Below are 112,814 nucleotides of genomic sequence, written 5' to 3'. Positions count from 1 at the left end.
CTATTGGTGGCGTGGCTTTCGCCTTTCCAAGCAGGGGTTCCACCTGCTAAGTTACTCAACCTAGGCTCGGTCGCTCCACTTTTTGCAGGATTCCTTAAAAAATGGTACTGGCTAAGCTAAATTGTTGCATTATTTGCACAAATTCCGGCGTTTAGAGTAAGTTAGCGCAGAATTTGTTGCAATTTGTGCAGGATTTCAGCATAGACCGCTTCTATGGGGCAGCATTGTTGCACTTTTTGCAGGACTCCTTTATAAATGTTACAGCTGTGAAGCATGGGTCCCATCTCTCGGCGCAGCATTCCTAAACATCAACTAAAAAAAGGGCGTCACGCAGCCAAATATCGGCTTGCGTGACGCCCTTGCTTCAGATCCGGAACGGTTCTGATGTTTATTTGATCGTAAACAGCGACAGCTTGCTCTCCAGCTGGGTGGAAGCCCCTTGCAGCTTGTTCGACAAGGCTACCAGATGGTCACTGACATTCTGCTGCTCACTGCTGAGGGATGCAACCTCTTCAGAGGTTGCCGAGGATTGCTGCGCTACCGCACTCACATTCCCCATAGCATCGGACAGCACACCCTGTGAATGGTTCAGACTGTCGATGGCCCCTGTTACAGACTCCAGACTCATAATGAAGTCTTCCATCTGACCCTTCACGGACACGAAGATCTCACTGGTACTCTTTACGGACACCATCTGCTGCTTGAACAGCGGAGCCACTTCAGACAGGACAGCAACCGTCTCATCCATCTCAGCTACGATCTTATCTGTAATTCCGGCGACCAGAGCAATGGATTGCTTGGATTGGTCGGCAAGCTGCCGGACCTCCCCTGCGACTACCATGAAGCCACGGCCGGCTTCGCCTGCTCTCGCTGCTTCAATCGTTGCATTCAGAGACAGAATGTTCGTCTGCTGGGTAATATTCTTCATCACATCCAGCACCTTGATTACGGAATATACCGTTTCCTTGAGGTTATTGACTCTATCCACCAGAGCAGAGGTCATTTCACCTGTGCGTCCGGTCTGATCCAGCAGCTCTTCCAGCTGTACAGCACCCTGTCCGCTGGCTTCCCCGACTCCACGGGCTGCCTGATCCATCTCAGAGTTGGCTGCAATAACACTCTGCATCTGCGTAGCAATCAGGTCAGTCAGCTCATTGCCGCGCTCGGCTTCCTGGGCCAGACTTCCCGCACCACCGGCAATCTCTTCCGTGGCCGCAGCAATCTCCTTGGCGGAGATCGCCGTCTTGCGCGAGGCATCCCCCAGCTCACCCGCAGTCTCAAGGACTTCGCGGGCTGTATCTGTAGTCTGAGCTACCAGCTCCGTAATCTTACCCATCATCATATTGAAGGAGGCCGACAGCTGGCCGATCTCATCCTTCGAGACATACTGCGTGCGGACACTCAGGTTGCCTTCGGCTCCCTCCAGCATCAGGTCCTTCAAGCGTGCCAGCGGCTTGGCGATCATCTGGACCATCCAGAAGCCGACAATCATGGCAAGCAGTGCTGCCGCTCCGGCAGCAAGGAAGGTGGTAAACAGAATCGGCGTGGCAGCTTGAACCAGTTCTCCGGTAGGAACTACACCGGCAAGCTTCCAGTCTGCCTTCTGCATCGGGTTGTATACAGCAAGGATATCTTTGCCGTTCTCATCCTTCGCTTCCGTGCTTTCATTGTTCACCTTGCTGTCCTTGATGAAATTCAGTACGGTGGCTTTGCCGTCCTCTTCAGGCTGCGAGGAAGCTACTACCGTTCCATCCGGGGCAACGAGTTGAATCCGCGAGCCATCGCCAAGCTCTACGCTCTTGAAGGCTTCTTCCAGGAGGGTGCTCTTCAGCTCCAGCATGACTACATATGAGGCATTGGAGCCCAGATTCTTAAGCGTTCTGACCATGGCCAGATTCTTGCCGCCGCTGCCTTCAACGGCTGTAGGGAACCAGTAGTTCTGGGCGGATTTGGCTTCTTCCGTATAATAAGGCTCATAAGAGCTTGAATTCTTGACCACGGTCTTGTACCATTCCTGTGCTCTCACATCATCGCCTGCGAGACCGGTGCTTCCGCTGGAGACGATCCCCATCTCAGGGTCCTCCGGAATAAGTGATATGGCGACGATATTGGCATCTGTTGTAGTCTGGCTGGACAGCTTCTTGCTGATCGCATCCGTAGCCACGAACTTATCATAGCTGCTCTTCGCCGAAGACAGCTCTGTCAGATTCGCCTGCATCTGTGTATCAAAATATAACTGAAGTGCGAGACTCTCATACTGCTTCAAGGTAATGTCCAGCTTCTCTGAGGTCTGAATAATCGTCTGCCGGTTCGCTTCAGACACATTATCTTTAATTGTATTCTTCGCTTTGTTGTAAGACAGAAGTCCTAAGAACAGGACCACCACCACGATAGAAGATAAGAAGATCAGGAACAGCTTCACCCCTACGGATTTGGTCGGGTTCACCCTTTTCACCTGGCGTAGCGAGCCGTTCAATACTGTCTTGTAATTTCTCTTCTCTGCCGTGTTGCTTGTTATCTGTGAAGCTTCTGTCTTCTGGGCCTTAGCCTTTTGTGTGCTCTTTGGCTTTTTACTGTTTTTCGCCACTTTTACCCTACTCTCCTTCGTTTTATCTGTCTTTTTGTCCGGATTGGGAGCTCCCATAACCATCACCTGCCTATCGCCTAGAATGGAAGATATATGTAAGCGTTACCTGCCCTATATATCGGCACAAAGTCTCATTTTTCTTAGCATTATTTGCAAATTGCTTCAATACTCATATATTTTTGTCGAATTGCATAAGCAATTTGGCATATAATACCCCCACAAAGTGGAGCTATAGCATCGATGTTTACTCAGGTACTTTGCGGGGGCCCCAAAACACCTCCTTTTTTAGCATGCAAAAAAAAGGGATGCCCTTGTGTAAACGGGCATCCCTTAGTTTGTAAAGCCATTATTTTCGCTTGCGCATCATATCAAAATAAGCAACAGGCTGATCTACCTTCATCCGCACACGCTGAAGCGGGTGACGGGCCACATCCAGCGGATTGCCAGCCTCATCCCACAGCTCTCCAACAGTCTGCTTGAAGAAGGTGTCATCCGGGCCGAAGAATTCAACTTCCTGTCCTGGCTTGAAGTTATTGCGCTGCTGAACGAGCGCCATCCCACTCTCTGCGTCATACTCCAGCACCAGTCCCGCGAAATCATACGGAGCCGCCTTCTCTTCCGGTTCATAGATATGGTCCTCATGGTCCGGTGTGTCGTAGAAGAAGCCAGTATTCAGCGGACGGTTAGCCGCCTTCTGCAGCTCCTCCAGCCATTCGGGCTTCAGTACATACCCTTCCGGGTCGGCCATGTAAGCATCTATGGCTTTGCGGTAGGCATTCACTACGGTCGCCACATAGTGAATCGATTTCATCCGGCCCTCAATCTTGAAGCTGTCGATCCCGGCTTCAATCAGGTCGGGAATACTCTCCAGCATACACAGGTCCTTCGATCCCATAGTGAACGGGTTATCCTCGGGCTGATGCAGCGGCAGCTGGGTGATTCCAGGCTGCAAGGCCTGAGGCGCCTCAGCTTGTTCCTCTTCGGATACCCAGTTCCCTTCGGGACGGGCATCTTCGAACAGATCATACTTCCAGCGGCAGGATTGGCAGCAGCCCCCGCGGTTGGAGTCACGGTCGGTGAAGTGGTTGGATAACACACAACGTCCGGAGTACGAGGAGCACATCGCACCATGGATGAAGCTCTCGATCTCAATATCCACATGCTGCTTGATCTCGGCGATCTCCTCCAGGCTGGTCTCCCGGCCTAATACTACGCGCGGCAGACCTTCCTCCTTCCAATAGGACACTGCCTGCCAGTTGAGCGTGGACTGCTGGGTGCTTAGGTGCACCTCAAGACCCGGCACCAGACGCAGGGCAGTGTCGACAATCACCGGATCGGCTACGATAATCGCTGCAATTCCGGCCTCATATAAATTACGCAGGTATTCTTCAATCCCCGCGACATCTTCATTGTGAGCATAGATATTGGTGGCTACGAATACTTTGGCACCATATTTCTTGGCAAATTCAACGCCCTCGCGCATTTCCTCGAAGGTAAAATTATCTGCGCCTGAGCGCAGGCCGTACTTTTGTCCTCCGATATAGACTGCATCCGCGCCATAATGCACGGCGAATTTCAATTTCTCTAAGTTTCCTGCCGGAGCCAGGAGCTCCGGTCTGTCCAGACGGTAACGCTTGCCCTTGAACTGGGGCTTGGTCATGGTTCCCATTCCTGTTCTCCTTTCGTTGTCTTTGCTGTCAAAAACCCACCTAAAACTTCCTATCAGATAGCACGTAACTGCGGAAAGCGTTTGGACTTCCGGCCGCTGTTGTCTCCAGATGTTTTTTGATTACTCCGCTGAGCGGATAACATCCGGAGACAAAGGCGGACGCTACCGCTCCTACAGTTCCAAACCTTCCCTCCGTTACTTCATCTTTAAGGTAAAGCTTTAAGTTCTCTTTTAGAACAGCAAAGATTTTTTTATATTAATATACCTGCTCTTTATAGAAGAAGCCGAACGACAGTTCACGCTCAGGGTCCTGCAAGGCACGGACCTCGTCCAGCCAGGATTCCTCGAACGCATATTCAGCCGGATCAGCGGCGTAGACGTCCATGGCGTGACGGTAAGCCTTGACGACAGCCACATTATAAGCCACCGGCTTCAGCAGACCCTCGATCTTCAGGCTGTGTACGCCAGCTTTTAACAAGAAATGAAGATCCTCCAGAATGCAAATATCATCCGAGCTCATAATATGCGTACCGTTCTCGTCTTCATAGATCGGGAACTTCTCATTCGGACGCTCCGCTTCAATCAGGAACAGCCCGCGCTCCTTGCCCAGGCTTCCGCCATCGCTTGGACGACCCTGGTGGGACATATAGCTTGCAACCAGCTTGCGCTTGGAATGATAGATATTCGTCATGCCATGCACCTGGACCTGGGCTTCCACTTCCAGATGCGGGACCATCTCGGTCATCTCATCCATATTCAGCTCGCGTGCCAGAACGACCCGCGAAGCTCCCTTGCGGCCCCAATAATTGGCTGTAGCATAGTTGGTCGAGGTCATTTCCGCATTCCAGTGCAGCTTCATTCCAGGCGCTTCGGCTTTTACGGCCGCCAGTACGGCGGGATCACCGAACTCTACCCCATCCACTCCCAGCTCGCCGATCGCCTTCACATAAGCCGGAAGCTCCTCCAGCATGGTATTGGGGATCAATCCATTGATGCTTACATATACCTTACCGCCCCGGGTATGTGCCAGCTTAACTACTGCGGCCGTATCTTCAAGTGTAAAATGTCCGGCAAGACGCATACCAAAGCGGTCATCGCCGACCAAGAGGGCACTCGCTCCTGCATCCAGCAGCGCTGCCGCTTCTTCCAGAGAAGCCGCTGTCGCCAGCAGCTCCGGTGTGTTATTCATTGTGTTACCTCCTGTGCGTTGCTCATCCTTACTATTGTAGCGGGTTCTTACGGATTTTGTTTACTTTTTTGAATATTGGCTAAATGTTCCTTGTAGGTTCTGGCAAATAAATGCCCCTGTGAGCCGTCCTTCTTAGTGACATAGAAGAAATAATCAGAGACCTCCGGCGTCATAGCTGCTTCAATCGACGCCAGCCCGGGGCTGCTGATCGGTCCAGGCGGCAAGCCTGCCTGCTTATACGTATTATAAGGACTATCCACCTTCAAATCCTTCTCATACAACCGCTCTTTCTGCTTGTCCAGTAAGTACTGGACGGTAGCGTCGATCTCCAGCTTCTGCCCTTTATCCAGTCTATTATAGATAATACCGGCCACCAGCGGACGTTCCTTGTCTACTACCACCTCACGCTCCACCAGTGAAGCTACGGTCAGCAGCTCATGCAGGGAGAGCCCGCGGTTCGCCAGCTTGGCCTTCCACTCTGGAATCGTATCCAGCTTCTTCACCAGCTGCTCCAGCATCGCCCCGATGACCTCCTGCGGGGTGCTGTCCTTAGCCAGTTCATAGGTCTCCGGGAAAAGGTACCCCTCCAGCCGGTGGCGCAGCAGCGGATTGTCCGGAATCTCCAGCTTGCTTACGGCTTCCATGCCCTTACCGGAATCAATCAGCGCAAGGAAGACCTCCGGCTTCTGATTCCAAGCAGCGGCCAGCTTCTCTGCCACCTGGACCGCAGTATACCCTTCAGGAATTGTAAAAGTAACGGTAGCTTCCTTCACAACATCTCCAGCATTCAACCGGCTGATCAGCGTATCGTAGGAGTCGCCGGGGCTTACCTGATATGTGCCGGCCTTGAAGCTGGAGCCTTCCTGGACCCATTTCAGATAGCCTTTGAAGAACAGGCTGTGCTTGATAATGCCCTCTTGCTCAAGCAGGTCGGCGATTTGCGAGCTTCCCATACCCTTCTCTATCGTAACCGTTACGGCCGGCCCTGCGGGCTTGACCGGCTGCATTCCATTCCAGATGTACCATGCTCCTCCTCCTGCAGCTGCTGCCAGGACCAGAATTAAGATAAGCACAGTGCGGATCACGGCTTTCAAATGTTACGCCTCACTTTCCGACTATAAAGTATAAAATTGTATTGTCCAAAATTCAACCTATTTTTATAGCATAAGCTTTTTTCAGGCAAACGGAAAGATCCTTTCGCTCCTCATAAGCAAAAAGAGCGCGGAAAAATTCCGCCCTCTTCCGTATCTGCCATACATGAAGTTGCTACAGACGCCTACTCGCTATCCGCAGGGAAGGTGAGCTCATCGTACAGCTCGGAAATATCCTCCCACTCTTCATCGTCCATAATGCTCTCCAGTTCCGGAAGTCCGTCCGGAGAAACTACGATGCGCAGAATTTCCTGCTCCGCAGCTCTTCCCGATCCGGCCAGAACGGCATAAGCACGGTCACCCACAGCAAATTCTGCAATAATATCGTAAACGGAAGACTTGCCCTGCTCATCCTCCAGTTCTACTGTTTCTCCATATACTTCCTTGAGCTTAGAAGTCCATACCGCCTGATCAGCGGAAAACTCAGTCATTCTCTGCTCCTCCATCAAGCTCGTCAACCAAGGTATTGAAGGTCTCCTCTACGATGGCCCACTCCTCGTCGTTCTCAATCATGAAGAGCTGCAGATCGTCACCGTCTTCCTCGTAACGGAACGCGTAGACCTCATCTGTCTCCTCATCCTCGGAATCAAGCGGAACCACCATCATATACTTGGCATCCGATCCGTCCACTTCAAACTTCATGATGACCTCGAATTCCTCTTCATTACCTTCCTCATCGGGAATATAGATAATTTCCGGTTCCTCTTCTTGGCCGATCTGTTCGTTTGTCATATCCGCACACCCCTCACCTTTTACTGTTAGCATCCAAAAAATTTTGCAAAATCAGCGCTGCGGCCATTTTGTCCACCAGCCCCTTGCGTTTCTTCCGGCTGACGTCCCCGTCTATCAGCACCCGCTCAGCAGATACCGTCGTCAGACGCTCATCCCAAAGGTGTACGGGTAAATCGAGTTGCTCCCGCAGCTTATCTGCGAATTCGATGCAAATTTCACCACGGGGTCCTACGGAGCCGTTCATGTTCTTCGGCAGCCCGACAACAATCTCGCCGATTTCGTACTCCTTGACCAGTTCACGGATACGTTCGAATTCATTGCCGTTTCCGCGCCGCTCAATAGTCTCCAGAGATTGTGCTGTCCATCCGAAAATATCGCTTGTGGCGACACCGATTCTGCGGTCGCCGTAATCCAGTCCCAGCTTCTTCATCATTTGGGCTGGTCCACCCGATGATTAGCCAGATAGAAACGGACCAGTTCTTCGATCAGCTCATCACGCTCTTTCCTCCGGACCAAACTTCTCGCATTGTTGTGGCGTGGAATGTAAGCCGGATCTCCTGAAAGAAGATATCCTACGATCTGATTGATCGGATGATATTCTTTCTCCACCAGCGCGTCGTACACGGCGAGCAGTATTTCCTGGGGAGAGGCTTCCTTTTCGTCGCCCTTCACATTGAATTTGACCGTTTTGTCCATGGAGTCCATGTGGTGACACCTTCCTTCTGCAAAATCACCCTGATTCGGGCGGCTTCGCAAAGTTGCTGCTGTACAGCTCACTTGCTGCCCTCATCATAACATATTCATGCCCCAACGAGGAAATCCTGCCATGGTTAAAGCGCTTTTTTTGGCATTTTGTCTACAAAACCAGATGTTTTTTTGGGTTTTAAGCTATTGCAAGCCCTGGGTCAATAATGAATAACCCCAAAAAATATACATTGTGTGAATAAAGCAGCGGCACCGAGGAAATGCCCTCAGCACCGCTGCTTCCCAACCCTTGATAGAAATCCACAGTTTCTTACAGACAAGAATCACTGCATACTGCTTAAGCCTGTGCAGCTACCAGTTCCTCTGCCTTCTTCAGGGCTTCGCCCAGCTTGGAAGCGTCCTTGCCTCCGGCCTGCGCCATATCCGGACGTCCGCCGCCGCCGCCGCCGCAGACGGCAGCGATCTCTTTCACCAGCTTGCCGGCGTGGAAGCCCTTCTTCACCAGCTCCTGAGGCACGGCGACCACGAAGTTCACCTTGTCCTCCATTGCAGCACCGAGCACCAATATGGCCTCCGGGAGCTTGGACTTCAGTTCGTCCGCTGTCGAGCGCAAAGCATCGATATTGCCGGCTTGCACAGAGACCGCAAGAAGCTGCGTTCCTCCGCCTACTGTGACTACACTGCTGGTCAGCTCTGCTGCGAAGGTTGCGCTCAGCTTGGACTGAAGCGATTCATTCTCACGGCCCAGCTCGCGTACCTGGGCATGCAGCGCCTCGATCCGCTTCGGCACATCGGTCAGCGACGATTTCAGCAGGGCTGCCGATTGCTTCAGCAGGTCCAGCTGACTCTCCGTAAACTGATAGGCGTAACGGCCAGTCACAGCTTCAATCCGGCGCACCCCGGAACCGATGCCGCTCTCGCTGAGCAGCTTGAAGATTCCGATCTGCGCTGTATTAGACACATGGCATCCGCCGCACAGCTCCAGGCTGTAGTCGCCGACTTGAACGACACGGACAACATTGCCGTATTTCTCTCCGAAGAGGGCCATCGCTCCCATGGCTTTGGCTTCATCTATCGGCTTATTCTCAATGACTACAGGAAGGCTGCGCCAGATCTGGGCGTTCACGCGCTGCTCGATATCGCTGAGCTCCTCTGGAGTGATGGCTCCAAAATGCGAGAAGTCGAACCGCAGGCGTGAGCCTTCTACTAAAGAGCCTGCCTGATTGACATGGCTGCCGAGCACTTCCTTAAGCGCCTTGTGCAGCAAGTGAGTGGCCGTGTGGTTCTTCACGATATCCTCGCGCTCCGCCCGGTTCACTTCGGCACGGACGGTATCGCCTACCTTCAGATCGCCTGCTTCCACCGTAACCAGATGGACATGCTGGCCGTGCGGTGCTTTGAAGAGGCCGTTCACCTTAGCGGTCACCGATCCGCCGGTCAGAACGCCGGTGTCGCTGACTTGGCCGCCGCTCTCTGCATAGAACGGTGTTGACTCCAGGATGACCTGGCACTCGGCGCCTTCGCTTACTGTATCCTGAAGCGCACCGTCTACCACAATCGCCAGCACCTTGGACTCTGTTACCGTGTCATTATATCCAACAAATTCACTTTTAACCGTCAGCTCAGCCAGGGCACCGCCCTGAATCTTCATGCTGGCGCTGTCCTGACGGGCAGCTCTCGCCCGGTCACGCTGCTCCTGCATTGCGGCATCGAAGCCGGCGCGGTCTACGGTAAGCCCCTGCTCGGACGCGAAGTCCTCGGTCAGGTCAAACGGGAAGCCATACGTGTCATAGAGCTTGAATGCATCGGCACCGGCAATGGTGCTCAGGCCGTCCGCTTTGGCTTTGGCGCTGATCTCCCCGAGGATCGCCAGACCATCGGACAGCGTCTCGTGGAAGCGCTCCTCTTCCAGACGGATGATTTTGGCGATATAATCGCGGTTCTCGACCACGGAAGGATAATAGACTCCCATAATCTCTCCAACGGTCTCAGTCAGCTCATGCAGGAACGGACGGTCCAGTCCCAGCGTCTTGCCGTAGCGTACGGCGCGGCGGAGCAGACGGCGGATAATATAGCCGCGTCCTTCATTGGAAGGAAGCACGCCGTCCCCCACAGCAAATGTAACGGTACGTACATGGTCAGCAATGACTTTTAGCGCGATATCCTGGTCAACATTATCCTTGTAGGTTACACCGGCAAGCCCGGCGGTCTTCTGGATAATCGGCTGGAACAGATCGGTATCGAAGTTGGAGTCCACATCCTGGAGAATGGAAGCGAAGCGCTCCAGGCCTGCGCCGGTATCAATATTCTTGTTGGGAAGCGGCGTATAGCTGCCGTCCTTATTATGGTTGAACTGCGAGAATACGAGGTTCCAGACCTCCAGCCAGCGCTCATTCTCACCGCCCGGATACATCTCCGGATCACTCATATCACTGCCGTATGCTTCACCGCGGTCATAGAAAATCTCCGAGCACGGGCCGCACGGGCCTTCGCCGATATCCCAGAAGTTCTCGTCGCCCAGCTTGATGATGCGTTCTGCGGGCAGGCCGACCTTCTCATTCCACAGCTTGAACGCTTCTTCGTCCTCAGCATACACGGTAACGGAGATCCGGTCGCCGTCGAAGCCGATCCACTCCTTGCCGGTCAGGAATTCCCAAGCCCAGGTGATGGCCTCTTCCTTGAAATAATCGCCGATGGAGAAGTTGCCTAGCATCTCAAAGAACGTATGGTGGCGGCGCGTCTTGCCCACATTCTCAATATCATTGGTGCGGATACATTTCTGCGAGTTCGTCAGGCGGGGATTCTCCGGAATCTCCCGGCCGTCGAAGTAGGCCTTCAGCGGCGCCATACCTGCGTTAATCCACAGCAGCGAAGGGTCATTGTGTGGCACGAGCGAGGCGCTCGGCTCAATACAGTGGTTCTTGCTCTCAAAAAACTGCAGCCATTTGGAACGGATTTCACTTGCTTTCATCATGTACAGCTCCCGTCTCTTCATTAAAATGCGGCACGCTGGCCGGAAAACACATTGTTGCCGTAACCGTTACACGAAAAATCAAAAACAAAAAACGCCCCTGAATGAAATTCAGGGACGATGATTATCGCGGTACCACCCTGGTTATCGCCTTAATCCGTGAACACGGACAACTGCAGACGATCGCCTTGTGCGGCTGTTAACGGGTGCCCCCGGCGGGATTGTCCCCGCACTCCGAAATCAGCTTTCGGCCGGTCTGTCTCCCAGGTTCTCACACCCGATGCGGACCATCCGCAAAGGAACCTGTTCTCTGATGAAGCATTCTCCGGCGTACTCGTTTTCATCAACGCTTTGTCCGATTTGCTTTTTAACATTTCAAGTATAGCCAGCGGGTGGATATCTGTCAATCACAGGCCGTAATTTGCCGCAACAGGAGCAGATAATTGCTATAAAAAAGGTTATTTACAGCGCTTACACACAGGCGTATAATTTACATTATTCATAGCGTCGAGACGTAGCTCAGCTTGGTAGAGCGCTTGCTTCGGGAGTAAGAGGCCGCAGGTTCGAATCCTGTCGTCTCGACCATATCTAATTCAGATTCGCGGCTTTGGGTCCGCGCTTTTTGGTGTTTCAAATCGCCTATTTCTGTCTTCCATGTTTAAAAGCAGTAATTATATATGTAGAGCCATCCTCAGATGGCTGATAGGAAACGATATAACGATCAATACGAATATAGTAAGTATCTTTATAAGTTCTTGATGGAAACAGCTTTCCTGACCGAGTCACCTTTTCCTCAATCCGCATGAACAGCTTTAATTTATATTCTGCTGTTTCCTGTGGTGAGAAGTGTATGCTTTCGATCTTGGAAAAGCTCTGAGCCGCACTTTTAGTCCAGACTACCTGCATCAAAGTTCTCCATTTCTTATCATCTCGATCATTTGCTTAGAAGAGATCATTGAACCATGTATAATATCCTGCTTGGATTCTTGGATCATTTTTGCAATTTCAGGATCAGCATCCAGTTCAGCAATTTGCGCAGCCGAAAGAGTATCTGAGTTGTCCTGATACTGTGTTATTTCGGATACTTCATACTCCGTGTCATTAATTACAATCACAGATTTCTGACTGTCATTGATAAAAGAACGATACACTTTGCCGCTCTTATCCTTTAATTCCAGGTACATACTCATCACCACCCCTTTGTTCAATATTATATCCTGAATTCGGATTAACGGAAACCACGTCAGGATATTAATAAATACAGCTTACCTCCGCCCCGCCCACAGCCGTCTTCTGTGCTCCATCTCCTCATATACACGCTCCAGCGGCAGTTGCATGGACTGGCCCGTAATGTTCACAGGTGTGCCGGCGAGACGGAGGTTGATCGCCATCAGCCACCGCTTTAGTCCGCGTTGCCGGGACAGGTAGGCTTTGGGATCAGCAAGGAAGATGCAGATGTTCAGTTGTCCGTAGTAACGGATCAGGCGGATGTCCGAAATGTCCTCCCACATCAATCGTCCTCCGGGAATCGCCGAAGACTGGTCGTCAATGCCCTGGGCATCCACCACTAGCAGCGGGGAGCGGCGCAGCAGTAGGATAAGATAGACGATGGCCGCCAGGCCAAACAGCACAGTGCAGGTGATTCCCAGCGTCTGCAGAAGGATGGCAAGATCCGACGTAACCTCCCCGGACATTTTTAGCAGCCAGATTCCCAATATCACAAATAACAATGATCCCGCCAACAGCAAAAGGATCTTGAACCAGAATGGCTTCACCACGAGCGGCTGGTAACCTCCATCGTTATATGGCTGGTAGTCCATTTAGTCGTCCTCCTTCAGGGCCTGCCATTGAACCGCAGCAAAGATGCATTCCCTGTTTCTTTCGATTATAACTATAAATCGTACCCGATCACTCTACCATTCGCAACAATGGATCTCAGAGAAATGAAGTATAATTGCACTTGCGCACTAGCCGCGCTATTTCCGTATTCTTGGCAGGAATGCCGCCGGTATTAACGCCAGAGCCGAGAAGGCAATCGTCCACATAAACGTATGATCGAAGGCAACGGCCATTGCTGCCGGGTCAGGAGTCAGGACGGAATTCAGCTTATTTTGTAAAATAATTGCGATAACCGATACGCCGAAGGCACCGCCAATCTGCTGCATAATACGGGTGGTGCTGCTGGCGTGCGGGATCTGCTTCGAGGACAGACCGATATAGGCAGAAGCCATAACCGGCAGAAAAACAGCCCCTAATCCAGCACCTCTCACGATAAGAACCGCACTCAGAAAATAGTAACTCGTATCTGCGCCAAGCTGCGTCAGCGGCCAAGTGCCAAGGATGGTAAGGACCGTTCCTACAAGCACCACGGGTCTCGATCCGATCTGATCTGTCAGTTTGCCGGCCAGTGATCTGGTCAGCAGCATCCCGATGCCTTGGGGAACGAGCAGCAGGCCGGACATAAGCACAGATTCACCCCGGACTTGCTGGAGATAGAGCGGCAGCAGCAGCATTGCCCCATAGGTGGTCAAGCCGGATAGAAACAGCAGCGATGAGGACACGATTAAAGAGCGTACCCGGAACAGCGTGACATCAATCAACGCTTCGTCTCCCTTGCGGAAGGCATGGATCACGAATACTGTCAAAAGCGCCACACCTGCTATAACGGGAGCAAGGACTGCTGCATGACCGAAGCCGTGGCGGGAGCTCACTTCCCCAAGGCCATACAGGATAAGCACGATAGCCGGAGACAGCAATAACAGTCCAGGCACATCCAGCCGCAGCGTCCGGGCAGTATGCTCTTCCTTAGGGAGCCCTTTCCAAGCAACAATTATGGCAGCCACGCAGAGCGGAATATTGACAAAAAAGATCCATCTCCAGCTCAGATGATTGACGATTAGTCCTCCCAGCACCGGTCCAAGAATTGGCCCAAGCAGCGCCGGCATAGCTATGGTTGCCATTCTTTTGCCCATATCCTGGCCTCCATAGGCACGTACAGCCAAGGTCTGCATGATCGGCATCAGCAAGCCCCCGCCGATCCCCTGAAGGGTACGGAAAATAATCAGGCTCTCCACGTTCCACGCCATGCTGCACAGCACAGAGCCAAGCAAAAACAGACCCAGCGAAAATAGCCACATCTTCCTTCCCCCAAACCGTTCCACAGCCCAGCCGGTTAGCGGAATAACCATCGCAAATGACAGCAGATATCCGGTCATCACCCACTGAACAGTGGACACCGAGGTGTTAAATTCCCGGACCAGCGTATCAATCGCCACATTGGTTATCGTCGTATCGAATATCGGGGCCAGAATACCAAGCATAAGAATCCACATCAGACTCTTGGTAGCTGCCTGCTGTTCAGCTGGTTCAAGTGCTGGTTTAGCTTGCTTTTGCAAGTTGATCATCTCCCTTTGGTCGCCAAATAAGATACTTGAAGTTTCTTATTTGAGCTTATGATATACTATCCTCATAAGAAACGCAACGAAATTCTCCAAAGGTGGTTGAGACCGGTATGTCCACTTCTCAAGAACAGGATCAATTGAAGAACAGACGCAGAGGCAAGGAGCTCGAAGCCGCTATACTCCAGGCCGTACGGGAAGAGTTGACAGAGCGGGGGTATTCCAATCTTACGATGGACAGTGTGGCCGAGCGGGCGGGAACCAGCAAAGCCGTACTCTACCGCCGGTGGGCGAACCGCGCTGAGCTTGTTCTTGGTGCCATCCGGGAACGAGTGCCCCTGCCGCTGGAGGAAGTGCCTGATAACGGGAATCTGAGGGACGATGTATGCGGAGTGCTGCGGGCCATGAACCAGAATAATATTCAAGTCATGTTGAATGCTTTCTACGGGCTCGTAGCAGAAATGGGCGATATGCCGCTTGCCTCTTTTATTTTCCCCCATGGGCGTCAAAACAGGACCATGTCGATTTTGCTAGAGCGGGCTGTTGAGCGGGGAGAAGTATCTGCCGAAGCCGTGACCCCCCGAATGCTCACTTTACCGTCCGATCTGGCCCGCCATGAGCTGATGCTGTACAACGCCCCCATGTCAGAGGAGACGATCGCCAATATTGTGGACGAGGTGTACCTTCCGCTGGTGTTGAAACGGTAATTCTTCATTCCCGTCCATCAGCTTTACGGCCTAAGTCATTCGCCCTTAATTTCTTTGCTGTGGGGCTAATGTTGCATATATTGCAACTCGGCATCTAGGATAGGGGCATTCCCGGGATATTGTTGCAGGAATTGCAGGATTATCTTCGCTAAGCCGCTTCAAGACAGGATATTCCTGCATTTTGTACAACAATACGAGTAATAGTTGATGTAATGTGAGTGAATGTTGTAGTTTAAGCAGGATTTTTGAATCGGAATTATAAGTTGGAGTTGGAGGAGCAGCACGATAATCCGGCTGCAACCACAAACAGCCAGCCACCGGCAATCCTCCCGGCGGCTGGCTGTTTCTCTATCTTATTAGAAGTAACTTTACAGCTTCCAGATCCGGTACAGAATCACCGCTGCTTCCGCACGGGAGAGGGTGTCCCCCGGAGCAAGCTTATTGTTCTTACCGTTTACTACGCCGTATTTCAGCAAGGCTGACACGCTGTCCTTGGCATAGGCGGAGATTTGACCGGCATCGGTGTAAGATGCTATTGATCCGCTGCCTTCAGCCATGATTCCGGCCGCCTTCAGGGCACGCGCTGCAATCACCATCATCTCCTGACGGGTGATGACGACCGCTGGCTTGAAGGTATTGCCCGCATAGCCTGTGACGATACCGAGCTGCTTCGCGGCCGCAAGCTCCTTGCTGTATGCCGCATTACTCTGGACATCGCTGAAGCCTGCAACTGCTTCAGCAGCAGCCTTAAGCTCCAGCACCTTCACCAGCGAGGCTGTGAAGTCTGCTCTGTTCATAGGAGCGGCAGGCATGAAGCTGTTGCCGTCCGGAAGGATATCGCGCGCAGCCATGGCAGCAGCTGCCTGCTTCGCCCATGACAGGCTGCCGAGATCTGTAAAGGCCGGCGGAGCGAAGGCTGCGGCAAATACGCCGAACTCTGTAGTACGGAACACCAGTGCTTCCTTCACTGCATCATAACGGCTGTTCACGACAGCAGACCATGCGCCGTTGCCGGTGAGTGAACGGACCAGAAGAGACTCCAGGCTGTCAAGCTCTGCTGCTGACGCTTTGTAAGGAATAGAGACGGTCATCTCGCTGCTGCCAGACAAGGCTACCTTCTGCCCGCCTGCAAGCAGACTCAGTTCCGCCACCGGACGGCTGCCGGTCTGCTGGAGAGCAGTGGCATCCAGGCCTTCGGCTGTGGAATGCTTGACCCGGATGCTAACATATTCAGTGGTTGCTGTAATCCCTGCGAGCTGCTCACTTGGAATGGACAGCGTAGCAAAGCCGTTCTGGAGGACAAGCAGGAACTTCTCCTGCGTCTTCAGGCCTTGAAGCGGCAACTGAGCTTCATAGGAAGCCACACCTGTCTGGTTCGCCAGATCGATGATGATCTGCTTCCGCCCGTCTGCTGCCGGGGCCGCCTGCTTCAAGGCTTGCTGCCACAGCTCTGCCGTAACTACGGCCTTCGCCTCTGTGCCTTCGGTCTTCACTACAGGTCTGAGCGTCACTACGCCATCCTTGCTGTCCATCTGGGCAGGCTTAGGCGCAGGTGTGCTGGTGCTATAGCTGGTACCGCCGGATACTGGTGCCGGTGTCGCTGTTGGTTCCGGCATTGCTTCCGGTTGCGGTGTCGGTGTTGGCGTCGGCTTCGTCGGCGGTTCAGCGCCGTCTTTGGCCTTAAGTGTCAGCACGCCGAAGACGGAGGTGTCCTGATAGCCGTTGCCGGTGGTATCATTCCAGGCGGCCACACTTTGCCGGACACCGCTCTTGGCATCGTTGATCTGAGTGTCGAAGCCGACCTTGGTGCCGCCGGCTGGCATGATTGTTTTGAACGGAATCTTCATTTCAAGCGTATAGTTAGTTCCGGTTACCTTGGTTACCGACTCGAAGCCTGCACTAATGGCTGCCGGACTGAAGGAGGCTTCATTGTCGTAATTGACCCGGTATTGTCCGTCATCGCTCTCATAGAAGGTCGTGCGGCCGAAATTCTCATCCAGGAAAATCTCGACAGAGTCCTGCTCCCATGGATTCACATTGCTCTTGTCCAATTGAGCGTCATTCACTTGGACCAGCACATACAGATTCTGGTCATCCCACAGGGTACGTGTGGTTCCGCTTGCGCCCTGCCAGGCCATCTGATAACGGTTCACAGCCATCTCAGGCGCAGAGGCCCAGATTCCATCCGCTGTTCCGTCAATAACCGGCGTGCCGTAGACTGCCTCTGACACGTTGGCTTCCGCCGTATTCGGCTCATGCTCAGCCATGAATTTGGCCGGATCAATGACCGCGTAGTAAGCCGGCTTCGCCTGCAGATCCCTGTCGAACAGCAGCGGGCTTGACTCCGCTCTCCAGCTTGTGCGGTCATCCATGCCCCAGAAGGTTACCCGCGCAATATGGTCGGCATGGGCCTTGTAGAGATCCATCAGCCTCGCATACAGATAGCCTTGAGCAATCCGTTCCTTCTCTGTCTGCGTATTCTGGCTGCCGGCCTGAATATCCAGTTCGGTAATGCTGACCTCTACGCCAAGGGAGATGAACCTCTCCAGCGACAGCTTGACGTTATCCGGATTCGTATTGATATTGTAGTGCGCCTGCATCCCCACACCATCAATCAGCAGCTTGCCGGGATGGGTCAGCGCGTACTTGTCATTCAGTTCCTTGACCATACTGTAGATGGCCTGGGCCTTGTTCTGGTTATCGTCGTTGTAATCATTGTAATACAGCTTGATATCCCATTCCGGATGCTGGTCCAGAACCTCTCTGGCCGCCAGGAACGCCTGCTCCAGATAGTCCGGACCGATAGCATCATACCACGGAGCCTTACGGAGCGCCGCTTGCCAGTTATTCGGATTGGACGGGTTATCGTTCATTGCCTCGTTGACTACATCCCAGGAGATCACCCGGTCTCCGAAATGCTCCATAACTCCCTTGATGTGCGCTCTAAGGTTAGCGAGTGCTTCGTCACGCCCCAGCGGAGTCTGGTCCGCTGCTGTGTTCATCCATGCAGGTGACTGCTGATGCCAGACCAGCACATGCCCGTGCATCTTCATGCCTTCGGCAAGCACCTTATTTACCATCGCATCCGCCGCTGTAAAAGTGAAATTGCCCTTGGTCGGCTGCAGCGCATCCGGCTTCATGGCATTGCCTGCGGTAGCGGCATTGTGATGCATTTTCAGCAGGTCCAGCCGTACGCCTTCCAGATCCTCGGCGGATAGCGCGTTGCCGATCAGGAAGTCATTTTGATAGGCTGTTTTTAGCGGAATCAGATCTCTCTGAATATCCACCGGAGCGGTACCAGTATGCTCGAAATTAATATCATCGATATAAAAGGAAGCGGTTGCATTGTTGGAACTCTCAATGTACAGGGTCAGATGTTCGCCGCCCACGCTGTTATAACGGTAGCTGCCCTCATATTTCACCCAGCCGTCAGCCGTACTGATCGTCTTAGGGGACAGCGCCACATAACTCGCTCCTGTATCATTGCCCACCTGCGTGGACAGCTGGAGCTGTGCGCTCGCCGGTTCGATCAGCTTCACCCAGGCAGACAGGGTATATTCGCTGCCCTTGTCCACGTACTTCTCCACACGCAGGGAAGGGCCGTGCCAGGTATTGCTTCTGCCCTCGACCTTCAGGGAATATGAACCGCCCTCAGTATGATTCGCTTCATTCGTTACGGTCAGCGTCTCAGTTCCGGCTCTGCCGGTGAAGCCGCCCTCTTGCTGATCTTCAAAAGTAACCTTGCTGAACGGCAAAGCCGGTTCACGCACAGGCTCTTCCCCGCCGCCCGGAGCGGACTCTGTCGTTATCAGAAGATCGCCAAGATAGAAGGGTACTGTGGCTCCCTTATCGTCTGACTGGATGCGCAGCTTCTGCTCCGCGTCCACCGTAAAGGTCTTGGTCAAAGTCACGGCTTGACCCGCATGATATTCGCCACCGGCGTAATTGCCATAACCGTCCAGTGTCAGCATCACTGCCTGTGCGTCCTTCGGCACAGTTACGCTGCCATCCACATAGACCACCGCTGTTACGGTATAGGTGCTGCCCTTCTTCATGCCCATATCCGAGAGGTTGAAATCAGCCGCATCCCAGCTATCCTTCCGGTTGCTTACGTGCAGCGCTGCCCCATCGCTATTTCCGTCAAAAACAACGCCCTTAACCGCCTCCAGCTTGGCGCCTCCCGACTGAACTGCCTTACCTGCGCCATTCGCAAACGTTTCGTGATATACCGTGGTCTGTGCCTCGGCTGCCTGAGCAGCCGGAAGATATCCGCCTGCCGGAAGAAGCAGAAGGGCTGCCAGCAGCACCAGAGAGACTTGCTTGATTATTCTCTTCATGCGTTGCACTCCTCTGTATGAATTTGGGTTTCAATGAGTTAAGCGCTTACAGCTAATGTGGAAGCCTCCCCCTTCACCACCCAAATCGTAGCATACGGACCAAAGTGCGTCTTACCTGAAACTAAAGGTTGTACCGTGCTTTTTATTGATGATTCCGAGTGATTGCATAGCAAAGAAGACCCCTGAATAAGGAGTCTTCTAACCGGCAGTATCTATATCAGCTTGTGCGCATACCACTTCTTGCCCCGGAAGCGCCAGAGGAATACCGCTCCGCGCACTGCCCATTCGCAGTTCATCGCCAGCCAAACCCCCAGCACCCCGTAGCCCAGCACAATCCCGAGAATATAGCCAAACACCACCCGGAACAGCCACATGGTCAGCATTGAAGCAATTGAAGTGAAGCGGGAATCTCCCGCTGCCCGCAGCGCGGACGGCAGAATGAAGCTGAAGGCCCAGAGCGGAATCTGGGCAATCGCATTGACCAGCAGCACCACGAATAGATCATCGATAATCTCCGCAGGCGGGGAAAAAATAGAGACCAGCGGGTGGAACAGCGGCATCAGGATCAAGGCCACCAGGGCGTAAGAGGCGGAACCGATCCACAGGAAGGACTTGATGAACTTCCGGGCATCCGCTACATCCCCCCGTCCGATACACTGGCCGACCACGGTTACAATCGTCAGCGACAGTGCACTGGCCGGAATCTGAAAGACCATCGCCAGCGATCCGGCAATCGCATTGGTGGCGATGGCATACGTGCCCAGACTGACAATGAAGATCTGCGTCAGCAGCTTGCCGCCGTTGAAGAACATCTGCTCTGCGGCGAACGGTACGCCGATGAACATGATTTTGCGCAGCATCGTAAGCGGAACATGGAACAGGTCGCGGACCTGTACACGCAGCACCGAATCGAACTTGAACAGATAGATCAAGGCACAGGCCATCCCCACATAACGAGCAATATTGACCGCAAGTGTCATGCCCAGCACACCCATGTCCAGCAGGTTAATGAAGACAACGTTGAGGATAACATACAACACGTTCATAATTAGCGACAGCATCAGCGAAGCCCGCGTCCGGCCCACGCCCCGCAGCGCACCGCATACAGCCTGAACCACGGCAATCCCCAGATACGAAATGCTGCTGCCGATCATATAGACCCGGGCATTATCCAGCACATCGGCGGAGGCCGTCCCGAACAGCAAATTCAGAATTGGCGTATGGAAGGACATCAGCAGCAGACCGATTCCCACCGCAAGCATCGAGACCGAGGTAACCGATCCGGCCGTGGCCTGGGAGACCATGCGGTCATTCCCGCTTCCTTTATACTGCGCAACCACCACCGTCCCCCCGGTCGCAATCGCCACAAATACATTGATCAGAAAAATATTCAGGGAATCCACCATATTCACCGCACTGACTGCCGCCATACCCGACGAGCTGATCATCGCAGTGTTGACCAGATTCAGCCCGATAATGAAGGCCTGGTCAATGAGAATAGGCAGAAACAAGGCGATAATTTGCCGGTAATCCATGCTGTCTCCGGACAGATATTTTTCCAGCCATTTCTTGGCCGGTTGAGGAGCTTGAAGCTGCATACATTGATCACATTCTTTTCTGTAGAATAATTGCAGGCGTACTATACATTCCTTCCAGTTTACTACAGATCCCGCTTCAAGTCTGTGATAAGAGTGGAATTCGTTCAGATTACCAGATAACATTCCCTGCTCCCTAAGTAAAATCCTGGGTCCGGCCGAAATATAGAATGAGAGTATTTACATTCGGAAGGAGGAGCCTATTATGAACAATGAGATCGTTAAAAGTCTGATCCAGCAGGTGACGGAAGAAGTGTTATCCGAGAATCAAGCTGCCTTGGAGCAGAGCGGAAACAGCCAGGCCAGCATTCAACTTGCTGTGCAATTGTCCGCCGTTACCACCCTTAAGATCCTTGAAAAGCTGGAGCTGATCGATAAAGATTAACCCCACAGCCTGCCTATGCTACATACCCGTAAGGCACTCCGCCAAGTGGAAACGGCTTTGCCGTCCTTTTAAAGGACGGTACCGTTTCAGCGAGAAATAGAAGGATAAGTTATCGTGTGAAACATATAAGTTCTTATATTTGCAAAAACCCGCAGGAAGCGAATTTTCGCCTGCGGGGTTTTTGCGTGGCTGTGGGGGATTCAGGGGCATTTGTGCTCTTCATTTACGCTCCATGCCCGTTTTCGGCAAATTCAGGGGCACTTGTGCTCTTCATTTACGTTCCATGCCCGTTTTCGGCGAATTCAGGGGCACTTCTGCTCTTCATTTACGTTCTCCGCCCGCTTTCGGCGAATTCAGGGGCACTTCTGCTCTTCATTCTGACGGCTCAGAGGGATTTATTCCTCTCATTTTCGCTGTATTCTGTATACGCGCGATTCCCGGGTTCTGCGGCTGTACGGCTACATGAAGAAGAGGCTATCGAACTCAAGCAGATTGAAGATAACTCTGCATGAGTAGCAATAGCCTCTGATTGATAAATTACTTTTTTTAGCAGCCTCTATTACTCTACAACTCTTACATGCGCTGCGCCTTCAGCTCCCGCCTAAGCTCAAGCGCTTCAATACCGGCCAGCAGCACAATGCCGATTCCGTGAGTATCGTTGAGCTGCCAGGTCAGCTGTTCTTTGTAATATAGTTTGTTGAAGGAATACCCCGAGCCCCGGCAGACGCCATAGACATTCCCCTGATAGTCGATACAGTATTCGGCCAGCGCCGTCCAGCCGCGTAACGCTGCATCGGTATATGGATTCGGCTCTGTCAGCCAAGCTCTGCGCACGCCGCGCGCAAAAGCATACACGAACATCGAGGAACAGGATGCCTCCGCATAAGATTCGGGATCGGTCAGAACCTGATGCCATAATCCTGCGGCGTCCTGCAGCCGTAAATATCCTTCGCACAGCGTCCGGTAAAAGTCCAGCAGTTCTTCCCGCTGCGGATGCTGCTCCGGCAGTACCTCCAGCAGCTCAGTCAGCGAGAACAGCACCCAGCCATTGCCTCTTCCCCAGGCTACCCCGTTCGGCTTGCTGAATTTGTAATCATACACATGATGCATAATGCCAAGCTCCGGCTGGAACAGCCGATTACGGTAATGGAGAAACTGTGACACTGCATCATCCAGATAAGCGGGATCGCCCGTCAACAGATAATACCGGCTCAGGAACGGAGTGCTCATATACAGATCATCGCACCACATCGTTCTCTGCATGAAGTCGGTGGTGCCCCGTGTACGGTAGAGCGCCCCCTGCTCATCGCGGGACTGCGTCTCATGAATGTACCGGGCGATATACGCCGCTGTTTCAGGCGCTCCTTGCAATGACTGTCCGGCATGGGCGGCCAGCATCGTCGCACCGAAGGAGCCGCAGTCATCCAGTGAGTCCATAAGCGCCAGCTGCTGATTGATCCCCGGAGCACCATAGCGGCTGCGGTCCCAGAGCGAATAAGCATGAAGCCGGGTACACTGCTCAATATGTCCTCTGGTATATGCGGAATAATGAGGATCGTCCAGAGCCTGACCGGTACGCAGCAGACCATAGAGGGTCACCCCCAGCGGATAATTCCAGCGTCCGTACAGCGCACTCTCCAGATAGGGCCTGACTGCGCCACCAGGACGGTCCACCCGCCAAAAGCATTCCTCCGCCCCTTCACCGAAGGGAGCAGCCATAGAAGCCGCTTCCGCAGGCTGCGGTGCCGCCGATTGCAGAAACGGACCCAGGTACAGCCATGGCCCGGTCTGCCCTTCCACCGGGCAAGGACTCACCAGCTTCACTGTGCCGTGGACTCCACTGGCGCCAGCTCCCTTATTCAAGGTTCCCTGCGGAGAGCAGCAGGGTGAAGCTTCCGCAAAAGCCGCGCTACACTCCGCTTCCACCTGTACTTCTGATGTGTTCCCAGCCGCAGCCGCTTCCAGGCGGAAGCCCCACCCGGGGCCGCCGCACACGGCCTCGACCAGCAGGTCGTGGCTGCCGAAGCTCAGCGGCAGCACACACTCAAGGCCGGCACTCGCTTCGGGCTGGATGGCGGCAAGCCTGCCATCCACGCAGACTTTGAGTGCCGCTACATCCCGGCTGCGGAGGACCAGCCGGACGTTCATTCCGCCCGGCGCACTCACCGCCAGCCGGCTCCAGGCCAGCGCCTTCGCGCCGGGAACCTCGCCGAGCACGCGCGCGAGGTTCCCGCCCTGTGCCTTGGTATCCGGCCATCCGGCCGCCGGATACCAGGCACAGCGGGCCGCCAGCGCAGCTTCGGCGGCCTCCGCGGCTTCGCCGCAGCGGACGCGCTGCGAAGGCTCCGCGCGTTGCGCCGCAGCCTCTCCCTCAGGAACGCCGCCGCCCTCCGGCTGCAGCGTCCATCTGCTCTGCTGCGGCGCGCTGTAGATCCAGCCCTCACAGCCGCTGCGCTCCGCAGTCGGGGCCAGAAAATGCAGCGGCGCGCCCTTCACGCTCCCGGTGCCAAAAATCCCGCCGCAGCCGGTACCAACTGCGGTACACTCCAGCAGGAAGTGATTCCACCCTGCCTTGAGACCGGTACGGAAGAACACCTTGCGGTCCGGGAACACATCATCGTTCAGATTGGACACGAACACGGCAATGCCGCCAACATAGACTGTCACCGGACCGAAGCAACTGAGAGCGAGCGGAATATCGCTGTCCGTATCGCTCCACAGCTTCCCCCAGGCATAGACAAATTCCCCGTCCTCCAGCTCAGGCAGCCGCTCCTTCAGGTTCATTTCATACCGGCAATCCGCCAGCCGCGGGAAGCTGTTCTCCAGATGCACACGATAGACCGGAGGCTGCGGCGGATTCGCACCAATATAGCGGTTCGCTATGATGGCAAGCATCGCTTCCGTATGCTCTCCGGCTGTGCGGACGATGGAATGACGCGGATGAAAGTAGGCTGGAACATTGGCCTGCTCGGCATCACCCTTCACGTCATGCCCGTCCTCTGCACTCACCGCTGCATTCTCGTCCCTCCCCCCCATCACAACGCCACCTCACCGCCGGGGTACAGGGTGGAGCTGTACAGGCGTTTGGGCTGGGGCAGCTGTTGCCCGGGGTGCGCCGCTTGCAGCGGGAGCGCTTCACCGGCATAGACGGCGGCCAGTTCATCTGTATAAATAATGACCTGCTCGGTTCCGCTGCCAAGAAGATCCCCATGCACGGCGTAACCCTGCTCGGCGAACTCGGCAACGATATTCATATAGCCGTCATAGAGTGCGGGAAGCACTGCTTCGCCCCGGCGGTACGCCAGAATATAGTCCGGTGCATCCGGCCAGAACCGGCTGACGGCTTCGACAATGGTCAGCCAGCCGTCGGTGGTGCGCTCTTCCTTCCACAGCTCCCGGCCGGATTGGTCCAGCAGGAACATGGCATCCTTGCCCCGCAGACCCTTGCCGTCATCCTCGCGGACCAGACGGTCAAGGCCCGCAATCTGCAGGCCGGGCAGTTCCGGGCGGAACCGCCCGAGCGCCAGATGCTGCGACTCGACAGAGCCTTCGTACCGCCACAGCTCGCGCCCGTCACGGTTGTACATCACCGTCACACTGCCGCCGATGACCAGCTCCGGTAACCCGTCTCCGTTCACATCGCCGACCCACAGGCAATCCGCGTGATCGTCCAGATCCTTGCAGCTCCATAGCCGCTTGCCCTCCGCACTCAGCAGATCATATCCGGCCATCACCTCATCGCGTCCGTCACCGTCCAGATCGTACACCCAGGGATAGTGCCCCACATTGCCCTGATGGGTCCAGAGCAGCCGGAAGTCCCGATCCAGCGCCCACAGCTGATGGTAGCGGTCTTTGAGAATGATGTCGGAAGGAGAGTCGCCGCCTGACAGGTTGGCAATAATGATACAGTCATGAGCCTCCTTCGCCGGCAGCGGATGTACCGCTTTGACCTTACCTGTCGCCCCCTCCAGAATATGTAGCTGATCCTTCATCACACACAGCACCTCCAGAGCCCCGTCACCATCGATATCGGCAATCTGCGCCGGATAATCGGAGCCTTGGCTGCCCGCGCCCGGGTCTGGTGTTCCCGTCTGCCACAGCAGACGTCCATCCAGATTATAAGCCGTCAGGCACTGCACCTGATGCGGAATATAACGGACATCCTGGCGGTTATCCGGCTGCACCAGCAGCAGTTCAGCCCGTCCGTCCCCGTCCAGATCGCCGAGCAGCATTTTGCATCTTGGACCGGCAGCGGAGATATCCAGCCCGGCCAGCCGGTGTAGCTTTTGACTATGATCCGTATGATTCACAATACTTCCTCCTTCACTCTATCCCTGTTCTGTATCAGCCCAGATCCACAGTCTGTCCCCCGGGCACCTCGACTGCCGTACCGTCAACCTCGAGCCAGACAGCAGCCGCTCCCGGATTATAGACAAAGTCCCTCGCCGCCGAGAACAGCAACTCCCGGCAAGCCTTCATGTAATGCACCAGCTCCAGATTCGTCGCATACCAGATGTCGCCGCGTCCGCCCGCCATGGCGCAGAAGCGCTCCATCAGGTCCCAGTTGTTGTCATTGTCGAACTCGTAGCTATGTCCCCAGACATACATCAGGTACAGATACTGTCGCTTATGCAGCCCCACAAAAGCCTCCCCGTGAGTCAGCAGCTCCCGGTTATGATGACAGGTCGCCTGCCAGTCCAGCCAGTCCTCCGGGAGAGCGAACCCGCCGGTAGACTGCACCGTTCGGGCATATTCAATGCCCAGATGCGGCAGCAGCGCCTTGATCTCCTGCGTATAGGAGCCGTTCGGGTAAGACATCCCCCGCACAGGCTGGCGGACCAGCCCTTCCAGCACCCTGCGGTCCTCCATAATTTCCTCCACGACCAGCTCCTGCGGGCAGCGCGCCAGCGTCGGATGACTCCGCGTATGCACGCTGACCTCATGTCCGTGGTAGAGAGCCGCAACCTCGTCCGCCCTGATACGGTCCCCTTCGCCAAGCAGCCCTGAATTCAGATGGAAGCTGCCCTTGATTCCATACTGATTGAACAGGCCTACCAGCCGTTCATCTGCCCGCCGTCCATCATCATAGCTCATGGTCAGCGCCTTATGACGGCCTTGCGGATAGCAGTAATACACTCCCGGCATTGCAGTTAAGCCTCCTTCGTAAATTGAACTTGTATATTTTCTGTTATGGGATAGCCGTGACTCCAGAGAATGTTTGGAGTGGACGCATATGTTCATCCGCCCAGCCTGCGGCCTCACGGAGCATAGACAATCAGATCGCTATATTCGGCAATCAGCGGGGCCATCTGGCGGAAGCCTAGTCGGCCTGCGCCGAGCAGCGGACCGAAGGAAGAGCCATCATCCACCCAATGCAGCACCGGCAATTCATTGATGGAAAAAGTCACAGCGGCTCCCCGCTTCACCACCAGCATCCGGTAGGCCTCGGTCATATCGGCGGTATCCGGGAGCGGATCAGCGCCTTGGGCGACAAGGTGGAAGCCGTAGCTTTTGCGCAGATTACAGGTGTGAAAAGCCCGCTCCTCCTCCCACATCCGGCGAAAATACGAGATATGATAGGCATCCATCTCCCCATGATGATACTGGTCATATTCGCCCGTGCGGACCGGCAGGGACGGGTCGAACAGATCCTTGCCCCCGGCACCGGCAGCCGCGAAGAACAGAATGGCCAGCCCCGGCTCCCGCAGCGGACGGAATCTCCAGGAGACGGCAAGCTCCGCCGGAAAAACCTCAGGGCACCAGAAAACCACATTCGCTTTCTGTCCTTCCTCAGCCCCGCGGGTGCTCTCAAGCCTTAACCGTCCCTGCGGAAAAGTAACTGCGCCATCGCCTTCCATACGGAAGCCTTCCACCTGTGCGGAACCCTCCAGCGTATTGTGGTAGATCTCCCGCCAGCCCTCAGGAACACCTGCATCAGCCTGCTGCGTAATCATTGAACCACATCTCCTTTCCCGGCACCCGCACGCTTGTCAATTCTGGCACCAGCCCTCGCACTAATCCCAGCTTCTGAACCAGTTCCTGAACCAGCTTCCTCACCAGCTCACGCGCCATCCCTAGCACTTCCGCCATCTTCCGCATTAGCTAAGGCACTAGCTGCATCACCCGCTCCCGACACTCCTTCACGTGCAGGCAGAGCTTCAGCAATCAGCTCCAGCGCAATGATCGTATTCAGCGACCACTGCGAGGCTTCATTCGTATTTATCCAGTCAATCTCATCGAGCGCTTCTGTATACGTAACCCGCTTCACTTCCTCCTCCAGCCGTAGCTTCCCGAACGGATTCTCAAGCAATATGCTCCAGCAAAGCTCCGCCGTAGCGCGGTCATCCTTGACCCATGCGCCGTAGGCGGCAATAGCCACACTCAGCACCGGATGCTCGAAGCGCTGCTTGCCTGTAATCGCTCCCCCGGATCTAAGCTGCTGCTCTTCTTCCGGCAAGTTATAGAAGACACCGAACTCAGCGAGCATGTCCTCCCACTCCGGGTCCTCCAGCATCATCGCCAGCTCGAACCATACCTGCGGCCCGCCCATGCAGATCGCCAGATGCCGGCCCCAGTTATCGTCGCCCATGGGACTGAGAATTCCCGTTGCTGGATCGTAACCATAGGTTGGACCGGAGATCAGCCGCAGATTGGTTGCTTTGATGCAATCGATGCCAGTTAGGATTTTGTCACGGTAAAAGGTATCCTCATAACGTTCCCAGCGGGTCATCCAACCCGAGCTGAACGCGGCCCAATCCGGCCCCACGCGCACATGCGTCTTGAATTCATCCTTCGCAAAATAAGCCCGCATCGGGTCCAGATTTACCGTGGAATAATCCGCATCCTTCACACTGTCCATGATGTCGCCCGTCCGCTCATCACCGGTCAGATAATAGTAATAGCGGTGCAGTCCGGCCATGGCAATCCGCGCTTCCTTGCAGCCGCAGCCCCAGTGTACGACATTATGCCGGGAGCCAAGACCCGCATATTCCCCGAAATGATACACATCCACCTCGCTGGTATGCCGGGTCATCGCCTCGGCCATCCGGTAAATATCCGCGCGTCCGGTCCGCAGGAAGCTCACCCACAGCCACATATTCGGCACCAGCTCGGCATTCTGCCAGGCACAGCCGCCCAGATCATAATTCCAGACATGGCGGACAGAATCATAGCTGTGCATGAAGTCGCCGTAATCCCACAGGCCATACCACTTCCGCTGCTCAATCTCCTTCTGGTAAAAGCCGATAATCCCGTCCAGCCGCTCCTCCAGGTACGCCTTGACTGGCGTGCTGCGGTCCGGCAGGCTCCACAGTCCAAACGCCCGGCTGCGGTGATAATATTCGGGTTCACAGACTAGCAGCGGGGGTTCATTAACCTGCTGCTGCATCTGCCGAAGCTGCCCGGAATCCGGCGTCCGCAAGGTACACCACAAGATCAGCTCGTTCGTATTGGCGATGCCGTAAGGGGTTGCCCTCAGCTCCTCCGCACCTTCATAGGAGGACTCAACATGCGTCTTCGTATCGTAGTGGCGCAGGTCCATGCCCGGAGCTTCCGGCGTCCAGAACCAGACGGTTAACGCCGCTTCCGCGCCGGAGGTGCCGCTGATCTCCAGCCCGGACGGATGCTTCTGCCAGAAATCCTTCACTCCGGCAGCCAGACCTCCTCCGTCACAGCCAATATAGCCAAGTCCTCCGGCCCTCCGGCCTTCAGCGCCCTTAATCCAGACGCAATCCGCTCCTGTACGCTTGTGAACGGCATAATGTTCAGAAGAATCCTGCACTAGCCGGAAATCCTCCCATACCGCAGAATCCTGAAGCAGGCTGGTGAAATAGGCATCCTCCACGGGATCGAAGTGCTGGCTCTGCCCTTCGAGCTGCCCGGCGAACATCCCGGCATATTTGCCCCGGGTTCTGCGGGTCTGGAGCGTCTTGGGGGATTCGCTGAAGATTCCCCCGCCGCCCGCCAGCCGGACATGGCGGTTATACAGCGGACCGCTGAGCGGCACCTTGAACAGCAGGCCCAACCCCTTGATGAAATCCTGCTGCGGGTTGCCGTCATAATGGAAGGTATGCACCAGCCGAATAGACGCAAGCCCGGCATAGAAATAGAGCCGCAAAGTATAAGGAAGCCATTCCCTGGCTCCCTTTGTGCTTCTATGCCGCCCGTCCAGCCGGATCACGGCACGCACCGGTCCCCGCTCCTCCAGACTGGCCTTCAGCGTCACTCCGGTGAACCGCTCCTGCCGCAGTGTCAGCTCCCCGCTGAGGATGTCACGCTGCTCGCGGAGGCAGACCAGCTCGCTGCCGCTGCACACCAGTTGCTCTGCTGTGCAGGGCTGCCGCGCTGCGGATGTAGTTGCACCGACTGATTCCGCAATAACATCCGTAGCTGCACTCATGCCCGCACCCGCACTTATCTCAGCATCTGCGCTCTCATCAACACCTGCACTCACCTCAGCACCCGCACCCACATCAGCGCCTACACTCACCTCAACAACTACACTATCATCAACACCTGCACTCACCTCAGCACCTGCACCAGATCCCAACCCCGCCTCCGCAGCTCCATAATATCCATGATCGCCGTCCGCTCCCCCGGATTCCGCCGTGTCCCGGCGGATAATCCGCGAGATCACGCCCGGACCATGCTTGACCAAGGTGCATACGATACTGCCGGTATCGACAATATAAGCTTCTTCCGTCTCTTCCACGGATACCCGGAAGGCTGCGGACACAGCGCTCTGCCTGGAAGAGCGTTCCAGCGTATATCCTGCCGTATTCCCTTCAGGGCATACGGCAGAATGCAAAGACCATTTGATGCTGCCGTCCGGCCAATACGCAGCCGGGCGGCTCTGCAGCGGCAGACAGGAGCCATCGTCTGCTCCGCTAAGACATAGCGCGTCCAGTTCGCCGCGCTTCAGATCGCCCTTGGACCAGGGAACCCCCCAGGTCACTCCCGCAGCCATAGCAGGCGGGTTCAGCCACCGTAAGTGGACCGGCAAGGCTGAGGATAAAGAGGTCATCTTCTGTCATCTCCTTGATGGGACATCACCCGGACGAATGAACCGTTCCCGGAGCAGGAGGCTTGTGGACGCCGGGATCACAGGAAGTGAGCCGCAGTCATTCTGGAGCCGGTCCCTGATTACCGGGTCCCGTTCTCCTTCTCCCCCTCCTGCCGGCTCAGCTCACGGTAACGTGTCGGCGTGATGTCCTCCTGTTTTTTGAAAATCCGGTTGAAATAGCTCTGCTGATAGCCGACCTGCAAGGCGACATCGTTCATCTTCAGATCGGTGTCCCGCAGCAGCTCCTTCGCCTTGGTGAGCCGCAGTTCCGTTACATAATCGATGAAATTCTGCCCGGTGACCCGCTTGAACGATTTGCTGAGCAGAAAAGGGCTGGTCCCTGTATAATCCGCACAGCTGTCCAGCGAGATATTGTCCATATAATGCTGCTGAATGTATAGCATCGCCTGATCAATCGTCCTTCTTATTCCGGCGTCCGACCGTTCACACAGCTCCTTCAGGAAGGGGGCGATGACCTGCGTGCGGAACCAGGAGAGAATCAGCCCCGGCTCATGAATCTGCGAGAGACTGGCATACAGATTCCTGCCGCCGAATAACTGGCTCTGGGCCATCCCGGCCTCCAGCACCGCATGAAGAATTGCGCCGAGCAGATGCAGCATGCCCTGCTGTACGTCGATCACCTTCGCGCCGCCTGCGGAGAGCGTCTCCAGGAATTCCTCCAGCAGCCGGTCCGCCTCCTCTGCTTCGCCGGTCCGCAGCGCCTGAATCAGCCCGCGCTCCAGCGCGAAGGAATACTGCGGCAATGGGGCGCCCTGCCCCTCCCGCTCCAGCTGCTCCAGGCTGATGATCTGGTTCCCGCCTCCGTATCTGCTGTGGCTGGCCGCCTGCTTCGCCGCCTCGAACGCCCGCGGAATCGCGGAGATGCTCCCAATCCTTGCACTGTACGCCACCGTGGCCTGCAGCTTAAGCATCCGGCTCAAGGTAGCCGCCAGCTCTTCACCGAAGGCGCCCACGCGGGCCGGATCAGGGCCGCTTCCCGGTTCCATCAGCAGCATACCGGAGGTAAGGTCATGCAGATTGACCGTCTCCGCCCGGCCGAAATGCTCACGGGCAAGCTCCAAGGTAATATTGACGGCCGCGAACGACACCAGACTCTCGTCGCCGCTGCGGAACTTGGCCTCCAGGCTGGAGATTCCGGTCAATTGGATATACAGCACCACGAACGTACAGTTCTCCACTTCCCACTTATACTGCTTCATCCGGCTCTGAAGATCCTGTTCGGAATAGGCATACAGATACCCCTGGAACAGCTGGTGCAGGAAGCTCTGCTGCACATGCGGAAGCTGCTCCGAGAGCGTGTACTGGAGAGCATGCTGCTGTCCGTGCAGGTTCTGCCAGTGCCGCTCGATCAGCGTCAGCTCATCCACCCGGTCCCCGGAGGCCGCATGCTCAGGGAGCAGCGTCTGAAGCAGGCGGCGGACCGGCGAATAGATTCTGCGGGAAGCAATCCAGGACAGGAACGCCGCCAGCAGCAAGGCGCACAAGCTGACCAGGATAATCATCCGGGACAGCCAGACCACTGGAGAGGTTACGCTGGAGATCGGAGAAGCCGACACATACCGCCATTCGCTGGCAATCCGCGAGAAATTACCGTAGGTCACCGCATAAGTAACCCCATTCCAGTCATACAAAAAGGATCCGCTATCCTGGCTGCCTTTGGCTGTAATCGCCGTCCGCAGCGCCGTAACCAGCGGCGTAGGCGCATCCATCCCGCCCCCCGAGATGAACAGTCCGCCGGATTTCTGCTCCATGAACACCTCCCCCGTGTTGTACGGGGTCATGGTCCGCAGCATCGCGGATACCTTCTCTGTATCCATCCGCAGCAGCAGCGCCCCGAAGGGCTCCCGGCTGCCGCCGGGGATATGGTGCACCAGCGTCAGCTCCTTCTGCTCCGGGTTCACCGGATCAAAAGCCCATTCCGTCCAGTACGTGCTCCGCTCCTGCTTCAGCAGCTTCCCGTACAGCACTTCCTCCTCCGCAGACAACGTCCCGTACTCCGTGCCGAAGCGTACCGGCTGATTACCGGCCAAATACAGCTCAACCTGCCGCACCATGGAATTGGAACCCTGCATGACTACCAGCGTCTTCGTAATATCCCAGGCCCGTTCATGATTCCGGGTGAAATCCATGTTGCTCAGTCCGTAGTCGAACTTCGGATCGAACGCCCAATGGGCCAGCATCAGCTCCAGATTGGACAATTGATCATTAATGTTGTCCGCCCGCTGCTCAATCTGCCGGTTATGCATCCGGAGCAGCTCCTTTTCCAAACTTCCCCCGGCCATAAAGTAAACCAGCAGTCCAATGATCAGCCCGGGAATGGACGAGACGATCAGCACAATAATGAGATTATTGCGGTAATACCGGCCCTTGCGTCCCGCCCGGCCTCCGGTATACCTGTTCCGTGCTCCTGCCGCTTCATTCTCCATTCGTTTCACCAGCCGAATCCTTAGTTTAGAGTTGCCGCCATGCAGCCGCAGCGGGGACAGACCGGCCGGAGACTGGAGCAGGACCGGACTTTACTTGCCGCCTGAGGCGTACAATTCATTCATTTCCTTCACAAGCTCATCTCCGCCAGTCTTCCGCCATACCTCAAAAGCGGACTTCAACCCGGCCTCATCGATCTGGCCGACAATAAATTTGATGCGCGCATCGTTGATCACGTTATCGAGCTGCGAGCCCTTTTGCGTATAGACTGCCGAGATCAGCGCTTCGGCGGGATTGGTCACAATCGTCGCTTCATTCGTCTTCTGTACCTCAGTCTGCTTCAGCCGCAGCGGCGTCTGCTTCACCTGCTTCGCCTTGTCCTCAGGAATGAACGGCAGCATCTGGTTCAGGCCTTCCACTTCCGATTCCAGCAGAACGGTATCGCTGGAGCGTTCGATATATCCGTCTACCAGCTTGTAATGCACGCCTTCAATCCCATAGTTCAGCATCGTCTGCAGATCCTCGTCATTCAGCCGGTCCAGGAAGGTCAGCACCCGCTTCAGCTCCTCCTCGGTTTTGACCGAGGACTTCGGAATCGCCAGCATGCCGGAGAAGCCCGAGGTCGGAAGCGTATGCAGCGCGCCGTCCGCTCCGCTCACACCGCCGATGACATCCATATAATGGCGTTCCGGCTCGTCTTTGCCTTCCTTTTGCAGAGCGGCATGAATCTTGTCATCCAGCCGGGCCGCGTTATCGACCACATCGACAATGACGCCGGCCTTGTTGTTGACGACCGGATCATTCCATTTAGAGCTGTCCATCACCGCGAAGTCGGCGTTGATCAGCTGCTCATCGTACAGCTTTTTCATGAATTTAAGCGCTTCCAAATAACCGGGGTATTCATGCTCAGGCACAAGCTTCCCTTCCTGCACACCCCACTTGTTCGGTGCTCCGAACCACAGCTTCATCGTATCGAAGCCGCTGGCCCACTGGCCGGTCCACTTGACCAGCACCATGCCATACGTATCCGCCTGGCCGTTGCCGTCCGGGTCCTGCTCCTTGAACGCTCGCAGCATATTATAGAAATCGTCCACGGTCTTCGGGTTCTCAAGCCCCAGCTTCTCCATCCAGTCCTTGCGGAACACCACACCGTTGCGTCCCAGCGCCCGCCCTCTGTAGATTCCGTAATTCTTGCCGTCGATGGCCGAGTTATTCAGAATAACCTCCTTCGCCCCGCTGAGATTCGGATAATCCTTGAGATACGGACCCACCTCCCAGAAAGCGCCGGATCTGGCCGCATTGACGAAGCTGGACGCTTTCACGTCACCTACATACATAATATCAGGCAGCTTGCCGGAAGCGAGCGTAATGTTAAATTTGTCGGCATAGGATGCATTCGGCACCCATTCGAAATGGATTTTGGTGTTCGTCAGCTCCTCCAGCTTGGCGGCGACCGGACTGCCGTCCTTCGGATAATTGGTTTTGAAAATCGGCAGCATCAATGTCAGCGCAAGCGGCTCCTCAGCCTTGGCGGTTCCGTCCGCCTTCCCGCTATCCCCGGCAGTCTCCTTCTGTCCTGCTCCCGTATTCTCCCCATTCCCGCCGCAGCCGGACAATACACTTAGAATCATAATCATAGCCAGCAGCATGAACAACCCTTTTTTCACAGACCGTGAACCTTGGCTCCGCTTCATCTTCATCATCACTTGGCCTCCCTTTATATGTTGACTAACCGCTTACCCTTTGACTGAACCCAGCATCACCCCTTTGGCAAAATGCTTCTGCAGAAACGGATACACGCACATAATCGGCAAGGTGCCGACCACGATGACGGCCATTTTGATCGACTGCTCCGGCGGCTGCACGAAATTGGGGTCCATGGAGCTGAGATCCCCCGCTGCCGACTGGGACAGCATGACGATCTGACGCAGCATCACCTGGAGCGGCCACTTGGATGGATCATTAATATAGAGCAGCGCCGAGAAGAAGTTATTCCAGTGTCCGACCGCATAAAAGAGCGTGAACGTCGCCAGCACCGGCTTCGACAGCGGCAGCACAATCCTCCACAGCAGCCCCAGCTCCGTACAGCCGTCGATGCGTGCCGCCTCCTCCATCTCGGCCGGAAGCTCCTGGAAGAAGTTCTTCACAATAATCAGATTGAAGGCGCTGATCGCCCCCGGAAGAATCAAGGCATTCAGCGTATCGAGCAGATGCAGCTCGCGGATCACCAGATAGGTGGGAATCATCCCGCCCCCGAACAGCATGGTGAAGATGACCAGATTGAGGATCAGATTGCGGCCCATCAGGTACCGCTTCGCCATCGGATACGCCATGGTAACCGTGAAGAACAAATTGACTGCCGTCCCGATCACTGTCACGTACAGCGACACCCCGATGCTCCGGACAATGGTATCTGTGGAGAAAATAAACCGGTAGGCGTCCAGCGAGATCGTCGTCGGAATCAAAAAGACAGCGCGCTTCGTAATTTCCGCCTCGGTGGCGAAGGAACCGGCGACTACAAACAGGAACGGCAGGATGGCTGCGATCCCGATGATGCCCAGCACCACGTAATTAAAGACGTCAAAGGTGATCTCTCCGGCGCTGCGGTAACGTTTAGCCACACATAATGCCTCCTTTTCAATATAATCCGGATTCGCCCGACTTCTTGGCGAGCCAGTTGGTGCCGAGCACCAGCACGACCCCGATGACCGATTTGAACAAGCCGACGGCGGTGCTGTAGCTGAACGCTCCCTGGGTAATCCCCAGCGCATACACATAAGTATCAAAGACCTCCGCCACCTCACGGTTCAGCGCATTCATCATCAGATAGATCTGCTCGAAGCCGTTATCCAGAATCGTGCCCATCCGCAGAATCAGCAGAATGACAATCGTACTGCGGATCGCGGGCAGCGTAATATGCCAGGTCTGACGCCAGCGGCTGGCCCCGTCCACCACGGCTGCTTCATATTGCTCCACATCGACACCGGCCAGAGCAGCGAGGAAAATAATCGTCCCCCAGCCGCATTCCTTCCAGATGGTCTGCAGAATAATCATCGGGCGGAACCAGTCGGGACTGGCGAGGAAATCGATCTTGCGCCCGGTGAACGTGAACAGGAATTCGTTGACCGCACCGCCCTGTGTCGTAAGGAACACGTAGGAGATACTGGCGACGATGACCATCGAGATGAAGTGAGGCACATAGATCAGCGTCTGTATCGTCCTTTTATAGAAGGAGAACCGGATCTCATTGAGCAGCAGCGCCAGAATAATCGGTGCCGGGAAAAAGAACACCAGATTATACAGCGACAGCACCAGCGTATTGCGCAGCAGCATGAAGAAATCAGGGTTCTGAAAAAACGTGCGGAAATGCTCCAGGCCGACCCAGCCGCTCTTCCAAAAGCCCAGAAAAGGCTGATAATCCTTAAAGGCGAGCAGCACTCCCCACATCGGCACATATTTGAACAGCAGGAAATACAGGAGTCCGGGGCTGAGCAGAATGTAAAGCCATTTGTCCCGCTTCAGACGTCTGAAGCGCTGCTCGCGCCTGCTGCGGCGGAAGCTTGTACCTGCGCTTACCTCTGCTGCCCCCAATGCCGCTCCTTGCTTCATTGACATTCACCTCCGTATGGATAAGCAGCCTCGCTACTACACTTCACTACATTGCCGTGGCTGCGCTTTCTATTATGGTTGGCGGGTATTTTTCCGGCAATCGGACTTTTTGGACAGCGCTTTGAACGCCTTCTGCGCCGCTTCCGCAATAAAGTCCAAAACCGGCAAAACTTTACTATTGCCGTGGGGGGGCGGACACTATATAAATTAAACCTTGTAAGTACTCAGTATGGGATATCCGTGACTCCAGAGAAGTTTTGGGCTTCCGGCCGCTGTTGTCTGCAGATTACTTGATATATACCGTTTTTAACGGTTGAAATCCGCAGACAGCTGATGCTTACGATGCGAGCTTTCCTGCGGAAAGCTTTCAGGCGGTCGCTACCGCTAATGCAGCTCCAAAATTCCCTTCCGCCACTCCTCCCAAAATTTATGTTTTCAAGTTCAAACTATATAGCTTAGGGATGGGGAATAGAAAGATAAGATCATACAGAACCCGTGTGGGGCTGTTTCAAGGAGGTCAAAAGAATGAAGCAAAAGCTATATTACGGTGCCGCATGGTACCCGGAGCTGTGGGGAGAAGCTGAGCGGCAGCAGGATCTTCAGCTCATGCAGGAGACCGGGATTAATCTGGTACGCATGGGCGAATTCATCTGGTCGCTGCTGGAGCCGGAGGAAGACTCCATCGATGTCCGGCCGTTCGCTGAGCATATCCGGCAGCTCCATGCCCATGGCATCGATACGGTCATGTGTACGCCGACCGCGACCCCGCCGGTCTGGCTGACCCACGGGCACCCGGAGCGTCTACACATCCGGGCAGACGGGGCGGTGATGAGCCACGGGTCCAGACAGCATGTCTGCACGAATAACCCTTATTTCCGACAGCGGGCTGCGGTAATTACGGAAGAACTGGCCCGGGTGCTGGGGCAGCTCCCCGGCCTAGTTGCCTGGCAGCTCGACAACGAGTTGAAGGCACATGTGGCGGAATGCATGTGCGGGTCCTGCCGCTCCCTGTGGCATGAGTGGCTGGAGCACCGTTACGGTAGCATCGGCGAGCTGAATGTAGCGTGGGGAACCGGCGTGTGGAGCCACACCTACCAGCGGTTCGATCAGGTGCCGCAGCCGGTGGCTACGCCTTTTCTGCATAATTCATCGCTCGTCACCCAGTACCGGCTGTTCCAGATGGAGAAGGTTGCGGAGTTCGCAGGGGAACAGGCGGCGATCATCCGCCGCTATTCCGCATCTCCGATCACGCACAATAGCAATGTCCCTTTTCATCTGGACAATGAGCAGCTGTTCCGGGAGCTTGATTTCGCTTCGTTCGACACCTACGCCTCTCAGGCCAACAGGCACGCTTATCTGCTGAACTGTGATCTGTGGCGCGGGTTCAAGCCCGGGCGGGATTTCTGGCTGATGGAGACCGGCCCGGCCTATGCCGCTTCGCTAACAAGCTACGGCGAGCCGCACCCGGACGGCTATCTTACCGCCGAAGCTGTGGCCGCCTATGCGCTAGGGGCGGGCGCCTTCTGCTACTGGCTGTGGCGGCAGCAGCGCACGGGCAGCGAGCAGACGCACAGCTCGATTATCAGCGCCTGGGGCCAGCCTGCGCTCGGGTATGACAATGTGCGCACAGCTTCCGCCGCCAGGCTGCGGATCGAGCCGCACATGCTGAATACCCGGCCAGTGCAGGCCGAGGTGGCGATTACTTATTCGGACCGGGCCAAGGCGTTCCTGGCCACGGAGCCGCACCGGCAGCTGAACTACCGTTCCCTGCTGGGGGACTTTTACAGACGGATTCTCGATCTGGGGATTCACCGTGACCTGCTGCCGGAAGGCGGCGATTTAAGCGGCTATAAGCTGCTGTTCACGCCTTTTGTCCATTATCTGTCGCCGGAATACATGGCGCGGGCGCTCGCCTTCACCGCGGCTGGCGGCATCTGGATCGTTGGCCCGCTTAGCGGAGGCCGCACCGCCGAGCATACCCTGCATACAGATGCTGCGCTGGGGGAACTGGAGCGCTGCGCCGGAGTGAAGACTACCTTCGTCTACCCGATGGAGGGGACGGGCAGCATCGGGGAGGCCTTCGGCTGCTCCGCGCCGCTGTCGCTGTGGAGCGCGGTGTTCGAGCCGCTGCCGGGCGGAGCCACCGTGATCGGCATGATCACGGAAGGCCGGACGCCGGGCCTGGCCTACCTGACCGAGCAGCCCTATGGCCGGGGAGCCATCGTCATGCTTGGCTCGCTGCCCTCGGGCGGCGAGGGCGACAAGCAGCTATGCGCGCTGATTGAGCATTATGCCGCCCGGGCCGGAGTCACCCGGCGCACTGATGTCACGCCGGGCACCATTCTCTGCCCGAGAAGCGGCGCTGCCGGGGAGCTGTGGACGCTCGTCAACATGGACGGCCTTGGAGGCAGCGTCACACTGCCGCGCAGCGGGCAGGATGTGTTGACCGGCACTCCTGTGCCCGCCGGTCCGCTGCCCATTGGCGCTTATGAATACAGGCTGATCTCGCTGTAGTAGTGGAACATCCTCCTGCCGATGGCGGAGAACGCTGACTCCCAGCAAACAAGTGGAAAAACGCAGCTTGCTATGCTGGTTTCCAAGGAATTTCCGGAAGCAAGTGGATAAACAACAACTAATTATGGTCGTTTAGGCCAGTTTGGGGGAAACGGGTTCATTTAAGTGCTGTTTATCCAATTGCCGTCCTGGCAGAGGGCGGTTCTCGCTCAGCAGGTGGAGTTTATCCAACTCTTTCCCTCCCGTATCATACGCGAGTTGTCTAGTCATACGGCGCGTGACGCTTACGCTGGCTGGGCCCCTCCCCCTTAGCGGTGTTTCACCAGCAAGAGGAGTGTTACCTGTGCCCATGCCGGACACAACACAAAAACACCCGGCAGCTTCACTCCCGCCGCCGGGTGTTTTTCCTTTTACCATATCTGCTTATACGTTAGTCTTCTCTGCTTCTTCCGCCTGCTGGAGCAGCCCGATCTGATGCAGATGATTCAACAGCTGCTGGTAATGGTCGGCCTTCTTCTGGACGGTAAGAACCAGCTTACGGAACTGGTCTGTGTCCTGGCCCGATTTCTCCAGAATACGCAGCAGGTCGCTATTGATCTGCTCCACATCCTCCATGCTGCTCTCCTGGGACTCCTGGATTGCCTCCAGATGCTCGAAGACCTGCTCCTCCGCGACTACGATTTCATTCATATATACGGTGGACTCACCGATCTTCGCCGTGGTCTCGTTCATCGCGAGCATTCCATCCCCGGACTTGCTGTGGATCTGCTCCATGACGCGGGTCATTCCTGAGAGTGAACCCATGATCTCCTTCACATGGCTGCGGGTGCTGTCAGCAAGCTTGCGGATCTCCGTGGAGACAACGGCGAAGCCGCGTCCATGCTCACCAGCCCGCGCCGCCTCAATCGCCGCATTCAGCGAGAGCAGATTCGTCTGCTCGGCAATATCCGTGATGATCTTGGCCAGCTGCTCAATGCTGTGGAAATGCTCCCGCAGATCCTCATTCAAAGCAACGAACTCAGTAAATACCTCCGAGGCCTTCTGCATTTCCGCAGAGATCTGGATATTGGCTTCCTTGGCAAATTCGATTTTGTTGGATGAGTAGGACAAGCTGCCATACATTTCATTAATCAGATCTTCAGTCTGTCCGTTGTTGGTCTTCAAATGTTCAAGGAGCTGCTGAGTCCCAGCGATTTGGCCGATCATCTCCCCGCCGCCTGCCCGCAAGGCCTCGAAGTCCTCCACCAGTTGGGCCTCTTCCTTCAGGATAGCTTCAGTCTCAAGGCGGATCTGCTCGGCTAGGGCATATGCATGTTCCCCATAAGACACCGTGCCTGAAGCGTGTGCAGACGGTTCTACGCTATCGTTACCGCCGTGAGGTACATGTGCGTTAGTGCCTGCTTCCACTGCGGCTTTTCCCTCTGCTATAACCGTTTCTGTTGATGCGACCGTATCCTTAGCTGCGATCACATGCTCTGCCATGGCTCTCTCCGCTAGCCCGCTTGTATTACTGTGACTTTGAACGCCTTCAGCAGAGGAGGTTCTCCCCCAAGCTGTGCGCAGTTTGCTTAACCACTCCATCCGATTTCAACTCTCCCTTATTCAACCAGCAGCAGAATCATAGTCTGATTGGCATGCTTAGTATAATATTGCTCTCCATAGCTGATGAAGCCTGTAGTGTTGCCGCAGAACCCAAGCATCTTCTCGTCAAAATCTCCCCAAAGACCGTCCCGTGTAAACAGCTGGTCCCGCAGCGTACAGTTAATATTGAGGACAAACGAAGGCTTGAACGGACTGCCGCCCAGCGTCTCCTCCAGCACTGCCAGCGGATCGGCTGAACTCAGCAGCTCCACATAAGTACTAGACATAATCTGACTGTAAAATGTGACAGAGCCATCCGGATGAACCGCCTTCGGGGAGGCTATGATCAGATCATCCTCGTATCTTTTACCCAGCGGGCTGCTCAGAAAATGCTCTGCCAGCTCCTTCTCCGGCACGCCCAGGACACGCGCATATTCCCCGGCTGCAGGCCGCCCGTTGAAGGAATAGACCCGTCTGCCGAACACATCGGCTTCTGTCACCAGCAGCGTCTTTCCGGACGGAATATAGATATTCTCTTTAATCAGGGCGATGCGGTCAGGCATATTGAAATAAATCCCCAGGTTCCGCACCCGGCGGGTTCCTATATAGAGGTAAGTCTCGCCGCGCTCATCGTCAGCTGCACTGCCGCCAATCACCTTGAATTGGGGGTCCATAAAATACAGCGAGGAGAGCAGCATCTCTTCCATCCCGCCTGTGCCGTCACAGAGCAGCATCAGAAAAGCATTCGGATTGCCCCGGACCTTGCGGTAAGCAATCTCCAGCGTACTTGCGCTAAGCACGGGAGGGTGCAGAATGCCCACAATATCTGCTATACCGGCTTCGTATTCAAAACCAGTAATTACGCCGCTGCGGTAGCCCTGCGGAGTATATTCCCCCTTGGTTGAGCACAATACTGCCCGCGAAGGCGCATGACGGGATAATTCCCGGACAGCCGCAGCCGCAGCGAACAGCACCAGCCCACGGTTCACATCCAGCTCCTCCAGATGGTGCCTGGCCTCGTCCAAGGTGTTAAAAGATACAGCAATCATTATGTATACCAAACCTTCCTTTGCGGAAATTTCTCCCGCATACTGTTACTGAAAAATTAAGTTATAATTTTCAATACTACTCATGGTAAAACCAGAACCGGGTTCATTGTCTGTGAACAATGTCGCAGCCTGTGCCGGGTTCCCATGTAACAAGGTTGAGCCGTTCCTGCAAACCCTGTATCATGAATATATCACAGATCACAGAAAAGAGGCCTCGGCATATGACCTATTCCCAACGCTCCACCCATCCTGCCGCCGCATCCGACTACACGTATCTGGAATATCAGATCAGCATAGCTGCCGATGAATTGGCAGTCGCGGTGAAAGCGCAGGACGAGCCCCGGGCAGAAGCTATCCGGCTTAAAATTACTGAACTCGAAGACAAGCTTGCGCTGCTTGAGGATTAAGTACAACTACTCTATCCCCACCACGGAAGGAAGGCTGATTCAATGGCGATACGCGGATATTACTTTGCAATGGAAGATGAACTGGTGCAGCAAATTGCCGCAGGCAGCACCCCGCTGGCGAGCTTGAACATAGACAAGTACCCGGGGCTGGATATCGACCGTACCTGGGAGGGGATTCACTACCTGCTCTGCGGTGATATATCGGATGGGCCAGCGCCGCTCGGATATGTGGTCCCGCTGCACTCCGACCAGGGCATCGAGTTCGGGGCATACGGGGCATTCTGCCTGCGTGCCGGACAAGTGGCCGAAGCGCTTGACGCTATTCTCCGGCTGGATGAAGCGCAGCTGCGCCTGCGTTATGATTTCCGGACCATGGCCGAGGAGGAGGTCTACCCGCTGGATCCTGATACAGTGTCTGACGATGATGCGGATGCTTTTTTTGCCTATCTGCTCCAGTTCTTCACCGAGATCCAGCGGTTCTACAGCCAGACTGTCGCTGCTGGTAAAGGCATTATTTTTTATTTGTTTTAAAGCCTGGCTCTCCCGTCAGATGGCGCGCTGGACTAGGTGGTTTATGGCGAGTGAGGTGCGTGCGCTGAATTCAGGGGCATTTGTGCCCCTGATTCCCGTGTCTAGCCCGCATTCGGCGAAATCAAGGGCACTTATGCTCCTCATTTGCTCGTTTCAGCCGTTTGTGCCGAATTCGGGTGCACTAATGCTCCTGATTTGCTCATTTCGGCCGCTTGCGCCAAATTCAGGTGCACTTGTGCACCTCATCGGCCTACCTCTTCCCACCCGGCAGCTATTAGAGGGATTTATACACTTGATTTCCTCATTTAGCCTACTTCCAGCAAGATTAGAGGGATTTATCCCTGTGATTTCACGACGCAGCCACGCTTCCGGCCTACGGTGATCAGGGGAGGAAGGCGGGAGACCGTCTCACCTTCCGCGACCACCAAAAAAGGCTATCCCTGTCACTGCTGACAGTGGGATAGCCCAATCACTCAGTTACTTCACACCATTCTCACTCTAGCTCAACCTAAGTCATCTATCTTACTTTAGCTCATCTAGCTCAACCTAACTCATCTATCTCACTCTACCTAATCTAGCCAAATCTAACTCTTCTGTCTCACTCTAGCTCATCTAGCCAAACCTCACTCATCTCTGTCTCACCCTAGCTAATCTACCTCACCCTAGCCACCATCAACCTCGTTCCAGTTCACCCTCAGCCTCGCTCCAGCCTAACACCGCTCCAGATCTGGCTCAACATCCGGCCCGCTCTACTCGCCTTCCGCAAACCCATCGCCCGGCAGCTTGCGCTTAGACCAGCTTCACCAGGCTGTAATTCTTCTTGCCCTTGCGGACGATGATGAACTTGCCGCCGATGGCATCTGCAGCTGTAATCTCCGTCTCCAGCTCATTCACACGCTCCCCGTTGATCGAGATTGCGCCTTTAGTAATATCCTCACGCGCCTGGCGTTTGGATGGCTCCACTCCCAGGTCCACCAGCCAGTCTACAATGTTCTTGGTCTCAGTGCCCGCTGTGAAGGTCGGCATTTCCTTGAAGCCTTCCTCGATTTCGTCCGCAGTCAGGGAGCGGATATCGCCGCTGAACAGTGCCGCGCTGATACGTTTGGCCTGCTCCAGCAGCTCCTCGCTGTGCACGAAGCGGGTCATTTCCTCGGCCAGCGCTTTTTGCGCTTCCCGTTTATGCGGCTCAGTGGCTACCTTCTCCTCAAGCGCCTCAATCTCTTCCTTGCTCAGGAAGGTGAAGTACTTCAGGTATTTAACCACATCACGGTCATCGGTGTTCGCCCAGAACTGGTAGAACTCGTAAGGGGTAGTCTGCTTCGGATCGAGCCAGATGGCGCCGCCGGCGGTTTTACCGAACTTCGTACCGTCAGCCTTCAGCATGAGCGGAATGGTCAGGCCGAAGGCTTTGGCTTCGTTGCCTTCTTTTTTACGGATCAGATCGAGGCCGCTCGTAATATTGCCCCATTGGTCCGAGCCGCCGACCTGAAGCTGCACATCCTCGTTCTGGAACAGGTGCAGGTAGTCAATGGACTGCAGAATCTGGTAAGCAAACTCCGTGAACGAGATGCCGCTGTCCAGACGGCTGGCGACTACATCCTTGGCGAGCATCGTGTTGATGCTGAAGTTTTTGCCGAAATCACGCAGGAAATCAATGACGTTCATATCCTTGGTCCAATCATAGTTGTTGACCAGCCGGACCTGGTTGTCGTTGTCAGTCAGGAACAACTTCTTCATCTGGGCCGTCAGCGCATCCACATTCTCCTGCACCTGCTCCAGCGTCTGCAAAGAGCGCTCACTCTGACGTCCGCTCGGATCGCCAATCGTTCCCGTAGCTCCCCCGATCAGAATCACCGGACGGTGACCGGCCAGCTGGAAGCGCCGCAGCACCATGAACGGAATCAGGTGGCCGATATGCATACTGTTGCCCGTCGGGTCCACGCCGCAATACAGTGACACCGCCTTACTCTCCGTCAATTCACGCAGTCCGTCCGCATCTGTCTGCTGGTTAATGGCATCGCGCCACAATAGCTCGTCGATAATGTTCAACATGTACAGCCCCTTTTGTGTAAGTGATTGTTCTATATCCCTTGGTATCCGTCAAAAAAACAGCAGCCCTACCGCAGCAGCCTCAGAAGCTTAAGCCCGCCACTCATCCAGCCCGCAAACCGCACAGACAACAAAAAATCGCCCCCTTGTCTATTCAGACACAGGGACGATTATCATTAACCGTGTTACCACCCAAATTGCACAGACCTAGTGCTGCACGCAGGTCCATACCACTCTCAGGCGAGTTATCGTTCGCTTAGCTCCGCTTGGCATTACCCAAGATACTCCCGAGACGTAATTCGCAGTCCGCTTGTGTGTACCGGGTTCCATCGACCCCCGGCTCTCTGGGAACAGGGACAAGGCTGCTACTGGCTCGTTCAACGTATATCAACTATAAGATTACAGAAAGTATAGCCGCTCCGCAAAAGGTTGTCAATGCAGAGCACCGCCGCAACTAAACCGCCTGCTCCGGCAGCGAGAAAAATGTTACATGCACCTGAATCCGTGATACATTAGGTAGAGGAAAAAACCGTTCTTCAAAGCACATTACAAATTATCTTAAGACAAAGGAGAGTCAGCAGCTTATGAAGAGTATCGCAGTGTTCTGCGGTTCCAGTGAAGGGGCTTCGCCCGTATACAAGGAATCCGCTATTCTACTCGGCAAGGAACTTGCAGCACGTAACATTACGCTGATCTATGGCGGAGCTACTGTAGGGTTGATGGGCGCTATTGCGGATAGCGTAATGCAGGCGGGAGGCCGTGTGATCGGGGTGCTGCCGCATTTTCTGAAGCAAAGAGAAATCGAGCACACCCGTCTGACAGAGCTGATTATGGTAGACTCTATGCACGAACGGAAGCTTAAGATGTCTGAGCTGGCGGACGGATTCATTGCTATGCCCGGCGGCCCGGGCACGATGGAGGAGTATTTCGAGATCTTCACCTGGGCGCAGCTCGGCCTGCATCAGAAGCCCTGCGGACTGCTTAATGTGAATCATTATTATGATCCGCTGATTGCCCTGTTCAGCAACATGGCCCGGGAACAATTCATGCAGGAGAAGCATCATTCCATCATGCTGAACGCTACCACGCCGGAGGGCATTCTGCAGCAGTTCGCAGAGTATACGCCGCCTCCAGTGAAGCAATATCTTACAGATGAGCGTACTTGAAAAGTCTCTGCCCTCCTTATAACGCAATACACTATGCGCGAGACTGCAGCTATAGCCTGACCACTATGTAGCCTGCCTGTTCCTGCCAGAAAGAGGTTATACCTATGTCGTTGTCTGCTTATTCCGGTTATGATGCGCTGGGGCTTGCCGCCCTAGTGAAGGCACGGGAGGTCTCTGCAAGTGAGCTTGTGGAAGCCGCCTATGCCCGGATGGATGAGGTGAATCCGCTGCTGAATGCGGTGGTGCGCACCCGCCGGGAGGCCGCGCTGAAGGAGGCTGCGGAGATGCCCCTTGATTCCGGGGATACCCCCCGTCCGTTCGCCGGCGTCCCCTTCCTGCTGAAGGATATCTCCCAGGCGATTGGCGGCGAACCGCTGACCTCGGGCGCTCTACTGATGAAGGACAATGTAGCGAAAAGGGACTCTAACTATGTGGCCCGTATCCGGCGTGGCGGCTTCATTCCGCTGGGCCATACGAATACGCCGGAATTCGGGCTGAAAAACATCACCGAGCCCCTCCTTCACGGCCCGGCCCGCAATCCCTGGAACCCCGCCTGTTCACCCGGCGGCTCCAGCGGCGGTGCGGCTGCGGCGGTTGCCGCAGGGATCGTCCCGGCCGCCGGAGCCAGTGACGGCGGCGGCTCGATCCGCATACCGGCCTCGTTCACCGGCCTGTTCGGGCTGAAGCCGACGCGCGGGCGCACGCCGGTCGGCCCGGGAATCGGCCGCCAGTGGCAGGGGGCGTCGATTGATTTTGCGCTGACGCGCTCGGTGCGGGACAGCGCCGCGATGCTGGATCTGCTGCAGGTGGTGCAGCCGGAAGCGGCTTTTCAGACGCCGCTGTATCCGGGCGTCTACCTGGACGATCTGTTGAAGCCTGCTCAGCGGAAGCTGCGGATCGCCTTCACCACCGCTTCGCCGGTGGGAACACCGGTATCCGCTGAGGCGGTAGAGGCCGTGCGGAAGACGGTCAAGTGGCTGGAGTCCGAGGGCTATGAGGTGGAAGAGAAGCTGAGCCCGGTCAACGGGGTGCGGCTGATGGACAACTACTATACGATGAACGCCGGAGAAGTATCCGCCATGTTCCTGTCGCTGGAGAGCGCCATGGGCCGTCCAATTAAGGCAGAGGAAGTGGATATTGTCACCTGGGTGCTGGCCGAAGCCGGGAAGCAGGTCTCGGCGGCAGAATTCGTACACAGTCTGCACGAATGGGATGTAGCCGCTGCGCAAATGGCCGCGCTGATGGACCGCTTCGATCTGTATATTACTCCGGCTAATGCAGACTCTGCCCCGAAGATCGGAGAGCTGACCCAGACCACGGCGGAGACAGAGAAGCTGATGCAGGTCAGCGGGCTGCCGAAGGACGCGCAGCGGCGGATGATCTACGAGATGTTCGAGCCGAGCCTGACGTACACGCCCTTCACCCAGCTCGCCAACCTGACCGGCCAGCCCGCCATGAGCGTGCCGGTGCATCTTACGGCCGAAGGAATGCCGATAGGCGTCCAGGTCATGGCCTCCAAAGGGCGCGAGGACCTGCTGCTCCAGCTCGCCGCTTGTCTGGAGCAATCCCCGCTGTGGGTGGGGATGAGCGGGAATGCAGGCTTTGCTTGAGATTTTCCTGAGTTTACCTGATGGCTATACGAACCCAGGGCGAGAATGAAGCAGGTGATTGTATTTTATACAGCAGAATCCGTGTAAAAGCCTCTAAAAACACATTCTGCTGTATTTACTGCAATAGAATTCTGTAAATCCGCCCGGTTCAGGCTGTATCGCAAAAATCTAATGTACGAAGTACAATCGATCGCTGAAATAGAGCCTTTTCGCTTCATCTGACTGCACAAAATACAATAGAATACTTCCGGGGCCGGGCACCTACCCGACTCTCCTTGGTCCGGTTCCTCTAGCCTATAGCACCCTTCAGCCCATAAGCGGTTTCTGTTACCTTCCGCGACCCATCAGCCCTCTCCCAGAAAAGTTGCATTGAACTTCCGCAGCAGCTCCCCGAACAGCTGTCCCTCCTCCTCCGACCAGCCCTTTAGCAGTTGTTCGATCATCTCCTGCCGGACCTGCCGGTTCTCCTCCAGACTCGCTTTGCCCGTCTCCGTAATCTGCAGCGAATAAGCCCGCCCGTCCACAGGGTCCGGTACCCGGGTGATGTACCCCTTACTCTCCAGTGAGGCAGCCTGCCGGCTGACCGTAGAAATATCCAACTGAAACTCATCGGAGATTGCCTTTATCCCGGCAGTTCCTTCACGAGAGGCAATGTGATGCAGCAGCAGGTAGGCCGCACGATCCAGATTGCCGATTTTTTTGAACGTGGTAATTGAAGTGAGACGGCGGAACAGAACCGCCATTTCCAGCTCTATTGTCTCAATTGAATGTTTGTCCATGCCGGTTGCCCCTCTTCTCTTTTATTCATTGACTTTACTCTTTCCACTTGTATAATACAAGTATATACTTTCATGATACAACTTATTTCTGCAAAAGCTAATTTTCAGGGGGAACCGGTATGAAAGCCCATGAATTCATGGTCCGTCAGGTGTACAAGGTTAAGCAGGAAGACACCGTACGGACTTTTATTGAGAAATGTATTGCCCACCGGATCAGCGGTATGCCTGTCGTGAATGACCGGAATGAGATTGTCGCCTACCTCAGCGACGGGGATATTATGCGCTATATCGGCAGGCATGAGGATCTGATTGTGGATTCTTTTTTCCAGATTAATGTGTTCGTCGGGGATAATGATCTGTTCGAGGAACGGGCGCAGAAGCTGCTGGGTCTGAACGTAATGGCTATCGCCAAGAAGAAGGTCATCACCGTGCATGCCGAAGAAGATATTGAAGCCATCGCCACCATCCTCGGCAAAAAGCAGATCAAAAAGGTTCCCGTCGAACGGAACCATGTGCTGGTCGGCATCATCAGCCGCGGCGATGTGATCCGCCATTCCTTCAAGGCGCTGCTCTAGGATGAACAATCCTCGCCACTAACGCCTGCTTATCCTCATATGCTGCCTGACCGTCCTGCGTCTCTCCCCGGCAGCGGCTACATATTCGAAATGGCGCTTACGCTTACGCTCTCCTTGTGATAGTTGCGGCACCCTGCTTTTTATGTCATTGTTGAAGCAGATGTAGTCCATTCGTCAGGTATAGTCTTTTCATAAGGAGAGAACCATCTGTGCTGCCTATTCATGAAGTCATCGCCAATCCCAAAGCCAGAGAGATCTATTTCACGGTCAGAAAACACGGTACCGTCTCCAAGCAGACCCTGCTGGACGAAAGCGGACTGACCATAAGCACGTTAACACGCATCCTGGATGAACTGTTGTCCCAGGAGCTTCTGGTTGAGGTCGGCTTCGGCGAATCCACCGGCGGACGCCGCCCTACCCTCTATGAGACGAATCCATCTTACGCTTATCTGCTGGGGCTGGAGATCTCCCGTACCCATGCCAAGCTTGTGCTGACAGACTTTCATCTGCGCTTGCTGGGCGAGCATACCTGGAGCATGGATGCAGGGCTTACCCCCGAGCTTCTAATGGAGTCGCTCCACAGACAAGGCTTACAGATGCTTGACGCAGCCTCTGTCCAGCTTAGCCGGGTCGCCGGTCTGGGCATCGGGGCGGTTGGTCCGCTGGACCGCACAGCCGGAGTTATCCTGAATCCGGCCCGTTTTCCTGCAGAGGGCTGGTCACAAGTACATATCAAGGAACAGCTGGAGCAGCGCCTGGGGGTGCCTGTCTATCTGGATAATGGAGCCAATACGGCACTGCTCGGCGAATACTGGGCCGGCAGCAACCGGATGCATCAGCACCTTCTCTATCTCCATGCCGGAATCGGCTTGCGCTCAGCGATCATGAATGACGGGCGGCTGCTCTACGGCATGACCGATACCGAAGGGGCCGTCGGGCAGATGATCATTGACCTCCCGGGAGTGCCGCCGCAGATTCCCGGCGGCAACGCCGGGGCCTGGGAGAGCTATGTGTCGGTCCGGACGCTGGAGGGGCAGGCCCGCGAGGCCTGGCGGCTGGACAGCAGCACAAGCCTCCGTGCTCTGGCAGAGCATGCGGAGGCTTTGGAATTCGTCCATCTGCTGGAAGCGCTCCGGGAGCGCGATCCTGTAATGGTCCGGTTATTCGATGAGATGGCGGTGGCCTGCGGCATCGGGCTGGCGAACCTGATTAACATCCTCCACCCGGAGGAGGTCATCCTGGGCGGCCCGCTGTTCCTCGCCGCAGATTTCTACGAGACCGCCACGCGGATCGCCCTGGAGCGGACCTACTACCGCGGACAGTACAATGTCCGCTTCACCCGGAGCAGCCTGGGCGAGCGTGCTGTCGCAACAGGCGCATGTGCTCTGGTGCTGCACCAGTTGACGAGCTGAGGGGGCGTACCGCATTCCCGCCCTGCGCCTGCTTTAGGCCGGGATAAGGTGCACTTCTGCACCTTACTCCTGCCCATCGCCAACTTTCAGCGAATTCAAGTGCACTTTTACACCTCATTCTCGCCCATCGCCAACTTTCGGCTAATTCTGGTGCAGTTTTACACCTCATTCTCGCCCCAACGCCAACTTTCAGCGATTTCAAGTGCACTTTTACACCTCATTCTCGCCCATCGCCCGCTTTCAGTTAGCGGGTTTGGCTAGGTTCCGGCAATGTTGCACCTTTTGCAGGATTTCTCTACATTGGTTACTGGCTGTGGAGCTATTGTTGCAGATTTTGCAGGAATTTCGGCGAACCGGTGCTAATTGGATCTGTGTTGTTGCAATTTGTGCAGGATTCCTGCGCTGGCTGCTCCTATGGGGCTGCATTGTTGCACTTTATGCACAATCTGCCTACGGTCGCTGCAATTGAGCTAGAAATGTTGCATTTTAAGCACACTCCCCGCTCAAGTCGCTCCCATTGAGCTGCAATGTTGCACTTTTTGCACATTCTGCCCACGGTTGCTGCTATCGTGCTAGAATTGTTGCACTTTATGCACACTCTCCGCTCAAGTCGCTCCTATTAAGCTACCATTGTTGCACTTAATGCACCATCCCACCACTACCGCTCCTCATTCCCGCTTTCAGCCAGCTTGCAACTTTACTTATTCCCCCGGCTCCAGACAGAGCCGGAGCAGATCGTCCACATGGGCAGTCGCCAGGCATTCAACCGTATCCGCAGAGCCGTAATAGATCTTGACCTCGCCGTCATCCTCCAGAATCATCCCGCCGGGGAAAATCACATGATTACGGAAGCCCCCGCCAATCTCATAATCCGTCTCCGGCGCCAGTAGCGGCTGCTTACTCATGCCGAGCACCTTGCGGGGGTCCTCCAGATCCAGCAGCATAATTCCGGCAGTATAGCGCTTTTTCCAGGTGTCCTCCCAGCCGTGCTTGCCTCTGGCCGGGTCTACATCCACCGCATGGAAGGTGGTCAGCCAGCCCTTGTCCGTCCGGACGGGAGGCGCAGCTGGTCCGACCTTGTCATTGGCAAACGGCACCTGCTCGACGGCGAGCAGCAGGCTGGAGTTGCCCCAATGCACGAGGTCCGGCGACTCGGAGATCCAGGCGTCGAAGCGGTCCCGGCCGCCGCGGCTGTACACCGTGAAGGGACGCTCCAGCCGGACATACTTGCCGCCGATCAGCTCTGGAAACAGCACCATATTGCGCAGGTCCGGTGTAGACAGGCTGAGCACCTCGAAGTGCTCCAGATCATCGGTGACGGCAATTCCGCCGCGGATGCCATGGCGCGTATCCACGGCAAAACACATATAACAGCGGCCGCCGAGCACGGTCAGGCGCGGGTCGTAGGCGCGGATAATTTCCTCATCGTGCATTTTGAACACCGGCTTCGGGCCGGCGGTCCAGCTCAGCCCGTCGTCGCTGTAGGCAATGCCGAGATCCGTGGTGTGGTGCGGCTCAAGCGTCTGATCGGCCAGTGAGCCGTAATCATTGCGGAAGATCATCACATATTTGCCGTTGAATTTCGTTACACCGGCATTGAATACCAGTGCGGTGGGGTAAGGAACCTTCGCTGCATCCAGCACCGGATTCCCCGGATACCGCCGGATGAACGGGGCGGATTGCAGAATCGCCGGAATGTGTAGTGTCATGGGGTGTACCTCCTTAAATATTGAATGTTGATTGTTTCATGTTGTCTATAGTCTGTGCAGTGCAGGACAGCTACCCCTTCAGGGAACCGGCTGTCATCTGCATGAAGGATTTGTTGGCAAACAGGTAGGCGACGAGAATCGGCAGAATGGACAAGCAGGCACCTGCCATCATGTAGTGGGTCTGGGAAGCGGCCGAAATCCCATATTTCAGGTTCGCCAGGCCGACAGTCAGCGTCTGTAGCTCCGGCTTCGTCATCGTGAACACGAGCGGCAGCAGATATTCATTCCACGCGCCGCGGAAGGTGAACAGGGCACCAACGCCAAGTCCGGGTCCGAGCAGCGGCAGAATGATCCGCCAGAAGGTCCGGCCCGGAGAGCAGCCGTCGATCAGCGCCGCCTCGTCCAGCTCGCGGGGAATCCCCTTCATGAAGCTGAACAGAATGAAGAAGATCGAAGCATGGGCGGAGATCAGAATCAATATCACGCCCCACAGGCTGTTGTGCAGATGAAGCTTAACCATCAGATCGAACTGAGGACGCAGCACAACCGCCCCTACAGCCACGAACATGGTGAACGATTGCAGTCCGATATACAATTTTTTGCCGGCAAAATCCATCCGGTCCACTACATAAGCCGCCATGGATGATACCAGAAGCGTGCCGACCACTGCCGCCAGAGAAACCATCAGGCTGTTCAGCGTATATCTGGAGAAATTCGCCTGCGACCAGGCTTCGGCATAGTTCGAGAAGTGCCAGCTCTCCGGCAGGAAGGTGGCTCCCGCAGTCAGCTCGGCATTCGTCTTGAAGGAGCCCAGGATCGTGATTACGACCGGAATCAGGGTGATAAAAGCAACAGTCAGCAAAAAAATCCACAGGATGATTTTACCCAGTATGGTTCTTAGTCTCATAATAGCCTCTCTCCTCAATCGGTCTGATTCATACGTCTGGATGCGTAGAAATAAATGAGTGATATCATCCCTACAATGACCGCAGACACAAAGGCGACCGCACTGCCGTATCCGAACTCCTGGACCTGAACCGCCGCGCTGCCCCCGCCGACAGGGAAAAATAATTTGTACAAATACAGGAACATGACCTCCGTCTTGCCTACAGGACCGCCTTCAGTCAGTACCATGATGCTCTCGTAGCCCTTCAGGGCTGTGATGATCGCCAGCATAATAACCATCTGCATGACAGGTCCGAGCATCGGCAGGGTGACATAGCGGAACTGCTGGATTTTGCCTGCCCCGTCCAGAGAAGAAGCCTCGTACACATCCTCGGGAATATTCTGCAGACCGGCGAGGAAGAGCAGCATGTAATTGCCGACCGCCCCCCAGGCCGCAACCAGGATGACAGTGAGCATGGCATATTTCGGCCCCAGCCAGTCCACACCCGAATCGGAGAGGCCCGAGCGGATCAGGAACTGGTTGAGAATTCCGTTATATGAGTTGAAAATCGTGAAGAAGACTACGGCCATTACCGCGGTACTGATGACGGTAGGCATGAAGAAAATCCCCCGCAGCAGCTGTCTGCCCCGCAGCCCCCGGTTCAATATGGCGGCCAGCAGCAGGGCCAGCGGAATGGTGATCAGCAGCTTGCCGCCTGCATAAACAAATGTATTCACCACCGAATCCCAGAACTGGGTATCCTTCAGAATGCGGCTGAAATTGGCCAGACCGGTAAACCGGGCCGTTCCGAACCCTTTATAATCATAGAACATATAGCGGAACGCCCAGGCAATCGGGTAAATCCCAAGGACCAACGTAAGCAAGGCACTTGGAAAGATAAAGCTGTATGAAAATAAGGCATGTTTCGTTTTGTTCATCTGGTTTCTTCCGGCTCCTTTCCTTTACGGCCAGAGCAGAGGGATGAGGAAGCTGCTCCCTCATCCCCCGCTATCCCGGCCTATATATCTCTATCCCTAACCTTTTGTCTATTTGGCGAACTTGCCGCCCAGAGCGGCGGGATCAAAGCCGGCATCCGGCTCGGCCTTCACGCCGTCATTCGCAATCACACTGTCCAGTGCAGCATTATAGCGTTTGTTCAGATCAGCGATAATCGCCTTCAGGTCGCCGCCGTTTAGCATATATTTGAAGAAGGCGTCATCCGATTTCATGCCTTCCGGTGCTACAGACGGATAGACCGGCCACACTCCATCGTACTTGTTCGGCAGGAAGCCTTCGATGCCGTTCACATCCGGTGTCTTGGCTGCTGCGCTGATGGACGGAACCATGGAGATGCCGAAGCCTTTTTCCTGATAATCCGTCAGCACCTGATCGCCGTACATGAACTCCATGAACTTCCAGGCTGCTTCTTTATGCTCTGATTTCGAGCTGAGCGCCAGCCATTGGCCCCCGAGGAAGCCGGAAGCCCCCTTCACATTGCCGTCGATGGTCGGAACTGGAGCAGCCGCCCAGTCAATCTTGGCCGGGAACTGATTCTTGTAGACGCCCGGCTCCGAGGAGTAGGACATGTACATTCCGATCTTGCCTTCCGCAAACTGCGCCCGCAGCGGATCAATATCCAGCGATTCTACACCCGGCAGCATACTGCCATCGTCCTTGATCTGCTTAAAAGCATTGATGATCGGCTCGAAGCCGCTGAAGTCATAGCGGGCCGTCTTGAAATCATACCCGAAGCCGCCATAGCCGCTCATCTCCGCAACCACCCGCGCCGAACGTGCGAACGCACTGCCGGGGTTCTTGAAGTTAAGGGCGAAGCCGTAAGCGCCGTCCGCTTTGCCGGCTTCGGTCAGTTTCTTGGCTGTATCCACCAGCTCCTGTAAGGTAGTCGGCGGATGCTCAATGCCCGCTTTGGCGAACAGATCCTTGTTGTACACCAGACGCATGGTCGTTCCGTAGTTTGGCAGACTGTAACGCTTGCCGTCAAATTCATTCAGATCCGGCATGGCCGGGAATTTCGTCTTCATCTCATCGCTCAGGAACTCGTCAATCGGAGCGAGAAAGCCTTTTTTGTAGAAGGTCTGGATGGTATTCTCCTTCGCCCGGATCACATCCGGCGCATCCGAGGTCTGGAAGGACAGATCGAGTGCGGTATCAAAGTCATCGCCCTTGACGACCAGCTCCACTTCAATCCCGTCAGGATTGGATGCGTTGAACTCGGCTACCTTCTCCTTTATAAAATCCGCATCGTGGCGGTCGCCTGTCCAATAGCTGATTTTAGTTTTTTCCCCCGAACCGGCCTTCGCCCCTTCTCCCTTGCCTTCAGCTGCATTGCCGCCGCTGTTACCATTGCCGCAGGCTGCCAAGCCGAGTGCCAGGACCAGGCTCAGAGATGTCATTAGCGTACGCTTCATCATTGGTAGTGCCCCCTTATATACCCTGCTGTATTCGCTTACAACTTGATTATAGTTCTATAGGCGGATTCAGATAAGGCGGGTAAGCCCACATTAAGGGCAGATTTCTGTAGGAGTTGTATACAAACAGGGGAGGCAATCTCCGCCCTGCGGAAATTCCTCCCCTGCTGATTGCTATTCTTTTCCAAGATAATGCAATTTGAAATCCGACGGAGTCATGCTCGTATATTTCTTGAATACCTCGCTGAAATAGCGCCTGTGCTCATACCCGAGATCCTGGGCGATCTCCTGAACCTGCCGGCCGCTGATCAGCATCGCCTTCGCCTTCTCCATCTTCTCATGCATCACATACTGCTGGAACGAAATTCCCTGCACCTTCTTGAACAGATTGGAGAAATACCCCTGGCTAAGGTTAATCTGCTTCGCCATCTGCTCCAGTGACAGCCCCGTGTCCAGATGACCATGGATGTATTCGACGGCTTGGCGGATAATCCGTGTGGACTCCAGAGAACGGGCCTCCGTAACCAGCGCACAGGCCTCCCGGCACAGCCAGGACAGCAGGTCCCGGATATCTTGAAGGGAAGGATGCATCAGGTTCTTCAGGGCGGAAATTCGGAGCTCCAGCGGCTCCACCTGCCCGTAAGGGAACTGCTCCAGCAGGACCCGGCAGATCCTGGAGCTCAGCTCATAGCCGACACTTTCCACATAACGCGGCTCAGGCAAAAGTCCGCTGTCCAGCAGCTCCGCGAACAACTGGTCCAGCACCTGCAGGCTTTTGGCGGAATTGCCGGAACGCAGGGCGAACAGCAGCTCCTGCTCGGCGGCGGCGGAATAGCTGTGAAGCGAGAGTGGTTTATTCTCGATATTGCTGTAATGATATACCCCGTTGCCCCCGGTATAGAAATGATACCCCAGGGCGCTCAGCGCCTGCCTGTACGCCGTACCCAGCCCCTGAATCGCCGCCGTGCCCAGCCCCACGCCAATAGAAATGGTATGACGCGAGAAGCGGCTTACATTCGTGCAGCAGGCCTCCGTAATCAACGCGGCGGTCTCCGGGTCCGAGCCGTTCATGATGCAGACGTACCGGTCTGTCGCCTCCCGGATAATAATGCCGCGGGTCCAGGCGGAAATCGTCTCTTCGAGAATATTGTGCAGGCTGAACCTCAGCAGCTCGACCTCCTGCACAGGCTGGCCGCCCAGCTTCTCTGCGAAATGATCGATCTCGGCGACAAACACGAAGAAATCATGCTGGTCCAGCGGGATATCAAGATAGGCCCAGCGGGAACGGGCATCTGTCTCTGTCGTCTGGTGGTGCAGCAGGAAGGTGAGATATTCCTGGCGGAGAATAGGCAGACTTTCCCTGATTCTCGCCTCCATCACAGCAAGTCTGGCCGTCTCCTGACGCTCCTCCCGGCACAGCTCCTTGGCCTTCAGCACTGCATTCACAATCTCCTCCAGGGAAAAGGGCTTCTTCACGAAATCAAGTGCCCCCAGCCGGATCGCTTCCTGGGCATAAGAGAACTCCGAGTAGGCGCTGAGAATAATAATCTTGCAGTCCGGCAGCACCTCCAGAATCGCCCGGGTCATCTGCAGGCCGTCCATTCTTGGCATGCGGATATCCGTCAGCACAATGTCCGGACGGGTCTCGCGGATGATCTGCAGCCCCGCTTCGCCGTCAAGCGCCGTACCGGCGACCTCAATACCGTACTCCTGCCACGGCGGCTTGCGCGAGACCATCTCCACCACACTTTTGATATCGTCGATTACACATAATTTGAACCTTTCCGGCTCCAGCTTCCGTTCCATCCTTCAACTCTCCTCCCTAGGCGGAATCCACAGATCCGTCCGCGATCCATTACCCGGCTCGCCGCCCACATCCATACGGGCTTCTTCCCCGTAATACAGCGCCAGCCGGTGCCTGATATTGAACAGGGCATAACCTTTCCTCGACTGCGGAGCCGTGGCCATCCCCTGCTTGACCTGTGCAGCATCAAGTCCCCGTCCGTTGTCGGTAATGCAAATATGCAGCATCCCCTGCTCCCGGCTGACCGTGATGTCTATCCTGCCTCCTATGGTCCGGTCGCTGAAGCCATGCTGAATGCTGTTCTCCACCACCGGCTGCAGGATAATCTTCGGCAGCAGGCAGGACAGCAGGGCCTCGTCCTCTACCGTCACCGTGTATTCGAACAGACCTTCATAGCATCTCTGCTGAATGGCAAAATACTGCCGCATATGGGACAGCTCATCCGCAAGGGTAATCAGATCCTTGCCGCCGCTGAGTCCGATCTGGAACATCTGCGACAACGACAGGATCATCTCATTCACATCGTCATTCTCGCCCATGACCGATTTGCAATAGATGGTATTGAGCGTATTGTACAGAAAGTGCGGCTCCATTTGCGCCGTAAGGGCACGGATCTCTGCATGCCGTTTGCCCTCCTCCTTGGTCTTCACATCCGCGATCAGCGTCTTAATCTCCGACATCATCCGGTTGAACTGAAAGCCGACCTGGGCAACCTCATCCTCATAACGGCTCTCATACACCACACTGAGCTGGTTCTCTTCGACTCTGCGCATCAGCCGCCGCAGCTTGAACAGGGGCTTCAGCAGTACAGATGTCAGCTTATTCGAAATGAGCCAGGTCGCCAGCAGGAAAACAACGATGACATAGAGGGTGATCCGCTGCACCCGCTGCAGCTTGCCCAGCAGCTGGTCCCGCGACTGCATGCCGGAGATGATCCAGTCGTGTGATACGGCTGAGTTTGTATAATTCACCAGATATTCCTTGCCGCCATAGCTGTAGTAGTGATCCTGCGGATCGGCCGCTTTTCCGGCTTCGACAAGCACCGGCTTCCAGGGGAACCTGCCCCGGAACGGCCAGCGGGACTCCACCACAGCTTCTCCTTCCCCGCTCACCAGATAATAATTTCTCCCTGCTTGTTCTCCGCCTGTATTCAGCAGCTCATCGATCCGGCTCTCCCTGATATTGACCACAATAAATACATTGCTGATCGGCGTGTAAGGGTATTCATAAATTCCCCGGACTACGAAGGAGACCACCCTCTGGCTGCCTGTGAACAACCGGTCATAATGTCCTTTGGCCCAGTAGCCGCCCGGCTGCTCCTTGCTCAGATCATATAATTCCGAGCCGTAGAACGAGTTGTCCTGCGCCCGGATCTGCGTAGTGGGATAGAAATCGCCAATCGGGGTTACGATTAGCACACTCTCAATGATCGGCTGATTGAACATTGCCTGAGAGAGGACATATTGCAGATCGGACAGGTGTACATAGTAATTCGACACCTCATGGCTGAACACATCGAGCATCATCTTGCGGTACGCATCGCTCAGCATCAGGGACTGTACAGACAGCGCTACATCATTCAGGCGGGAATCCAGCAGCTGGGCCGTTTTGCTTACGGTCTCCCGGCTGCCGGCGTAAGCATTCTCCTCGATCTCCTGCGCGGCAATCCAATATGAGAAGGTGCCCATTGCACCGATGGACAGCGTGATCAGCACGATGAACGAGAACAGAATCCTCTGTTTGATGGATATCCGGTAATACCTGCCGGCGATCTGCCGCCCGAGCTTGCGGCCATAGGCTGTGAATGTATTCATAGCTTTTGCTTCTGAAGCATGTACCTTGTACCTCCCTTTGGTTATCGGTTCTTGTCACTTGTACGATACGGCTGCTCCGGCCCGGCGTCAAGAGAGGGCATGATAATTCGGCAGATTCCGCTGCATATTTGAACAAAATCATCCTGTGGGTAAGGGATGCTGACGACTTCTCTCACCTACTGCTTGGATGGGGGGCAGCATTGTTGCACTTTTTGCAGGATTCATCTATAAATGTTACGGAGTCGAAGTACAATGTTGCATTTTTTGCACAAATTTCGATAGTTAGAGCAAGTTATCGCTGGATTTGTTGCAGTTTGTGCAGGATTCCGGCAGAGGCCGCTTCTATGGGGCAGTATTGTTGCACTTCTTGCAGCATTCTTCTATACATTTTTTGCGTACATACCTATCCACAGGCGGCGTAAATCATAATTTCTCAACAAAAAAAGGCTGGAGCCCCCCGCATAACGGAAGGCCCCCTGCCTATATAACCGGTCTAATTATCTCTTCGGCTCCAGGCAAAGCCTGAGCAGATCGTCTACATGGGCCGTGGCCAGGCATTCCACCGTATCGGCTGCACCGTAATAGATTTTGACCTCGCCCGAGTCCTCCAGGATCATCCCGCCGGGGAAAATGACATCGTTGCGGAAGCCGCCCGAAGTTTCATACACCGCCTCCGGCACCAGCAGCGGAGCTTCCGCCCGGCCGATAATCTTGCTCGGATCTTCCAGATCCAGCAGCATAATTCCGGCGGTGTAGCGCTTCTTCCAGGTGTCTTCCCAGCCGTTCTTGCCCCGGGCAGGATCGAGATCCACTGCATGGAAGGTGGTCAGCCAGCCCTTGTCCGTCTTCACCGGAGGCGCACCTGGACCTACCTTATCGTTGGCATAAGCGACTTGCTCCACGGCCAGCAGCAGCTTATGGTTCCCCCAGTACTTCAGATCGGGGGAATCGCTCATCCACATATCGAAGCGGTCGCGGCCGCCCCGGCTGTAGACCGGAAGCGGGCGCTCCAGCCTTACATACTTGCCTCCGATCAACTCCGGGAAGAGTACCATATTGCGGTTATCCGGCAGCGACAGGCTTAACACTTCAAACGAACGGAAATCGTCAGTAACAGCGATCCCTCCGCGCAGCCCGTGACGAGTATCGACCGCAAAGCACATATAACAGCGGTCACCGATCACGCTCAGGCGCGGATCGTATACACGGACCACCTCTTCATCATGCCAGGACCAGCATGGCTCCGGCTGCACCTCCCAGCTTACGCCGTCATCGCTGAAGGCCAAGCCGAGATTGGTCGTATGATGGGGAGCGACGATTCCCTTGCTCTCATCCCCGTAATCATTGCGGAACACCATGACATATCTGCCCTTGAATTTCGTCACCCCGGCGTTGAATACCATCGCCGGTCCATAGGGTACATCAGAAGGCTTCAGAATCGGGTTAAGCGGATGCCGGACCATCACCGGACTTGAAGTCAGCGTTCCTGTCGTCAGATCGTTCATTGTGCAGATTCCCCTCTGTAAGTTAATAGATGAAAGCGCAACCAGTGTCTTTGCATCCCCTATTATGCATCATCTTGCATAGTTAATCTATAAAATGTTCACATGAAATCTTCCATTTTCAGCTAGTAGAGCATTAGAGCACAAGGACTGAATTTAGTTAATAATTACGGTAACGTTAAAGTTGCATTTGAACCGAGTATTCGGCGATAGTTGTATTCTGTGCATCTAAAAACCGTGAAAAGAAAGGTTCGCCTCTTCTAGCTGTACTTTGTACAACTAAATCTGCCGGAATGGGCGATAACCCAGGTAGGGATGCCAGTTTAAATGTATGAAATACAACTAAATGCATATTCAGCGGTACATCAGAAGATTTAGTTGTACAAAATACACTTAAGCCTATTGCTGGTACTTAATCGGGTCATAGCAAACCCTCAGAGTGAGATTGGATGCTCTGCTGGTGCAGCGTTTCGCCCCGGAGCGCAGCCGCCAGTCTGCCGCCGAAGCGGCTGCCCAGCAGCTCATAGCCTTCGGGACCGGGGTGCAGACCATCGGTCAGCAGCTCTCCGTCCGCTGGGCCGAACCACTCCAGCCCATCGAGGTAATGCAGATGACGGTCTCCCCGCGCCTGCAGCAGCTTCACTGTATCCGCGATCTCCCGGCGCATCAGCGGCAGGGTGAAGCCGAGCGGATTCTCCTCTGTCTCACGCTCCGTTCCGTAAATAGGCGAGATGACAACCATAGGTGTCTCTGTATGCTTCTCCCGGATCGTCTCCAGCAGGCCGATCAGCAGCGGCTTGAACATCCGCGGGCTGGAGGACACTGCGCCATAGATGTTCACGCCGACGCACAAGGTAATCAGGTCAGCCGGCAGATCCCGGATCAGCCGGCCCGCCATCGGCTCCATCAGGCAGTTGCCGGAGAAGCCGAGATTGGTCAAGTGATAGCCGATCTCCCCGGCGGCGATCACCGGCCAGGTCCAGGAAGGGCTCGAAGCCGCAACACACTGGGTAATGGAGCTTCCATACGTCACCCAGCGGGGCCGCAGGTCCGCCAGCGGTTCGGCAACGGCATCATCATCAATGGCAAGACCGCTTATCGTCATACCGGTGTTCTGCGGCAGGTAGATTTCCAGTTCCTTCACACCAGGGGGAAGCCCGGTGAAGCGGGCCTCCGCAGACTGCGCAGCAAGCCGGAGCGTCTGCACCAGCCGGCCGTCAGCCAAACAATCCAGTGAAGCGTCCTCCGCAAGCGGTTCAAACCAGAGTGCGAAGGTGCTGGAGCTGGTGGACAGCCGCAGCCGGATACCGGAGCAGATCTCCGCCTTGCCGCCGATCCCATCCGGCGGATATAGATCATAGTCCCGGAACGGAATCCGCCAGGGCTTGATCCCCTCCTGCCGGTGCTCCAGTGAGACCGCCCCGTGAAACCACTCCTCCAGCAAAGGGAGGCTCCTCACGTTCTTCCCGTTCTTGACGTTCCCCACGCTCTTCACGCGCTCCAGGCTCTCCACACTCTCAACGTTCTCCACACTCTTCACGTTCTTCCCGTTCCCCACACTCTTCCCGCTCTCCAGGCTCTTCCCGCTCTTCACACTCTCCGTTCGCTCCACGCTCTCCATACTTCCCACGCTCTTCACACTCTCCACGCTCTTCAAGCTATTCACATTCTTCACGTTCTCCACATTCTCCGCGCCGCTCACTGCGCCTGCCCCGCATCCTGCTCCGCCGCCCCCGGAACGAAATTCTCCCCGAGCCACACATCCTGCTCCAGCAGACGCTGCTGAAGCTCAGGAATCGAGATACTGCGGGAGTCCGTGCCGTCCCGGAGTGCAAGCGTTGCCGCCGTGCCGCAGGCCTGGCCCATCGAGAAGCAGTTCGGCATGACGCGCAGGGAGCCTTGCACCGCCCGGTCCGAGGACACCGAACGTCCCGCCACCCACAGATTGCGGATGCCCACCGGCAGCATCACCCGGTAAGGCACCCCGTGGGAGACTCCCGGCGGCAGATGATTGAAGGTCATATCACTTTTGCTTGTCGCCAGATGAATGTCAATATAGTAGGCATTGCGCGCTATATCGTCAGGAAAAGAACGCGCGGCCACGAAGTCGTCCACAGTCAGCGTATAATCGCCCTGGATACGCCGCGTCTCCCGGATGCCAAGCTGCTCTCCGCTTGCCACCAGATGCGCCTGTTCGAAGCCCGGCACATACTTGCGGAAGAATTCAAGCTGCCGCAGCACCGTCCGGCGGCCTTCAATGGCTCCGCGTGTCAGGTCCTCAGCCTTCGTTCCGTCCACCCCGAACACATGGCCGAAGTTAACGCCGACCAGCTGATCGCTCACCCAGGCCAGGCCGGAGATCGATTTGCGGCCTTCCGGCAGCGCTCCTTCCAGGATGGCCTGCTCCACCGTCCGGTGCAATTGACCTGTATCTCCCGTCTCCGCCAGGAAGCGGCTGAATCTTGGACGGTCTACATTCGCCAGCAGATAACACATGCTGCCAGGCTGAAGCTCCCCGTCTCCGCCCCCCTTCTGGAACGGCACACCCGACAGGGCAGCAATGTCGCCGTCCCCGGTGCAGTCGATGATATAACGGCAGCGGATGAAGGATCTTCCGGATTTGTTGACAATCATTACGCCCTCTATGGTCTGGCCGTCCGGCGACCGCACTACATCGTAGACAAAGGTGTGGAACAGCGGCGTCACACCGCTCTCCAGTACCGCATTGTCATAGACGCGCTTCAACACTTCAGGATCAATCGGCACCCAGTCCAGCTGTTCGCGGTATTCCTCCTGATAGCCCGGATCACAGGCCTGCTTCATCCGCTCCATCAGCTTCAGGCCCAGGCCGCGGATAATCGGCTTGACCTTGTCCGTATAGGGGCAGAAGGCAGGCACCAGCGCCACGGTTCCCATTCCGCCCAGATACCCGCGCTGCTCCACGATCATGGTGCTCGCCCCGCCTTCGGCCGCCGAGATGGCAGCGGCAATCCCTGCCGCCCCGCCGCCGATGACCAACACATCCACCTCGCGGGAGACCGGCACCTCTGCCTGCGGTACTGTAATATGTCCGTAATTCATTGTTATCCTCCTAAAAGTTTTGATAGCGTAGCTTCACCTGAATCCACCTCGCAAAACTCGCTTCGGAAGCATAAGCTTATCTTAAAGTTTATTACCCCTTCACCGAACCCGCCGTCACCTGAATGAAGGTTTTATTCGCCAGAATATACGCCAGCAGCATTGGCAGGATGGACAGACAGGCCCCGGCCATCATCAGGTGAATCTGCATCGCAGCCGAAGAGCCATAGCGGAGATTCGCCAGCCCGACCGTCAGTGTCTGCAGCTTCGGATTGGTCATCGTGAAGACCAGCGGCAGAATGTATTCGTTCCAGGCATGACGGAAGGCGAACAATCCGGCCACCCCAAGCCCAGGGGTCAAGAGCGGCAGAATGATGCGGAAAAAGGTGCGGATGAAGCCGGATCCGTCCACCATCGCCGCCTCATCAAGCTCCCGGGGAATCGCTTTGAAGAAACCCTGCAGCATGAAGAAGGTGCTGGAATGGGCGCTGACCAGAATTAGAATAACCCCCCACAGCGTGGTATTCAGATGCAGCGCAACCATCAGATCGAACTGCGGACGCAAAACGATGGCCCCGACTGAAATGAACATCATGGACGCCTGCACCGTGACATAGATCCTTTTTCCCGGAAAATCACGCCGGTCCACCACATAAGCAGCCATCGAGGCCACCAGCAGCGTCCCCACCGTCACCATTACGCTCATAAATGCACTGTTCCAGGTATAGCGGGCGAAATTAGCCTGCTTCCAGGCTTCAGCATAATTGTTGAATTGTAGCTTGGCGGGAAAAAGCGTTCCCCCAGTCATCATCTCGGCCCCGGTCTTCAAGGAACCGGTCAGCGTCATCAGCAGCGGAAACAAGGTCAGGACCGCCGTTGCCAGCAGGAAAAGCCACATCACTGTCCGGGTTACGATTCTCCCGGCAGTACCGGGCGTCCGGTCCACCGTTTGCGGCCGCCCTCCGGGCTGCTTGGATATCACAGATTCGTTCATTTGGATAAGCCTCCTAATACACCTTGTTCATTTTGCGGCTGAAGAAGAAATAGAGGCCGGTTACCGCTCCGACAATCACAGCGGTGGCGAAGCCCACGGCGCTGCCGTAACCAAGCTGCTGCGTTACCGGTGAACCGGTGGATACAGGAAATAGCAGCTTGTAGAGATAGAGATACATGACTTCCGTTTTGCCGATCGGTCCGCCTTCGGTGATGACCATGATGCTCTCATAGCCCTTCAGGGAAGCGATAATCGCCAGCATAATGACCATCTGGGCTACCGGAGCCAGCATCGGAAGCGTAATATTCCAGAAGCGTCTTCCGGCGTTCGCTCCGTCGATGGACGCGCTCTCGTACAGGTCCTGCGGAATGCTCTGCAGCCCGGCGAGGAAGAGCAGCATATAGTTCCCGACGGCACCCCACACCGCCACAAGAATAACCGTCAGCATGGCGTGCTTCGGACCAAGCCAGTCGACCGGCTGGGAGACCAGATGCAGCTTCATCAGAACTGTGTTAACCATCCCGTTATAGGAATTGAAGATGTTATAAAAAACAACAGAGATGACCGCAGTACTAATGACCGTCGGCATGAAATAAATGCCCCGGAGCAAGTTGGACCCGCGCAATCTGCCGTTAAGAATAACAGCCAGCAGCAGCGACAGCGGCAGAGTCAGCAGCAGCTTCCCTCCGGCAAAGACGAACGTATTGCGGACGGACTCCCAGAACAGGGTATCCCGCAGCAGCCGGCTGAAATTGTCCAGCCCGGTAAACAGCGCCTCGCCGTATCCGGCATAATCATAGAACATATACCGCAGCATCCAGATCAGAGGATAGATGCCGAGAGTGAGTGTCAGAATGACGCTAGGTGCGAGGAACAGGGAATTCTCCCCAAGTCTTTTCCATTTATAGATCATGATTGGTCTCCTTCAAGGATAGCAAAGGGGCTGATCCGGGAATCCCGTACAAGCCCCTCTGTAACCCGTTATTCTCCCTGCGGCTTCATTGGATCAAACGCCGGGTCCGGCGTAACGGTAACCTCGCCCTTCTCCACTGCTTTGGACAATGCGTCATTGTATCTTGTATTCAGATCAGCAGCAATGGCCTTGGCATCTCCGCCCGAGAGCATATATTTGAAAAAAGCATCCGCATAGGTAGAGCCTTCCGGCGTGACGTTCGGCACAGCAGGCCAGAGCGAGTCATGCTCGCCGACCAGGAAGCCTTCCATTCCGCCAATCTCCGGATTTTTGGCCTGCTCCACAATGCTCGGCACCACTGCAATTCCGAAGCCCTTCTCATGATACGTCTTCAGAATATCGTCGCCGTACATGTACTGCATGAATTTCCAGGCGGCATCCTGATGCGCCGATTTCGCACTAATCCCGAGCCAGGTGCCGGCGGATACGATCTCCGAGGTTCCCTTAATCTGCCCGTCCAGGGTTGGGGCCAGCGTACCTGCCCAGTTGATCTCTGTCGGGAACTGGTCCTGGTATACACCCGGCTCCGTCGAGAAGCTGAGGTACATGCCGATTTTGCCTGCGGCAAATTGGGCGCGCAGCGGGTCAATATCCAGCGTCTCCGCACCCGGCAGGATGCTTCCGTCCTCGTACATCTGCTTGAAATATTCGATAACCTGGGAGTAAGGTGCAAAGTCAAACTGGCCTGTCTCCAGGTCAAAGCCAAGGCCCTGATAGCCGCTCAAGGAGAGAATCTCGCGCATTGACCGGTCAAAGGCCGACTTTGGACTTTTGAAGTTCAACGCAAAGCCGTATACGCCCTCCGATTTGCCGGTTTCAGTAATTTTTTTGGCGTCATCGACCATTTCCTGTAGCGATGCTGGAGGATTAGCGATGCCTGCTTTGTCAAAGAGATCCTTGTTGTAGATCAGGCGCAGGGTGAGACCGGTATTGGCCAAAGAATATACCTTGCCGTCAAAACGGTTGACACCATCGATCAGCAGACTGCCGAATTTCGTTTTGATCTCATCGGTCAGGTAACCGTCAATCGGAGCCAGATAACCTTTTTTGACAAATTCGGGGGTATTGCCGCTCTTCAGACGGAGGATATCCGGTGCCTGGTTGCTGGTGAAGGCAATGTCAACGCTCTGCGCGTAATTCTCAGACATGACTGTCAGTTCCACCTGGATATTCTCGCCGTTCGTCTCATTGAACTTGTTGACCAATTCCTTGATATATTCCTGGTCATGACGGTCATCCGTCCAGTACTTAAGCTGTACCGGCTCACCTGTTTCTGCTGCGGCCGAAGCTGTGGGACTCGCTGTTGCCGCTCCGGGTGTCCCCTCTGCCGCACCGCCGCTCTTATTATTGTTCCCGTTACCGCCGCAGCCGGCGATTCCGGCGGCCAGCATGAGGCTCAGGCTGAGGCCCAACCATTTTTTCTGCATACGTTCTACCCCTTTGATTGACATTTGTATTGTGAGCTCGTTCTCTATTATAGGCTACCCCTCCCGCAAAAGGAGTGCGGCAGACTCACTCTTGAGGGACAGAATTCTATTCTTTGCGGCAGGCGGCAGCTGCCGGGCTCTCCCGTTACAGCAGGATGCCGTTCTCATCAAATGTCCGGATGTACTCCAATAACTCCGCAAAATGAACCCAAGCGATACCCGCCTTCTGATCCGCAGCGCCATAAGACATGATTAAGTCCTCCCCCATGACAATGCCTCCTGTGGTAAACAGACAAGGCGTAGGGTAATCCTCCGGCATCTCCCACTCCCGCTCCGCATACATCAGACGGTCGGAGCACCTGTGGATAATGACAGGGAAATCATTCTCCTGCTCCTTGAGGATCATGAAGGACTGCGTATATCCAAACTGCACATTCTTCTTCGCGTGATAAGCCACCAGCCACTCCTGATTCCCCAGGGCGATCGGCGGCCAGCTTGCCCCCACACGGTTCTCCTCCCAATCAAAGAGCGGACTGGCCAGCAGTCGGTGAACTGCTGCAGGTGAAGCGAAATCCGCGATGGATTCCGCCGCCGCCAGATAAATGGATGGCTTGCCCGCCTGGCCCCCGCCTGCAAAGGGTAGGACATTCATCGGCCGGTGCAGCATCACATATTGCCATTTACCTGCAATCCTCATCTGCTCAGGAAACAGGAACACATCACGGTTATCACTGACATGCCCTTCGGTAAGCGGGCCTACATACCCGAAAGCGTCTTCATAGTTCCCTTCCTTCAACTTGGCCAAATCCAGCTTATACAGCACGCTGACCGTATCATTCGCCCGGGCTGATTGAATGAACGGGTCCGTACCCTCTCCAGCAAAAATCCAATCCGGCACGTATTCAAAGCGCGTCTGGACCGGAGGCTGCTGGCTGCTAAGCCAGTAAGGGCCAGGGGGAAACGCCCGGCAGGCCACCGTGACATACAGCTCGTTCCCGACATAGAAGATACGGGGGTCCTCCACACAGCCGTTGGCATAATTCCGCACTCTTTTTCCGTAAATGTCCGTAATGTACAATTCATGCTCTTCATACCCGAGGGCCGGAGCCAGGGCAGGTCTTGAAAAGTCCGCCTCCCAGCTCTCTCCCCCATCCCTGCTCCGCGCATACCCCAAAAAAATCGGATAGGGATCATGGCAGCCCTCTCTTCTCTTCTGCGGCCACGGGCCCGTTGCCCGAAACAGCATATGAATGTCATTCGAGTCAGGGTCCTGGATGATCGCCGGATTCAGAACCATTTTGTCCGCCCAGTCACAGCCTGGTACAGGTTCAAGCGCCGGTTTGTCCAAATAGCGAAATTGTGGTTTCATAGTTCCTCCTGGTTTACCTCCTGAAGCAGGGGCATATTCCGTTTTTCAGCAAACAACTTATCATAGGCCATCCGCGAATTCAAAAGACTTTTCTCCTGAAACCCGCCTTCCGGGCAAAACAGTAAGATCCGTCAAATGAAACAGGAAGATCCATCATTCACGCGGGTCCGGGCAGCGGCTTATAATCATTTTTGCAGGCAAAATCGTTACCAAGGAGGAGGGTACGCCGGATGAAACAATATGATCTTGTCATATACGGCGGAACGGCTGCAGGAATTACAGCGGCTGTCCAGGCATCTATTATGGGCAAAAGTGCGGTAGTCATCGAGCAGAGCCGGAGAATTGGGGGCATGACCACCGGAGGGCTGGGTGATACGGATGTAGGAATGAAAGAGGCAGTCGGCGGCTTATCTCTGGAATTCTACCAGCGGATCGCGCAGAAATATGCGCAGGACGGGGCTTGCTGGCTGTTCGAGCCTAAGGTTGCGCTTGAGGTGCTGCAGGACTGGGTGGCGGAGCATAACCTTGAAGTCGTCTGCGGGGAAAGGCTGGAGCTTAAGAATGGGGTGACCCGGCAAGGCTCAAGAATCACGTCCATTACTATGGAATCCGGGAAGGTCTATCACGGCAAAATGTTCATTGACGCCTCTTACGAGGGAGACCTGATGGGCCATTCCGGTGTGTCTTATGTGGTCGGCCGGGAGCCGAACGCACGGTATGGGGAGACATTAAACGGCATTCAGCCCGGCCCTGAACTGAACGAGCTCCCTCCGGGAATTGACCCCTATGTCATTAAAGGAATGCCTTCGAGCGGACTACTCCCGCGTGTAAATGCGGACCGTGGCGGCGATGCCGGCGAGGGAGACCGTAAGCTGCAAGCCTATAACTTCCGCATGTGTCTGACAGACAATCCGGGCAATCGCCTGATGATCAGCAAGCCTGAGGGCTATAACGAAGCCGATTATGAGATTCTGTTCCGGGCCATTGAGCAGGGGCAGCGCTCACGCTTTTTTAAGCTGAACCGGGTCACTGCGGACAAGACCGATTCCAATAACAACAGTGGCATTTCTACGGATTTTAACGGCATGAACCACAGTTATCCGGAGGCGGATTATGCGGCGCGGGACAAGATATGGGAGGCCCACCGCATCTACCAGCAGGGGGTTGTCTGGACGATCCAGAACCATCCGCGGGTGCCGGAGGAGATCCGGGAGGCCTACAAGCCGTGGGGCCTGCCGCTTGACGAATTTACCGATAGCGGCCACTGGCCGTCTCAGCTCTACATCCGGGAGTCCCGCAGAATGACCGGAGATTATGTGGTGACAGAGCATGATGTAAGGCGGGAGCACCCGGTGCCGGATTCGGCCGGAATGGGCTCCTTCGCCATGGATTCGCATCATACGCAATACTATGTGAACGAAGACGGGCATGTCAGCACGGAGGGCGGATTCTATATCCGATTGGCCGAGCCTTATCCGATCAGCTACCGGGCGATGGTGCCGAAGCGCAGCGAATGCACCAACCTGATCGTACCGGTCTGCCTGTCTGCCACTCATGCGGCCTACGGTTCCATCCGGATGGAGCCGGTCTTTATGATTTTGGGTCAATCAGCGGCAGCCGCTGCTGTACTGGCGCTTGAGGCGGACGGCATGGTTCAGGATGTGGAGTATGGACAGCTGCAAGCGGTACTGCTTGAGTCCAATCAGGTGCTGTACACCACCGGACTCAGCCGGGGTTGAACCGGAAGCCGAAGCTGCGCCGGTACTCTCCCGGGGGAGCGCCATACCGTTCCCGGAACATCCGGCAGAAATGGGCGTAGCTCTGGAAGCCCGCATTGTCGGCAACCTGCTCCAGTGACAGTGTGCTGTAGAGCACCTGCTGCTCGGCAGACTTCAGCCTGACATCAATACAGTAGGCGAACGGCGATTGGCCAAAAGCGGCTTTGAACAAGGAGGAAGCGCGGGAGATGCTTAACCCGGCGGAGGCGGAGATCTGCTCCAGGCTGAGCGGTTCATGGGCATGATTGTCAATGAACTGCTTCAGCCTGTAGGCGGTCTCCGCCCCTTTGGTGCGCCGCCGTGCCTGAACGATCTGCTCCAGCGTCAGACAGAACGTTCTAAGCAGATAATCCATCAGCTCCTCCTGATGCTGCATTACTTTCCTCTTCTCGCCGGCAATATGCTTCCATAAGGTAATGACCGTATCGTCGAAGCCGATATTCGTCCGGGCCGGCAGCCTGCGGTCCTGCCACCAGGAGTCCAGCCACTCCCCTTTGCCGATCAGGAAATAATCCGAAGAGGGCTGAACTCCCCCAGAGCCTGGAGCGCTGCGGGGCTGTACGATCAGCTCATACGGCTGATTCGGAGCATAGATCAGCAGATCCCCGGGGATGATGGTCTCGTATTTTCCGTCTACCAGAGCACGGCAGGTCCCTTCCATCTGAAGTCTGAAGAGATAGAAGGATAAGCCGTCCTGATACTGAACGGAGTGAGGCTGGGTATGTGTGAAATAGTTGGCATACAGGATGCTGCACCGGTGCGGATCGGACGCTGTCAACGGTAGGGCTCCTCCTGGCGGTCCGGGTGGTACCCCGCCCTGAACTCTGACGGTGTCTGGCCGGTAATCTTCTTGAACATCTCGCTGAAGTATCTGCGCTCCTCATACCCCACAGCGGAGGCCACCTCCTGCACCTGCGCCCCTTCCACCAGCAGCAGCTTGGCCCGGTGAATTCGCTCTGCGGTGATATACTGGGTAACGGTCACTCCGTTCACCTTCTTGAACAGGCTGGAGAAGTAGCTGGTGCTGAGATGTACATGGGCCGCACATTCACCGACAGTGATATCCTCGGATAAGCGGCCCTTGATATACTCTACCGCTTCATAAATCACCTTCTGCCCTTCGGACAGACTGCTCCTGCGAACCAGGGCAGCCCCCTCTGTACACAGATCCAGCAGCATCCGCTGGAGAGTAGCAAGCGGCAGCCCCGCTGTTCCCTGCACCGCCCGGAACCGCTGGATCAGCGGCTGAATCTCCCCGTACGGAACCAGCTCATAGAAGGTGCGGATCGCTGATGCGGCCAGCTCCTCATACAGAACGAGCAGATAATCGGGATTATGCCCGGAGCTCAGATTCTGCAGCGATTCTGAGATCGCCGAGAGGATTGAACCTGTCCGGCTGACATTGCCGGAGCGCAGCGCCAGCAACAGCTCGTCCTTGTACTCCAGTGCCAGCGGCTCCTGGCTGCCGTTCTGGTGAACATCGTCATACATAATGGCCGCATTGCCTCCGGTGAACAGATGGTGGGCCAGCGCCCGGTGCGCCTGGCGGTAGGAATCCGGCAGCTCGCTGGTCTCCTCCACCCGGCCTCCTACCCCGGCAGATACCGTGAACTTGGTATAGCGTTCAATGTTCTTGCAGCAGCGTTCGGCAATCTCCACTGCACTGGCCGGACCACAGTCATTCATCACCGCAAGATAGCGGTTATGCTTGGCCCGGAACACCACGCAGCGCGTATGCCCGGCAATGGTCTCCTGGGTGATATTCAGCAGGGAGAAACGGATCAGCTCCACCTCGCGGATCGACAGCTCTGCCGCCCGCTCCTGAAAGTGATCGATCTCCAGCAGCATCACCACGAACCCCTTGGGGTTCAGATCGATGCCTAAGAATTCCCAGCGCGGCTTCGCCTGCTCCCACGACGTTCGGTGGCTGACCAGCAGGGCGAAATATTCCTGCCGCAGCACCGGCAGACTCTCCCGCAGCTTGTTCTCCATCTCCCGGAGCGTATCCAGCCTGGAACGCTGCTCCATAATCTCCGCCTTTGCCCGCAGCACCGCCTTCATGATCTCCTCTTCCGTAAAAGGCTTAACCACGAAGTCGAAGGCGCCAAGCTGTACTGCCTGCTGCGCATATTCAAAGTCGGCGTACCCGCTGACCAGAATGATTTTACAGTCCCGGTGGTGTTCCAGTGCAGCACGCAGCATAGCCAGGCCGTCCATCCTTGGCATGCGGATATCCGTAATGACCAGATCCGGGCGCAGCCTTGCGATCAGGTCCAGCCCATCCTCACCATTGGACGCCGTCCCTGCCACCCGGATGCCGTGCTCCGCCCAGTTCATGCAGGTCAGGCCTTCCACCACGCTTTTAATATCATCAATGATACAGAGGGTTACGCTATGATCGTCCATCCTGATGCTCCTCCCGTTTGGGTAAAGATATAATAACCGCCGTCCCCCGGCCCGGCCCGCTGTCCACCCGTAATGCTGCACTGTCCCCATAGTAGAGCTGCAGCCTGCGGATCAGATTGGATACGGCATAGCCCTTCTCCGATTCCCGCCGGAACAATGCACGGACCGCCTCCTCGTCCATACCAGCTCCATTGTCGCTGACCTTGATACACCAGCGTGCTCCCTCATCGAAGACTTCGAGATCAATTATCCCCCCGCTCTCCCGGTTGCGGAAGCCATGCAGAATGCTATTCTCCACCAGCGGCTGCAGCAGAATGCGCGGAATCGGGAGGGTAACCAGCGCTTCATCCTCGACATAAATCTCATAACGGAACAGCCCTTCATAGCAGCTGCATTGCAGTTCCAGATACATGCGGACATGCTCCAGTTCCTTAGACAGCGTAGTGATCTCCTGCCCCTTGTTCAGCCCGAGCTGGAACAGCCGGGACAGCGACATGACCATGCTCTGCGACTGCTTCACTTGCTTCAGATTCAGCTTCCAGTAGATCGTATTCAGCGTATTGTACAGGAAATGAGGGTCCATCTGCGCCGACAAGGCCTTGATCTCTGCCGAGCGCTTATTGGTCTGTGCCTGTGTGACCTCTCCGATCAGCACTACGATCTGCTCCAGCATCTGGTTGAACCGCATCCCGACCTGGGCCAGCTCGTCTCCGCCCCCGCTCTCGAATCTTGCCGTCAGATCATTGCTCTCCACCCGCTTCATCACCTTCATCAGACCTTGCAGCGGACGCAGCAGATAACGGGTAAAAGCTCCTGATACCATCATGGTAACAGTAAAGGCGAAGAGGGCTACCACCACGAGCAGCCATTTCACATAGATCATATCCTTCAGCACACCGGACTTGGACTGGATCGTGGTCATCGTCCAATCAGCAATACCCAGATGCGCATAGTTCAGCAGATACGATTCGCCTCCCAGCTTGAAGGTATTGCTGAGATTCCGGCTGCTGCTGATCATTCCGGTCAGATCACTGCCCTCCACCGCCTGCAGAACGAGCGGGTCCTTCACAGAATAGACGGGGCTGCCTGCCGCGTTCAGCAGGAAGCTGCGCGCCCCTCCGCCGGTATCCCCGCTCACCAGCTTGCGGAAGCCGTCTTCACGGATGTTGACGATAATATAGACCCCGCGGACCGCTGTATCAAATATAGGCTCCAGAATCAGTGAAATAACCCGTTCCTTCCCGGAGAAGAGCATGTCCTCATGGCCTTCAACCCATGTATTCTTCTTCTCCTGTTCAATCCGCTCATATAGTAAGGTATCCTTGAACTCCGTCAGACGGTTCCGGTTCATCGAGGAAGGGTAGAACTCCCCGATCGGCGTGGACACATAGATCGAATGGATCAGCGGCTCCGCAATCCGCGCTTGTGAGAAAACGTTATCAAGATCATTCAGATGAGTATAATACCGGCCTGTATCCCCGGTGACAACATCCCGCATCATATCGTGAAAAGGCTGGCTGATCATGAAGGTCATCATAATCAGCATCAGCTTGTTCAGCTTCTCATCGATGATCTGCGCTGATTTGACAACGTTATCCTGGGTAAGCTTCAGCGCATTCTTCTCCAGAGTCGCCGCCGAGATGGAATACGACAATCCCCCGGTCATCAGTACGGAGAGGAGGATCACGGCTAAGAATGCAGTTTTTAATTTGCTGCGGAATGATTGCTTCCGGAAATAGTTCAAGTCCTTCACGCCTTCCTGTGTGCAGATGCCCTGCTCTTCGATTATGTCACCTGAACGTCCGGTCCGACAATACGCAGCGAATGAAATAGTGAATTCACCGTATGCGGAGCATGGATCTACCGTATGTACAGGGCAACCTGCCGCCTCCCTCTCCGCCTGCACCAAATAGCCTGTTTGAATTCCGGCAGGCACCGGCTTCAAACAGGCTATATTAAGTATGGCTATGAATATCTCACTGGTTGCAGAACACCAGGAGGAGTATGCGCCATCAGGACTCCGGCTTACTATGCTTCAGCAAAGCCAATATGTTATTGAGCAGATGCACCTTACGGATGGGCTTGATAATGATGGAGGAAAACTGCGCTTTGGTCTCCTCGTCCAGATTCGTCCCCAGGGGAGCAAGCAGAATAACGGGCAGCTTCCTGCCCGGAACAAGCTGGCGTATGTGCTTGGCAAGCTCTGTGGCTTCTGTCCCCGCAATATCCTTATCCATAAGGATTAGATCATAATCGTTATTGGCCGCCAGAAGCTCCAGGGCCTCTCCGGCAGTCCGGGCAGAAGACACTGCCACGCTCCAGTCCTCAAGTACCGAAGAGATGACATCAAGACTGGTCTGATTATCATCCACAACCAGAATCTTAATTGCGTCAAGCACATCCTTCTCAAAGGGAATCGAGGGCAGGCTTGTATATTTCTCAAGATACAGCGTGACCTCCAGCTTCGTCCCTGTCCCTTCCTGGCTTTCCGCTGAGATCTCTCCCCCCATCAGCTCCACCAGCTGTTTACAGATGGCCAGCCCCAGTCCGGTACCTCCGTAATGATGCAGCTCGTTGCTCTGGTGAACCTGGGTATATTTGTTGAACAGCAGCTTCAGCTTGTCCTGCGCTATACCTATACCAGAATCCGTAACCGTGATCCTAATCCCTATTTCTTCACGGTGAACAGGCAAGGATTTCAGCTCAATCAGTATTTCCCCGGCGTGGGTGAACTTCAGGGCGTTGCTTACGATATTCATGATGATCTGGCGTATCTTGGGGGAATCCCCCAGAACATACAGGGGAATCTCCGAATCCACATTCAGAATAACCTCCAGGTTTTTCTCAAAAGCCTTGGTGGAGAACAGATAGACGCTCTCTTCCAGTGCGGTGATAATATCGAACGGTTCCTTTTCAATGAGCAGCTTGCCCGCTTCCATCTTGCTGAAATCCAGAACATCGTTCAGGAATTGCAGCAGCTTGGCATTGCTCGATTCAATGATCTCCATGTAATACTGCTGCTGCTCGTTCATCTCAGTCGTCATCATCAGATCGGTCATGCCGATAATGCCGTTCATCGGGGTGCGGATTTCATGGCTGAGCATGGCGAACAGATCCATTTTCGTTTGTCTCCGCTGTTCCAAATCTTCAAGCTTCCGTTCCAAGTTCATAATATAGGTGAAAAAATAAGCCATAGCGCTTAAGAGGTCCAGGTCTTCCTTCGTATGCCGCCCGGCAGCAGGGTCCAGCAGGCAGATCGTTCCCAGAGATTCGCCATCCTCGGTAAGCAGAGGAACGCCAATGAATGAATGTACTCCCTGTGTGTGTATGAAGTCAAGTGCAGGGGACGCGGGCTGTTTATGCGTATCAGAGACCAGTAACGGTCCATTGTCATTCAGAAGGATCAGACTGCCAATAGCATCAAACAACACAGATCCCTGTGTATCCGGCCCCAACAGCTCTTCCCGGTTGAACACCCGCAGCAGGGGATCTGAGCTTACACCATGCACCGAAATCAGAATCGTGTTTGACTTGAAAAGTTGGCTTAACAGCTCTATCATCCGGTCTGCGGCATCCTCTATATTGCGAATCGCCGAACTGCCGGTATCGTTCATCTGCATCGTCGTTCCAGAACCCCATTTCCAAAACCTAAATATGTTACCATAAACTTGACTGGTCCTTATCATAACAGAAAAAACACAGCAACAACCTGCAAAATCCACAAAAATAGGCTGAGGAAGGAATTGGATGGGATGAAAAAGATACTTCGTTACTCACGCAGGGATTCTGTGGTCCTCTTCCCTCCGGTGTGGGCCAGCTGGACTTTATTGATCAGACGCTTATACCGATCCTGCTCTTCCGCTGAAGCGTGCGGCCGGAATTGCTCGAATAATCTTACACAGCGGATCACACAGGCTATGCTGCCAAGTGCGGCGGAGGCCTCCAGGCTCCCGAAGATATAACGTATCCCCTGCTCTATCTTCTCTGCTTTGAGAGAGTACAGCGCCAGCTCATAGAGCAGTACCGGATATTGCTCCGGCGTCTCCCTGCCCGGAGTTCCTTCGGCTTGCCCGAGCGCCGTTCCCTCCGGCGTAAGCAGCGGCTGGAAGCGGCTGATAAGCTCATCTACCTTCCAGCCATACCGGTTAGCCGCTTGAACTGCCTTAAGCAGCCCGTCCAGCAGTCCAAGCCCGGGGGTGCCGATAGATTCCATCACCTCGGGAAGAGCCTCCAGCTCACCGCACATCAGGCGGTATAGAGACCTGTAGACTGTCCCCAGCCTGCTGAACTGCGCCCGGATCTGCTGAACCTCTTCCGATTCCTCGACAATCCAGCTCATTTCAGTGTAAAGGCCCACATATTCCAGCGCCCGCTCATATTCACCGGATTCCTCGCATACCTTGGATTGCAGCCAGTAAGCATACAGTATATAGAAGCAAAGAGGTCTGGGCGCCTGCCTCAGCTCCTTCTTCTTTTTCGTTTTGTAGAATCTGATTTCGTACTGGATAGATGTCTTATGACGGAGCTCCTCTGCCAGTAATCTGGCCTTCTCCCAGTGCTGTAGAGCAATATAGATATCCGCCAGCTGCCGAAGCGCTTCCAACTGGTCTATTTCCTCCAGGCGCTCTACGAAATATTCAAACCGGGTCGCCGCACGGAAATCCGCCTCCGGGCTCTGTCCGATCCGGATCATGAACAGCCGGTACTGGCACAGGGCCAGCCGCTCCGAATGCTGATATTTCTCAGTGTCGGCTACCCCTTCATACAGCAGAGCCGCTGCCTGAAGCTTGCCTTGCCCGTAGAATTCCTCCGCCGTATCGAACAGGAGCGGGGCATATGTAATATTGTCCATGATGATTTGAACCACCTGCCGGATACACTCCAGCTTGTCCAGCTCCGCACAGCGGTGCAGGAAGGGTCCCAGCCGCCGCCAGTCGGGTGCGGAATGTACGACACATTCATCTATATATAACTCATAAAATGTTCCTTCAGGAAGCCCCATTCCGGCGGTAATCCGGTCCAGCTGCTGCATGGCAATAGGACGGTTACCATTAATAATGCTGCTGAGCGTTCCCGAATTGACACCGGAGATTCCTGCGAACTGATTGATTGTCTGGCCTTCTTTTTTAAGAAAAGCAGCCAGTTCTGTTTGAATTGTAGTGTGCTGTTGCAAACCAATACCGCCCCTCAAGAACCAGATATTCTAGTAAAAATCCAGATATTCCTATATCATAAATCCCTTAATTAGGCAGGTCAATCTGGTTTGAACGGTTCAAAAGAGGTTGACAAAGACGGAATATTTGTTATATATACCCAGTTAAAAAATCTTTTGCAACATTTCTGCTGATCCAACGTTTATTAGGGTATAAACAAGTTTGAGAATATTTCGGCAGGGTAAATAAAGAGTGTAGACTCACGCCGTGTAAGATTACGCCAAGGGGGAAATTCATAATGTTAAAAAACAAAAACGTCTACCTGCTTCCTGTTCTGGTCCTGTTGTTCCTTTCCCTCGTGACTACGGCAAGCACAACCATAAAAACCGCTGATGCTAAGAGCGAGGGGTCAACCCAGCATCTGACGGTGTATATACATTCCTTAGAGAATCATAACGGTCAGACGACCCTTACCGGGGATGAGATCGAATGGTATGAAGGTGCAGCCGCCGACGCGGTCTTCGCCCAGCGGGAGCCGGAATCCGCAGCCGAAATCGGCGGTGCCCCGGACGGTTACTATATCGTGAACGACAGCGACACGCTGACCACTTATACGGTAGCTCCGGATGCCAAGGTCACCATGCAGATCTATGACCGCACCGGCAAGCTCGAAGACCTGGATATTAACTGGAACGAATCGCTCACGCTGAAGCAGTTCATTCATGAATTCGCCAAGACGGATGTATTCGATCTAAGCGGTTCGCCTTATCACCTCACGATCAAGGATGGCCAAATTGTATCGATCGTGCAGCAGTACACTCCATAAGGAGCTGCTATCTTAATCCCTTCCATAAAATAACCTCAAGCCATAGCCTGTTGCCCAGCAGCGGTTGTGGCTTTTTTGTTGACTATTACTCTCAGGCAACCAGAAAAAACTCTTTGCGAAAAGGCGTACCGCCCTCCGCAAAGAGTTTCAAGTGAAGTCAAAGCGCTGATGTATTCAGCTATGTATTAGGTTTAATATCCATTAATTCAATGGGCGTTTGGACAGTTACTCCCAGCTTCAAAAAATCTTTAACGTTAAGCGTTATCACATGAGCAGGCGTAATTGCTTTGGCATGTGCTGCTAAATAAGCATCCACAAAATCGATTCCTTTTTTGCTAAACTGATCCAAGGCTTCTTCGATAACTGCCTTTTCTTCACACTCAATCCCTTTTAAATTAATAAATGAAGTTAAGGCTTCCTTCACTTGCGCTTTCTTTACATTAAATTGTTTACCCATCAGTACAAAAACACATTCACTAACAATAATCGGAGAAACTTTAAGCATATATTCACCTTCGGCAGCTGCTGTAATCAACTGCCGGGCTTGAGGTGAAAAATCCTTATTGGTTCGTAAAGCATAAATAATAATATTGGTATCAATCCAAATTTCCGTTTTCTTCCTTGTCAACTTCTGTTCCCTCCATCAGTATGGCTGCTATCCATAATTATTCCTGCCCTCTCCTCTCTGGCTGAATCCAGATCCAGCTGAAAGTTGTCGTTGTCTCCTGGCTGATCAAATATTCCGAATAGCTCCTCTGCCGTAAGTAAAGAAATAGGCTCTACTCTAATCTCACCTTTGGCATTTAAGATAAACCGAAGCTGATCCCCTTCTTTCAGCCCAAGCTGCTTCATGATTTTTGCAGGGAAAGTTATTTGTCCAGCTCTACTAATTGTTGATTTCGCTTCTATGGTTGAAGGTTTTAGAACTGTGGTAGGCATTTTTTTTCGTTCCTTTCCTGTTCCGTTTTCAATTAGATTCTCGTCCATGATTGACCCCCTTATTATATTCCTTGATAAAACATTTAACAAGTAATTTTACCGAATAAGTATTTTATGTTTCTCAAGTATTTATTTTATTCAAACAAATTCAAAAAAATACCCCCTCACAGTATTCCCTATAATTAAAATTTTCAGGAATACAGATATCTAACCTTTTCACACATATTCAATCCTATCACTATTTACCCCCAAGCCCTTTATCTATAAGCTTAAATATAGGATATTCATCCAGCAGTAACCCTACAGAATCCATAGGAATGAGGATACAAAATGACAATTACACCCCATCAGCCTCTGGCGGCCCCGATTCAGGGTAAGTTCTTGTACGAGGAATACCGCATGGACCAGGTCCGTGTGTCCGATCCGTATATCGCGAACGCCTTTGCCAAGGAGATCGAATATCTGACCAGCTATGATCCAGACCGCCTGCTGGCGGGCTTCCGCGAGAACCGGGGACTGCCGAAGCGTGCCGACAAATATCCCGGCTGGGAGAACACGGAGATCCGCGGACACACGCTGGGCCACTATCTGTCGGCGCTGTCCCAGGCCTATGCATGTACCCGGGATGACGGGCTGGCGCTCCGGCTGAACTATCTCCTGGAAGAGTTGGCCCTGTGCCAGCATGAGAGCGGTTACCTGTCCGCGTTCGAGGAACGCCTTTTCGATCATGTAGAGAACAAGCAGCCGGCCTGGGTCCCCTGGTATACGATGCACAAAATCATCGCCGGACTCACCGCGTCCTACTCTGCCACCGGCAGCAAAACGGCCTATGCCCTGGCGGATAAGCTCGGTGACTGGGTCTACCGCCGCACAGCCTCCTGGTCTGACGAGGTTCATCAGCGTGTATTATCGGTGGAATACGGCGGGATGAATGACTGCCTGTACGACTTGTACAGAATCACCGGAAAAGCAGGCCATTTAAGCGCCGCACATAGCTTTGACGAGCTGACGCTGTTCACTCCTGTCCATGAGGGCAAGGATATTCTCAAGAGCAAGCACGCCAATACCACGATTCCGAAATTCCTCGGTGCGCTGAACCGTTACCGGACGCTTGGGAAGAGCGAAGCCTTTTATCTGGAAGCGGCGGTGCAGTTCTGGGAGATGGTTGTCCATCATCATAGCTACATTACCGGAGGGAACAGCGAATGGGAGCACTTCGGTGATCCGGATATGCTGGACCGGGAACGCTCCAACTTCACAGCGGAGACCTGCAACACCTACAATATGCTCAAGCTGACCCGCGAGCTGTTCAAAATCACGGGCGATATCCGTTACGCCGACTTCTATGAGAACACCTACCTGAATGCTATTGTGTCCTCACAACACCCGCATACAGGGATGACGATGTACTTCCAGCCGATGGCGACCGGGTATTTCAAGGTCTACAGCTCGCCGTTTGAGCATTTCTGGTGCTGTACGGGAACCGGCATGGAGAGCTTCACCAAGCTGAATGACAGCTTGTATTTCCATGATGCGGCCAGCATAGTGGTCAACCAGTACCTTAGCTCTACCCTGGATTCTGCCGCGCACGGCCTGATGCTGATCCAGTCGGCCAATCTGCCTTATAGCGATATTGTAGAGTTCAAGATCTCAGTGATGCAGCCCCAGGCTCAGTCCACCACGCTGAAGCTTCGTCTGCCGGATTGGCTGGCTGGAGAACCTGAGCTTCTATTGAATGGGCAGCCTGTGAACTCAGCGGTCAGTGAAGGTTACCTGTTGGCGAGCAGAGTATGGGAAGACGGCGACACGCTTCAGCTCAAGCTGCCGATGAAGCTGACACATTTCAGCCTGCCGGATGCCCGCCAGGTGGTCGCGTTCAAGTATGGGCCGGTGGTGCTGAGCGCCGCTCTGGGCCAGAGTGACCTGTCCGTGTCTGCTACAGGAGTGGCTGTAAGTGTCCCGACCCGCAACATGCTGGTGAAGGACTTCATCACGACGGTGAACGAGAGCCCGCAGGAGTGGCTGGCGCAGCTTGCGGACCGCGCAGTCCGGCTGGAGCAGGATGAACTTGCCTTTGCACTGCGGGGAACGGATGAGGATCAGCGGCTGGTCTTCACCCCGCATTATAAGCAGCATAGTGAGCGTTACGGCATCTACTGGCGTCTGGTCGAGACCGATTCGGCTGAGCTGCAGAAGCATATTTTACAAGGCAAAATCAGGCAGCGTGTGCAGGATGCTACCTTGGACAGCCTGCCTGTCGGCAATGACCAGTATGAGCTGGAGCATGGCATTGAGGGAGAAAACACCTCTGTAGCCACCTGGGACGGATATAACATCCGCAAAGCGGAGAACGGCGGCTGGTTCAGCTACCGGATGAAGGTGGCACCGCGCACGGACAACTACCTCTCGGTCACTTATTTCTCAGGAAATAATGGTAAGAAAATAGCGATTTATGTAGACGGGGAGCGGATTGCGAGCGAGGTGCTGCATACGGATGAAGCCCGCAGCTTCTACGAGCGGAGTTATCTGATTCCTGCTGAAGCGGTTGGCGGCAAGACTGAGGTAGAAGTCAAGTTCGTGGTTCCGGAGAAGGAAAATGGCATCTTCGACCTGCTGCGCATGATGACCGGTTATGATCACAATGCTGGACTGCGCCAGCTCGCCTTCAGTGAAGGAACACTGTCTACTTCCTTCAGCAGCGGCATAACCACGTATAGTCTGAGCGTTCCGCATACGGCAAGCCAGGTGCAACTGAACGTTACACCACACCATCACAATGCCCTGGTCTATGCAGACGGGATTCTGATTGAGGATTCACTCCCGCGCGAGATCAAGCTGCCACATAGCCGCACTGAGGTGAAGCTCACGGTTAAGGCGGAGGATCATGTTACGGTGCAGGAATATAAGCTTCAGATTGTGAAAGAATAACAATTGGCATAATGCAATACACTGTTCCACTCAAGGGTTATCTCGGATGCAGCTTCTGCTGTATTCAAGATAGCCCTTATTTGATATGGTAATAGAATAAGACTATTTCCACAACGAGGGGGATTATGACATGACTGCATTCACACTGCTGGTAGATAAGCCGGTACATCTGGAGATGACCGGCAAATTCGTGGCCCCCTCGGCGGAGTGGATTCACTTAAGCCGGATTTTGCAGGATTATGAGCTGATAGTTATGACCGAAGGCGTGCTCTACCTGGCGGGTGACAACCAGCAGTTCACCGTCTCCAAAGGCGAGTTCCTGCTCCTGCCTCCGCTTACCAGACAATACGGGTACAAGTCTTCAGACTGTAGCTTTTATTGGCTGCATTTTCATGCTGCGAACGGTAGTCAGACTGCGGGCCCCCCTCCGTCAAACGACGACAAGGAAGAATATGTAATTCACCTGCCTCAATACGGAACCCTGCGGAATGTCGAGAAAATCATCGTCATGATGAAGCAGCTCCAGGACTCGGTGCGGAGCTACAATCAGACGGTGCTGGGCAACTATATGTCTACCGTTATTCTGTGCGAGCTGTACAGCCAGACCCTGCCAACCGATGCCGATCCGTTCAAAAGAACCAAGCAGGAGCAGCTCTACAACGATATTGTAGATTACATCAAATGGAGCCGCAGCGAGCATATTAAGGTATCACAGATCGCCGCCTATTTCGGCTATAACGAGAAGTATCTCTCCCATCTGTTCACCGTCATCTCCGGGATCTCCCTGAAGCAATATATTCTGCAGCAGAAAATGGAGCTGGCGAAATTCCTGCTGACCGACACCAACCAGAACGTCAGCGAAGTGTCATTGCAGCTAGGCTATAAGGATTGCCATAATTTCATGAAATCGTTCAAAAAAATTGTCGGCCTCACTCCCACCGAGTTCCGCAACGCTTATGCCAAGCGCCTGCTGTTCTATGAATGAGCGTGAGAGCATCCGCCAGCTCCTGCCTATTCTTCGTTCCCTCCACAGCCTACCCAGAGACTAACGATTTCTCTGGAATAGGCTGTGGATATTTTTTTGAGAGCATAATGAACTTTCCGGGCGGCTACGCACTCTTATCTGTGAAAGGGGTGAGCACATGAATATAAGCCGTCTTGTCAGAGCCGCACAGCGCGGTAACAAAGAAGCATTATTAGAACTAATCCTAGCCGAACAGGACGCTTATTATCGTCTTGCCTATAGCTACATGAGGAATGAGCATGACGCGATGGATGTAATGGAGGATATGATCGTGACGCTCTATGAGAAGCTGGAGCAACTGAAGAAGAGCGAGGCCTTCTACAGCTGGAGCAAAACCATTCTGGTCAACCGCTGCAAAACGGTCCTCCGCAACCAGAACCGGTTCGTTCCCCTGGAGGAGGAAGAGGCGCCGGAGCCTGCAATGGAGGCATGGACTGCAACTAACCCGTACCGCGATACCGAATCTGAAATGGATCTGTCCGTCCTGCTCGCGCATCTGAATCCCCGGCAGCGGGAAGCGATTGAACTGCGTTATGTTCACGATCTGCCGTATCAGACCATTGCCGATATCACCGAAGCGCCGGTCGGCACGATTAAGTCCAGAATTTCGCAGGGAATACAGAAACTAAAAGCTATGATTGGAGGTGACCGTTATGAGAACGATCGAGGAGAGATTACAGGAGCATCAGCAGACCATGACGCCGTCAGAACTTGAAGGCAGATTGCGTAAAGCGCTGGAGCAGGCTCCGGCTAGACGGAAATCACGGGCTGGACGGACACGGACCTGGGTGGCTACAGCAGCAGCAGCCATGTTACTTACAGTAGGGGTCTATCAGTATCCTGCGCTGGCTTATTATGGCGGGAAGTTGTTCAGTCAGACTGATCTGAATACAGTGAACTTCGCTCAAGTGGTTAAGCAGGGTTATGGACAAGCGGTCAACCAAAGCAAAACACTTAAGGACGGGACCGTCTTCACCGTCAAAGGTGTGATTGCAGACGATAATAATCTGCTGATGCTTTACAGTATACAGCTTCCGGCCGGCCGAGTGTTTGATGAGACGGCCTTCTCGAATTACTCCTTCAATAATATTAAAGGCTTGTTTACTGACTCTGATCCTATCGGAGGCGGCGGAGATTACAGCCCGGACAGGACCCGGTACGAGGGTGTTTACAAATTTGAGCCGGTCAGCCCTTTTTCCAGAAATTTAACCGTGAATTTCAATGCAAAGCTGACAAGCGGAGAACTGGTTCAATTCCCTATCTCTTTCAAATATGACCCGAATCTTGCTATGAAAAGCCTGCTCGTTGCGGATATTGACCAGGCTGTACCGGTGGATCAGGGAACCGTCTACTATGACACGATTACGGCTTCTCCTACGTCAACCATCGTAAAGGGTCATTATAAGATGGATAATGGAGAAAATCCAAGATTCTCTGCTGTAACCAAACTGTATGTGAATGGGACGGAAATGAATTCCAGGTCGATGCGGGGTACGAATTCCAGCAAAAAGGGAACCCCGGAATTTATAATTGAATACGATGTGCTGCCAACAGACAAGCTGCAAAGTGTTGAACTTGTACTGGATAATTTCAGCGGATATCAAAAGGTCGGGCAGCCGATCCCGCTGGCCTCACCCTCAGATCACTCCGTTACGGTCGGCCAGGAGAAGCTCTGGATTCGCAGCGTCTCCCGGACTGCTGACGGCTATGATATTGTGGTCGCCGGGAAGCAGTTCACTATGCTGGATAAGGATACTTTGGCGGTTCAAGCCGGAGGAGCCGCCGTTCCCGTCAGTTCGATATCCGATTCCCGCCCGTGGGACCTCAAGAACGGCAATATCCTCTGGGAACGCACATATTCCTTCCAGACCACAGAGAAGCCGGAATTCCTGGAGATGGACGGCTTCCACTATATTAAGTTCTATAGACACACTATTCCGGTTCCTCTAGGGGAAAAGTAAGGGCATTCGTGCAGAATAAAGCACTAGCGAACAGCCAGCTCGGAAATCCTGCAAGGAATGCAACAATGCAACTCATTAGACGCCAGTCACGCCAACATCCTGCACAAATTGCAACAATGCACTTCAATAGAAGCGGCCTATGCGAAAATCCTGCACTAAATGCAACAATGTAGCCCAAACTAGCACCGAATTGATGAAATTCCTGCAAAAAGTGCAGCAATGTGCCTCAGCCAGTAACAAGTGTAGAAAATTCCTGCAATAAGTGCAACAATGTAGCTCAATAGAAGCTGCCAGCGCGGAAGTCCTGCACAAACTGCAACCGTAAGGTACAGTTACAGCCCCACTGTTCCTATATCCTATTCCGCAGCTCAGCACCAAAAAAAACCCGCTCCCCTTCAAAGGGTTGCGGGACTTTTGGCATTTCACTCTATGCAGCCGATAGCCCACCTTCGGAGCGGCCTTCAACGGAACTCCGCAGTTCAGCGTGCTATCCCACTCTATTCCCGACTGAATTCTGCCCTACTCCCTGCCATCCCTCACCGGCACGCCGAAGTCCGGCGTGCCGTCCGCGTTCCAGCGCAGGCGCTGGGCACGGGTGTGGCGGTTCGGGTCGTAAAGCGGGTCGCCGGTGATCTCCTTATAGTTGCGGGCATGGTAGATCAGCACATCCTCACCGTGCTCATCCACAGTGAAGCTGTTATGGCCCGGGCCGTATTGCCCATTCTCCTCACTAGTCTGGAACACCGGATCCGGATGCTTGGTCCAGGATGCGGCGTCCAGCAGATCGCTGTCCCCGTCTGCGGTAAGCAGCCCCATGCAGTAGTTATGGTCGGTAGCGCTGGCCGAGAAGCTCATGAAGATCCGGCCGCCCCGCTTCAGCACGGCAGCACCCTCGTTTACCTTGAAGCCGATGACCTCCCAAGGATACTCCGGCGTTGAGATCATGGTCTGCGGCCCCTTAAGGGTCCAGCCGTTCTCCATGGCCGAGATATACAGATTGGAGTTCCCGTCAATGTCAGGGTCCTTTTGCGCCCATACGTAGTAATGCACACCCTTATGCTCGAACACTGTAGCGTCCAGGGCGAAGGATTCCCAGGCGGTTCTCACCTGTCCCTTCTCGGTCCACTCCCCTTCCAGCGGATTGGCCGAAGTATTCTCCAGGGCGTACATCCGGTGGTCGAACAGTCCTTCCTTCGTTTCGGTGGTCCGGGCGGCAGCGAAATAAATATACCATTTGCCGTCGATGTAGTGGATTTCGGGTGCCCAGATATTGGCGCTGAGCGGGCCGCTCTCATATTTGCGCCAGGCGACTACCGGCTGTGCTTCCCGAAGTCCCTCAATCGTTAACGCTCTGCGTACTTCAATCCGGTCGTACTCAGGCACGGAAGCGGTGAAATAGTAATAGCCGTCGGTATGCTTGTATACCCAGGGATCTGCACGCTGTTCGACAAGCGGATTAGTGTACTCTCTATTTGTATTCATTATGGTTTCTCCTTTGGTCTTGAACTGGTGGCTGGCGGTGCTCAGCCGGTAATTTGGTATTCCGGAGGAAGGGTCAGCCCTTCACTCCGGAGATGGCAACAGATTCAATAATTTGCTTTTGGAAAACAAGGAAGATAATCAGCATCGGCAGCAGGGCAATAATCGAAGCCGCCATAATCAGCGGATAGTCCGTCTGGATCGCATAGGTCGCATTGAAGTTGGCGATAACCAGCTGGAGGGTCTGCTTCTCCGGTGAATTCAGATAGATAATCGGAGACAGGTAGTCGTTCCAGATGCCCATGAACCACAGGATCAGCTGCGCTGCAACCGCCGGCTTGATCAGCGGGAAGGTAATCGAGCTGTACAGGCGGAAGTACGAGCTTCCGTCGATTTTGGCCGCTTCGATAATGGCATTCGGCACACTGCTCAGATACTGCCGCAGGAAGAAGATCATGACGATATTGCCGAACAAGCCCGGCACGATCAGCGGCAGCAGCGTATCAATCCAGCCCAGCTTCGAGAACATGAAGAACTGCGGAATCATGACTGCCGGATACGGAATCATCAGGGATGACAGCATCAGCAGGAATATTTTATTTTTACCAGGAAACCGCAATTTAGCAAACGAAAACGCCGCAAGACTGGAGGTGAACGTACCCACGATCGTTACTGTGACGGCGATAATCAAGCTGTTCTTGATCCCGCTCAGGAGCGGACCCGCTTCCCAGATCTCACTATATTTATCGAAATGGAACGGCCGCGGAATCCACACCGGAGGCAGGGCGAACACATCCTGCTTATCCTTGAATGAGGTGGACAGCATCCAGAGCAACGGGCCGATCATGAACACCGCGCCGATTAAAAGTAGAACAAAGATAATGCTATGCGTAACTCTTCTTCTGCTCGTCATATTTATGGTCTCCTCCCTCTTCAGTTAATCGACATCGAACGATTGCTTCTCGTTCATTCGGAATTGGATAAGAGTCACAACAAATATGAACACGCCGAGGAATACCGCCATAGCAGAGGCATAGCCCATCTGGAAGTTGCCGAAGGCTTTTTGCCAAATGTAGAACACCACGGAGGCTGAAGCATATTCAGGCCCGCCTGTAGGGGTCATAATGTTCATCTCGGTAAAAATTTGCGATCCTCCAATAATGTTGGTCACGATGATGAAAAAGGTTACCGGGCGCACCATCGGCCAGGTGATATGCCAGAAGGACTTGAAGCCGCTGGCTCCGTCCAGCTCTGCCGCTTCATAATAAGATCTGGAGACACTCTGCAGCGCCGCCAGATAGAGCAGCATCGTATACCCGAGGCCCTTCCATACCGCCATAATGATCAGCGCCGGCTTAACCGTATATTTATTCGCCATCCAGTTCGGCCCGCTGATTCCGAAGAGATCAAGGAACTGGTTGACGAGACCATAATCACCGTTATAGGCCCAGTTCCACATGATCGATACTGCGGCCAGAGAAGAAATGACCGGAACATAATAGATGACCCGGAACGCTGTAGTCCCGGGCACACCCCGGTTAAGCCCAAGCGCCAGCAGCAGCGCCAGCGTAATGCCGATCGGAATGCCAAGCATCATAAACAAAGTATTGAATAAGGCCTTATGGAACAGCTCATCCGACCACAGATCCTTGAAGTTGCCGAGGCCGATGAAGTTCATCTGGCCGAGCCCATCCCAATCCGTGAATGAGCCATAGATCGAATAGATCATCGGATACAACGTAAAAATCAGCAGTCCCAGCAGCGGAGGCAGGATAAACAGAAATCCGTAGATTTTCTCCTTGCGGTACAGACCCAGCTTAGTGTTCATTAGAATCACCTCAAATTCGGATAGTCTATAACTTTCCCCACAAAGTGATGCATCAGCTCCGATGAGTATTCAGATACTTTGCGGGGTCCTCAAAATATATACAAGTTCATCTCAGAATAAAGTGATGCCGGCCCGCTGTTACAGGAGACCGGACATCACTTTGTATGCTGGATAAGAACGATGCGTACCGCTTATTTCTTGGATTTCGCCTCTTGCTCGACCGCTTTATCCAGCAGCTTCTGCATCTTAGGCTGTTCCGTCTTCACATACTCCTCAGGGGTAACCTTGCCGTCAAGCACTGGCTGGATGTCCGTGTAGAACAGGTTATACCATTCAGCATTGTACGTGTAGTGGCCAGGCAGAACCCGTCCATATTCATTCACGACCTGGAGGAATTCTTCCTTGTTCGCCGGTTTGGTCGTAGTATCAGCAGCCCATTCCTTAGCCATATCCATCAGGTTCGGAATTTGCACCTTAGCCTTCACCAGCGCTTCCATTCCCTCCTTGGAGGCCGTCAGATAGTTGATCAGATCCACGGCTTCATCGGGATGCTTGGTTTTGGCGGAAGCACCGATACCGAGTGAGCCGGTCCATGTGGCGGATTTGCCTGTAGAGCCGGCAGGATATGGAATCAGGTCATAATCGAAGGGAAGCTTCTCGTAAGTGCTCATATCCCAAGGACCTACAGGGAAGAAGGCCATTTCACCTTTCATCCAGCGCTGGTAGGTATCCAGAGTCTGAGCTTGTTCTGTGGATGGCGTAATTCCGTATTTAAGCTGCATGTCAGTGAAAAATTGCAGGGCTTCGATAAACTTCGGGTCATCTATAGTAACCTTGGTCTTGGTAGCATCCAACCAGTCCGCCCCGTTGCTCCAGACGAAGGAAGGCAAGGCCCACTGCACGTTGAAGCCTGCGCCGAATTGATCCAGCTTGCCGTCCCCGTCCTTATCAATCGTCAGCTGCTGGGCGACTTTGATGAATTCATCCCAGGTGTACGGTTTGTCTTTGTCCGGCAGCGGGATACCCGCAGCTTCGAACATAGTCTTGTTATAGCCGAGTGCAAAAGGGCCTACGTCCTTGGGCATCCCGTACAGATTGCCTTGCCCTGCCATGGTGCCGTCGTAACGGTACAGATCCACGCCATATTTCCAGATGTTATTCAAATCAATGTTAGGGTTCTTCTCCACATAGCTGGTCAGGTCCAGCAGCACGCCGCTGTTCACATACGCCTTCAGGTCACCGGATTCAAAATAGAAAACGTCCGGAACGCTGTTCCCGGTAATAGAGGCCTTCAGCTTAGTCGCATATTGATCTGCCGCAGTCACAACGATCTTAACCTTGACGTTCGGATGATCGGCTTCATATTTTTTCACTACACCCTCATAAGCCTTCTGCTCATCGGTTCCCCCGCGGAACATAAAGGTAAGATTCTTGGTTTCCTTGGAATCCTTGCTCCCGGCATTCGCCGTAGCTTCGCTTCCGCTATTGCCCCCGGACGATGCATTGTTCTTCCCGCCGCAGCCTGTAAGTACAACCGATACCATCAGAACTAACGACAGCAGTGTGAACCAGCCCTTTTTCTTTAACACTGTAACCCCTCCTAGGATTTGCTGAGCAATTCGATTGATACAATCTATATAGAAGAACTAGGGAACCTCACCGGCTCTGTTAGTTCAAGCTACCGCATGATGTACTATATTTCACACTTTAATCAAATAATTGAGAAACAATTGAATGTATTCGCTTACAGGTATAAAATAGCATATATAAAGCGGAGTGTAAATATAAAAGTATAAATCTTTTTAAATAAATTCAAACTAAACGTTGTTTATTGTCTTTTTACTGAAAAAAATCATTTAATATTGACTTAACCGCGCATTAACTATTCATATTTATTTAAAACAAACAGCCTTAAACTTTTGCTTTTAACTTAAATTTAATCGTTTTCTACAAATAAAGGCAGAATACTTTCCTTTTAGGGTGGGTTAGTTTATAATTTTATAAAATAGTTTCGATTCTCATGACCTCAGTGGAAGAAGGTATTCTAAATATGATTTATATTAAAGATCTGATGAGCGGGATTGATATCTTCAAGGCGCTCAGCTCGGAAATCCGCATCCAGATTCTTGAGCTGCTGGCGACCAATCAGGCCCTGAATCTCAACGAAATTGCCAAGAAGCTGAATCTCAGCAACGGGGCCATCACAATGCATATCAAGAAGCTGGAGGAGAGCGGCTTAATTGAGATTAATACGGCCGTAGGCAAGCACGGAATTCAAAAGGTCTGCTACCTGAATAAAGATAAGCTGATGGTGGATCTGCGCAGCAAGGATGTCGATAATCTGTACGAGGTCGAGATTCAGGTGGGCCATTACAGTAATTATCAGGCCGTTCCAACCTGCGGTCTGGCCACCAAGGACAGCATCATCGGGGACTTCGACGAGCCGCGTTACTTCGCCGATCCCCAGCGGATCGATTCCGAGATTATCTGGATGGCCGAAGGCTTCCTGGAGTACCGCATCCCTAACTATCTCAAAGCCAACCAGACCTTCCGGGAAATCCAGTTCTCCATGGAGATCGGCTCCGAGGCTCCCGGGTTCAGCGACAATTACCCCTCGGATCTGTACTTCTATGTGAACGGAATTGAAATCGGCTTCTGGACCAGCCCCGGGGACTTCGGCGATGCACGCGGCACCTTCAACCCGGACTGGTGGCCACCCCACCTTAACCAGTATGGCATGCTGAAGCTGATCCGCATTAACCAGGAGGGCAGCTTCATTGACGGCTGCCGCATCTCAGACATTACCCTTGACGACATCAAGCTGGATTACAAAAGCGAGCTGACCTTCCGCATTGCCGTCACCGACAAGCCGGTTAACAAACGCGGCTTGACCATTTACGGCAAGCACTTCGGCAATTACAGCCAGGATCTGCTGGCGCGTGTGCTCTATAATGTGCATGAGGTCGAAGATCCGGCCGGCCGGCCGGCGACCACCGCAGGAGTGGCTGATTGACTGTTTATGACAGATAGCCGCCTCCCTGCCGCCGCTGGCATAAACTCTAAGTATAATTGTTCCCTCCGTAACCCACACTAACGAATGTCTTTCAAACTACCGTGAGGGAGTGTTTCGAATGCGTGAAGGGATGATACCCGCCGTACTGGGGACCGTAGTTACTGCTTCGAGTGCAGCTTTTCTGGGGAGCAGATATAAGATCGCGGCAACCGGCATTCTTGGATTTGGTCTGGCGCATATTGTACTCGGCACCATCGATTTGTTCGAACACCGGTAAGCCTGCTTGAAAGATGACCGGACCGTATCCTTCGGATAGGGTCCGGTTTGCTATGTCATGCAAGCAGGAACGGCTACACACCTCGCGCCTGCATCTATGTACCTCAGCAGCGCCGAATGTATGCTGTTTTTCACATACATTTGGTCCATGTACCTCAGTTGCGCCGATTGTATGCTGTTTTCCACATACATTTGGTCCATGTACCTCAGTCGCGCCGAATGTATGCTGTTTTTGACATACATTTGGTCCATACACCTCAGTTGTGCTGATTGTATGCTGTTTTCCACATACATTGGGTCCATATCAAGATCAAAGAAGGCCCTTACCTAATTCAGGTAAGGACCTCCAATACAACCTCAACCATATATGAAGCTCTAAAGAATTCAACAAGAAGCAAAAAGGAACGGAGGGAAATTTGGAACTGTAGGAGCGGTAGCGTCCGCCTTTGTCTGCGGATTTCTACCGCGAACAGCGGTATATAATCAAGAAATCTGCAGACAACAGCGGCCGTAAGTCCAAATGTTCTCCGCAGTGACGATTACGCTTCAAGTTTTCTTTTCTAGCTTCATTTCACAGCCACATAGAACAGCCGCTGCGCCGAATCATCCGCGGCCACCCACTCGAAGTCCGCATACACCGACACCTCGTTGAATCCGGCGGCAAGCAGCTCCTGCTTCATCCACTCCGGGTCATAGGCACGCTGGGTATGAGTCTCTTCGAAGCGCCGGTACGTGTCTGAACGGCCCTCCTCGCGGGCGAAGATGGACAGGTGATGCTCAATCTCCCGGCGCGGCACATCCAGCTCACAGGTCCAGATGTAGGATACATCCAGCTCATCCAGCACGAAAGGCTGCTCTTCCTCATAGCGGATCAGCGTGTTCGGATGATGCACATCGAACAGGAAGGTCCCGCCTGGCTTCAGTCCGTCATATGTACTGGAGAACACAGACCGGATGTCCTGCTCCTCCAGCACATAATTCAGGCAGTCGCAGAAGGAGATGACGGCGTCTACCGGCTCCGGCAGCTCCCATTCCTTCATGTTCTGCTGAACCCACTGCACACTGCCCTCCCGCAAAAAGCGCCGTCCCTGCGGCTGCTGCTCCAGCTTACGCTGGGCAACGGACAGCATGTCCGATGAAAGATCAATCCCCGTCATGTGATACCCTGCCCCGGCTAGAGGAATCGTCAGGCTGCCGGTTCCACAGCCGAGTTCGGCTACCGTGCGCGGCTTGCCGTATTTGCCCCATGCGGTCTCGGCAAAGGCCAGCCAATCCGGATACGGCATATCCGCCATAAGCGCATCGTATACATAAGCAAATTTGCCATAGGAAGACACTGCGTACACCGCTTTCTCTATACTATTGATTGTCAGAATCGCTGTCCGGTCCGGCCTGCTCCTCTTCGCGGGCAGCCAGATAGGTCCAGTTCTCCTTCTGGACAACCAGCCCTTCCTTCATCAGCTTGCCAAGCGCGCGCTTGAACGCTGATTTACTGATGCCGAAGCGCTGCTTGATAATATCGGGAGGCGTAGCATCCGAATATGGCATTCCGCCGCCTGGGCGGGAAGCCAGAAAATCCAGCAGAGCCGCCGAATCCACATCACGGCCCACTTCCTTGCGGTGGCCCATGCTGAGGTTGACGCGGCCATCCTCACGGATATGGGCCACGCGCGCTTCAATCACTTCACCCAGACGCAGCAAGCGAACGCGTTCAGAGGAGTGGACCATACCGATGATGCCGAAGCCGAGCACACCGGCATCTATAAGCACGAAGGTGCCCATCTGCAGCGGCTTGTATACCCGGGCAGTGACCGTCTGCCCCTGCCACGATTCCGGTGCAGGCAAGGCCAGCGGCGCAAGCTCCTGCTCTCCGGCCAGCTTGGCACGGAGACGTCCCTGCTTGTCATGCTCCATAATTGCGAAGACCTTGTCCCCAATCTGCGGACGCAGCTCCACCAGCTCGGGAAGTTCGCTGAGCGGCAGCAGCAGCTGCCGTCCAAGCCCCATCTCCAGGAAGCAGCCCAGCCGGGGATGGATATCCGCCACTTCAAGCAGCGCCATCTCGCCAAGCGTCAGATATGGCTTCTTCATCGTAGCCGCAGGACGGTCCTCGGTATCGAAGAAGAGGAAGACCTCCACCTTGTCGCCGATCTTCGGCTTGCTGCCCACAAGCTCGGTGTAATGAAGCATGATATCCTGGTCGCCTGCGCTCAGGAAGTACCCGTAAGGGGATACCTCCCGCATCACTTCAAGCGTAACCGTAGTTCCTGCAATCAGACTCATACCGTCTCCACGACCTTGGCATCCGACCACAGACGCTCAATATTGTAATATTCACGCTCATCGCGGTGGAAGACATGGACGATTACATCGCCAAGGTCCATCAGTACCCAGCGTGCGGCATCCATCCCCTCAATGCCTTTGATCATTCCGCCAGCTTCATGAACAACCTTGCGCACCTCAGTGGCAATCGCCTGAACCTGGGTATCGGAATTACCGTGGCAGATGATGAAATAATCGCTGATCGGCGACACACTGCGCAGATCGAGGGCCACCACATTCATTGCTTTTTTATCCTGAACGGCGTGTAGCGCCAGTTCAAACAGCTTGTTTGATTGTACACTCATAGTTTATCCTCCAATGTTCTTACTAAATCGTTGCGCGCCAGCACCGTAAGCGGAAATACGATCCGGCGCTTCTCCAGCAGCACCCGTATAGTGGAATCCAGTCCGGCAATCAGCCCTTCCTCCAGGCTGACCTTCGCCAGCCTGCGGATCTCGTCCACACCGGGGAAGTCCCGTCCAGGCTCAATATAATCAGCCAGACAGACGATCCGCTCCAGCAGGCCCATGTTCTCCCGTCCCGAGGTATGATAACGGATTGCGTCCAGTACCTCAGAATCCGTAATGCCATAATCATGCTCGGCGGTATAAGCACCAACCTCAGCATGCCATAGCTGCTTGTCATATTTCAAAAGCTCAGCGGATAATCCGTTCTGTTCAATGATCTCCCGCATCCGTTCCACCGGCCAATATTTGGCCACATCATGCAGGATGGCGGCGGTCTCGGCCCGCTGCGGGTCAGCGCCATACCGCTGCGCCAGCTTCACAGCAGACTCCATCACACCGAGTGTATGCTTCCAGCGTTTGTCCGGCATCTGGCCGGAGACCGCCTCAATCAGCGCTTCACGGCTGTACTCCATACAATCCACTCCTTTGAACATATTCATATACAGCATCCGGAACCATATAGCGGATCGACTTTCCTTCGGCGGCCCGGGCTCTGAGCATGGTGGAGGAGAGATCGACCAGCGGCATATCCGCCAGCAGCACTTTACCGGCAATGAACTCCGGCAGCAGACCAAGATCTAGCGGAGTGCCCGGACGTCCGACACCGATGAAGGTCAACCGCTGCACCAGCTCTTCAATCCCCTGCCACTTGGGAAGATACTGAACCATATCCGCACCCACGATGAAAAAGAATTCATGCTGCGGATACTCCTCCTGCAGACTAATCACCGTCTCCAGCGTATAGGATACTCCGCCCCGCACGATTTCCCAGTCAAGAATGCCAAAGGAAGGGTGATTCTTCACCGCTCCTTCCACCATAGCCAGCCGCTGTTCACCGGTTGCCCCGGCCTCATGCTTATGAGGCGGAATATGCGAAGGCATGAACCAGACCTCCTGCAGACTGTAGCTCTCGCGCGCCGTCTCAGCGGCCATCATATGGCCGATATGCAGAGGATCGAAGGTCCCTCCCATTATGCCTACTCTCAAGAGGTCAACCTCCTATCTTGGAAGCTCGATCGTTTTGTTGTCGCGTGATTCCTTGTACAGAACGATAGTCTTGCCGATAACCTGAACAAGCTCCGAACCGGACTGCTCGGCAAGCGCGGCACCAATTTCCTTGGGATCATCAGCGTTGTTATTCAGTACACTGATCTTCATCAGCTCGCGTTTCTCAATAGCTTCTTCAATGTGACGGATCAGATGATCGTTTACGCCGCCTTTGCCAACCTGAAATACAGCATCCAGATGATGAGCCAAAGAGCGCAGATAACGTTTTTGTTTGCCTGTTAACATAAATGTGAAAACTCCTTAATTAACATATATTATTACCCTGTTCAGTGAAAATCATTTGCCCGGCACCTGGCCGAGGCAATCCGCAATAGTCTGCCGCATAATCGCTGCGGGAGCCACAAGCCCCGTCCAATACTCCAGGGCGTAGGCTCCCTGGTAGACGAACATGCCCAGCCCGCCGTGAACGGTGCAGCCGCGCTTCAGACTCTCTGTAAGCAGCCGGGTATGCAGCGGATTATAGATCAGATCGCTGACGATCATCCCTTCATGCAGCCCGGCCGGATCGATCGGCATGTCCTCCATATGCGGATACATGCCTACGGATGTTGTATTAATTACAATATCCATGCTGCCAAGCACGCCGGGAACGGCATCCATCCCTGCTCCGGTTAAGCTGCCCCGGCTGCTGAAGCTATCTGCCAGCTGACGGGCCCGTTCCTCATTTCGGTTCACAATCAGGACCATTGCCGGCTGCTCCTTCAGCAGCGCCGAGACAATCCCTCTGGCCGCACCGCCGGCTCCAATCACGAGGATGCGGGCGCCGGTAAGATCCGGCGCAGCCTCTGTCTTCAGTGAGCGGACATATCCGATGCCATCCGTATTGAAGCCGGTCAGTATACCATTGTCGTTGACGATGGTATTGACTGCGCCGACATCCACCGCACTTGAATCCAGCCGGTCCAGATACTCCATCACGGCAACCTTGTGGGGGATCGTTACATTCACGCCCCGGAAGCCAAGCGTCCGTATCGCCTGCACCGCATCGCCCAGCTTGTCCGGCGTAATGTGCAACGGCACATAAGCGCCGGAGAGACCGAGCGCATGGAGCGCTGCCCCGTGCATCAGCGGGGATTTGGACTGGGCAATCGGGTCGCCCATTACGCCCAGCAGGAGCTCCCCGTGACTCTGCGTATTCCTGTTTGTCTCAGTCATGTCGCCTTCCTCCTGTACAATTAGATCAGCGAAGGACGGGTAAGCACCTTGACGCCGCGCGGCACATGGACAGCTACTACTGCTCCGGCTGTACCGTTCACCTTGATCCAGCCCAGACCGGAGATGAACAGGTCGGTCTCACTATTCCTGGCGATACGGAATTCATGGCGCTGCCACTGCGGCAGCTTGTCTATGTCGGCAGTCCCCGGCGGAGACAGCAGCTCGCCCCGGTGGTCTTGATACAGGGAATCTGCACGCTCCAGCTTCGTGCGGTGAATCTTGAGGGTGCCGCTGATGAAGCAGGTGAAGGACTGGCGTTCCCCCTGAATGAAGTCGAAGCGTCCCAGTCCGCCGAAGAACAGCGACTGGCCTTCATTCAGCTGATAGACCGCAGGCTTGAGCGGATTCTCGGGCATCACTGCGCCCAGATCCTTGCGCTCGACCAGCTCGCTGTAGCGCCACGGGTAGACGATTCCCGGCGTATCAATGATGGAATGGCCGTCATCCAGCGGGATTTTGACCATATCGAGGGTGGTGCCCGGATAACGGGAGGTCGTCAGCTCCTCTTCCAGGTCACTGTAATCGGAGATCAGCCGGTTAATCAAGGTGGACTTGCCTACATTGGTAGCCCCGACAACGTATACATCACGCTGCCCGCGCAGCTCGGTAACGGCCTCCAGCAGACGGTCGAAGCCCTGATTGCGCTTCGCGCTGACCAGGACAATCTCCGCCGTGCGCAATCCCTCTTCCTTACAACGCTGCTGCATCCAGTTGCGCAATCGGTTCCAGTTGGTCACCTTCGGCAGCAGATCGATCTTGTTCACCGCCAGAATGACCTGATTATTGCCGACAAACCGCTGCAGCCCGGAAATCAGACTGCCTTCGAAATCGAACAGATCCACAATATGGATCACCAGTGCATTCTTCTCGCCTACTCCGCTTAACAGCTTCAGGAATTCATCCTGATTCACCGATACGGAAGAGGCTTCATTGTAATTCTTGATCCGGAAGCAGCGCTGGCAAATTACCGGCTCCCGTTCGAAGGCGACCTCCGGGATATAGCCGGGGAGCTCCTTGTCTACGCTCTGTAGCTTAATGCCGCAGCCGCTGCATTTCTCAGGCCGCGCTGTTCCATCGTTCATAGCATTCATTAAGATTTATCCTCCTCTTGCCACAATCCTTGCTTCCGCAGACGGGTCAAGGCAATCTGCTCCACTCTGCGGTTAATTCTTGTTCCTATTCCCTCATCCTTGACGGAGATCGGCAGCACGAGTACCGTGAACAGACCCAGCCGGTTGCCGCCGTATACATCGGTCAGCATCTGGTCGCCGACTACAATCGTCTGCTCCGGTCCCAGCTCCATCAGCTTCATGGCCCGCAGGAACGGGGAATTGCTGGGCTTCTTGGCCTGGTGTACAAATTCAATATTCAGCGGGGTGGCAAAACGCGACACCCGGTCCATATTGTTGTTGGATACGATCACAAGCTTGAAGCCCAGCTCCTTCACCTTGGCGAACCAGAGCAGCAGCTCAGGAGTAGCCAGCGGCGCCTTGGCGCCGACCAGCGTATTATCCAGATCCGTAATAATTCCCCGGTAGCCTTGGCGGTACAGCTCCTCCAGAGCGATATCAAACACCGTGTTTACCCGGAGCTTGGGGACTAATCTTTCAAACAATACATTCACCTCATTTTCATACAGGAAACTTGTAACCCGGCTCTATAGGACTGCAAAAACCCCAGGGTCCGGCAGCATTTCATCACCAGTGGGCATTACTTGCCGGACTTCATGCTTTTTCGCAGCCGCAAAGCTTCAGTATACACGCTGTGCCAGTCTTTGTCTTCAATAACCTCAGGGCTGTAATTCGCCCGCTCGAACATCTTCAGCAGCGCAGCAAGACTGCCTGCAGCTTGCGGGCGTTCCACGCTCCACCGTGCCACGGATTCGCGCAGGGTTTCATGCTCTTTCTTCAGCATACCCTTCCTGCGCATATACCTTACCCAGCGCTCCGTTTCTGCGACAACTTTTTGCGCCGGACTCGGCTGACCGCCGAGACGCATACGGGTAATCAGGAAGCGCAGGCTCAGCCGGCGCTGCCAGATCAGGAATGTGATCCAGAGCAGGAGTACAGCGGCTGCTCCAGCCACGGCCCAGGTGCCGGGATGGAATCCGGAGGACTTGTCCGTCTGGCCCGCTGCCGCCGGTTCAAGCTCCTCGGGCTCCTCAACCTCTACTTCAGGCTGGTCCGGATTATCCTGCTCACTCTGCGTCAGCACCGGAACATCGAAGCCCGGCGTTGCCTCTACTGGAACCCATCCGTAATCGCCGAAATAGATCTCAGCCCAGGAGTGGGCGTCCGCATTGGTAATCGTGTAGTTGTTATTCACATAACCGGCAGCGCCCTGCTGAAGCATTACGCTATCCGGAATCTCGGCCTGCTCCCCGGGAGCATATCCCTTCACCCAGCGGGCCGGTATATCCAGTGACCTCGCCATGGTGACAAGCGCCGTGGAATAGTAATCGCAGTATCCCTCCTTAATCTCAAACAGGAAGCTCTCGACCATGTCCTTGCTTCTGGCCCGTGAGGTATCCGGCTGATTCGTATAAGGGAAGGAAGCTTGCAGATATTGCTGCAGCAGAATCGTCTTCTCGTAAGGCGTTTGCGCTCTCGCCGTAATCTCCTTGGCCAGCGCGCTCACCCGCTCAGGATAGTTATCCGGGAGCTGAAGGTACTGCGGGTCAATATCCCTGTTCCCGTAGAGCTGCTCGAAGGTCTGCTTGCTTAACTCCTGAAGGGGAACGATCGGTACCTCCGAGGTGACCACATAGGTCTGCGGATAAGCCCTTGTCTTGCCTCCAGGATTCCACAGCAGTTCACTGTCTTTACTCCTCCAGGATAAGCCGCTGCTCTGCTCCTGACCATCCACCGAGTCTACCCCCGAGATAGAATAGCCGCCGAACAGAACCGGATAGCTGTTCCCCCCAAGCAGCTTGACAGTCTGCTTGAGCGTACGGGTCTCCGTCTTGGAGGCGGCAGCACGTTCCAGCGGCTCGCCCACCTGCACCTCGTTATGCGGTCCCCGGCCGGAGGTATCATCATCTGTCCAGCCTTTGCCCGAATACACACTGCGGATCTCGCCGCGCATATAGGTGCGCAGATCGGAGGTCACTTGCATGACCGGCGAATAATCGAAGTTGAAGCCCCCGCCCAGATTGTCATCATTCAGGCTGTAGCCCGAGGTCGTCCCGTTCGCCGCTGACCCGCCGCTTGCAGCATCCCCGCTCCCGGAGGAGGGTCTGGACGAGACGGAGTTACCATTCCACTTTTGCCAGGCGGTATAAGGGTCGGTCAAGGTGGGACGCACGCCCGGCATATTCACCCCGGCAAGGATAACCAGTGAGAAAATAATCGCTATATTCAAGGCAACCTTCATCGGATACCTCAGCATATAGGTCCAGCCGCGCGGATAATGCAGCTGGAAATTCCTCAGATGCCGGGTGACCAGCCAGCCCATACCGGCGAAGACCGTCCAAGCTACCTCCTGCCACATTACCGCTGTCGTGAATGAATCCAGCGCGGCGAAGGCCGTGATATTCGCCGCGATGAACATCAGAATCCGCGCCTTGCCGTTCACCCACCAGGCGGACACAAGCAGCAGCGCCCAGGCCCCCAGCGCAAACCAGATGTAAGGAATCATCGATACCGCTATCCCGGGCAGCCGGTCAAGAAATGCCGGCAGCAGCGGATCGGGAATGTAAATCCCGTAGCTGATAATCACGTTGTATACAATAAGTACCACTGCTGCGCCTTCCAGCACAATGCGGTACACTCTTTTGAACGGAAAAATGATTTCAATAGCTGTAACAGCCAGCAGGGTTAGCGCCACAGAAACGGTGGTCTCCTGCAGCCAGAAGGGCACCGTATAGGACACCCACTGCATAGCGATAATGCTCAGCCATAGCAGCGTCAGCCCGTGATGCCATGAGGAACGTATCGCCTGGAACCAGTGCTTCATCGGACAGAATCACCTCCAAGTACCGCAGGAAGCTCCTGAAGTGTGCTGATGCTATGTCCGGTAACGCCATGCGAGTGCAGAATATTCTGCCACTCTCCGGCCCGGTATTTCCCGGAAGGATGAAGAACATGAATGTGGGAAGGGGTCATCCCCCGGTTCTCCGCCCAGCGCAGCGTATCCAGCACTGCTCTGCCGCTCTGCGGACTGATCAGTACGAAATACGATCCCTTGGGGAACATCCGCTGGACACTCTCCAGCCTGTCAATCAGCGGCCCCTTGCCTTCCGCGTTGATGTCTATTAAATATTGAATCATCTTTTGCCGCTCGGCATTGCCCTCCGCCGGACTGAACACCTTATTGTGCTTATCCAGACAGCATAGGCCGATGCCGATCCGCTCCCGGATGCCGAAGCCGAGGAGAGAAGCCGTGACCGAGACTGCCAGCTCGAATTGTGCGGAGTTGTAATAGCCGCTGGAGGTTCCGTCCAGCACCAGAATGGTTCTGGGAACGGATTCATGCTCGAATTCCTTCGACTTCCACTCGCCAGTCTTCGCCGTTGCATTCCAGTGAATGCGCGTCAGCCGGTCCCCGTAGACATAATCACGGACACCGTTGATCTGTGTGGTCTCGCGCCGTGACTGAAGCAGCGATACCTGCGGCCCCGACAGCCGCGCCTTGCGCTCATACAACTGCCAGCGCGGCACTACGACGGCCCGGGGCATCACCCGGAATTGGCCTTCTGCCTTGAAGGTCCCCTTATGCTCCATCAGACCGAAGATATCCTCGCTGAGTATATCCGTACTCTCAAAAGAATAACGGCCCCGCTCCAGCAGCGGCGTCTGGAACAGCAGCTCACCCCGTCCGCCCATGTTTGGAATCAGGCTCTCCTCGAACACCCAGGACTCTCCGTTATGGCGCTTCAGAATTTCTCTTACCACCACGTAGGGCAAAGGCAGAAATCCCGGAATGGTCACTTCCAGCTTCACCTTTAAAAAGCCCCCGGCATAGAGCAGATCCGGCTTATCCTGTTCGGAATAGAAGCTGCGTGCGCCTCTGGCCCGCCGGACCCCTTCAAGACCGCCAATGAACAGATACAGAAAAAGAACAGAGACCATGATGAACAGCATGAACGAGGTTTTGCCGCCCTGAAACAGCACGTAGAAGAGTGTAATTACCCAAATCGCCAGAACGCCCGTGAACTTCCTCAGCTGAACCGCAGCGGCAGCCCGCGTAAGTAAGGCCCTCATCTTATTGCCTCATGGTTACAGGCACGTTAATGCTCTGGAGCAGCTTCTGCAGCAGGGAGTCCATGCTGACGTTATCCAGGCGTGATTCCGGCCGCAGCAGGATACGGTGTCCCAGTGTGTACGGGGTCAGGGTCTTCACATCATCAGGCAGCACATAATCCCGTCCCTGGAGAAAAGCGTAGGCCTTGCAGGCCATCATGAATGATAAGGATGCCCGGGGGCTTGCGCCGAGCAGCACCAGCGGATGCACCCGTGTCTGGCGGACCACATCCAGCAGGTAGTTCAGCACCGGCTCGCTGATGAACACATCGCGGATCTCCTCCTGAATGGCAGCAATCGTCTCCATGCTGGTTACGGGAGCCAGCCTGTCCACCGGTTGGCCTTGCTGATGGGTTAGCAGCAGGTTCTTCTCGGTATCGGCATCGGGGTAGCCCAGGCTGATCCGCAGCATGAAGCGGTCCAGCTGAGCTTCGGGAAGGGTATAGGTTCCCTCGAAATCTATCGGATTCTGGGTCGCACAGAGCATGAACGGATGCGGAAGAGGATAGGTCTCTCCATCGACCGTAACATTGCGTTCTTCCATTACCTCAAGCAGTGCGGACTGGGTCTTGGTGGTCGCCCGGTTGATCTCATCGGCCAGCAGGATATTGGTCATCACCGGGCCCGGACGGAAGTGGAACATCTCATCACGCGGATGATAGACGGATACGCCGGTAATATCACTCGGAAGAATATCCGGGTTACACTGGATGCGCCGGTATTCGCCGGACATCGACCGGGAGAGCGCGCGGATAAGCTGGGTTTTGCCAGTCCCCGGAACATCCTCAATCAGGACATGTCCGCCTGCTAACAGTGCAGTCAGCAGCAGTTCTATTTCAAAGCTTTTACCGAGAATACAGGATTCCAGATTAGTGCGGACAGCGTTCATAATTTGCGTGGATTCTTGACGTACGGGCATGTATATTAAACCCTCCTATATCAGAATAAGCAGTAATATATACATTTTACATGATAGGAGTACCGAAAGTACATGTTAGGCCAGGTGAATTTGTAGAGTCACATGCTAGATTTGTCCAAAAGAAACCCGCATCAGGCGGAGTAAGCCTCCTTCATATAAAAAGGGACCGCCATGGGCGATCCCGGAATCAACATATCTATATACGCTCCATCTACCGTCCGCTACCCCTTCGGCCGGACCACCAGCGCCGCCAGGAAAGAGAAGACAATCGCCGAGGAAATCCCGGCGCTGGTCACATCGAAGATCCCGGTGACGACACCGACCCAGCCATCGCGCTCCAGCTCAGTCAACGCGCCGTGGACCAGCGAATTCCCGAAGCTGGTAATGGGTACGCTGGCCCCGGCTCCGGCGAATTTCACGAGCGGATCGTAGATGCCAAAAGCATCGGCAGCCGCTCCAAGCACCACCAGCGTACTCATGGTATGGGCCGGAGTCAGCTTCAGCACATCGAACATCAGCTGGCCGATCACGCAGATCGCTCCTCCGACCAGAAAAGCCCATAAATAAATCATGCTCCCTCACCTCCGATCTCCAGGGCTACCGCATGGGCTACACACGGAATACTCTCCCCTTGCTGATATGACAGCGGCGAGAGCAGCGCTCCAGTCGCCACGATCAATACCCGTTTCAACTCACCCTTCTTCATCCGGCCGATAATATGACCGTAGGTTACTGTGGCCGAGCAGCCCGCGCCGCTTCCCCCGGCAATGACATACTTCTGCTTGTCCAGGTCGTACATCATGAGGCCGCAGTCATTGAAGACCGTCTGCTCCATTGGGATGCCTTCCTTGGCCAGCAGATCCTTGGCAATCGGCAAGCCGACGGAAGCCAGATCGCCCGTAACAATCAGATCATAGTGACCAGGCGACAGCCCCGTATCGCGGAAATGTGCCGTGATGGTATCGGCGGCCGCCGGGGCCATGGCCGTTCCCATATTGAACGGATCTTTCAGCCCCAGGTCCATGATCCGCCCAAGAGTTGCGTACACCACAAGCGGCCCTTGAACCGTCCCATCGTTCACTCCTACCACTGCGCAGCCGGAGCCTGTAACGGTATATTGGGCGGTGGGCGGCTTCTGCGAGCCATACTCTGTCGGGTAGCGGAACTGCTTCTCAACTGTACAGTTATGGCTGGATGTGCCGGCCAGCGCGTACTTGCCGCCGCCGGAATCCACAATCATGGAGGCGATGGCGAGGCTCTCCATCGAGGTGGAGCAGGCACCGAACACTCCCAAGTAAGGCACGCCGAGCTTCCGCGCGGCGAAGGAGCTGCTGATGATCTGATTCATCAGATCCCCACCGACGAAGAACTCCAGCTTCTCCTGCTCGAGATTCGCATTCATCAGGGCGAGCTTGGCGGCTTTTTCGAACAGGGCGCGTTCTGCCTTCTCCCATGTCTTCTCGCCCATCTCCAGCGAATCATAGACGAAGTCGAAGCTTGAGGCCAGCGGCCCTTCTCCCTCTTCAGGCCCCACCACAGCGGAGGTTCCGAGGATCACCGGACGGTTCGTAAATTCCCAGGTCTGACTGCCGAGCTGCTTCATCGTTTAATGCGCACCTCCCCAGCCCATAACGGCATACACTACTCCCACGATAAAAGCGGCAACGACACCGAACACAATAACCGAACCGGCCAGCTTGAACATGTTCCCGCCCACGCCCAGCACCAGCCCTTCAGCCCTGTGCTCCAGTGCGGCAGAGCACATGCTGTTGGCGAATCCTGTGACGGGTACCGCTGTGCCTGCACCGCACCACTGGGCGAGCTTGTCATATACCCCGAAGCTGGTCAGTATGACGGAGAGCAGAATCAGAATGGCCACGGTCGGACTTGCCGCCTCTCTTGAGGTCATATCGAATATCGCCATGAATGCTTCCTGGATGCCTTGTCCCAGCACACAGATGAGTCCCCCGGAGAGGAAGGCGCGTATACAATTCTTGAATACAGGACGAGAAGGCACGTAAGGCTTGGCCAATTCCTGATAAGCCTTCGGGGTCAGACCGTCAAGGTTCAGCTTGACGCCTGACTTTTTTGTTTTTGCCGGCAATGCAGACACCCCCTGAACTGTTGGATACGAAAGGGAACGGGCAGCGGGTAAGCTGTAGTCCCGTTCCTTCGTGCTATGCAGAATTAAGTTTTCCTTATTGTTCACTTCAGGCGGCCCCGTTATGTCCCTCCTGCTCAGGAAAAATAAAACAGCACAACAATCAGCAGCAGAAACAGCACCAGAATCAGCACTGCCTCATTCTCCCGCCCGTACCGGCGGCGGTACCGCCTGGGCAAGCCCTGCCTGCGGACCGGCACTTTCCGGAAACCGCTCCGGCTGCCTGCCTGGGCTACGCTCCCCGAGAGCCACATTCTCCTCGCTTCCTTTCTCCGGCCCCTGCCTGCAGAGCCCTTACCGTATAGTATTCGCACAATGAGCCTCTGTGTTCATTTGCCCTTCCAGCATGGACAAGAGGCGCAACAATGTTCATACTAGATGACATAAAGGAGCGATATATGTATGAATACAGACACACTTGAATTATTTAAGACATTGACTGAATTCCCCTCAGCCTCCGGCTTCGAGCGCGAACTGCGCGCTTATGTCAAAGAGGCAATGACGCCTTATACGGACGAATTTGTACAGGACCGACTGGGCAGCCTGTTCGGCGTGATGCGCGGTGAAGCTAACGGTCCCAAGATTATGGTGGCCGGCCATTTCGATGAGGTAGGCTTCATGGTTACCGGCATTACAGACAACGGGATGATCCGCTTCACACCGCTGGGCGGATGGCTCGCTTCGGCCGTGGCCTCACAGCGCCTGCAGATTATTACACCGAAGGGTACGCTGAACGGCGTGGTCGGCAGTACACCTATCCATCTGCTGAGCGCGGATGAACGCGGCAAGGCCGGGGAGATCAGCAAGATGTACATCGATATCGGCGCAGACAGCCGGGAAGAGGCGCAGAGCTTCGGTGTAGCTCCGGGACAGCAGGTCGTGCCGGTCTGCCCGTTCACACCGCTGGCCAATCCGAAGAAGATTATGGCCAAGGCCTGGGACAACCGCTACGGTGTCGGCCTGGCTATTGAATTAATGAAGGAACTGCACGGACAAGCCTTGCCGAATACGCTCTACTGCGGCGCTACCGTTCAGGAAGAGGTTGGGCTGCGCGGTGCCCGGACGGCTGCCAATCTGCTGCAGCCGGATATTTTCTTCGGGCTGGATGCCAGCGCCGCTGCCGATATGACCGGTGACCGCCAGGCCTTCGGCCATCTGGGCCAGGGCGCACTGCTGCGTATTTTTGACCCGACGATGATTACCCACCGGGGACTGATTGAATATGTGCAGGATACAGCTGACACCCATAAGATCAAATACCAGTATTTCGTCTCCCAGGGGGGAACGGATGCGGGCCAGGTGCATCTCAGCGGAATCGGTATTCCTTCAGCGGTGATCGGGATCTGCTCCCGTTACATCCACACGGCAACCTCGATCATCCACAGTGATGATTATGCGGCAGCCAAAGAGCTGCTGATTAAGCTGGTACAAGGACTGGACCGCACGACACTGCAGACGATTCTGGAGAACAGCTAATAGCCCACACAAAGTGGGGCTTTAGCTCTCACAGACTAACGCAAACAGCAGCAGGGATAAGCTTATAGGCTTTCCCTGCTGCTGTATTTTTATGTTGTTAGCTCATATGTTCTTAGCTTAGCTTCGCGTATTGCTCCATCGCCGACTGATGAATAGGGTGATCCGCAGCAAGACCCGTATACTTCGTCAGCGCTGCTTCTGCTCCAAGCTCCGCGATTGCGGCTTGCAGCTCCACCGCTTCCGGGTCATCGCCTGCCTTGAACAGCAGCGCACCGGCCATGGAACGTGTCAACGCGGTGTAACTTAGCCCTCTCTCATACGCCTGCGTTGCAGGGGATACCAGACGATCATTTGGCGACAGCTTGCGCAGCGGCGAACGGCCTACACGGGACACCTCATCAGTCAGCGCCGGATTGCGGAAGCGCTCCAGGATTTTATCGATATACTTACTGTGTTCCGCTGCATCGAAGCCATGCTTCTGGACCAGCACTGCGCCGGTCTCCTCAAGTACCTCACGAACCTTCGCCGTTAACGCCTCATCCGCCATAGCCTGCTGTATGGTCTCGTAGCCCTGCAGATAGCCCAGGTACGCCGCAGAGCAGTGCCCCGTGTTCACAGTGAAGAGCTTGCGTTCAATATACGGCTCCAGATTCTCTACATAATGCACACCTTCAACCGGCGTATAGCCCGGGATCATCTGCGAGGCGTCCACCACCCATTCATAGAACGGCTCAACGACCACCTTCAGAATATCCTCATGCTGCTGGAGCGGAACGATCCGGTCCACTGCCGCGTTAGGAAAAGCAACAGAAGATTCAGCCTTCTCACGTGCAGCTTCATCGAGCTTCGCGTACACCAGCTCCTTGAGTTGTGCACTGCCGCCAATCGCATTCTCGCAGGCAATAACATGCAGCGGTGCGGAGGAGACAGCTACTCTCCGGCGGATGCCGTCCGCCACCGTTCCCGCAATGTGCTTCAGAATTGACACGCCGACCGCGGTTGTAACCAAATCGGCTTCAGCAATGGCGGCCGCCACTTCATCCGCATGCGTGACACTGCTAAGAGCCGTTACATTCTTCACGATGACCGTTTCCTGACCGTCGCTGGCCAGCGTGACCGGATACTCGCCGCGTTCCTTGAGCTGGGTAACAAAGGCCTCATTCACATCCACAAAAGTAACTTCATAGCCCGCCTGCGACAGCAGCAGCCCGATGAAGCCCCTGCCGATATTGCCCGCGCCGAAATGGACCGCCTTCATTACTCCAGTCCCCCTTCGAAGATTGCAATAACATCAGCAGCCGTAGGGGCGTTCATGACGCGGTCAATAGCATCATCCTCGGTGAAAATCATCGCCACGTTCGTCAGAACCTCCATATGCCCGTCACCTGCGGCTGCAATGCCGATGACTACAAACGCCGGCTCATCGCCGCCGAAATCCACCCCGTCCGGAAAGCGGATGATAGACAACCCAGTTGACTTAATAAAAGGACGCGCTTCCTTGGTACCATGCGGAATAGCCAATCCGCCGCCCATATAAGTGGACACCACTTCCTCGCGCTCCAGCATCTTGGGAACATATTCCTCCGTTACATGCCCTGCATCGACCAGCAGCTTGCCCGCCATCTTGATGGCTTCGTATTTATCGTTTGCCGCACCGTGCATAATCACTTTATTTTCTGACAGTATACTCATATGGTTTCTCCCGCTTTCAACTTTTATTTTGGAAAAAATGAAGCAGCTCCGAGGACAAATACCCCCGGATCTCTGACTCTGAACGTTCTTCCAGCAATTGAACCAGCTCGGAATTCAGCAGTAGTGCGCTGATCTCGCTGAGCACCTCCAGGCTCTCCTTGGAGAGTCTGCGCGGAGCCAGCATGAGCAGAATGACTCTGACCTCTGTATCCCCCTCCAGAATTACGGGCTGATCAAGCCGGTACAGGGTCAGCGATGACAGGTGAATATGGCTGCTTCTGGTATGGAATAACGCCAATGCGGTATCCGGGATCACCTGGCTGGTCATCCGCTCCCGTTCGAGCAGACGCTCCAGCACAATACCGGCATCCCCGACCACGCCGTTTCCATTCAGTGTCTCCAGCATCTCCACTATCGTCGCTGACAAATCCATCCCCTTATTATCAATCGGATGGAAGCGGAACCGCTCCAGCAAGCTGACGATCTCATCCAGAATACCCTTGTAGCTCCTGAGCCGTTCAAGCGAGGCTTCCTCCCGCGCCGCATGTTCCGGTTCACCGGACATCCCCTTCCCTCGTTCCCGCAGGGTAGTATTCTGGATGTAATTCAGCAGCTTCTCAATCTCCTCCGCTGTGAGCAGGGGGCTGATCTTGATGTAACGCTCCTTATCAATCGGCAGATCAATGGTAGATATAATCAGATCGTAACTTTCATCCGGCAGGCGTGCCGCTTCATACCAGGAGATGTTGCCGAGAATCTCAATCTGCGGCATTTCCTTGGTCAGCCGGGTGGCTAGCAGCCGGGAGGAGCTAAGGCCGCTGGCACAGACCAGAATGGCTCTTACGTTGCGCCTTAGCTGGTTCAGCCGCTCTGCGGAAGCTCCGAAATGCATGACCAGAAATCCGATCTCTTCATCCGGAATCTCCAGTTCCAGCTGCATATCCTCCACGGCTGCGCGGATGATGTTGAACAGATATTCGTAATCCCTGCGGATCGGGCCGAGCAGCGGGTTGCGGATGCGTGTGCCTTCCCGGATCCGCTTCAGCGCCGGATCAATATGCTCCAGCAGCCCCTCGCGCAGAGTACGGTCACTCTGGAAGGGCAGCCCTGTCCGCTTGACGACACTCTCCGTCAGCTTGTAGACAATCTCCATTAATTCAATGTCGCCATAGGCATAGCCCGACGAGGAGAAGGAATCCTGAACCCGGTCGAACAGCCCGGCAATATATAGAATCTCTACCCGGGGAATCTTCAGCTCAAGCACCTCTGCGAGCTGCCCCACAAATCGCTCAGCTCCGGCAATGTTCCGGTGATCGGACACCCTGGAATAGCCCGCTTCCGCCCCGCTGTCGATACTCCGGCTAAGCTCAATCCGCCGGGTAGTGACAGCAAGGGCCAGGAGCATTTCCATATAGACAATTTCGGGCAGCTCCGCCGTCCATTTCCATTCCATATCCCACAGCGTGTTCTCTACTTCCATGAGGTTGGACTGACCGACTGTAGTCAACAGCATACGAAAAGCCGGATTGCTCTCAGCCAGAGAACCATGGCCGACCAGATCAGACAGATCCAGATGCTCTGCGGCTAACCGGCCAATCGCCCGGCGCTTGTCGATCTCGCTGCCGGTGATTTCTACGCCGTAGCCTCGTCTACGAACCAGCTCCAGGCCGAACTTACGGACCCATTGCTCCAGTTCATCCAGATCGTAGCTAATAGAAGCAACTGTAACCTTGAGGGAATGCGCAAGTGTGAAAAGCTTCACCGGCTCCTCTGCCTCCAGCAGCACGCAGAGCTCGAATACCTTGCGGTCTTCGCCGGAATAATCCGCCGGCTTCTCTTCACGCAGGAATAGGCGCAGCTCCGCAAGACCGGCCTCCGGGCCGCTCAACTGGATGCCTTTGCCTGATTTTTTGATCAGATCAAGACCAAAGTCCTCAAGCGCGGACTCTATATCCTCCATCTCCCGGTGTACGGTCCTTACGCTTACCCCGGTAGCCTCGGCAATTTTTACAGCGGTAATCTCTCCGCTGGCTTCAAGCAGAAGCCACAGGATCTGGCGCTGTCTGGCGGTAATTTTCGTCATTTCCGCTAACCCTCCGCCTTGCATTAAGTGGAAACGGATTTGCCGCCCTTTTTAAGGACGGTACCGTTTCAGCGAAAAATAGAAGGATCATTTATAAAGCGAAGCCTATAAATTCTTATATTTCAAGTACAAACGGATATACCGTCCTATAAGGGACGGTATCCGTTTCAGCGAGAACTATATACTTAGATTTTACACTTGTGCCGCTTACTTCAAACGTTCTACGAGTTCATCATATTTCGGACTCTTCAGGAAGTTATCGATCGAGATATGCTCTGCCTTCGGATTGCTGGCAATCGCCCGGTCGGTAAGCGTCTTCTGGGTGACCACGATATCCGCATCCGCCGGAATTTCACTGACCGCAGAGTTCGTCACCGTAATGTTGACCCCTGCGTTCTGCAGTTTCTTTCTCAGTACCGAGGCCCCCATGGCACTGGAACCCATCCCTGCATCACAAGCGAAGACGATTTTGTTCACATTGGCTTTGCTGCGGACATTGGAAGCTACAGCTGTAGTTGCGGCGGTCTGTGCTGCTGTACCGGCCGACTTCATGTCTCTCATTCTGGCTTCTGCCGCTTCCAGATCCATCTCCTCTTCATCATTACTCTTGGAAGATCTCAGAAGCACAGCTGCAATCAGGAACGATACGATGGTAGCCACGACAACCCCGGCAATCATCGGAAGATATCCGCCCTTAGGCGTCATTGCGAAATAGGCAAAGATACTGCCTGGTGAAGGAGAAGCTACCAGACCGGCGCCCAGCATCTGGAAGGTGAATGTACCGGACATTCCGCCGCCGATGACCGCCAGAATCAGACGAGGGTTCATCAGGATGTAAGGGAAGTAGATCTCATGAATCCCGCCCAGGAAGTGAATGATAATAGCGCCCGGTGCAGAGGATTTGGCAGAACCTTTGCCCGCCAGCCAGTATGCAAGAAGGATACCCAGACCAGGACCCGGATTCGATTCAAGCATGAACAGGATGGATTTGCCGATTCTCTGGGACTCTTCAAGCGCAATCGGTCCCAGTACCCCGTGGTTAATTGCATTGTTCAGGAACAATACCTTGGCCGGCTCAATGATGATATTGATGAGCGGCAGCAGGTTATGGTTCACCAGGAACTCCACGCCATTCGAGAGGATATTGGTCAAGCCTTGAACCAGCGGTCCAACGCCCTTTAAGGCTCCAAGCGTCAAAGCGCCGCCGATGATACCCAGCGAGAAGTTGTTGACCAGCATTTCGAACCCGGCTCTGATTTTGCCGTCCACAGCTCTGTCAAACTGCTTCAGCACCCAGGCAGCCAGCGGACCGACAATCATCGCACCCAGGAACATTGGAATCGTCGAGCCGACGATAACCCCCATGGTCACCAGCGCGCCGATGACAGCACCGCGTTTGCCGTGAACCATCTGTCCGCCGGTGTACCCGATCAGCAGAGGAAGCAGGTAGTTAATGATTGGGCCTACTAGAGCTGCAAGGCTCTCATTGGGATACCAGCCCGTTGGAATGAATAATGCTGTAATCAATCCCCATGCGATAAAAGCGCCGATATTCGGCATAACCATACCGCTGAGCATACGTCCGAATTGTTGAACCTTCACCCTTGCACCGCCGGATGAAGTTTGTTTCGTTGCCGTTGTGGCCATTTAAGATGCCCCCTTATTGTAATGAACGGGAACCTTCCGCACCGCATACTGAAAGGTGTTTTCCCTTTGAACACATCGTAAATCAAAGCGCTTTCTTTGTCACCAAATTGAAAACACGGTTTCGGCATGAACATTGTTGACAACATTTAAGAGCTCCTGCCAAGGGGCTTAAGTCCAGTATCCTCCTTGCTTCCAACGGCCTACAAGCTTCCTCATAGGATGCACAATTTCACGTATAATATCATTTAAGGCTTAGGTAGTGTAAAGAACAGAATCAACCTGCGGATGGATAATGTAAGAACTTAGGGCTGTAGCTCATACGGCTATATTTGCCCGCTGTCGGGGGCATCCGGCGAATTCAGGGGCACTTGTGCACCTCATCTGCTCCTTTGGCCCTCATTCGAGGAATTCAGGAGCATTAGTGCCCCTCATTTGCCCCTTTGGCGCTCATTCCGCGAATTCTGGGGCATTAGTGCCCCTCATTGGCTCCCTCGGCCCTCATTCGAGGAATTCAGGGGCATTAGTGCCCCTCATTGGCTCCCTCGGCCCTCATTCGAGGAATTCAGGGGCATTAGTGCCCCTCATTTGCCCCTTTGGCGCTCATACCGCGAATTCAGGAGCATTAGTGCCCCTCATTTGCCCCTTTGGCGCTCATACCGCGAATTCAGGAGCATTAGTGCCCCTCATTTGCCCCTTTGGCGCTCATACCGCGAA

Annotated in this window: 91 protein-coding genes and 1 tRNA gene; 19 read left to right on the top strand and 73 right to left on the bottom strand. The window is 54.6% G+C overall.

What is annotated here, in order from left to right:
* Nucleotides 1-388 precede the first annotated feature (388 nt).
* The 9 genes from J2Z70_RS26790 to alaS form a co-directional block, all read right to left on the bottom strand.
* A complete protein-coding gene (locus tag J2Z70_RS26790; protein ID WP_342593064.1) occupies nucleotides 389-2,587 on the bottom strand; it encodes a methyl-accepting chemotaxis protein in 2,199 nt (732 codons plus the stop codon).
* Nucleotides 2,588-2,933: 346 nt separating this feature from the next.
* Nucleotides 2,934-4,256 carry a peptidase U32 family protein gene (locus J2Z70_RS26785; RefSeq protein ID WP_036722597.1) on the bottom strand — a complete coding sequence of 441 codons (1,323 nt, stop codon included), beginning with the start codon at nucleotides 4,254-4,256 and terminating at the stop codon, nucleotides 2,934-2,936.
* Between the two features lie 256 nt (nucleotides 4,257-4,512).
* Nucleotides 4,513-5,445 carry a peptidase U32 family protein gene (locus J2Z70_RS26780; RefSeq protein ID WP_209878211.1) on the bottom strand — a complete coding sequence of 311 codons (933 nt, stop codon included), beginning with the start codon at nucleotides 5,443-5,445 and terminating at the stop codon, nucleotides 4,513-4,515.
* Between the two features lie 47 nt (nucleotides 5,446-5,492).
* Nucleotides 5,493-6,539, bottom strand: a complete 1,047-nt coding sequence (mltG, locus tag J2Z70_RS26775) for an endolytic transglycosylase MltG (protein WP_200869505.1) — start codon at nucleotides 6,537-6,539, stop codon at nucleotides 5,493-5,495.
* Nucleotides 6,540-6,721: 182 nt separating this feature from the next.
* A complete protein-coding gene (locus J2Z70_RS26770; RefSeq protein ID WP_036722601.1) occupies nucleotides 6,722-7,027 on the bottom strand; it encodes a DUF1292 domain-containing protein in 306 nt (101 codons plus the stop codon).
* On the bottom strand, nucleotides 7,020-7,328 hold the full coding sequence (locus J2Z70_RS26765; RefSeq protein WP_036696606.1) for a DUF1292 domain-containing protein: 309 nt from the start codon (nucleotides 7,326-7,328) through the stop codon (nucleotides 7,020-7,022). The genes J2Z70_RS26770 and J2Z70_RS26765 overlap by 8 nt, the downstream gene beginning before the upstream one ends.
* A gap of 13 nt (nucleotides 7,329-7,341) precedes the next feature.
* Nucleotides 7,342-7,758, bottom strand: coding sequence for a Holliday junction resolvase RuvX (gene ruvX / locus J2Z70_RS26760; RefSeq protein ID WP_200869510.1), 417 nt, complete (start codon nucleotides 7,756-7,758; stop codon nucleotides 7,342-7,344).
* A complete protein-coding gene (locus J2Z70_RS26755; protein ID WP_036696603.1) occupies nucleotides 7,758-8,033 on the bottom strand; it encodes an IreB family regulatory phosphoprotein in 276 nt (91 codons plus the stop codon). The genes ruvX and J2Z70_RS26755 overlap by 1 nt, the downstream gene beginning before the upstream one ends.
* A 337-nt stretch (nucleotides 8,034-8,370) precedes the next feature.
* Nucleotides 8,371-11,004: an alanine--tRNA ligase gene (alaS, locus tag J2Z70_RS26750; protein WP_209878209.1), complete on the bottom strand. Its 2,634-nt coding sequence runs from the start codon at nucleotides 11,002-11,004 to the stop codon at nucleotides 8,371-8,373.
* Nucleotides 11,005-11,512: 508 nt separating this feature from the next.
* On the opposite strand from alaS, the gene J2Z70_RS26745 reads away from it, so the two are divergent.
* Nucleotides 11,513-11,589, top strand: a tRNA-Pro gene (locus J2Z70_RS26745).
* Nucleotides 11,590-11,643: 54 nt separating this feature from the next.
* On the opposite strand, the gene J2Z70_RS26740 is transcribed toward J2Z70_RS26745, so the two are convergent.
* From J2Z70_RS26740 to J2Z70_RS26725, 4 genes are all read right to left on the bottom strand, one after another.
* Nucleotides 11,644-11,910, bottom strand: a complete 267-nt coding sequence (locus tag J2Z70_RS26740; protein ID WP_209878207.1) for a type II toxin-antitoxin system RelE/ParE family toxin — start codon at nucleotides 11,908-11,910, stop codon at nucleotides 11,644-11,646.
* Nucleotides 11,910-12,188, bottom strand: coding sequence for a hypothetical protein (locus J2Z70_RS26735; protein WP_209878205.1), 279 nt, complete (start codon nucleotides 12,186-12,188; stop codon nucleotides 11,910-11,912). Before J2Z70_RS26735 ends, J2Z70_RS26740 begins: the two co-directional genes overlap by 1 nt.
* Nucleotides 12,189-12,269: 81 nt before the next feature.
* Nucleotides 12,270-12,824, bottom strand: a complete 555-nt coding sequence (locus J2Z70_RS26730) for an STM3941 family protein (protein ID WP_209878203.1) — start codon at nucleotides 12,822-12,824, stop codon at nucleotides 12,270-12,272.
* 156 nt (nucleotides 12,825-12,980) lie between these two features.
* Nucleotides 12,981-14,399: an MDR family MFS transporter gene (locus tag J2Z70_RS26725; protein ID WP_245368533.1), complete on the bottom strand. Its 1,419-nt coding sequence runs from the start codon at nucleotides 14,397-14,399 to the stop codon at nucleotides 12,981-12,983.
* 116 nt (nucleotides 14,400-14,515) lie between these two features.
* Here J2Z70_RS26725 and J2Z70_RS26720 point away from each other — a divergent pair, with 116 nt between their 5' ends.
* Entirely contained in the window at nucleotides 14,516-15,109 is a 594-nt protein-coding gene (locus J2Z70_RS26720) for a TetR/AcrR family transcriptional regulator (RefSeq protein ID WP_209878199.1), read from the top strand.
* Between the two features lie 368 nt (nucleotides 15,110-15,477).
* On the opposite strand, the gene J2Z70_RS26715 is transcribed toward J2Z70_RS26720, so the two are convergent.
* Nucleotides 15,478-19,446, bottom strand: a complete 3,969-nt coding sequence (locus J2Z70_RS26715) for an endo-1,4-beta-xylanase (RefSeq protein WP_209878197.1) — start codon at nucleotides 19,444-19,446, stop codon at nucleotides 15,478-15,480.
* Nucleotides 19,447-19,658: 212 nt separating this feature from the next.
* A complete protein-coding gene (locus J2Z70_RS26710) occupies nucleotides 19,659-21,044 on the bottom strand; it encodes an MATE family efflux transporter (RefSeq protein ID WP_209878195.1) in 1,386 nt (461 codons plus the stop codon).
* Nucleotides 21,045-21,246: 202 nt separating this feature from the next.
* Between J2Z70_RS26710 and J2Z70_RS26705 the strand changes: the two genes are divergently transcribed.
* Complete coding sequence (locus J2Z70_RS26705; RefSeq protein ID WP_036722620.1) at nucleotides 21,247-21,426, top strand: hypothetical protein; 180 nt, start codon at nucleotides 21,247-21,249, stop codon at nucleotides 21,424-21,426.
* A 573-nt stretch (nucleotides 21,427-21,999) separates the two neighbouring features.
* Here the strand turns inward: J2Z70_RS26705 and J2Z70_RS26700 are convergent.
* The 10 genes from J2Z70_RS26700 to J2Z70_RS26655 all read right to left on the bottom strand — a co-directional run bounded on the left by J2Z70_RS26700 (nucleotide 22,000) and on the right by J2Z70_RS26655 (nucleotide 36,541).
* Nucleotides 22,000-24,462 carry a glycoside hydrolase family 88/105 protein gene (locus J2Z70_RS26700; protein WP_245368532.1) on the bottom strand — a complete coding sequence of 821 codons (2,463 nt, stop codon included), beginning with the start codon at nucleotides 24,460-24,462 and terminating at the stop codon, nucleotides 22,000-22,002.
* Nucleotides 24,462-25,658 carry an FG-GAP-like repeat-containing protein gene (locus J2Z70_RS26695; RefSeq protein WP_245368539.1) on the bottom strand — a complete coding sequence of 399 codons (1,197 nt, stop codon included), beginning with the start codon at nucleotides 25,656-25,658 and terminating at the stop codon, nucleotides 24,462-24,464. Before J2Z70_RS26695 ends, J2Z70_RS26700 begins: the two co-directional genes overlap by 1 nt.
* Before the next feature lie 112 nt (nucleotides 25,659-25,770).
* The gene (locus J2Z70_RS26690) at nucleotides 25,771-26,571 is read right to left on the bottom strand and encodes a polysaccharide deacetylase family protein (protein ID WP_209878191.1); all 801 of its coding nucleotides are present in this window, start codon (nucleotides 26,569-26,571) and stop codon (nucleotides 25,771-25,773) included.
* Between the two features lie 113 nt (nucleotides 26,572-26,684).
* Nucleotides 26,685-27,380, bottom strand: coding sequence for a DUF1961 family protein (locus J2Z70_RS26685; protein WP_209878189.1), 696 nt, complete (start codon nucleotides 27,378-27,380; stop codon nucleotides 26,685-26,687).
* Nucleotides 27,361-27,516 carry a hypothetical protein gene (locus J2Z70_RS26680; RefSeq protein ID WP_209878187.1) on the bottom strand — a complete coding sequence of 52 codons (156 nt, stop codon included), beginning with the start codon at nucleotides 27,514-27,516 and terminating at the stop codon, nucleotides 27,361-27,363. Before J2Z70_RS26680 ends, J2Z70_RS26685 begins: the two co-directional genes overlap by 20 nt.
* Nucleotides 27,488-30,448, bottom strand: a complete 2,961-nt coding sequence (locus tag J2Z70_RS26675; protein ID WP_245368531.1) for an exo-rhamnogalacturonan lyase family protein — start codon at nucleotides 30,446-30,448, stop codon at nucleotides 27,488-27,490. Before J2Z70_RS26675 ends, J2Z70_RS26680 begins: the two co-directional genes overlap by 29 nt.
* 119 nt (nucleotides 30,449-30,567) lie before the next feature.
* Nucleotides 30,568-32,934, bottom strand: a complete 2,367-nt coding sequence (locus tag J2Z70_RS26670) for an AraC family transcriptional regulator (protein ID WP_209878230.1) — start codon at nucleotides 32,932-32,934, stop codon at nucleotides 30,568-30,570.
* Nucleotides 32,935-33,024: 90 nt separating this feature from the next.
* Complete coding sequence (locus J2Z70_RS26665) at nucleotides 33,025-34,632, bottom strand: extracellular solute-binding protein (RefSeq protein WP_209878227.1); 1,608 nt, start codon at nucleotides 34,630-34,632, stop codon at nucleotides 33,025-33,027.
* A gap of 36 nt (nucleotides 34,633-34,668) precedes the next feature.
* A complete protein-coding gene (locus J2Z70_RS26660) occupies nucleotides 34,669-35,553 on the bottom strand; it encodes a carbohydrate ABC transporter permease (protein ID WP_036722627.1) in 885 nt (294 codons plus the stop codon).
* A 16-nt stretch (nucleotides 35,554-35,569) separates the two neighbouring features.
* The gene (locus tag J2Z70_RS26655) at nucleotides 35,570-36,541 is read right to left on the bottom strand and encodes an ABC transporter permease (RefSeq protein ID WP_209878185.1); all 972 of its coding nucleotides are present in this window, start codon (nucleotides 36,539-36,541) and stop codon (nucleotides 35,570-35,572) included.
* A 525-nt stretch (nucleotides 36,542-37,066) separates the two neighbouring features.
* On the opposite strand from J2Z70_RS26655, the gene J2Z70_RS26650 reads away from it, so the two are divergent.
* Complete coding sequence (locus J2Z70_RS26650) at nucleotides 37,067-39,055, top strand: beta-galactosidase (protein WP_209878183.1); 1,989 nt, start codon at nucleotides 37,067-37,069, stop codon at nucleotides 39,053-39,055.
* Between the two features lie 423 nt (nucleotides 39,056-39,478).
* On the opposite strand, the gene J2Z70_RS33770 is transcribed toward J2Z70_RS26650, so the two are convergent.
* The gene (locus J2Z70_RS33770) at nucleotides 39,479-40,636 is read right to left on the bottom strand and encodes a methyl-accepting chemotaxis protein (RefSeq protein WP_281068272.1); all 1,158 of its coding nucleotides are present in this window, start codon (nucleotides 40,634-40,636) and stop codon (nucleotides 39,479-39,481) included.
* A gap of 17 nt (nucleotides 40,637-40,653) precedes the next feature.
* Nucleotides 40,654-41,685 (bottom strand): FIST signal transduction protein, encoded by a 1,032-nt coding sequence (locus tag J2Z70_RS26640; RefSeq protein WP_209878181.1) that lies wholly within the window; start codon nucleotides 41,683-41,685, stop codon nucleotides 40,654-40,656.
* A gap of 221 nt (nucleotides 41,686-41,906) precedes the next feature.
* Here J2Z70_RS26640 and J2Z70_RS26635 point away from each other — a divergent pair, with 221 nt between their 5' ends.
* Both J2Z70_RS26635 and J2Z70_RS26630 read left to right on the top strand, forming a co-directional pair.
* A complete protein-coding gene (locus tag J2Z70_RS26635) occupies nucleotides 41,907-42,092 on the top strand; it encodes a hypothetical protein (protein WP_209878179.1) in 186 nt (61 codons plus the stop codon).
* Between the two features lie 42 nt (nucleotides 42,093-42,134).
* A complete protein-coding gene (locus J2Z70_RS26630) occupies nucleotides 42,135-42,623 on the top strand; it encodes a YfbM family protein (RefSeq protein WP_209878177.1) in 489 nt (162 codons plus the stop codon).
* A 789-nt stretch (nucleotides 42,624-43,412) separates the two neighbouring features.
* Here the strand turns inward: J2Z70_RS26630 and tyrS are convergent.
* Nucleotides 43,413-44,672 (bottom strand): tyrosine--tRNA ligase, encoded by a 1,260-nt coding sequence (gene tyrS / locus J2Z70_RS26625; RefSeq protein ID WP_209878223.1) that lies wholly within the window; start codon nucleotides 44,670-44,672, stop codon nucleotides 43,413-43,415.
* A 584-nt stretch (nucleotides 44,673-45,256) separates the two neighbouring features.
* Between tyrS and J2Z70_RS26620 the strand changes: the two genes are divergently transcribed.
* Complete coding sequence (locus J2Z70_RS26620) at nucleotides 45,257-45,838, top strand: LOG family protein (protein WP_036696546.1); 582 nt, start codon at nucleotides 45,257-45,259, stop codon at nucleotides 45,836-45,838.
* A gap of 104 nt (nucleotides 45,839-45,942) precedes the next feature.
* A complete protein-coding gene (locus J2Z70_RS26615) occupies nucleotides 45,943-47,448 on the top strand; it encodes an amidase (RefSeq protein ID WP_209878175.1) in 1,506 nt (501 codons plus the stop codon).
* Between the two features lie 344 nt (nucleotides 47,449-47,792).
* Here J2Z70_RS26615 and J2Z70_RS26610 read toward each other — a convergent pair whose 3' ends face one another.
* Nucleotides 47,793-48,227 (bottom strand): MarR family winged helix-turn-helix transcriptional regulator, encoded by a 435-nt coding sequence (locus tag J2Z70_RS26610; protein ID WP_209878173.1) that lies wholly within the window; start codon nucleotides 48,225-48,227, stop codon nucleotides 47,793-47,795.
* Between the two features lie 119 nt (nucleotides 48,228-48,346).
* Here J2Z70_RS26610 and J2Z70_RS26605 point away from each other — a divergent pair, with 119 nt between their 5' ends.
* Nucleotides 48,347-48,802, top strand: coding sequence for a CBS domain-containing protein (locus J2Z70_RS26605; protein ID WP_036696539.1), 456 nt, complete (start codon nucleotides 48,347-48,349; stop codon nucleotides 48,800-48,802).
* A 209-nt stretch (nucleotides 48,803-49,011) separates the two neighbouring features.
* Nucleotides 49,012-50,214: an ROK family protein gene (locus tag J2Z70_RS26600; protein ID WP_209878171.1), complete on the top strand. Its 1,203-nt coding sequence runs from the start codon at nucleotides 49,012-49,014 to the stop codon at nucleotides 50,212-50,214.
* 701 nt (nucleotides 50,215-50,915) lie between these two features.
* On the opposite strand, the gene J2Z70_RS26595 is transcribed toward J2Z70_RS26600, so the two are convergent.
* The 13 genes from J2Z70_RS26595 to J2Z70_RS26535 all read right to left on the bottom strand — a co-directional run bounded on the left by J2Z70_RS26595 (nucleotide 50,916) and on the right by J2Z70_RS26535 (nucleotide 68,199).
* Nucleotides 50,916-51,923: a glycoside hydrolase family 130 protein gene (locus J2Z70_RS26595; RefSeq protein WP_209878169.1), complete on the bottom strand. Its 1,008-nt coding sequence runs from the start codon at nucleotides 51,921-51,923 to the stop codon at nucleotides 50,916-50,918.
* Nucleotides 51,924-51,993: 70 nt separating this feature from the next.
* Nucleotides 51,994-52,830: a carbohydrate ABC transporter permease gene (locus J2Z70_RS26590; protein WP_076079688.1), complete on the bottom strand. Its 837-nt coding sequence runs from the start codon at nucleotides 52,828-52,830 to the stop codon at nucleotides 51,994-51,996.
* A gap of 14 nt (nucleotides 52,831-52,844) precedes the next feature.
* The gene (locus J2Z70_RS26585) at nucleotides 52,845-53,747 is read right to left on the bottom strand and encodes a carbohydrate ABC transporter permease (RefSeq protein WP_036725649.1); all 903 of its coding nucleotides are present in this window, start codon (nucleotides 53,745-53,747) and stop codon (nucleotides 52,845-52,847) included.
* Between the two features lie 108 nt (nucleotides 53,748-53,855).
* On the bottom strand, nucleotides 53,856-55,241 hold the full coding sequence (locus J2Z70_RS26580) for an ABC transporter substrate-binding protein (RefSeq protein ID WP_036725651.1): 1,386 nt from the start codon (nucleotides 55,239-55,241) through the stop codon (nucleotides 53,856-53,858).
* Nucleotides 55,242-55,412: 171 nt separating this feature from the next.
* Nucleotides 55,413-57,044 (bottom strand): response regulator, encoded by a 1,632-nt coding sequence (locus J2Z70_RS26575; protein ID WP_209878167.1) that lies wholly within the window; start codon nucleotides 57,042-57,044, stop codon nucleotides 55,413-55,415.
* 3 nt (nucleotides 57,045-57,047) lie between these two features.
* Nucleotides 57,048-58,856: a cache domain-containing sensor histidine kinase gene (locus tag J2Z70_RS26570; protein ID WP_209878165.1), complete on the bottom strand. Its 1,809-nt coding sequence runs from the start codon at nucleotides 58,854-58,856 to the stop codon at nucleotides 57,048-57,050.
* A gap of 497 nt (nucleotides 58,857-59,353) precedes the next feature.
* Nucleotides 59,354-60,361 (bottom strand): glycoside hydrolase family 130 protein, encoded by a 1,008-nt coding sequence (locus J2Z70_RS26565; RefSeq protein WP_209878163.1) that lies wholly within the window; start codon nucleotides 60,359-60,361, stop codon nucleotides 59,354-59,356.
* Between the two features lie 418 nt (nucleotides 60,362-60,779).
* On the bottom strand, nucleotides 60,780-62,117 hold the full coding sequence (locus J2Z70_RS33940) for an SGNH/GDSL hydrolase family protein (RefSeq protein ID WP_342593063.1): 1,338 nt from the start codon (nucleotides 62,115-62,117) through the stop codon (nucleotides 60,780-60,782).
* Nucleotides 62,057-63,439, bottom strand: coding sequence for an FAD-dependent oxidoreductase (locus J2Z70_RS26555; protein ID WP_209878161.1), 1,383 nt, complete (start codon nucleotides 63,437-63,439; stop codon nucleotides 62,057-62,059). Before J2Z70_RS26555 ends, J2Z70_RS33940 begins: the two co-directional genes overlap by 61 nt.
* A gap of 91 nt (nucleotides 63,440-63,530) precedes the next feature.
* Complete coding sequence (locus J2Z70_RS26550; protein WP_209878159.1) at nucleotides 63,531-64,430, bottom strand: carbohydrate ABC transporter permease; 900 nt, start codon at nucleotides 64,428-64,430, stop codon at nucleotides 63,531-63,533.
* 13 nt (nucleotides 64,431-64,443) lie between these two features.
* Nucleotides 64,444-65,343, bottom strand: coding sequence for a carbohydrate ABC transporter permease (locus tag J2Z70_RS26545; protein WP_209878157.1), 900 nt, complete (start codon nucleotides 65,341-65,343; stop codon nucleotides 64,444-64,446).
* Nucleotides 65,344-65,411: 68 nt separating this feature from the next.
* The gene (locus J2Z70_RS26540) at nucleotides 65,412-66,830 is read right to left on the bottom strand and encodes an ABC transporter substrate-binding protein (protein WP_209878155.1); all 1,419 of its coding nucleotides are present in this window, start codon (nucleotides 66,828-66,830) and stop codon (nucleotides 65,412-65,414) included.
* Between the two features lie 145 nt (nucleotides 66,831-66,975).
* Nucleotides 66,976-68,199, bottom strand: coding sequence for a glycoside hydrolase family 130 protein (locus tag J2Z70_RS26535; protein WP_209878152.1), 1,224 nt, complete (start codon nucleotides 68,197-68,199; stop codon nucleotides 66,976-66,978).
* Between the two features lie 230 nt (nucleotides 68,200-68,429).
* Between J2Z70_RS26535 and J2Z70_RS26530 the strand changes: the two genes are divergently transcribed.
* Complete coding sequence (locus J2Z70_RS26530; RefSeq protein WP_209878149.1) at nucleotides 68,430-69,938, top strand: FAD-dependent oxidoreductase; 1,509 nt, start codon at nucleotides 68,430-68,432, stop codon at nucleotides 69,936-69,938.
* Here the strand turns inward: J2Z70_RS26530 and J2Z70_RS26525 are convergent.
* The 5 genes from J2Z70_RS26525 to J2Z70_RS26505 all read right to left on the bottom strand — a co-directional run bounded on the left by J2Z70_RS26525 (nucleotide 69,925) and on the right by J2Z70_RS26505 (nucleotide 77,556).
* The gene (locus tag J2Z70_RS26525) at nucleotides 69,925-70,755 is read right to left on the bottom strand and encodes an AraC family transcriptional regulator (protein WP_209878147.1); all 831 of its coding nucleotides are present in this window, start codon (nucleotides 70,753-70,755) and stop codon (nucleotides 69,925-69,927) included. The genes J2Z70_RS26530 and J2Z70_RS26525 overlap by 14 nt on opposite strands.
* Nucleotides 70,752-72,383: a response regulator gene (locus J2Z70_RS26520; protein ID WP_209878145.1), complete on the bottom strand. Its 1,632-nt coding sequence runs from the start codon at nucleotides 72,381-72,383 to the stop codon at nucleotides 70,752-70,754. The genes J2Z70_RS26525 and J2Z70_RS26520 overlap by 4 nt, the downstream gene beginning before the upstream one ends.
* Entirely contained in the window at nucleotides 72,370-74,136 is a 1,767-nt protein-coding gene (locus J2Z70_RS26515) for a cache domain-containing sensor histidine kinase (RefSeq protein ID WP_342593062.1), read from the bottom strand. Before J2Z70_RS26515 ends, J2Z70_RS26520 begins: the two co-directional genes overlap by 14 nt.
* A gap of 259 nt (nucleotides 74,137-74,395) precedes the next feature.
* On the bottom strand, nucleotides 74,396-76,003 hold the full coding sequence (locus J2Z70_RS26510) for a GAF domain-containing hybrid sensor histidine kinase/response regulator (protein ID WP_209878143.1): 1,608 nt from the start codon (nucleotides 76,001-76,003) through the stop codon (nucleotides 74,396-74,398).
* Nucleotides 76,004-76,152: 149 nt separating this feature from the next.
* Complete coding sequence (locus tag J2Z70_RS26505; RefSeq protein WP_209878141.1) at nucleotides 76,153-77,556, bottom strand: helix-turn-helix domain-containing protein; 1,404 nt, start codon at nucleotides 77,554-77,556, stop codon at nucleotides 76,153-76,155.
* 278 nt (nucleotides 77,557-77,834) lie between these two features.
* On the opposite strand from J2Z70_RS26505, the gene J2Z70_RS26500 reads away from it, so the two are divergent.
* Nucleotides 77,835-78,362: a hypothetical protein gene (locus J2Z70_RS26500; RefSeq protein ID WP_209878139.1), complete on the top strand. Its 528-nt coding sequence runs from the start codon at nucleotides 77,835-77,837 to the stop codon at nucleotides 78,360-78,362.
* 178 nt (nucleotides 78,363-78,540) lie between these two features.
* Here J2Z70_RS26500 and J2Z70_RS26495 read toward each other — a convergent pair whose 3' ends face one another.
* Together J2Z70_RS26495 and J2Z70_RS26490 are read right to left on the bottom strand one after the other, a co-directional pair.
* Nucleotides 78,541-78,990 (bottom strand): type II toxin-antitoxin system VapC family toxin, encoded by a 450-nt coding sequence (locus J2Z70_RS26495; RefSeq protein WP_209878136.1) that lies wholly within the window; start codon nucleotides 78,988-78,990, stop codon nucleotides 78,541-78,543.
* Complete coding sequence (locus J2Z70_RS26490; protein ID WP_209878134.1) at nucleotides 78,987-79,349, bottom strand: AbrB/MazE/SpoVT family DNA-binding domain-containing protein; 363 nt, start codon at nucleotides 79,347-79,349, stop codon at nucleotides 78,987-78,989. Before J2Z70_RS26490 ends, J2Z70_RS26495 begins: the two co-directional genes overlap by 4 nt.
* Nucleotides 79,350-79,631: 282 nt before the next feature.
* On the opposite strand from J2Z70_RS26490, the gene J2Z70_RS26485 reads away from it, so the two are divergent.
* The 4 genes from J2Z70_RS26485 (at nucleotide 79,632) to J2Z70_RS26470 (ending at nucleotide 85,214) form a co-directional block, all read left to right on the top strand.
* Entirely contained in the window at nucleotides 79,632-82,229 is a 2,598-nt protein-coding gene (locus J2Z70_RS26485; protein ID WP_209878132.1) for a beta-L-arabinofuranosidase domain-containing protein, read from the top strand.
* Between the two features lie 130 nt (nucleotides 82,230-82,359).
* Nucleotides 82,360-83,214, top strand: a complete 855-nt coding sequence (locus J2Z70_RS26480) for an AraC family transcriptional regulator (protein ID WP_209878130.1) — start codon at nucleotides 82,360-82,362, stop codon at nucleotides 83,212-83,214.
* A gap of 157 nt (nucleotides 83,215-83,371) precedes the next feature.
* The gene (locus tag J2Z70_RS26475) at nucleotides 83,372-83,968 is read left to right on the top strand and encodes a sigma-70 family RNA polymerase sigma factor (protein WP_209878128.1); all 597 of its coding nucleotides are present in this window, start codon (nucleotides 83,372-83,374) and stop codon (nucleotides 83,966-83,968) included.
* Complete coding sequence (locus J2Z70_RS26470; RefSeq protein ID WP_209878125.1) at nucleotides 83,907-85,214, top strand: DUF4179 domain-containing protein; 1,308 nt, start codon at nucleotides 83,907-83,909, stop codon at nucleotides 85,212-85,214. The genes J2Z70_RS26475 and J2Z70_RS26470 overlap by 62 nt, the downstream gene beginning before the upstream one ends.
* A 519-nt stretch (nucleotides 85,215-85,733) precedes the next feature.
* Here the strand turns inward: J2Z70_RS26470 and J2Z70_RS26465 are convergent.
* The 4 genes from J2Z70_RS26465 to J2Z70_RS26450 all read right to left on the bottom strand — a co-directional run bounded on the left by J2Z70_RS26465 (nucleotide 85,734) and on the right by J2Z70_RS26450 (nucleotide 90,110).
* Nucleotides 85,734-86,696 carry a glycoside hydrolase family 43 protein gene (locus tag J2Z70_RS26465; RefSeq protein WP_209878123.1) on the bottom strand — a complete coding sequence of 321 codons (963 nt, stop codon included), beginning with the start codon at nucleotides 86,694-86,696 and terminating at the stop codon, nucleotides 85,734-85,736.
* A 73-nt stretch (nucleotides 86,697-86,769) separates the two neighbouring features.
* Nucleotides 86,770-87,606, bottom strand: a complete 837-nt coding sequence (locus J2Z70_RS26460) for a carbohydrate ABC transporter permease (protein ID WP_076155496.1) — start codon at nucleotides 87,604-87,606, stop codon at nucleotides 86,770-86,772.
* A gap of 24 nt (nucleotides 87,607-87,630) precedes the next feature.
* A complete protein-coding gene (locus J2Z70_RS26455; RefSeq protein WP_036725691.1) occupies nucleotides 87,631-88,521 on the bottom strand; it encodes a carbohydrate ABC transporter permease in 891 nt (296 codons plus the stop codon).
* Between the two features lie 191 nt (nucleotides 88,522-88,712).
* Nucleotides 88,713-90,110, bottom strand: coding sequence for an ABC transporter substrate-binding protein (locus J2Z70_RS26450; protein WP_036725692.1), 1,398 nt, complete (start codon nucleotides 90,108-90,110; stop codon nucleotides 88,713-88,715).
* A gap of 461 nt (nucleotides 90,111-90,571) precedes the next feature.
* Here J2Z70_RS26450 and J2Z70_RS26445 point away from each other — a divergent pair, with 461 nt between their 5' ends.
* Complete coding sequence (locus tag J2Z70_RS26445; RefSeq protein ID WP_209878121.1) at nucleotides 90,572-91,534, top strand: ArsR/SmtB family transcription factor; 963 nt, start codon at nucleotides 90,572-90,574, stop codon at nucleotides 91,532-91,534.
* Nucleotides 91,535-91,652: 118 nt separating this feature from the next.
* Nucleotides 91,653-91,811: a hypothetical protein gene (locus J2Z70_RS26440; RefSeq protein ID WP_036725695.1), complete on the top strand. Its 159-nt coding sequence runs from the start codon at nucleotides 91,653-91,655 to the stop codon at nucleotides 91,809-91,811.
* Nucleotides 91,812-92,376: 565 nt separating this feature from the next.
* Here J2Z70_RS26440 and J2Z70_RS26435 read toward each other — a convergent pair.
* The 16 genes from J2Z70_RS26435 to J2Z70_RS26360 form a co-directional block, all read right to left on the bottom strand.
* Complete coding sequence (locus J2Z70_RS26435) at nucleotides 92,377-93,147, bottom strand: class I SAM-dependent DNA methyltransferase (protein ID WP_209878217.1); 771 nt, start codon at nucleotides 93,145-93,147, stop codon at nucleotides 92,377-92,379.
* Between the two features lie 22 nt (nucleotides 93,148-93,169).
* Nucleotides 93,170-94,093 (bottom strand): CvfB family protein, encoded by a 924-nt coding sequence (locus J2Z70_RS26430; RefSeq protein WP_209878119.1) that lies wholly within the window; start codon nucleotides 94,091-94,093, stop codon nucleotides 93,170-93,172.
* Nucleotides 94,090-94,437: a ribosome silencing factor gene (gene rsfS / locus J2Z70_RS26425; protein ID WP_036725699.1), complete on the bottom strand. Its 348-nt coding sequence runs from the start codon at nucleotides 94,435-94,437 to the stop codon at nucleotides 94,090-94,092. The genes J2Z70_RS26430 and rsfS overlap by 4 nt, the downstream gene beginning before the upstream one ends.
* Nucleotides 94,434-95,012, bottom strand: a complete 579-nt coding sequence (yqeK, locus tag J2Z70_RS26420; RefSeq protein ID WP_209878118.1) for a bis(5'-nucleosyl)-tetraphosphatase (symmetrical) YqeK — start codon at nucleotides 95,010-95,012, stop codon at nucleotides 94,434-94,436. The genes rsfS and yqeK overlap by 4 nt, the downstream gene beginning before the upstream one ends.
* Entirely contained in the window at nucleotides 94,996-95,586 is a 591-nt protein-coding gene (locus J2Z70_RS26415) for a nicotinate-nucleotide adenylyltransferase (protein ID WP_209878117.1), read from the bottom strand. The genes yqeK and J2Z70_RS26415 overlap by 17 nt, the downstream gene beginning before the upstream one ends.
* A 12-nt stretch (nucleotides 95,587-95,598) precedes the next feature.
* Entirely contained in the window at nucleotides 95,599-95,892 is a 294-nt protein-coding gene (yhbY, locus tag J2Z70_RS26410) for a ribosome assembly RNA-binding protein YhbY (protein ID WP_036697934.1), read from the bottom strand.
* A gap of 51 nt (nucleotides 95,893-95,943) precedes the next feature.
* Nucleotides 95,944-96,822, bottom strand: coding sequence for a shikimate dehydrogenase (gene aroE, locus J2Z70_RS26405; RefSeq protein WP_209878116.1), 879 nt, complete (start codon nucleotides 96,820-96,822; stop codon nucleotides 95,944-95,946).
* Between the two features lie 20 nt (nucleotides 96,823-96,842).
* Nucleotides 96,843-97,964, bottom strand: a complete 1,122-nt coding sequence (yqeH, locus tag J2Z70_RS26400) for a ribosome biogenesis GTPase YqeH (protein WP_209878215.1) — start codon at nucleotides 97,962-97,964, stop codon at nucleotides 96,843-96,845.
* A gap of 8 nt (nucleotides 97,965-97,972) precedes the next feature.
* Nucleotides 97,973-98,497 carry a YqeG family HAD IIIA-type phosphatase gene (locus tag J2Z70_RS26395; RefSeq protein ID WP_036697929.1) on the bottom strand — a complete coding sequence of 175 codons (525 nt, stop codon included), beginning with the start codon at nucleotides 98,495-98,497 and terminating at the stop codon, nucleotides 97,973-97,975.
* Nucleotides 98,498-98,592: 95 nt separating this feature from the next.
* Complete coding sequence (locus J2Z70_RS26390) at nucleotides 98,593-100,836, bottom strand: DUF4129 domain-containing transglutaminase family protein (RefSeq protein ID WP_209878115.1); 2,244 nt, start codon at nucleotides 100,834-100,836, stop codon at nucleotides 98,593-98,595.
* Nucleotides 100,833-102,083, bottom strand: a complete 1,251-nt coding sequence (locus J2Z70_RS26385; RefSeq protein ID WP_209878114.1) for a DUF58 domain-containing protein — start codon at nucleotides 102,081-102,083, stop codon at nucleotides 100,833-100,835. The genes J2Z70_RS26390 and J2Z70_RS26385 overlap by 4 nt, the downstream gene beginning before the upstream one ends.
* 1 nt (nucleotide 102,084) lies before the next feature.
* Nucleotides 102,085-103,041, bottom strand: coding sequence for an AAA family ATPase (locus J2Z70_RS26380; RefSeq protein WP_076079719.1), 957 nt, complete (start codon nucleotides 103,039-103,041; stop codon nucleotides 102,085-102,087).
* 221 nt (nucleotides 103,042-103,262) lie between these two features.
* Complete coding sequence (gene spoVAE, locus J2Z70_RS26375; protein ID WP_036697920.1) at nucleotides 103,263-103,613, bottom strand: stage V sporulation protein AE; 351 nt, start codon at nucleotides 103,611-103,613, stop codon at nucleotides 103,263-103,265.
* Complete coding sequence (spoVAD, locus tag J2Z70_RS26370) at nucleotides 103,610-104,644, bottom strand: stage V sporulation protein AD (RefSeq protein ID WP_209878113.1); 1,035 nt, start codon at nucleotides 104,642-104,644, stop codon at nucleotides 103,610-103,612. The genes spoVAE and spoVAD overlap by 4 nt, the downstream gene beginning before the upstream one ends.
* A 3-nt stretch (nucleotides 104,645-104,647) precedes the next feature.
* Nucleotides 104,648-105,145: a stage V sporulation protein AC gene (spoVAC, locus tag J2Z70_RS26365; RefSeq protein WP_076079722.1), complete on the bottom strand. Its 498-nt coding sequence runs from the start codon at nucleotides 105,143-105,145 to the stop codon at nucleotides 104,648-104,650.
* A 134-nt stretch (nucleotides 105,146-105,279) separates the two neighbouring features.
* Nucleotides 105,280-105,456, bottom strand: coding sequence for a hypothetical protein (locus tag J2Z70_RS26360; protein ID WP_209878112.1), 177 nt, complete (start codon nucleotides 105,454-105,456; stop codon nucleotides 105,280-105,282).
* Nucleotides 105,457-105,604: 148 nt separating this feature from the next.
* On the opposite strand from J2Z70_RS26360, the gene J2Z70_RS26355 reads away from it, so the two are divergent.
* Nucleotides 105,605-106,678: a M42 family metallopeptidase gene (locus J2Z70_RS26355; RefSeq protein ID WP_209878110.1), complete on the top strand. Its 1,074-nt coding sequence runs from the start codon at nucleotides 105,605-105,607 to the stop codon at nucleotides 106,676-106,678.
* 112 nt (nucleotides 106,679-106,790) lie between these two features.
* Here J2Z70_RS26355 and J2Z70_RS26350 read toward each other — a convergent pair whose 3' ends face one another.
* The 4 genes from J2Z70_RS26350 to J2Z70_RS26335 all read right to left on the bottom strand — a co-directional run bounded on the left by J2Z70_RS26350 (nucleotide 106,791) and on the right by J2Z70_RS26335 (nucleotide 112,100).
* The gene (locus tag J2Z70_RS26350; RefSeq protein WP_209878108.1) at nucleotides 106,791-107,936 is read right to left on the bottom strand and encodes a mannitol-1-phosphate 5-dehydrogenase; all 1,146 of its coding nucleotides are present in this window, start codon (nucleotides 107,934-107,936) and stop codon (nucleotides 106,791-106,793) included.
* Nucleotides 107,936-108,370: a PTS mannitol transporter subunit IIA gene (locus J2Z70_RS26345; RefSeq protein WP_076079725.1), complete on the bottom strand. Its 435-nt coding sequence runs from the start codon at nucleotides 108,368-108,370 to the stop codon at nucleotides 107,936-107,938. Before J2Z70_RS26345 ends, J2Z70_RS26350 begins: the two co-directional genes overlap by 1 nt.
* 16 nt (nucleotides 108,371-108,386) lie before the next feature.
* The gene (locus tag J2Z70_RS26340) at nucleotides 108,387-110,453 is read right to left on the bottom strand and encodes a BglG family transcription antiterminator (RefSeq protein WP_209878106.1); all 2,067 of its coding nucleotides are present in this window, start codon (nucleotides 110,451-110,453) and stop codon (nucleotides 108,387-108,389) included.
* A gap of 207 nt (nucleotides 110,454-110,660) precedes the next feature.
* Nucleotides 110,661-112,100 carry a PTS mannitol transporter subunit IIBC gene (locus J2Z70_RS26335; protein WP_209878104.1) on the bottom strand — a complete coding sequence of 480 codons (1,440 nt, stop codon included), beginning with the start codon at nucleotides 112,098-112,100 and terminating at the stop codon, nucleotides 110,661-110,663.
* Nucleotides 112,101-112,814: the final 714 nt, after the last annotated feature.

Origin of the sequence: Paenibacillus silagei (genome assembly GCF_017874735.1) — a bacterium.
In the GTDB taxonomy this organism is placed as follows: domain Bacteria; phylum Bacillota; class Bacilli; order Paenibacillales; family Paenibacillaceae; genus Paenibacillus_AQ; species Paenibacillus_AQ silagei.
This window is presented reverse-complemented; position numbering and strand designations above follow the sequence as displayed.

Excerpts from the sequence above, each read along its gene's own strand:
- J2Z70_RS26785 (WP_036722597.1), bottom strand. The coding sequence starts at position 4,256 with ATGGGAACCATGACCAAGCCCCAGTTCAAGGGCAAGCGTTACCGTCTG.
- J2Z70_RS26780 (WP_209878211.1), bottom strand. The coding sequence starts at position 5,445 with ATGAATAACACACCGGAGCTGCTGGCGACAGCGGCTTCTCTGGAAGAA.
- J2Z70_RS26770 (WP_036722601.1), bottom strand. The coding sequence starts at position 7,027 with ATGACTGAGTTTTCCGCTGATCAGGCGGTATGGACTTCTAAGCTCAAG.
- J2Z70_RS26765 (WP_036696606.1), bottom strand. The coding sequence starts at position 7,328 with ATGACAAACGAACAGATCGGCCAAGAAGAGGAACCGGAAATTATCTAT.
- ruvX (WP_200869510.1), bottom strand. The coding sequence starts at position 7,758 with ATGAAGAAGCTGGGACTGGATTACGGCGACCGCAGAATCGGTGTCGCC.
- J2Z70_RS26755 (WP_036696603.1), bottom strand. The coding sequence starts at position 8,033 with ATGGACTCCATGGACAAAACGGTCAAATTCAATGTGAAGGGCGACGAA.
- alaS (WP_209878209.1), bottom strand. The coding sequence starts at position 11,004 with ATGAAAGCAAGTGAAATCCGTTCCAAATGGCTGCAGTTTTTTGAGAGC.
- J2Z70_RS26740 (WP_209878207.1), bottom strand. The coding sequence starts at position 11,910 with ATGCAGGTAGTCTGGACTAAAAGTGCGGCTCAGAGCTTTTCCAAGATC.
- J2Z70_RS26735 (WP_209878205.1), bottom strand. The coding sequence starts at position 12,188 with ATGTACCTGGAATTAAAGGATAAGAGCGGCAAAGTGTATCGTTCTTTT.
- J2Z70_RS26730 (WP_209878203.1), bottom strand. The coding sequence starts at position 12,824 with ATGGACTACCAGCCATATAACGATGGAGGTTACCAGCCGCTCGTGGTG.
- J2Z70_RS26720 (WP_209878199.1), top strand. The coding sequence starts at position 14,516 with ATGTCCACTTCTCAAGAACAGGATCAATTGAAGAACAGACGCAGAGGC.
- J2Z70_RS26715 (WP_209878197.1), bottom strand. The coding sequence starts at position 19,446 with ATGAAGAGAATAATCAAGCAAGTCTCTCTGGTGCTGCTGGCAGCCCTT.
- J2Z70_RS26710 (WP_209878195.1), bottom strand. The coding sequence starts at position 21,044 with ATGCAGCTTCAAGCTCCTCAACCGGCCAAGAAATGGCTGGAAAAATAT.
- J2Z70_RS26705 (WP_036722620.1), top strand. The coding sequence starts at position 21,247 with ATGAACAATGAGATCGTTAAAAGTCTGATCCAGCAGGTGACGGAAGAA.
- J2Z70_RS26700 (WP_245368532.1), bottom strand. The coding sequence starts at position 24,462 with ATGGGGGGGAGGGACGAGAATGCAGCGGTGAGTGCAGAGGACGGGCAT.
- J2Z70_RS26695 (WP_245368539.1), bottom strand. The coding sequence starts at position 25,658 with ATGCTGCTCGGCGATCTGGACGGGGACGGACGGGCTGAACTGCTGCTG.
- J2Z70_RS26690 (WP_209878191.1), bottom strand. The coding sequence starts at position 26,571 with ATGCCGGGAGTGTATTACTGCTATCCGCAAGGCCGTCATAAGGCGCTG.
- J2Z70_RS26685 (WP_209878189.1), bottom strand. The coding sequence starts at position 27,380 with ATGATTACGCAGCAGGCTGATGCAGGTGTTCCTGAGGGCTGGCGGGAG.
- J2Z70_RS26680 (WP_209878187.1), bottom strand. The coding sequence starts at position 27,516 with ATGGCGGAAGTGCTAGGGATGGCGCGTGAGCTGGTGAGGAAGCTGGTT.
- J2Z70_RS26675 (WP_245368531.1), bottom strand. The coding sequence starts at position 30,448 with ATGACCTCTTTATCCTCAGCCTTGCCGGTCCACTTACGGTGGCTGAAC.
- J2Z70_RS26670 (WP_209878230.1), bottom strand. The coding sequence starts at position 32,934 with ATGGAGAATGAAGCGGCAGGAGCACGGAACAGGTATACCGGAGGCCGG.
- J2Z70_RS26665 (WP_209878227.1), bottom strand. The coding sequence starts at position 34,632 with ATGAAGATGAAGCGGAGCCAAGGTTCACGGTCTGTGAAAAAAGGGTTG.
- J2Z70_RS26655 (WP_209878185.1), bottom strand. The coding sequence starts at position 36,541 with ATGAAGCAAGGAGCGGCATTGGGGGCAGCAGAGGTAAGCGCAGGTACA.
- J2Z70_RS26650 (WP_209878183.1), top strand. The coding sequence starts at position 37,067 with ATGAAGCAAAAGCTATATTACGGTGCCGCATGGTACCCGGAGCTGTGG.
- J2Z70_RS33770 (WP_281068272.1), bottom strand. The coding sequence starts at position 40,636 with ATGGAGTGGTTAAGCAAACTGCGCACAGCTTGGGGGAGAACCTCCTCT.
- J2Z70_RS26640 (WP_209878181.1), bottom strand. The coding sequence starts at position 41,685 with ATGATTGCTGTATCTTTTAACACCTTGGACGAGGCCAGGCACCATCTG.
- J2Z70_RS26635 (WP_209878179.1), top strand. The coding sequence starts at position 41,907 with ATGACCTATTCCCAACGCTCCACCCATCCTGCCGCCGCATCCGACTAC.
- J2Z70_RS26630 (WP_209878177.1), top strand. The coding sequence starts at position 42,135 with ATGGCGATACGCGGATATTACTTTGCAATGGAAGATGAACTGGTGCAG.
- J2Z70_RS26620 (WP_036696546.1), top strand. The coding sequence starts at position 45,257 with ATGAAGAGTATCGCAGTGTTCTGCGGTTCCAGTGAAGGGGCTTCGCCC.
- J2Z70_RS26615 (WP_209878175.1), top strand. The coding sequence starts at position 45,943 with ATGTCGTTGTCTGCTTATTCCGGTTATGATGCGCTGGGGCTTGCCGCC.
- J2Z70_RS26610 (WP_209878173.1), bottom strand. The coding sequence starts at position 48,227 with ATGGACAAACATTCAATTGAGACAATAGAGCTGGAAATGGCGGTTCTG.
- J2Z70_RS26605 (WP_036696539.1), top strand. The coding sequence starts at position 48,347 with ATGAAAGCCCATGAATTCATGGTCCGTCAGGTGTACAAGGTTAAGCAG.
- J2Z70_RS26595 (WP_209878169.1), bottom strand. The coding sequence starts at position 51,923 with ATGACACTACACATTCCGGCGATTCTGCAATCCGCCCCGTTCATCCGG.
- J2Z70_RS26590 (WP_076079688.1), bottom strand. The coding sequence starts at position 52,830 with ATGAGACTAAGAACCATACTGGGTAAAATCATCCTGTGGATTTTTTTG.
- J2Z70_RS26585 (WP_036725649.1), bottom strand. The coding sequence starts at position 53,747 with ATGAACAAAACGAAACATGCCTTATTTTCATACAGCTTTATCTTTCCA.
- J2Z70_RS26580 (WP_036725651.1), bottom strand. The coding sequence starts at position 55,241 with ATGATGAAGCGTACGCTAATGACATCTCTGAGCCTGGTCCTGGCACTC.
- J2Z70_RS26575 (WP_209878167.1), bottom strand. The coding sequence starts at position 57,044 with ATGGAACGGAAGCTGGAGCCGGAAAGGTTCAAATTATGTGTAATCGAC.
- J2Z70_RS26570 (WP_209878165.1), bottom strand. The coding sequence starts at position 58,856 with ATGAATACATTCACAGCCTATGGCCGCAAGCTCGGGCGGCAGATCGCC.
- J2Z70_RS26565 (WP_209878163.1), bottom strand. The coding sequence starts at position 60,361 with ATGAACGATCTGACGACAGGAACGCTGACTTCAAGTCCGGTGATGGTC.
- J2Z70_RS26555 (WP_209878161.1), bottom strand. The coding sequence starts at position 63,439 with ATGAATTACGGACATATTACAGTACCGCAGGCAGAGGTGCCGGTCTCC.
- J2Z70_RS26550 (WP_209878159.1), bottom strand. The coding sequence starts at position 64,430 with ATGAACGAATCTGTGATATCCAAGCAGCCCGGAGGGCGGCCGCAAACG.
- J2Z70_RS26545 (WP_209878157.1), bottom strand. The coding sequence starts at position 65,343 with ATGATCTATAAATGGAAAAGACTTGGGGAGAATTCCCTGTTCCTCGCA.
- J2Z70_RS26540 (WP_209878155.1), bottom strand. The coding sequence starts at position 66,830 with ATGCAGAAAAAATGGTTGGGCCTCAGCCTGAGCCTCATGCTGGCCGCC.
- J2Z70_RS26535 (WP_209878152.1), bottom strand. The coding sequence starts at position 68,199 with ATGAAACCACAATTTCGCTATTTGGACAAACCGGCGCTTGAACCTGTA.
- J2Z70_RS26530 (WP_209878149.1), top strand. The coding sequence starts at position 68,430 with ATGAAACAATATGATCTTGTCATATACGGCGGAACGGCTGCAGGAATT.
- J2Z70_RS26520 (WP_209878145.1), bottom strand. The coding sequence starts at position 72,383 with ATGGACGATCATAGCGTAACCCTCTGTATCATTGATGATATTAAAAGC.
- J2Z70_RS26510 (WP_209878143.1), bottom strand. The coding sequence starts at position 76,003 with ATGCAGATGAACGATACCGGCAGTTCGGCGATTCGCAATATAGAGGAT.
- J2Z70_RS26500 (WP_209878139.1), top strand. The coding sequence starts at position 77,835 with ATGTTAAAAAACAAAAACGTCTACCTGCTTCCTGTTCTGGTCCTGTTG.
- J2Z70_RS26490 (WP_209878134.1), bottom strand. The coding sequence starts at position 79,349 with ATGGACGAGAATCTAATTGAAAACGGAACAGGAAAGGAACGAAAAAAA.
- J2Z70_RS26485 (WP_209878132.1), top strand. The coding sequence starts at position 79,632 with ATGACAATTACACCCCATCAGCCTCTGGCGGCCCCGATTCAGGGTAAG.
- J2Z70_RS26480 (WP_209878130.1), top strand. The coding sequence starts at position 82,360 with ATGACTGCATTCACACTGCTGGTAGATAAGCCGGTACATCTGGAGATG.
- J2Z70_RS26475 (WP_209878128.1), top strand. The coding sequence starts at position 83,372 with ATGAATATAAGCCGTCTTGTCAGAGCCGCACAGCGCGGTAACAAAGAA.
- J2Z70_RS26470 (WP_209878125.1), top strand. The coding sequence starts at position 83,907 with ATGAGAACGATCGAGGAGAGATTACAGGAGCATCAGCAGACCATGACG.
- J2Z70_RS26465 (WP_209878123.1), bottom strand. The coding sequence starts at position 86,696 with ATGAATACAAATAGAGAGTACACTAATCCGCTTGTCGAACAGCGTGCA.
- J2Z70_RS26460 (WP_076155496.1), bottom strand. The coding sequence starts at position 87,606 with ATGACGAGCAGAAGAAGAGTTACGCATAGCATTATCTTTGTTCTACTT.
- J2Z70_RS26455 (WP_036725691.1), bottom strand. The coding sequence starts at position 88,521 with ATGAACACTAAGCTGGGTCTGTACCGCAAGGAGAAAATCTACGGATTT.
- J2Z70_RS26445 (WP_209878121.1), top strand. The coding sequence starts at position 90,572 with ATGATTTATATTAAAGATCTGATGAGCGGGATTGATATCTTCAAGGCG.
- J2Z70_RS26440 (WP_036725695.1), top strand. The coding sequence starts at position 91,653 with ATGCGTGAAGGGATGATACCCGCCGTACTGGGGACCGTAGTTACTGCT.
- J2Z70_RS26430 (WP_209878119.1), bottom strand. The coding sequence starts at position 94,093 with ATGAGTCTGATTGCAGGAACTACGGTTACGCTTGAAGTGATGCGGGAG.
- rsfS (WP_036725699.1), bottom strand. The coding sequence starts at position 94,437 with ATGAGTGTACAATCAAACAAGCTGTTTGAACTGGCGCTACACGCCGTT.
- yqeK (WP_209878118.1), bottom strand. The coding sequence starts at position 95,012 with ATGGAGTACAGCCGTGAAGCGCTGATTGAGGCGGTCTCCGGCCAGATG.
- yhbY (WP_036697934.1), bottom strand. The coding sequence starts at position 95,892 with ATGTTAACAGGCAAACAAAAACGTTATCTGCGCTCTTTGGCTCATCAT.
- aroE (WP_209878116.1), bottom strand. The coding sequence starts at position 96,822 with ATGACTGAGACAAACAGGAATACGCAGAGTCACGGGGAGCTCCTGCTG.
- yqeH (WP_209878215.1), bottom strand. The coding sequence starts at position 97,964 with ATGAACGATGGAACAGCGCGGCCTGAGAAATGCAGCGGCTGCGGCATT.
- J2Z70_RS26390 (WP_209878115.1), bottom strand. The coding sequence starts at position 100,836 with ATGAAGCACTGGTTCCAGGCGATACGTTCCTCATGGCATCACGGGCTG.
- J2Z70_RS26385 (WP_209878114.1), bottom strand. The coding sequence starts at position 102,083 with ATGAGGGCCTTACTTACGCGGGCTGCCGCTGCGGTTCAGCTGAGGAAG.
- J2Z70_RS26380 (WP_076079719.1), bottom strand. The coding sequence starts at position 103,041 with ATGCCCGTACGTCAAGAATCCACGCAAATTATGAACGCTGTCCGCACT.
- spoVAE (WP_036697920.1), bottom strand. The coding sequence starts at position 103,613 with ATGATTTATTTATGGGCTTTTCTGGTCGGAGGAGCGATCTGCGTGATC.
- spoVAD (WP_209878113.1), bottom strand. The coding sequence starts at position 104,644 with ATGAAGCAGCTCGGCAGTCAGACCTGGGAATTTACGAACCGTCCGGTG.
- J2Z70_RS26360 (WP_209878112.1), bottom strand. The coding sequence starts at position 105,456 with ATGTGGCTCTCGGGGAGCGTAGCCCAGGCAGGCAGCCGGAGCGGTTTC.
- J2Z70_RS26355 (WP_209878110.1), top strand. The coding sequence starts at position 105,605 with ATGAATACAGACACACTTGAATTATTTAAGACATTGACTGAATTCCCC.
- J2Z70_RS26350 (WP_209878108.1), bottom strand. The coding sequence starts at position 107,936 with ATGAAGGCGGTCCATTTCGGCGCGGGCAATATCGGCAGGGGCTTCATC.
- J2Z70_RS26345 (WP_076079725.1), bottom strand. The coding sequence starts at position 108,370 with ATGAGTATACTGTCAGAAAATAAAGTGATTATGCACGGTGCGGCAAAC.
- J2Z70_RS26340 (WP_209878106.1), bottom strand. The coding sequence starts at position 110,453 with ATGACGAAAATTACCGCCAGACAGCGCCAGATCCTGTGGCTTCTGCTT.
- J2Z70_RS26335 (WP_209878104.1), bottom strand. The coding sequence starts at position 112,100 with ATGGCCACAACGGCAACGAAACAAACTTCATCCGGCGGTGCAAGGGTG.